Genomic DNA, 115,343 nt, shown 5'->3' on the forward strand with positions numbered 1-115,343 from the left:
TTGGGTTAAACCGTGAACTCAGTTCAGACTGGCAGGCAGTGATTCAGCAGATTAATAGACAAACAGGTTTAAAAATTGCGGTTGATATTCCAAGTGGTTTGCAGGCCAACACGGGACAAGCTTTACCTTGTGCAGTTGTCGCCGATTATACCTTTACGGCTCTGGGCTTAAAGGCGGGTTTATTTACTGGGCTGGGTAAAGCTTATGCAGGAGTCGTTGAGCTTATTTCGGTACTTCCCGTAGACAGTGCTTTAAAACCTTTAGCTTCACTTGCTCCACAGTATGTGCAGCTTGTACCACGTCAAGCCTTTGGACATAAAGGAAGTTATGGGCATGTACTGGTGATTGGGGGAGATGCGCAGATGGGTGGTGCGGTGATGTTAGCCGCTGAAGCTGCCTTTCACGCGGGTGCTGGCAAGGTGACGGTGGTGTGTGATGCAAAACACCATACTGCGATTTTATCCCGTGCACCCAATATTATGCTGCGCGATATTAACCAAATGTCGCTCCAAGAGCGTGAAGCGTTGGTGGCACATGTGGATGCAGTTAGTTTTGGTATGGGCTTGGGAAGAGACTCGTGGGCTCAGCAGCAGTTTGATGCATGGTTTCCACTCATTCAGACCAATGCTTTGCAGGTAGTATTAGATGCAGATGCTTTATGGTTCTTAGCCTCAAGACCTGTAAAACTCGGTGAGCAGGTCTACGCAACACCGCATCCTGGCGAGGCCGCAACTTTGCTCGGTATCAGTACCTCAGCGGTGGAGTCTGACCGCATTGCAGCTATTTATGCCTTACAAGAAAAATATGCAGGACAATGGGTGCTGAAAGGTTCGGGAAGCTTGATTTTAGATACGCAACTCTGGATTTGTACCGCAGGTAATCCAGGGATGGGGACAGGTGGAATGGGTGATGTATTGGCAGGCATGATTGCCAGTTTAAAAGCACAGTTGCAAGATGACATTGCGTTACATCAAATTGTGACTTTACATGCCCAAGCAGGTGACCTTTTGGCTCAGCAAGGTGAACGTGGTTTACAAGCGCAGCAAATGAGTCAGGCTATTTATACGGTCGTGAACCGAGAGCATACAGTATGAAAGTAGTAAAACTGACCATATCGGGAAAAGTTCAGGGTGTTGAGTATCGACGCTGGTTTGCACAATATGCTGTTGCTTTAGGTTTAAAGGGTTATGTACAGAATCTGGCTTCAGGTGCAGTTGAAGCGTTGCTTTTGGGGGAGGATGGTGTGGTTGCCGAACTGGTGAATCGCGCTAAAGTCGGGCCAACTCATGCGGTAGTCACGGATGTGTTCATTATAGAGCTTGCTTCAGAACAGCAAACATTTACAGATTTTCAAATACGTCGCGAATGACTAAGTATGCAAAAAATAAAAAAAAGGGCGTAAGTTAAACTTTCGCCCTTTTTTCTAAGATGTGAAATCTTAGTGGTGGTGACCACCAGTACCGTGCGCATGGCCGTGCTGTAATTCTTCTTCAGTTGCATCGCGGATTTCTACGATTTCAACTTCGAAAGTTAAGTCTTGACCAGCAAGTGGGAAGTTCGCATCAACAATTACGTTTTCGCCTTCAACTGCTTTTACAGTTACGATTTGAACGCCATCATCAGTTTGAGCTTGGAACTGCATACCCGCTTGGATGTTGTCTACGCCTTGGAACATTTGCGCTGGAACTTCTTGAACGAGTTCAGGGTTGTATTCGCCATAACCTTCAGCAGCAGGAACAGTAACAGTGAATTTTTCACCTACAGTTTTGCCTAGCAATGCATTTTCTAAACCTGGGATGATGTTACCTGCGCCGTGCAAATATGCAAGTGGTTCACCTTGTGATTGGTCTAGCGTTTCGCCTTCAGCGTTAGTCAATTTGTAGTTGAAAGAAACCACGTGATCATTTGCGATAGCAGTCATGTTTTTCGTCCATTCATTTAGAATTTAAGGGGTATATCATAAAGTGAAAAGCAGCTTTTGTAGACTAAATTTAGCAAAAAAACTGCATTTTCCACGTTCTTATGGCGTTTTTTTATTAGTGGGGACGCATTTTTAGATTTCAATGCAATTTTATTTTCGGACCGACTTTTTTATTCATCAGGTCTTTTGCGGTCATCAGCCCAGCTTGGGTATAGCCATGTAAGGTGGCCTGGTGGAGTCGATATAAAGAAACATACATGGTTTTTGCCAGCACGCCTTGCACATTGACTTGGCCCAGGAGTTCGCCCACAGCTTTATATTGACTGAGGGAAACCAAAGAGCCTTTGTCAGAAAATTTAAACATCGGCAAAGACTGACCACGAATGCGCGCTTTGAGCGCTCGAACCAAAAAGGCAGCTTGTTGGCTGGCCACTTGAGCGCGTGGGCCAAGGACTGGTTCATCGGCCGCAGGCTGGCAGTGGGCGCAATCACCAAAGGCAAAAATGTTGGGGTCGGAACGGGTTTGCAAAGTCGCATAGACTTTAAGACGTCCAATCGCATCTTTTTCAAAGCTTTCAAGCGCATTTAAAACGACAGGTGTTTTGATGCCTGCCGCCCAGACTTTTAGATCGGCATCGATTTGTGAGCCGTCAGCAAAATAGACATGGTCTTTATCTAACTTGGCAACACGGTGATGGGTGAGGACTTCAACGCCAAGTTTTTCCAATTGGGTATGTGTGTGATTTGCCATTTTGGTGGATAGGGCGGGAAGAATACGATCCGCTGCCTCAATCAAGGTCACTTTGACTTTATTTGGGTCAATTTTATTGAGACCGTATTTAAAAAAGGTACTTTTCGCATGGACCAATTCGGCAGCAAGCTCGACTCCTGTGGCACCTGCACCAATAATCGCAATATTGAGTGCGCGTGTTTCGGGACGGTTTTGTGCATCTAAATACAAATGTAGAAGGTCTTGCTGGAAAATTTCAGCTTGCTGGCGACTGTCGAGGAAATGGCAGTAATGTTTAGCGCCTTCGGTCGCAAAGTCGTTAGAGGTCGAACCGACTGCTAGGACTAAGGTATCGTAGTTGAGTTCAAACTGCGTGGTTTCCGTGCTTTGTTTGGCATATTGGCGTGCTTCAAGTTTTACTTGTTTATGTTCTTGATCTAAGCCGACAAAACGACCCAAAACAAACTCATAGTGATGTTTAGACGCATGTGCAAAATAGTTAATTTCTTCAACACCTGGGTTGAGTGTACCTGCCGCGATTTCGTGGAGTAAGGGTTTCCAGATGTGAGTGAGGTTTTGATCGATGAGGGTGATTTTAACCCACTTGGATTTTGCGAAGCTGTCACCGAGTTGCGTTGCTAACTCTAGACCACCAGCACCACCGCCAATAATAACAATATGGTGTGGCACTTGTTCTGTTTGTACAGCCATATGAAGCAACCTATTTATTATTAAAAAAAAGATGACATTGAATATGCCATCTTCTTGATTTATTGATAATTAGATTGTCTTACAAGTTACATAAAGTATAAAACTCGGGATACTGCTCGAACTTAACCGAGTGTATAGGTTTTTACTTTAGGTTCATCGCTTGATAAAAATGGAAACAAGCCTTTGAACCAAAACATTAGTCGCTGGAAAATATTGGCTTCTTCAATTTGTACATCTTCTTCAATGGTGAACGTTTGAATGAGCTGATTGTTTTGATAGACCTGCACTTTTGCTAATTGCATCACTTCAGCCAGCGGAGCGGTCAGCTTGTTTTGCAACACTTCAATATTGAAATGCGTTTTTGTGGACTCTAATGGATCAATGCGTTGTATAGTGCCATTGCCTGTATTGAGCATAATGCGTTGGTTGGTCTGGTCAAAGGCATGTAAGTCAATGGCATATGGTTGATCGTACAGTGATGTGGTCACAATTTTCGGTTGCTTACTTTCCACTTTGAACATTTTCAATGTCGATTTGACTACAGGCAGTTCTGCGATAATTTGCTTATCTTTCAGCGCAACTTCGTTACGAGTATAGGTATAAGACAAATTCATCAGGTTGTGTGCAACTTCAGCACGCTTAGCTGCACTTTCTGTACCCAAAACAATGACCACCAAGCGACGGTTTGGATTGTCTGGATTCATGGTCGGGCGGTTTGCTGTCAGTGCTAAGTTATATCCCGCTGCTTTGGTATAACCTGTTTTTAAGCCATCTACTGTCGGGTCTTGTTTTAACAGAATATTTGTTGCACGGTGAAAGCGTTGGTTATAGCTAAAACTTTGCTGTTTTGAATAGTGTAAATAGTCTGGTGTTTCATTCACCAAGGCTTGGCCTAATAGCGCTAAATCATGTGCAGTCGAATAGTGCTCTGGCATGGTGATACCCGCAGGGTTTTGGAAATGCGTTTCAGTCATTCCCAGTGCTTTGGCTTCTTGGTTCATTCGTGCAACAAAGTTTGGAATATCACCCGAGATGCGTTCCGCTAAAGTCACTGCTGCATCGTTGGCAGACATGACCACTAAACCCGCTAGAAGCTGATCCACAGAAATCTGTTCACCTTGTTTTAAGTACATTTGGGACTCATCCCACATCACAGTACTGACCACAGGTGTTGCGGTAAGAATTTCGCTCTTATTGAGCTTTCCTGCATTGATTTCTTTGAGTGCAATATAAGCCACCATCATTTTGGTGAGCGAAGCGGGTGCACGTTGAACATGACTATTATGCTCTGCAATGACTTGCCCCGATTGGCTGTCAAAAACTGTCCAAGCTTGAGCTTCAACTGTTTCAGGAACAATATTGAGCAATGCCGCTTGAGTGAAACTTGAACATAAGGCGAAGAGTGTAGCGATGAAGTAGATGACAGCTTTCAATGAAATTCCCTAACCAAGCCATTCCGTGACTTTTAAACCTAAAACAGCTGCAAATGCTATGCCTTTTTTTCCTCAATGACCAGTCAAAAATGCAGACAAATGTGACTGCGACGCAAAACTGGCGTAAATAATGCTAAGCTAAGTTATAACTCATTTCATTTTATTTTGTATCGCCCATTATGTTGCATTATCAGATCGAATTTGACGATTATCGTCAGCACCTTATACACGTGACTTTACGCTTTGTAGCAGACCCAACACAGGTACTTTCATTACCAACTTGGATTCCGGGTAGTTACCTCATTCGCGAGTTTTCAAAGCATATAGAGTCGGTTCGTGCTTATGATGAAGAAGGGCGTTTGTTAGAAATTCAAAAATTTGAAAAGAATAAATGGCGTCTTTTTAATACCGACCATGAACTGATTACGGTTGAGTATGATGTCTATGCCTATGATCTGTCGGTGCGCGGCGCGTATGTAGATCAAACCCGTTTATATGTAAATCCTGCATGTGCTTGCTTAGGTTTGGAGGGTCAAGAGGACAAAGCAGTTGAAGTTGAACTGTTCCTTCCTGATGAGCTAAAACACTTCCAATTGGCTACTGGTATGGCTTCAAAAAGCCTCGTTAAAGGTCGTTTTACCTTAAAAGCCAAAAACTATGCCGAGTTGATTGATGCACCATTTGAGTTGGCTGAACAGACTCGGTTTGGTTTTGAAGCCAATGGTATTCCGCACGAGTTTGTGGTGTCAGGTAAACATGCCATGAATGCTGCACGTATGCAGCAAGACATTGAAAAAATCTGTGCAACGGAAATCTCAATGTTTGGCTCAGCGCCATTTTCAAACTACACCTTTATGACGATGGCGACAGCAAATAGTTATGGTGGTTTGGAGCATCCAAATTCAACCAGCTTGATTAGCCCACGTGAAGACTTACCAAAAGCCAATGAGCCTGAAGAGCCGTCTGAAGACTATCAACGTTTCTTAGGTTTATGTAGCCATGAATACTTCCACTCATGGTTGGTCAAATTCATTCGTCCTGAAAATTTTGTTAATTATGATCTGAACAAAGAAGGCTATACCTCTTTGCTTTGGATTTTTGAAGGTTTCACGTCTTATTATGATGACCTGATTTTGCTACGTAGTGGTGTGATTTCCCAAGCCTCATATATCAAACTACTCAAAACGCAGATTGATCGTTATTTACAAAACCCGGGTCGTTTAGTTCAGTCGGTGTCTGAGTCTAGCTTCGATGCATGGGTGAAATTTTACCGTCAGGATGAAAACTCGAACAATGCAGGCACCAGCTATTACAACAAAGGTTGTTTGGTTGCACTATGCTTAGATTTAGGTTTGCGCTTACGTGGTTCAAGCCTAGACGCACTTATGCGTAAACTTTATGAGAACGCGCAAAAAGGCATACAAGTACATGAGCGTACGATTGTTGAGTTGTGTAATGAACTGACAGGTGACAACTGGATTGAGCAAATCAATCACTTAATTAACACCACAGATGAGTTGCCGCTGGATCAACTTTTCCCTGAGTTTGGTTTAAGTTATAGCCTGAAAAATGATAAGTCATTGCCGTTAGGTTTAAAGCTTGTAGATAAGCCAGAAGGTGTATTGGTGCAAAGCGCACGTCGTGATGGTGCTGCTGCTCAAGCTGGCCTTTCTGCCCATGATGTGATCATTGCGATTGATGGTCTCAAAGCAACGGTGAAACTGGTAGAAAAGTATGCCAAGCAAGAAGGTACGTATAACATTTTGGCATTCCGCCGTGATGAGTTGATGAGCTTTGACGTAAAAGCTGCTGGCTCAGAGCTGACTGAAGTTGAATTAAAAGTTGAAGACCAAGCGAAAGCAGAGAAGTGGTTCAAGGCTTAATCCCTAAGCCACTTTATTTGATTCTGTTGAGATAAAAACCGATGCCTAGACATCGGTTTTTTATGCGCTTATTTATGTGCATTAACTACCACGGTAAGTGGAATAGCCATATTGGCTAATTAACAGCGGGATATGGTAATGATCCAATGAGCCATCAATTACAAATACCACGGGCACTTCTGGAAAGAATGAGCGCTGATTTTTTTGGCGAAACCAATCACCCGTTTTAAAGGTAACTTTGTATACACCTTTTTGTAAGGCCGTATCTTTGGGATATAAATCATTGATTCGACCTTGGTCATCGGTCGTGCTTGAGCTGATTTCTGTCCATTTATCATTTTGTTGGGCTTCAAGTGTCACTTTGACATTGGCAGAAGGGAGACCATTTTCCAAATTCAGCACATGAACGCTCAATGGATTTTGAGCAAAACACCAAGAAGAAAAACCAAGTCCAATGAGCGGAAGCAGCATTTTTAGCATTGAATTGACCCTTACCGTTGCAGAAAAAAGATTCAGTTTAACCAACCCTATAAAAAACATAGGTTTAAAAATGTAAAAATAGAGGAGTAGGCGTAGAGGGTTTATGTATTAATATTTAAGCTTTGGCATGTTGGGTTGCTTTGCCTGTTTAAATTTAGCGCTGAGAAAAGTCATGCTTATGCATGTAGGGCTACAAGACTATAAAAAGTATTTGAAGACTGTATTATGTGAAAAGTATCAGGTGTTATGATCTAAATGAGGTGAACAACACATTTCGCTAAAAAATTTGTTTATTTGCTAAGCAAACGCTAAAGCCTTGTGGAAAGACGTGATTTTGAAAAACGAAGGCTGTAGTGGTATTTTCTGGCGAAATGTCGTTATCACTGGATATTACGTTGACTGTAAAGCCCTGAGGGACGATACTTTCAGGGTTTTATTCAAGCACATCGGTTCGCAGGGGTTGAGCCAGAAGCTCATCACCCTAAAAAACTCAATCTAACGCAAGGGGCTATATATGGCTGGTGGAAAGTCAACCATCATTTACACACTGACCGACGAGGCGCCATTGCTAGCGACTTATTCGCTACTGCCGATCATTGAGACCTTTACTAAACCTGCTGGTGTAGAGATCGTTAAAACTGATATCTCTGTTGCCGCACGTGTTCTCGCAGAATTCTCTGAATACCTAAAAGAAGAGCAAAAAGTCCCAGACAATCTTGCAGAACTAGGTCGTCTTACCCAAGATCCAGATACTAATATCATTAAACTCCCGAATATTAGTGCCTCTGTTGCTCAGTTAACAGCATGTATCAAAGAGCTTCAATCAAAAGGCTACGCGATTCCTGACTATCCTGAAAACCCGACCACTGAAGACGAAAAAGCGATTAAAGCACGCTATGGCAAATGTCTTGGTTCAGCTGTAAACCCTGTATTACGTGAAGGTAACTCTGACCGTCGTGCACCTGCTGCAGTGAAAAACTACGCGAAAAAACACCCGCACTCTATGGGTGAATGGAAGCAATGGTCACAAACTCACGTTTCACACATGAATGAAGGCGACTTCTACCATGGCGAAAAATCGATGACGCTTGACCGCGCACGTAACGTAAAAATGGAACTCATCACTCATTCTGGTGAAACCATTGTATTGAAAGAAAAAGTAGCGTTACTTGATGGCGAAATCATCGACTCTATGTTCATGAGCAAAAAAGCACTTTGCGACTTTTATGAAAAACAACTGGATGATTGTAAAGAAGCAGGCATTTTGTTCTCTTTACACGTAAAAGCAACCATGATGAAAGTTTCACACCCGATTGTATTCGGTCACTGTGTGAAAATTTACTATAAAGAAGCGTTTGAAAAACACGGTAAATTGTTTGAAGAACTTGGCATTAACGTCAACAACGGTATGGCGGGTCTTTATGAAAAGATCGAAACCTTACCAACTTCTTTACGTGAAGAAATCATCGAAGATTTACACGCATGCCAAGAACACCGCCCTGCACTTGCAATGGTGGATTCTGCAAAAGGCATCACCAACTTCCATTCTCCAAACGACGTAATTGTAGATGCTTCTATGCCTGCAATGATTCGTGGTGGCGGTAAAATGTGGGGTGCTGACGGCAAGCCTTATGACTGTAAAGCTGTAATGCCAGAGTCGACTTTCGCACGTATTTACCAAGAAATGATCAATTTCTGTAAATGGAATGGCAACTTCGACCCACGTACGATGGGTACTGTGCCAAACGTAGGTTTGATGGCGCAAAAAGCTGAAGAATACGGTTCACACGACAAGACTTTTGAAGTTCCTGCTGCGGGTGTTGCAAACATCACCGACATTGACACTGGTGAAGTGTTGATGACTCAAAACGTGGAAGAAGGCGATATCTGGCGTATGTGTCAGGTGAAAGACGCACCAATTCGCGACTGGGTTAAACTTGCAGTAACACGTGCACGTAACTCTGGCATGCCAGCGATCTTCTGGTTAGACCCGTACCGTCCACACGAAAACGAAGTGATCAAAAAAGTTCAAAAATACTTAAAAGATCACGACACGACTGGTTTAGACATTCAAATCATGTCTCAAGTGCGTGCGATGCGTTATACGCTTGAGCGTGTTGCGCGTGGTTTAGATACCATTTCTGTAACAGGTAACATCTTACGTGACTACCTCACTGACTTGTTCCCAATTATGGAACTTGGTACTTCCGCGAAAATGCTGTCTATCGTTCCGTTAATGGCGGGTGGCGGTATGTATGAAACTGGTGCGGGTGGTTCTGCGCCTAAACACGTACAACAACTTGTTGAAGAAAACCACTTACGTTGGGATTCTTTAGGTGAGTTCCTTGCACTTGCTGCTTCTTTAGAAGAAATGGGGATTAAAGAAGATAATACTCGTGCAAAATTACTTGCATCGACTCTTGATCAAGCGACCAGCAAATTATTGGATAATGACAAGTCTCCATCACGACGTACTGGTGAATTGGACAACCGTGGCAGCCACTTCTACTTGGCAAAATTCTGGGCAGAAGCACTTGCTGCACAAGATGAAGATACTGAGTTAAAAGCGAAGTTTGCCCCACTTGCACAAGCTTTAGCTGCAAACGAAGACAAAATTGTTGCTGAACTTACTGAAGTACAAGGTAAATCGGTTGATATCGGTGGTTACTACGCAGTAGATCAAGCTAAAGTGAATGCAGTAATGCGTCCAAGTGAGACTTTGAATGCTGCACTTGACGCGATCTAAGTCATAACTAAATCGGTAAATTTACCGATGAAGTGAAAAAGCCGATGCATATGCGTCGGCTTTTTTTCATAAATATATAATTAACCTGAGTTCGATATAAAAAAGAGTAGAAAAAAAGCCCTGAATTTATAACATATTGGTTCTCAATACAAAATGTTATAAAACAAGGCTTCTCGATGGATCATATTACCGAATTATTTTGTATTTTGGACGATTTCTGCAAAACATTTCTTTGTACACGACAAAAAAAGATAACTCATTGAAATAATGGCATAATACTTGTTTTCTGACGACGAATATGATGACACATTTCAATGAGTTACATCTCATCTTAAACAAATATCTAAAGTGGAACAAGTCACATGCAAAATGTTTTACACTGATTATGCTTGCATTAATTGTAAAACAGACATGTAATCTTTCTTCTGCATCTAAAGCCTTACCCATCAAGTGCTTACCACAATCATTTTATCGACGTATACAACGCTTCTTTGCAGATCAGTATTTCGATTATCGTCAAATTTCTCAGTTAATTTTCAATATATTTTCATTCGATAAAGTCCAATTAACTTTGGATAGAACTAATTGGAAATGGGGAAAACGAGATATCAATATCTTGATGTTAGCCATCGTCTATCGTGGAATAGCCATACCTATTGTTTGGACATTGCTCAATAAACGTGGAAATTCAGATACAAAAGAGCGTATTGCTTTGATTCAACGCTTTATCTCTATTTTTGGTAAAGACCGTATTGTGAATGTGTTCGCAGACAGAGAATTTATCGGTGAGAAATGGTTTACATGGTTAATTGAAAATGACATTAACTTTTGTATACGTGTTAAAAAAACTTTATTGTGACCAATCACTTAGCCAAGAATCATAAAATTAGTGATTTATTTCGTCATCTTCAAGTTGGTCAAACTGAATGTCGTAAACGACGTATTTGGGTTGGTCGAGTGAAACTGTATATTAGTGCGCTACGATTAGAAGATGGAGAACTTTTACTTGTTGTTTCTCCTATGTTTAATGCTTCTGCTATTCGTGATTATGCATTACGCTGGGAAATCGAAACGTTATTTAGTTGTCTCAAAGGACGTGGATTCAATCTTGAAAATACTCGTTTAACAGACCCTAGACGAGTCAAGAAATTGATAGCAGTGCTAGCTATCGGTTTCTGTTGGTGCTATTTAACAGGTGAATGGCAACATGATCGGAAAAAAGCGATAAAAATAAAGAAGCATGGACGACTTTCAGTAAGTTTATTTCGCTACGGTTTGGACTATGTTCAAATGGCTATTCTACGTTTGATTGGTTTTGGAAAAAAAGAAGAATTTAAGAAAGTGCTAGCAATTTTAAGAAAGAAAAAGCCTGATAGGACAAGGGTCCTATGAAATTTGTCGTGTACAGAGAAAACATTTAATGAATCTTTAGAAAAAGCTTTAATTTCTGATCAAAAATCCAAGCTGAAAAAGTCAGCCTTGAGCTTGTCTGAAGCAATGACCATTGTCATTTTATTTCATCAATCCGGTTTTAGATTCTTCAAATATTTTTATTGCCAAATGATCGTTCCATTCTGGAAATCTGCTTTTACTAAACTGCTTAGCTACAACCGATTTATTGAAATCATGCCCCGTTGTTTGCAAGCTCTGAGTAGTTTCTTCCACCAGGTGAAAGGAAAAGATACGGGAATCAGTATCATTGACTCCACTAAATTGGTAGTTTGCCATAATCTTCGGATTAAAAGGCATTGTGTATTTAAAGGCTTGGCCGGCCGTGGAAAAAGTAGTACGGGTTGGTTTTATGGTTTTAAATTACATAAGGACAGTTGGTTTATCAAAGATAAAGTTGTTTAGCGGCTTGTAAACCTGCGACTGAAAAGGTCATGAGATGTTTGACCAAAAGCGCAGGTTCAAGCTTGGAGACATTTTTAAGTGGGCTTGGCCCATTTGCATCTGCCAAAATCAGCATCATACAGGGCGCGACTGTGCTGAGTACACAAGGCAAAAGTGCAGGGTGATTTTCATCAATACCTGAAACTTGGCTAATAATTTTTTTGACCAAAAGAAACTTTCGCGCACCATCATTTTGCATAAACGTGTATAGGTGGTTGGTCGGTGAAAAAAGTTCACGAACAAACACCTTGCTATGCCAGACATCGGTTTCAACCAGCTTACCGATCAGGCTTTCAAAAAAAGCTTCCAGTTTTTCAGTAGGCGTTTTAGAGCTGTTAAGCAAGGTCAAGAGTTCTTGTTCATCAATATAATGTGTATGTGCTTCGGCAAGTACGGCACGATACAGACCATCACGACCATCGAAGTGATAGTTAATGGCAGCTAAATCGACTTCGGCCAGCTTGGCAATGGCTTTACTCGTGGTTTTTGCAAAACCATCCTGAGCAATTAGGCGGCCAGCAGCATCCAAAATTTTCGATTTGGTTAAATCACCATCGCTACGTCCAGCTCTAGACATTATTTACTCTGCATCAAAATTTAGACTTGAAGTATATCTTTCTTAACTGAATTGTTGTAGTTTAAATTAGATTTAAACTTGTATTAAAACTAAGCGAAGGTTTTGTGTGCATGAATAAAAGTAAGCTTATACTGCTGGTTGGGGTATTGTTCATTGCTGTAGTGGCTGCATTTTTGTGGTTCAGTCGAGACAAAGCCGATCCCGATCATCTGGTGCTATATGGCAATGTCGATATTCGACAAGTCTCACTAGCATTTGAAACGGCTGGACGTATTCAAAGCTTGGCTGTTCAAGAAGGCGATCGCGTTCAAAAAGGTCAGGTTCTTGCAGAACTGAATACCGACTCGCTGACTATACAAGCACAGCAAGCCCAAGCGCAGTTACAAGTTCAACAGCAAACCTTAAATGAACAAGCTGCGGGCAATCGACCTGAAGAGATTACCCAAGCGAAAGCGAAAGTACAGTCTGCCCAAGCCCAATTTGAAAATGCCGATAAACAATACCAACGTTTAAATGTCTTGAATCGGAGTACTGCGGGTCAAGCGGTGAGTAAGCAAGAGGTTGATGCTGCAAAAAGCAATATGAAAATGGCGGAAGCGGCCGTAGGTGAAACAAAAGCCAACCTAGAGCTACTTTTGAAAGGTGCACGCGCAGAAGATCGTGAAGCGGCTAAAGCACAATATGAATCGACCAAAGCCAATCTTGATTTGATTGATTATCAAATTACACAAAGTAAGCTGCTGGCACCTGTTAATGGCGTAATTCGTGCACGTTTACAAGAAGTTGGTGACATGACAACTTCAAACAAGTCCGTCTATACCATTGCCCTGATCCATCCTAAATGGGTGCGTGTTTATGCCAGTGAAATGGATCTTGGGCATATTAACATGGGCGCAGCAGCACAAGTCATTCGTGACTCACAACCGAATCAGCCCATCACAGGAAAAATAGGTTATATCTCATCTGTGGCGGAATTTACCCCGAAAACGGTACAGACCGAAGATATTCGCACGACTTTGGTGTATGAAGTCCGTATTTATGTCGATGACCCGAATGACCAACTAAAAATGGGACAGCCTGTGACAGTGAGCATAGCCAAATCATCGCGTCCAACTGCCAAGAATAATCCTTAAGGCATGGGAGTATGTCGATGTCAGTAGAGAGCATTGTGATTGCCACGGATTTAAACAAAACCTTTAAAGCAGAACAAAAAGATTTGGATGATGTGCAGGCTTTGCAAGGCATAAATATGCAGATCAAAACAGGAAAACTGACGGCTTTGGTCGGGCCTGATGGTGCTGGTAAAACCACATTTTTAAGATTGATCGCAGGTTTATATAAGCCAACCACTGGAAGCTTAAAAGTCTTAGGAATGGATGTCGCCAAAGATCCACAATCTGTGCAAGATCGTATCAGCTACATGCCGCAAAAGTTTGGTTTGTACGAAGACCTCAGTATTCAAGAAAATTTAGACTTGTATGCGGATTTGCATGGCGTGCCAATGGACGTTCGCAAGGAACGTTTTGCACGTTTGCTCAAGATTACCGACTTGGCGCGCTTTACTGAACGTCCCGCAGGAAAACTCTCTGGAGGCATGAAGCAGAAGTTAGGTTTGGCCTGCACTTTAGTCCGTTCACCTGAACTATTGCTGTTGGATGAACCAAGTGTCGGTGTCGATCCACTCTCACGCCGTGATTTGTGGATCATCATTGAACAGTTGGTGAGGGAGGAGAACTTAAGTGTCATCCTCAGTACTGCGTATATGGATGAAGCTGAACGCTGTCATCAGGTTTATGTCATGTTGGATGGGCAAGTCCTAAAGCAAGGTACACCCGATGAACTGACGGCTCAGGCACATGGACAAACATGGCAAGTAGAACCCAGTCCCGACATGAAGGCGCGGGTGTTACAAGCACATTTACTCGATAATCAACATTATATTGCCGATGCAGTTCCCAAAGGCAATGTAGTGCGTTTTATTACGCGAATTGAAAGCCCATCACTTCCAGCAGATCTCTTGCCCAAAGGCATTGTTGCAGAACCGAGAGCAGCAGAGCTAGAAGATGCATTTATGTTACTTTTACATGAGGCGAAGCATACTCAAAAAACGGTATTGGCACAGGAAAATTTAGCTTTAGACCCTTCAATAACTTTGATAGAAAACTCTGATTCACCACAAGTGAAAACAAAGCAGGATGTAAAACAACAGCTCGAGAAACCTGTGATTGTGGTGAAGGATTTGGTACGCACCTTTGGTGATTTTACCGCCGTGGCCAATACCTCGTTTGATGTATATCGAGGCGAAATTTTTGGTTTACTTGGCCCCAATGGTGCAGGTAAGACCACGACGTTTCGTATGCTCTGTGGCTTACTGCCCGCCAGCAGTGGTGTGTTGGAAGTGGCAGGCATGAATTTGCGTACAGCTCGTGCGCAGGCAAGGGCAAAAATTGGTTATGTATCGCAGAAGTTTGCCCTGTATGGCAATTTGAGCGTACTGGATAATTTAAAGTTTTTTGGTGGTGCTTATGGCTTATCGGGTAAACACTTAAAGCAGCAAATTGATAAAGCGTTGCTTCAGTTTGAACTTAAGCCACATGCTAAAAGCAGTGATCTGCCAAATGGTTTTAAACAGCGTTTGTCGATGGCAGCAGCACTGTTACATCAGCCTGAAATTGTATTTTTGGATGAACCAACCAGTGGTATTGATCCGTTAGCAAGGCGCTCTTTTTGGTACACCATTGGAGAGTTGGCGAACCAAGGCATGACCATTATTGTGACTACACACTTTATGGAAGAAGCTGAATACTGTGATCGGATTGCGATTCAAGATGCAGGGAAATTGTTGGCGATTGGTACACCTCAACAGATTCGTGGGATGGCACAGTTAGAGGATGTAAACGATATGAATAGTGCTTTTATTGCCATCGTTGAACAGTCCCGTGCAGACATGCAGGCTCACTGAGGAACGTCAAATGAATCATTTCTCAGCTTTCTGGACACGACTGTTTGCCTTAACACGTAAAGAATCCAAACAGCTGCTTCGTGATAAAAGTAGTATGGCGATTGGTTTCATTCTACCGATTATTTTAATTTTGTTGTTTGGTTATGGACTGTCTTTCGACTTAACCAACGGACGCGTTGGGGTGGTGGAGCAACAGCCCACGCCACAGAGTCAGCAACTGATCAGTGGGCTAAACGGCTCTAAATACATTACCGTCAAGCATTATACAAGCTTTAGCCAAGCTGAAGCCGCAATGGGCAATGCTGAAATTGATGCTATCGTTAATATACCCAGCAACTTTGCGGAGCAATATGCAAAGGGGACTGGTACTGTTCAAGTCATTACCAATGGCCGTGCCACCAGTATTGCTTCGGCTTTGCAGGGTTATATTACCAGTGCGCTTAATACCACCAGTTTGATACAAGCAGACCGAACAAATGCAGATTCAGTGGGTGGCATTATCACGGTTGAACAACGTATGTGGTTTAACGAGTCTGCAAATAGTACATGGTTTTTAGTACCGGGTTTAATTGTCCTAATTTTGACCTTGGTTGGCGCATTTTTAACTGGCTTGCTGATTGCACGTGAGCGCGAGCGTGGCACTTTAGAAGCATTATATGTTACGCCCGTACGTCCTCTAGAAATTGTACTTTCAAAACTGGCGCCCTATATCGTGATTGGGATGATCGATATTGTGATGTGCTTAGTTGCAGCACATGTTTTATTTGATGTACCCATCCGCGCATCGCTGTTCTCTGTTATGAGTGCCTCTTTTTTATATTTAATGGTGTCGTTACTGCTGGGTCTGATGATTTCAGGCCTATCAAAAAGTCAGTTTCAAGCCAGTCAGATGGCACTGCTTGCCAGCTTTATGCCCGCTTTGATGCTTTCAGGTTTTGTGTTTGATACACGAAACTTACCGCTAATTGTGCAAATTATTAGTAATGTCTTACCTGCAACGCACTATATGACTTTGATTAAAACTCTATTACTCGGTGGTGATGATTGGTCTTTGTGGCTCAAAGAGTGTGGCATTTTATTGATTTATATCGTGCTACTCACAGCAATGACCGCGCGTACACTGAAAAAGCGCTTGGGCTAACGAAAGGAAAAATGGTGTTATGGCAACGTTAATGCGCTGGTTTCGTTATCTTTGGGTGCTGATCCGAAAAGAGTTTTTAGCCATTTTGGTCGATCCTGCCAATCGAGTGACCTTAATCGCGCCTGTATTTATCCAAGCGGTCTTGTTTGGTTATGCCGCAAGTTATGATGTCAATCATGTTGATTATGCCGTGCTGGATCAAAGCCGAAGCCAAAGCTCACAACAAGTTTTAGCGCATTTAGATGGTTCAGGAATTTTTAAACGAACAGCAGATTTGCAAAATAATCAACAAATCCAACAGGTGATTAATGATCGAACAGCCTTGGCGGTCATCACCATTCCTGCTGATTTTGAGGATAAGCTAAATAATCAAGAGTCTTCGCCGATTCAAGTGATTCTAGATGGGAGAAACTCATCGACTGCAAGTATGGCGGGCTCCTACATCAGTAGTGTGGTGGGGCAGGTCAATCAAGAACGATTGGGAACTAGCTTAGCGATTACGGTACAAGCGCGAACATGGTATAACCCGAATGTCGAGTCGAGATGGGGCATCATGCCATCTCTGATTGCAACTTTAAGTATGATGCAGACACTGTTACTTTCGGCACTTTCAGTAGCACGCGAGCGTGAACAAGGGACTTTTGATCAGCTCTTAGTTACACCTTATACCCCGACGAAGATTATGATTGGGAAGGCCATTCCGCCGATTATTATTGGGGTTATTCAATCTTCCATTATTTTGGCGATTATTCTATTCTGGTTCCAGATCCCGATGAATGGCTCCTTGACCTTACTTTATTTTGGATTATTTGCCTTTAATATTGCTGTCGTGGGTGTGGGACTGTCGATTTCAGCGATTGCACTCAATATGCAACAAGCCATGCTGTATACTTTCTTTTTGATCATGCCTTTAACGCTTTTATCAGGTTTACTAACTCCTGTACAAAATATGCCTGAAGTGTTGAATTGGCTGACTTATGCCAACCCACTACGCTTCGGCATAGACTTGGTACAACGGGTGTATTTGGAAGGTGCGAGTTTTGCGCAAGTGAAATGGGACTTTGTACCGATGTTAATATTAGCCGTAATTACCTTGCCTTTGGCTGCGTGGTTATTTCGAAATCGTTTGTCATAATAGAGTGATATCTTGATGTATCGCTTATCGATACAGACTGTGATTCGGCATTTTACGTTAAATAATGCAGTCAATATCGGTTCATGATCAAAAAAAACGATTTTTGCATTGTATTTCTGGCTTAAGCTTTTTATTATTGCCCGCTTGTTTTCGCGATCAGATTGGAATGGAACCTTGAGTAATTTTCTAACCGAACACCTGATTCATCGAGATGAAGACTTTATGGTCATCCATAAGCCTGCAGGTATACTCACCGTTCCGGGGAAGACAGAAGACTTACAAGATTGTATGATCAATCGTTTAGTCAAACTAGAACCTAAAACACTACTGATCCACCGTCTCGATCGCGATACCTCGGGTATCTTGGTTTTTGGTCTCAGTCGTTGGGGACAAAAATCCATTTCTCGTCAGTTTCAAGAACGTCAAACCGATAAAACGTATCAAGCGATTGTGGCTGGTCATTTACATGGTCAGGGCACTGTCGATGTGCCTGTCATTTATGATCCGTCCCGTCCACCGTTACATATTGCAGAGCTCAGTCATAACAAGCCTGCTGTGACAGAGTGGAAAGCCATTGAACATTTTGAAATACAGGGTCAGCCCGTGACTCGTGTAGCACTCACCCCCATTACAGGGCGCTCGCATCAACTTCGTGTACATATGCAGTTTTTAGGTCATCCTATCGTGGGAGATACGCTTTATGCTGCGCCTGACCAGCAAGATTTGATGCCGCGTTTGTGTTTACACGCAGAGCGTTTGAGTTTTCATCATCCCCAAACCGATGAACGTATCGAATTTATTTGTCCAGTACCATTTTAAGTACGTGGAATCATCAAATTTGCTCACTTTTTTAGTGAGCTTTATGTCAAAATATATTGCTTAAAGGTGTATAATTTTGCTCAAATATTAAACAATGTTTGAGCATTAAATTTGCAGTCCTAACTTGTAGATAAAGGTGGAAAAATTGCAGCAGTTTGCTATTGGTCAACGTTGGTTATCAGATACTGAAACGGAACTAGGTCTAGGAGTTCTTATTGATGTAGATGAGCGATCTGTCAGCATCTTATTCCCTAAAAGTGATGAAACACGTGTATATGCACGGAATAATGCACCTTTATCACGTATCATTTTTAACGTGAACGATGAATTACAAGATCAAGAAGGCACCAAGTGGACGGTTGAATCACATGAAGACCGTCATGGTGTGGTGCGTTATAACGTTGTTCGTCGCTTAGAAGATGGCACGGAAGAACGTAAATCACTGAATGAGACTCGCATTGGCGCTCAAATTCAGCTGTCTAAACCGCTTGATCGCTTATTGGCAAGCCAAATTGACTATAAAGAATGGTACGACTTACGTATTGAAGCGATGCTGATGCAAGCCAATATGAAGTCGAGTCCACTGCGTGGTATGGTTGGTTCACGTGTCGGTCTGATTCCTCATCAGCTGTATATTGCACACGAAGTGGGTCAACGTTTTGCACCCCGTGTCCTTTTAGCTGATGAAGTCGGCTTAGGTAAAACCATTGAAGCTGGATTGATCATCCATCAACAGCTTAAAACGGGCCGTTCAGAACGCATCCTAATTTTGGTACCCGATTCACTGCAATATCAGTGGATGATTGAAATGCGTCGTCGTTTCAATTTGAACTTCTCATTATTTGATTTAACCCGTACGGCTTCAATCAAAGAACATGATCCTGAACTGAATCCATTCCTGACTGAACAATGCATTATTGCGTCAATCGATTTGATGATTGATCATGATGACTTGCGTGAACAAGCCCTAGAAGCTGGTTTCGATCTATTGGTGGTCGATGAAGCACATCACTTGATGTGGAATGAAGAAGACGGTGGCAATGACCGCTATGACTTGATCGAAGAGTTAGCAGAAAAAACTCCGGGTGTTTTACTGTTAACGGCAACTCCAGAACAGCTGGGTGTGGAAAGTCACTTTGCACGTTTACGTTTACTTGACCCACAGCGTTTTAGTTCGCTGGATCGTTTCTTGGATGAAGAAACCCAGTATCAACAAACTGCAAAAATTGCTGAAGTACTGATGGCAGATATGCCACTTGAAGAAGGGCATTTAGCTGCATTAGAAGGTTTGCTAGGACATCGTATTGAAGATGCACCCGAACAACGTTTCCGTGCCATTCATGAGCTTTTAGACCGTCATGGTACAGGGCGTATTTTGTTCCGTAACACCCGTGAAGCCATTCAAGGCTTCCCAGGTCGTGACTGTCAGCCTGCACCTTTGCCTGCACCAGAAAACTGGTCTAAAGACGGTAAATTGCGTGAACAAATGTGGCCAGAAGAAGCGCAGCTTGACGGTGCGTGGATGGAAGCTGACCCGCGTGTCATGTGGCTCATGGAAAAACTACGTACAGACTTAAAACACAAAAAAGTGTTGCTTATTGCACGTACTGGTCCCGTGGTTGAAGCACTTGAAAACGTACTCCGTTTACATGCGGGTATTCGTACTGCAATGTTCCATGAAGGCATGAGTTTACTTGAGCGTGACCAAGCGTCAGCTTACTTTGCTGAAGAATCTTATGGTGCACAAATTTTACTGTGCTCTGAAATTGGTTCTGAAGGTCGTAACTTCCAGTTTGCATCAGATCTGATTTTATTTGATTTGCCTGCAAACCCAGATGTACTTGAACAACGTATTGGCCGTTTAGACCGTATTGGTCAAGAAAATCGGATTCAAATTCATGTGCCGTATTTGATTGGTACAGCGCAAGAACGTATGTTCCGTTGGTATAACGAAGCATTAAATATTTTTAGTAATATCTCGCCAACTGCGCAAACTTTACAAGAAAACTTTATTGTTGAATTGAAAGATTGTTTACTGACAGATCAAGGTCAGCAGTTAGATGACTTACTCGAAGCAGTTAGCGTGCAACGCGAAGCCTTAGAAGCAGAGTTACAATCAGGTCGCGACCGTTTGCTTGAATACAACTCTTGTCGTCCAATTGTGGCGCAAGAAATTGTACAAGCGCTTGAGTCTTATGATGACAACACTACTTTGCCAATGTTTATGAAGCGCTTTATGGCGTCGACAAATATTGATTTTGACGAACAAAGCAACGGTACAGTCATCATTAAACCAACCGATCAAATGCAAGTTCAAGGTTTAACCTTGGATGAAGAAGGTATGACTGCGACCTTCTACCGCGATCAAGCTCAGATACGTGAAGATGCTCAGTATTTAACTCTTGAACATCCATTTACTGAAAGCGTAATGGAAATGATCAATACTCAAGGTTTTGGTAGTACCAACGTTGCAGTGTTGAAGTCAGCGGCTTTACCACAAGGTTCTGTGTTGTTAGAAGTGTGGTTTAAGGTCGATGTGGTTGCACCGAAAGCATTGAATTTGCCTTCAAGCTTACCGCAGCAGCTGGTTCGCGTTTTGTTGAGTGAAAAGGGTCAAGACCTGTCGCAGAAAATTGCACCTGAAATTTTAAAACCGTACTTGCATCATTTGGATGGTAATAGCTGTCGTCAAGTTGTGAAAGCACGCCGTGAAGTGATTGAACAGCGTTATGTACAAGCATTAGAGCTTGCACGTGCGGCTTTACCAAGCTTTGTGCAACAGGCGAAAGAAGTCTACGGTAGCAAGTGGCAGTACGAAATTGACCGCCTGTCTTATTTAAAGCAGTTCAACCCTAGTATTCGTGAAGATGAAATTTCGCGCCTACAAAAACTGCAAAAAGAAGGTCTTGGTTTGCTCGATGGCCTATCGGTCACACCAGAAGCAATTCAAGTGATGGTTGTGGTTAAACCATAATTCGAATCGCTGTATGAAAAGCACCTTTGGGTGCTTTTTTAATGGATCCTTAAAAAAGAGATGTCTAAGTTGTATTTGAAAAGTAATTCATTGAAATTTTAAGCGCTTGCTTATGCTAGAATTTTCGCCATTAAAACTCTAATGTATCGAACAATAAATTATGTCTAAAGCTCTAGTAACAATGGGTTCAAAAACAACACATGGTGGCATCGTCACTGAGTGTGAAAACAGTTTTGTGATCAATGGTATTGCTGTGCATTTAAATGGAATGAAGCACTTTTGTCCAAAGTGTCGAATGGTGGTTTCTGCGATTGCAGCAGATCAGAGTACAACGGTCTTGGGACGTGCTGTGGTGATTGCAGGAGACAAAACCAACTGTGGCGCTACTTTTTTAGGCAATCAGAACTTAACTGTTTCTGCAAAGTGATCTCAGATCTATCCCAGAATATTTTTATAAATTGGCCGAAGTGATCAAAGTTCATGACTTAGGATTCATCCTGCGCCATTTCGTTTAGATTGAAAAACGATTATGGTAAAGATGCTATAAAAATAGATTTGAATGACATGAGCAAACCAGCCTTACACTTTACCCATGCAAATGGCATTCCCTCGGGCAGCTATCAAAAATTTTTCCAATTTTTAAATCAAGATTTTGATGTCAAAGCAATTCCGATGATTGGTCTAGATCCGCACTATCCTGTGGAATATCGCTGGGAAGCGTTGGTCGATCAAGTTATTTCGGATATTGAACAGCAGTTTCCACGGCAACAAGTGATTGGTTTAGGGCATTCTTTTGGCTCTTTACTCACACTTATGGCGGCCTATAAAAAACCACAGTTGTTTTGGCAAGTGATTATCATGGACCCACCGTTTGTGATTGGTTCAAAAGCCTTTTTATTTGAAGCGTTACAAAAGCTGGGATCGAAGTCCATTGAAAAACTCACCCCAGCTGCGGTGACCGTCAAACGTCGTGATCATTGGGAAAGTATTGAGCAGGCCAGTCAGGCGCTCAGACCGAATCGTATTTTTAAAGACTTTGATGAACAGTGTTTTGCGGACTTTATAGCGTGTGGTTTAAAAAGTGATTCGACTCGAAATGGGGTGACGCTAACCATTCCCAAACATACTGAAGCAGAGATCTTCAGAACAGTGCCTGCATGGTGGTGGCGTACCCCACGCAAAGCACCTGCTATGCCGATTCATGTGTTGACTGCAAAAGATAGCCATTTCTATAAGCAAGGTTTACCCCAAGGGATGAAAAAAACCTATGCGATCGACTATAGTGTGCTTGAAGGTGGGCATATGTTTCCGCTAGAACAACCGAAACAGACCGCAGAATTTGTGCACCAGCTCATTAAAGAGCAACAGCGAAACAAATAAGAAGATATTTCAGCGAATCTGTTGGGTGTAATCACAGATTAGCGAATCATCGCTTCATCCAAATGACGTGAACCTTCCAAAATCATGCGAATCATGATCATGGTTTGTTCAGCCATTTTTTTACGCTCTACGCTTGGCATATCAATCACTTTGGCACCCATATTGAAAACCAATTGGGTGATTGCCATGGACACCAATTCAGGGTGGAAGAGTTTGCTATTATTTAAACGTTCTAAACGAATTAAATCATCTTTGAGTTCTTGCTGGAAATAATTCAACTGTCTTTCGACCGCATTTTTATAAGATGCCGAACCCGTATATGCTTCACGTAATAGCAGGCTTAAGTTGCCATCATCCGCATCGAGTTGTTCAATAAAAACTTCGACTGAGCTACGAATAATACTTTCTTGGCGAATGGCCTTAATCCGTGCTTCATGCAAAATTTGGCGTAGCACAACACCTGCACGTTCAATCAACTCGATAGCCAGTTCATCGGTATCTTTAAAATGACGATAAAAACTATTCGGCGCAATCCCTGCTTCACGTGCGACTTCGCGCAAACTGAGGGATGCAATACTTTTTTCAGGACCAATCAAATTTAAAGCAGCTTGAAACAGTTCATCTTTTGTAATCGTTGCTTTTCGACCAACACTACGTGCAAGCACTGGTGCATGTTTTTTTGAAGCTTCATGCTCTGTGTTGGTTGTATGGGTTTGAATGGTGGTCGGTGTCATATTTATCAAGCAATTAAATCAATCGGTTCATTATAGCCCCACTGGTCGGCATTGTGAAACGAAACGAAACAATCAGAGTATATATACAAATATATATACATGTGTATAATAATTCAAAATCTATGGCGTGGTCCTTTACTATGCAGATCCTTAAAAAAACTAAATCTCCTTTAACTGAGTATGCTGAGAGTGTTATAGACCGACACACAGCTAACTTTTGGCTTCAAAAAATCAACCCACTTTGGTCGATACACCAAGCTTTGGGTAAAGTGGTAAAAAAAGAGCAAGTTGCACACGATATGGTGAGTTTAAGGCTGCAAACCAATCGTCATTTTCAAATAGGGCAAGCGGGACAACACCATCCTGTATATGTCGTGGTTCAAGGCGTACGTTATGAACGTACCTATAGTTTGACCCAGATTGATGCGCAACATGTCTTACTGAATGTAAAAATGGTAGACCAAGGCAAGGCAAGTCATTGGCTATGTGAGCAGGCTCAAATCGGCGATGTTTTAGAATTCGGTCAGCCTTATGGCGATATGCAATTGACTGTAAATGATCAACAGTTAATTTTACTCGCTGCGGGCAGTGGTATTACCCCCATGCTGAGTTTACTGAAACGTTTAGAAAAGACCGCTAAGCTTAAAAAGCAGCCTGTACATTTGATGTATTGGGTGAAAAAGCATACTGATGCTGCGTTCAAAGCATATTTTGAACAACTGGCAGAACAATACTCAAACTTCACATTTAGCATGTTTTATACCCAAGAGTCAGATGAAGGTGAGCGTTTAAATCAAAACCATGTGTCTGGACTGGATCAGATTGAAAAGGCAACGGTATATGCATGCGGCCCTTCAGGGTTTGTGGCTACGGTTGAGCAGCTTTTCGTTCATGCTAACACCTTAAAAACTGAAGCGTTTAGCATGAGTCCATTTGCAAATGATGATGTTGGTTTTGTGAATATTACCTTAACAAAGTCGAAGAAAATTTTAAGCATTCCCAAAGGTCAATCCATTCTTGCAAGTTTGGAACAGCAAAATGTGAAGCCTCAACATGGCTGCCGTATGGGAATCTGTAATAAATGTGCCTGCAACAAAGTTGAAGGTTCGACCAAAAACTTGGTTAATGGTGCACAAAATTCTGAACCTGGTAATTTTCTAAAAATTTGTGTCAACACGGCACAAACCGATCTTATTGTCGATTTATAAGGGGAATAAATACAATGAATATTCCTGTTAAAGTTGAATATTTTAAAAACCCGAAGAATCGTGAATTAACGACATTCGAGTTAGATGAGCTTGCACGTGAGCTAGATGCCATCAAGCAAGAAGTACTGGATGATATTGGCGAGAAAGATGCGCAATATATTCGTCGTGTCTATGCAACGGTGCGTTATGCGTCTATCGCAGGTCGTGTATGTTTGTTTGCCGGTTGGTTCCCACCTGCATGGGTGTTGGGCACGGGCTTGCTGAGTTTTGCCAAGATTATGGAAAACATGGAATTAGGTCATAACGTGATGCACGGTCAATATGACTGGATGAATGACCCTAAGTTTAATGGGCAAAACTATGAGTGGGACATCGTAGGTACAGCAGATAACTGGCGTCAGACCCATAACTACAAGCATCATACCTATACCAATATTAAAGGGATGGATGATGACATTGGCTATGGTCTGCTTCGATTATTCCCTGAACAACGTTGGAAACCGGGCTTTTTATTACAACCGATTTATAGCATTCCATTTTGTTTGTTGTTCCAATGGGGCGTTGCGATCCAAAACTTGGAATTAGGCAAATATTTCAAGGGGCGTAAAAGCAAAGCGCAGACTTTAGCTGAATGGAAACCTATGCAGCGCAAAATTGGTAAACAATTGTTTAAAGATTATGTGTTTTTCCCACTTATTGCAGGACCTGCGGCATTGCCTGTGTTTACAGGGAATTTGGTTGCAAATGGTATCCGTAATATGTGGACATTTAGTGTGATTTTCTGTGGTCACTTCACCAAAGATGTCGAAGTTTTTCCGAAAAAAGTACTGGAAAATGAAAGCCGTGGTCACTGGTACATGCGCCAAATTCGTGGTTCGTCGAATTTAACTGGTTCAGAAGCATTCCATATTTTGACGGGGCACTTAAGTCATCAAATTGAGCATCACTTATACCCAGACGTACCCGCGCGTCGTTACCGTAAAATGGCGCCGAAAGTACAAGCGGTTTGTGAAAAGTATGGCATTAACTATAACAATGCCAGTTTAGTCAAACAGTATGGTAGCGTCATCAAACGTATTGTGAAATATGCGTTTCCCTTTAAAAAGTAAGTAAAAAAGCCACTTCATTTGAAGTGGCTTTTTTTGTTATTTACTAAATTGACGTAATGTCTTTACCAGATGATGATAATCACCTTGTTTGGCGATATTGAGCACATGTTCGATTTCGTGTTTTAACCATTTTTGTTTTGAAGCATTAAAAGCGAACTGCGCCAATAATACAAAGGGGCTTTCACCGAATTTGATCGAAAGACCTTTGACATACTTGGGTGGAGATAACGGTTCCATACTGATGCCTTTTTATAATTTAAGTGGAATGGTTCTCAAAATATTTTTATTAGGCAAAATTTATCATAAATATATTTTTTGGTAAATACAACATGCTGAATTTTAATAATAAATATTTTTAAAAATTTAATATGGCTAATTATTAATCCGTGCTTAATAATTAACTTATTTGGCGCTGATTTGATGTATTTGACAAGTCAGGAAGACTTAAATCTGTCCCTACCAAGTAGCTAAAATCAGCCAAAGACAACATTTGTTTATCTTCAATGCTATTTCCATAAGCATAAACGGCATGGTAATTATCTAGCTCATATTTTTCTTGGATACGTTGAGCTTTGTACTCACAGCTACAGTCCGCAGTCAGATAGCGCCCTGTATAGCGTTGCTGGTCTTGTTCAACTTGGGTACAGATCAGATCGATTGAGAGGATTTCACACACATATTTTAAATAGATATCAATTGAAGCAGAGACCAAAACTATATCATCGCCCAAACTTTGGTGTTGCTTTAGTTGGCTATAAAGTGCTGGGTTAAGTCCTTTGATTAAGAGTTCTGCATAGCGTTTTGCATAAGCGTCAATTTCGCTCACTTCAGCTTGCTTAAACATCGCATGGAAGAGTTTAGAGCGCATATGATGGGCAGGATAAAAACCTAAATAATAACTTTGAATATAAGGCAGAACTTTTAAGCCTTGCAGGGCAATATGCCGTTTTGAATGTACATAGAAGATGAACCCCGTAAAACTGTCTTTGTCATACAGGGTGCCATCAAAGTCAAATAAGGCTAGATTTTTATGCGCTTTGCACGTTGCATGCATGTTTGATAACGTCCATTGACACGAGTGGCAAACCAGTTGGTATTATAGTCACGGCTGAGCTTTGGACCAGAAATGACAACTTCTGGCATCATGGCATAGAAAGGTTCTTTTTTAGTGACTTCTTGATAAAGCTTAGCCACAGCGCGATAGGTTGCTGTATCTTCAAATTTCTTCTCTTTCTCTTTTTTCAGGTCAGAGCGAATTTGACGTGGAGTAACCAAAATATTGTGCTGAGCGAAAACACTGATGAGTTCACGTTCTGATTGACTTTTTGCAGATTTAGGTGAGCCATCTTTGCCATAAAGTAGCAGGTCGCCGTCTAAATCCAGTTCTGCTTCGGTTAAGTCATTCAACATACTTTGGAAAGCGGCATTTCGACTTGAGTACATACCCGAGTTATAGTCAGCAAAACGGTAAAGCGGTTTGTCATAGTCAGCAGGGTACATCATCAGTCGGTGGATGCCGTAGTACAGACCACCATATTGGCTATAAAGGTCGGTACGTAGGTCAGCCATGCTGCCACCTTCACGTTTATTTTCTTTGGCATAACCGATATGCACTTGCATTGAACCCAACGTGGTAATTGGGTTCATTTTTTCGCCTACGTCCTGACCGACAAGTTTGGCTGCACCTGTGAGTGCACTAACGTGATAGTGCTTTGACATATAGTCAAAAATTTCACGGTACAGTTCATCCAGTTCGCGTTCTGTTTTAACGCGGCGCATTTGGCTTAAATAGTTATCTTCAGGACTCGGTTGCTCTTTTAAAACTTGTTGGAAATAGCCCGCAATCGTGCCACCGATAGCATCGCCGAGCTTATCTTTAAATTTTTCATCTAAACGATCTTGGACTTCTTTAACCGCTTTTTCACCTAAACCGTAAACTTGTGGGTCTGCAACAAAGTTAGACTCTTGATCAACCACGGCAATGATCGAACACATATTCTCTTTATTTTGAGGAATACCAAACTGCTCTGAAATATCGTATATATCTTCAGCCCATGAACGGCGGTCATTTACGCGTCCGGGAATGATGCGTGCGATTTGTTCAGCATTGAGCTTAGGCTCATCATCTGTCCACCATGAACGATCACCGCAGGCGGTTAAGCCTATAGATATGGCCAAGACACTTAGTGTTTTTAAACCAGAAGAAAGAAACAGCTTTTTATTCATAAACAGAGAACACATGATAAAAGGTGAGCCGAAACAGCAGGTGCAGTATACTATGTCGGTCGAAAAAGTGATGAATTTATATGTATATTGGTCGGTATCAACTGTCAAATCATTTGATTGTTGTTCCGATGGCAGGTGGGTTGGGTTATTAAGAAGAATGAATATTATTCAGTCTGTTATCTGTTTTATTATGACGGATGGCGCAAAATTAGTGTAATAGATTGAGGAGAACTTAACTTATGATTCTTCCATTTTTTGAACTTCTTTTTTAAATAAATCAAATAAAAAATAGTCCAACAAATAGACTGTAATGAAATTCTAAAAACAAATTTAAATTAATATTTGAAAAATAAAGTAAAAGGGTTAAGATCTAAAATTAGATCAAAAAATATACTTGCAATAATAATGAGGGGAATATGGAAAATTTTATTAATAGACTAAGAAGCCATATTGAGCATGTGAAAAAAGTAGGGGGCCACTGTACTACAGAAGAAACAACTAAACAGGCTTTAATCCTTCCTTTATTAGATATTTTAGGTTTTAGCCCTTATGATCCGACCAAGGTACTTGCAGAATTTGCAGCTGATTTTCCAGGTGTAAAGTCTACAGAAAGAGTTGATTATGCTCTTTACTGTAATGGCAACCTGTAATGTTCATTGAAGCAAAACCTTATGTTGCTAATTTAACGAATCATGCTCCGCAGCTATCTAGATATTTTAATAGTAGTTTAGGGGTGACGATTGGCGCGATCACAAATGGTAAAGAATGGAGATTTTTTACTGATTTAATTAATCCAAATGTGATGGATGATAAGCCATTTTTAACAGTTGATTTTACGAAGAATAAAGCCGAGGATTTGACACAGCTAGCTGAGTTTAAACATGATAATTTTCATGGGCTTTGTTGCACAAAGATTTGAAATGCAAAGCGCCCCTAATTGAGCTAAATTTAAGGCGTAACTTGGGTAAGTGGTCGACCTAATTCCGTAAATCTGTTAAGGACTGCTACACGTGCATGGATTTCATTCACTTGGCTATCAAAACTCCTTGCACTGAGTTTATCTCCTAATAATTTGATGCAATGCATCTTAGTTTCAACCAAACTTCGCCGATGATAGCCTGACCATTTTTTCCATAGTGTCCTGCCTAAACGTTTAATTGTTCGAAGTAATTCATTTCGCTCTAGCGAGCTACTCTTTGTATCTTTCCATGGTTTCGCATTTTTTCTAGGTGGAATCACCGCATGCCCTTGCCGATCTGCAATGACCTGACGGCATTGCTTGGTGTCATAAGCTCCATCGGTATAAACAGAGTCAATCCGCTCATCTTGTGGAATCTGATTAAGTAAATCACCAAGCACCTGTGAATCACTGACATTATTGGTTGTAAGCTGAACTGCTCGTATTTGTAGGGTTTTAGCATCTATACCAATATGAAGTTTACGCCATTGGCGACGATATTCAGGTCCATGTTTCTTGCGTTTCCATTCGCCCTCACCTAGAAACTTCATGCCTGTAGAGTCCATGAGTAGATGCAGCCCATCGCTACTTTTTTGGTAGCTGATTACAATATCAATATGCTTTTGTCTTCTACAAAGCGTGGTGTAATCTGGAGCTATCCAATTTAATCCGCAAAGTTTAATCAGACTTTGCACAAAGCCAGTGACCATACGTAAAGACAGACGGAATAAGGATTTAATCATTAAGCAGCATTGGATGGCTGCGTCGGAGTAGGTTTGATTTCGCCCTTGTTTGCCTTTTGATGGCGCATACCATTGCGTAGCAGGATCAAACCAAATGGCAATATTTCCGCGACTCATGAGTGCTCGGTTATATGCGGGCCAATTGGTTGTGCGGTAGATTTTGTGTGTAGGCTTCTTCATTTGAAAATTATATCGCTGAAAAACCCTTTACAGATAGGTTTGTGCAACTAATGTGGTTCCGTTAATTAGACCACTCAATTCAGTTTTATAAGTGATAAATCCGCTCTAAATATTTAAATTATGCTGCCATTACTTTTAGTAAATGTTGATCATAAAATTCATCCGGTGTTGCCTTATTCAAACTTGAATGAGGACGTATCGTGTTATAAAAATCCAAATATTCAGCAATTGATTGTTTCGCTTGTTTAACCGTATCGTAAGCCTTCAAATAGACTTCCTCATGCTTCAAGCTGCGCCATAACCGCTCAATCATCACATTATCCATCCATCGTCCTTTCCCATCCATACTGATACGGATATTTCGCAATTTTAACTCATTCAAAAATGCCTCGCTTGTGAATTGACTGCCTTGGTCTGTATTAAATACCTCTGGACAACCATATTTCACAATTGCTTCTTGCAACGCATCTATGCAAAAGTCTGTTTCCATACTGATCGATACTCGATGAGCCAGTACTTTACGACTATGCCAATCTATAATTGCACACAGATAGACAAAGCCTTTAGCCATAGGAATGTACGTGATATCTGTACACCAGACTTGATTAGAGTGATCGATGACCATGTTTTTCAACAGATATGGGAAAATACGGTGTGCAAGATTAGGCTTACTGGTATTGGGTTTTGGATACAAAGCATGTATTCCCATCAAGCGCATTAAACGTCGGACTTTACGCCGACCTATTTGATGCCCTTGACGCTGTAGCATATCTCGTATCATTCGACTGCCCATAAATGGGTAGTCGAGATGAATTTCATCGATTAGACGCATCAAACTCAAATCAGTTGATGAAATCTCTTTGGGCTTGTAATACAACGTACTGCGATTGATTTGAATCAATTGCGATTGTTGTCGTACCGAAAGTTGATGGGTCTTATCGATCATTTTTTGCCGCTCAGCTGCCCTATTTTTCTGAGCGCACCTTCTAAAAAATCAATTTGCAATGCCTGATGTCCTATCTTGGCATGTAAAGCTTTGAGGTCAATCTCAGGTTCTTGTTGTGCTGTTGGTCGTGAAAAAATATTGATTGATTGCTCAAGCAGTTGATTTTTCCAATCGATGATTTGGTTTTGATGTAAATCGAATTGAGTAGAAAGTTCAGCGAGTGTGTGGTCGCCTTTAATTGCTGCGAGAGCAACTTTAACTTTAAACTCTGCTGAATGATTACGACGTTTTCTTCGTGTCATGGTTGACTCCAAAAACAAGCATTTCCCATGCTTATTGGGGAGTAGATTATCACTTATAGACGTGGTCTAAAATCCTAGAACCACATCACAACAAAGCCATTTTCATGTAGAAAAGCTACGCTTTTTTGCTGAAGAAAATCAATATATCCAGCAGTTTAAAACTGTAATAAAAAGAAGTATTAATGAAGTTGATATTGATTTTGTTCGCTATGTGGCTCAACAAGCAAGTATTCCTCGTCAATTAAATACTAAATTTTTAGAGTCAATTCAGCCTTTTGTAAAACAAGCTGTTGAGCAGTCAATTAGTGACACCGTTGTTAAAGGACTATCTTCTCCTACAATTATTACTGCCCAGCCAGTTGAACAAAAAGTAGAGGAGACTATTGAGATTGTGTCCGAAAGCTCAACGCTAGCTGACATTGTTAATTCTGAAAATGAAAGAATTGTGACTACTGTTGATGAACAGGAATTAAGTCGTATTGTGATAGAGCTCTTTCCTGAAGTTGAGTTGGTTGCTAAAGATACAGAAAGCTATTTTAGCGTGCTGTTTCAGAATAAAAATAATCGCTGGTTATTTAGATATGATGTAAATCGTAAGAGACCAACCATTCAGTTTGCAGTAGCAATTGATGACTATCGAAAAAAAGAGTTAGAGCGGGCAGAATTGGAAGTGCAAAATAACGGTCAAGTTTTTTTAGATAAACCTGAACACATATATAGAGCCGTAGGCATTTTAAAAGATTGCTTGGATTACTGTAGTAATGATGACAACTTTAAAAGAGCATCTAATTCCTAATAGAAAGCCACTTTATAAGTGGCTTTTTCATATTACAATAAAACTCCACACTTAAGATGTAGGATAGGCCTTACTTTGTCATTACAAGTCATCCTTAGCCAGAGGCTCGATAACAAGCCTCAAAAGCTTATCAAAGAGTAGGCTTTTTTATTTGTGCTATAGTTTAATTGTTACTTAGCAGGCAGAACAATATGAATATCTGTATTGGTGGTGACTTGGATGGTCAAGTAGTGATTTTAAATAAAATGCGATTTAATGCAAAAGAGATAGATCAAAATAAATCATCGAGCTATATCAAGCAAAAGTACGTTAAGGGCGATCAAGTCTTTAATTTTTGGCGACATGCAGAAATGAAAATATGGGATGTTACTCATCAAGTTGAGTTGATTTTAGGAAAGAAAAATTAGCTAGAAGCGGGTAAATAAGCTTTATTCGCTTTTAGTGAAGATTTTCTTATCAATATGGATGAAAAAGCATTTCATGTGGGGTTGGGTGGTAGCAATAAAATAATATGTTAAGGTCTATCTATTGCGCGCTAAAAAGCTTATAGTGATAGTGTATTAGAATTATTTATTTTATTGTATTTACTAAAGTTATTTCGCAATTGATTCAACTCTGCGGTTTATCCGATGTATATGATTTAAAAGATTAATTCTTATATTTTTCAAAATTTAAGAGAATATTTATGTCAAACATTACAACTGGTACCGTTAAGTGGTTTAATGAAACTAAAGGCTTTGGTTTTATTTCTAGCGATACTGGAGAAGACGTTTTTGCACACTTTAGCGAAATCCAATCAAACGGTTTCAAAGTGTTGAATGAAGGTCAACGTGTTCAGTTTACGATTGTAGCTGGCAAGAAAGGCCCTCAAGCAAGCTCTATCACAGTAATCTAAGAATATTGTGAATTAAAAAACCCGCTTCAGTTAGCGGGTTTTTTAATGGCAGCTTATTTACTATTCGGTTGTTAAGGCGTCGTACGCTCACTATCTTTAGGCGGTGAATGGCTTATTTAAAAAACATATGAACAAATATTAATTGATCTATAAGAAATCTTTTGAAGGACTTATTAAGAATAGTAGAAAAATCCCTAGATAAAGGGATTTCAATGCCAAGTAATCAATATGAGAATAGGAATGAGGTGAAATTGTGATATTTGCTATGACACCGTAAAAGACTCTAGGAACGAGTTTAGTGATGAAAGTGTAAAAGCTGACTCGGAAAAATGGAGTGATCTATGAGTATTGTTGAATTACATGAAGTGAAGCGCCACTTACACTATGCCGATGATAGCAATGATGTTTCATTAAAAAGCTTTATTGTTGCTGCTGACGCTATAATTAAAAATTATATTACAGATAATTTTGGATCGGAATATCCATCTGCCATTAAACAAGCTGCTTTATTATTAATCGAATACTGGGAACAGCACAGAAAAGATGGGGGAGAGGTATCTGTGAATGGTAACTACCTCCCAATACCCGTACTCTCTTTGCTTAATCTATATCGTAAGCCCACTGTTTGATAGGTGATGTAGATAATTGTATGTATCTTTAGGCATGGGATATTTGAAATCACTGCATTGTAATTGAGAATTATTTGCATTTATTGGGTTTGTGCGTTAGAATCAATTTCAAGAATAAAATAAAATTTGACAATGATGTTTCATTAACCCAGCTCTATAGAGAGGTGGTCCCACATGTTTGAACAACTAAAAGCTTATTTATAAGTGATACTCTGCTCTAGTTAAGCTACCTTATTTTGTTGTGGTAGCTGGTCATAGTAAAACTCATCTGGAGTCATTTTGTCCAGACTCGAATGAGGTCGTTTCAAATTATAAAATTCAAAATATGCGTTTAATTGCTTCTTCGCATCCAAAACATTGCTGTAGGCTTTGAGATACACCTCTTCATATTTAACGCTCCGCCATAATCGTTCAACCATCACATTATCAACCCATCGACCTTTACCATCCATACTGATTTGAATGCCATTTGATTTCAATACATCAATAAATGCATCACTGGTAAACTGACTGCCTTGGTCTGTATTAAATATTTCAGGTCGACCATATTTTTCAATAGCTTCATTTAATGTTTCTATGCAAAATGTAACCTCCATACTAATCGATACTCTATGCGCAAGTACCTTGCGGCTATGCCAATCAATCACAGCACATAAATAAACAAAGCCTTTTGCCATAGGGATATACGTTATATCCGTAGACCACACTTGATTACTGCGCTGAATAGCCAATCCTTTGAGCAGATATGGATATTTGCGGTGAGCTTGATTAGCCTGGCTTAAATTTGGTTTGCAATATAACGCATTAATGCCCATTTTCTTCATTAAAGTACGTGTATGACGTCGTCCTATATGATGTCCTTGACGATTCAACAAATCACGCATCATACGGCTACCTGCAAAAGGGTATTGCATATGTAACTCATCCATACACCGCATCAGCTTCAGATCTGATGTACTCACAGGTTTTGGGCGATAGTAATAACAACCACGGGAGACTTTCAGCAGCTGAGCTTGCTTAGATACTGAAATCTGAAGTGAGTCATCGATTAACTTTTGTGGTTGAAGCGGCCCAGTTTCTTCAACACACCTTCTAAAAAATCAATTTCTAATGCCTGCTCACCGATTTTTGCATGTAGTTTTTTTAGATCGATGGGTGGTTCTGTTGGAGCTTTTGATTGATCGAAAGCTTGCGAGGAAGCTGAAATCAGTTGATTTTTCCAGTCGATAATTTGGTTTTGATGAACATCAAATTCAGCACTCAATTCAGCAAGTGTTTTTTCTGCTTTAATCGCAGCAAGTGCTACCTTAGCTTTAAAATCATTTGAATGATTTCTTCTTGGTCTACGTGCCATAAAATACTCCATATATTACGCCAATCTCAACTTTAAATAAGCTTTTCAAATTGAATCGGCGAATAACCACATTTTTTATTCATAACGACGCAGACCGTATGTGACAAAATCTTTCTGATAAAACGATGCGATAAGTGCCATAAATCTCTTGCCCTTACTTTTTGAATATTAAAGCGATCAGTTAATTGACCAATGACCGTTTCAATTTTCCTTCGTGCTCTCATAAGCAACCTCATTGATTCTTGAGATCTAGAGTCCGGCATATTCTTTCTTAAAGGAGTTTGTAGATCAACATACTGAAATTTATAGTATTCTTTCAAGCTGGGTCTTAAGTAACCTTTATCTGCACCTAGTAACCCATGAATATTTTCTGTGATTTCTGGTGCAACATCACGCTCATCTACATTTGCTGGAGCGAAAGTATAGCCAGTAATCATACCCTCCAAATTAATTACAAGATGCCCTTTAAAACCATAGTATTTCTCTTGTTGTGCAGCACAATAACTAAAACCTGCATGTTCTTTGAAATTCTTGTGTCTTTTTGCTCGACTATAACGACAAACAGGTATAGGAAATCCATCAATAAAATGAATATGATCCTGACCATAATGTGCAGTTAATTGGGCTGTGATTTTTTGATGAACTTGCCATAAGTTTGCACAATGCTTACAAAAGTTAGGATATGAACCTAAATGAGGGAACCAACTTAAGTAATTGTTTTTAAAAAACATCCATATGCTTTTATCCGTATCCATTTTGAGACACTCACCAACAATTTGCATTGTGATAATTTCAATATCGGTTAAAGCAGGTGGAAAACCACGTTTTCTTAATGGTTCAGAGACTATAGTTGGGTAAATTTCCTCTATGATTAAATAGACAATGATGATAAATTCTTCAGTGGACATAACTGTAATTTTATTTTCATAGACGGATTTAAAATGAGGTTATGTCCTTTTTATTTCAATGACTTAAAAAGTTGAGATTGGCGTATATATTGATGTTTATAACATCATTTGGGGAGCAAAATATCACTTATAAGTGTTGTTCAAATTTCCTGATCCACCTCTGAGAATGAGGTTGTTTCATAAATTAAACATTGAAATCTTTAGATTTTGATAAGTTATATTTTTAAATCGTGCTAGGCAAAAATGATGAAAATATTTGCAATAGTAAGTTTAGTTTTAATGCTGGGATTAACGGCATGCCAAAAAAGAGATACAGATACGAAAGAGCAGGATAAAACTACAACGCCACATTCCATGGATAAAGATCAGTAAGAAAAAGCTCGCCAAATGGTGGGCTTTTTCAAGAGTTAAAATGGTATAGTAGCGCTGTCATTTAAGTACTTTTTTCTATGTCTGAAACCTATAAATACATTTACACCCAAATTAGTACATTTGGATCATTACCTACACATAAAGTTCTTATAAGTAGTGTGGGAAGGAAGACAAAATTAGTTTTCGCTGATAATACTTTTGTTTATAGTACCGTTTCTGATTGGGCTTTAAATCATTCGGGTCTTGATTCTAGGAAATCAATATGGTCTGAAGAGCCTAAGTCATTTTTAGACAGTGAAAAAACAAGATTAAGCGTCTATAGAGCCTCACATCCCGCTTTTATCACTGAAGCAAGCATTGGCTAAGCACTAGTATTTTGTATGCTGCTTATGTAATAACTGTTTATATTGCAAATAAAGTTTGCTTTGTGGGTGCTTAGGGCGTATAAAGCTAACTCGTTGATGCGGGATGGAGCAGTCTGGTAGCTCGTCGGGCTCATAACCCGAAGGTCGTTGGTTCAAATCCAGCTCCCGCTACCAACGAAAAAAGATTCAAAGTTTATAGCCTAGTCTTCACAGATTAGGCTTTTTTTATGGCTAGTTAATTTTATACATAGCTGTTTCTAAGAACGTAATTTTTATACAAGTCACTGTAATGGCGTGTAAGCTATGAAACTACAGTATTTATAGAAAACACTGGACTGTAAGTGAAGGGCTTTGTTGCATAAATATGTAAGCATCTGATTTAAATAAATTTAATTTTGGATCAAAAAATAATCAAAACTTTTAAAATCATATAGTTATGAAATCTTTGTGCAACAAAGCCTATTATTCATTATTGATCCTAAAAAAACTTTATTTAAAGGCTATTTTATTTATCCAGAATGAACCCATACTACACCTTATGCGAAACGTTTGAAATTTCATCTCTAGCCTCAATGTTTTGGTTCAAGCTATTCTAAGGCTCAGCACACGACTAGGTAGGGCTTTTTTAGATGCTACGACTTCTATTTTTAAGGACGATTCAATTCATTGCAGGGAACACTTAATATAATTAAAATTTATGACAGCTATAAATAACTTGAATATTTACTTTTTTCATGTATACTTGGCCTAACTAGAAAAAAGTAATGTTTAGTAAATCTTCTTTAAGTATCGCAGTTTTAGTCATAATCCTCCGTTGTTTCAGATCTTAAGCTCCACTTTTATTATTTTCAAAGTTACATCTAGTCATTTATTTTTGACTAAAATTATTAAAATTCAGCAGGATATATTATGTCTACTACAGTTACCGGTACAGTTAAATGGTTTAATGAAACTAAAGGCTTTGGTTTCATTCAACAAGAATCTGGTCCAGATGTTTTTGCTCACTTTCGCGAAATCGCTAGTTCAGGCTTCAAAACATTGCATGAAGGGCAACAAGTGTCATTCAGCATAGAGCAAGGTCAAAAAGGCCCAAATGCTGTAAATATTGTTGCTTTATAAGAAGCATTAAATATAAAAAAGCACTGAATAGTGCTTTTTTAATGACCAAAAATTATTAATTAAATATTTATTCCTTGTTGGAATATATGAAAAAAACTGGTGGAAATTGAAAAAACCTAATACCTTAATTGCTAAATCTTCAAATGGTACTGAAATTATAGTCTCGTTAATTCCTCTAAATAAAATGCAAAATACCCGTGATGGCTTGAAATCTATTGAAGTGGGTAAGCGTGTGCTGCTTCAGTCTGGAATCGAAGTAGACTTAAATTTAGATGGTAGAACATTCTATACCGCTTTAAATCAATTATTTAAATTTAACTATAAAGTTGCCTAACTAAATATTTGATTATATTGTTTTAAAATGAATTAATATTATAGGTATAGAAAAAATGTTAAAGAAAAACGTTACTGTCAAAGATCAATTCGGTACTGAATACTCTATTCAGGCAACTGTAGATAAAAACTCTTGCAGCACAATGTTGCATTCAAATTTAAGATATATCACCGTTGATGGCGAAGATATTCGTCCTGGTTTTGAAATGTTCTTCCAAAGTCTCAATAGCGATAAAATTTTCAAGCTGATCTGAACGTTATTAGTTTTAATTTGGTCGTGATGACTAATATTACATTATCTTAATCAACCCCAATCATTCCTCCTCAAATCTATTTAAATTATAGAGCAGTTATTTTAGATAATTTGAAGAGGGCTATGTATACAGAACACGTTTATTAATAAGTAGTTTAATGACATAGCTAAAATGTATTCTTAGCAAAAAATATTTTTTGAATGTCAAGAAAAATTCATTTTATTATATAAATATTCTTTGTACACGACAAAAAAAGATAACTCATTGAAATAATGGCATAATACTTGTTTTCTGAAGACGAATATGATGACACATTTCAATGAGTTATATCTCATCTTAAACAAATATCTAAAGTGGAACAAGTCACATGCAAAATGTTTTACACTGATTATGCTTGCATTAATTGTAAAACAGACATGTAATCTTTCTTCTGCATCTAAAGCCTTACCCATCAAGTGCTTACCACAATCATTTTATCGACGTATACAACGCTTCTTTGCAGGTCAGTATTTCGATTATCGTCAAATTTCTCAGTTAATTTTCAATATATTTTCATTTGATAAAGTCCAATTAACTTTGGATAGAACTAATTGGAAATGGGGAAAACGAGATATCAATATCTTGATGTTAGCCATCGTCTATCGTGGAATAGCGATACCTATTGTTTGGACATTGCTCAATAAACGTGGAAATTCAGATACAAAAGAGCGTATTGCTTTGATTCAACGCTTTATCTCCATTTTTGGTAAAGATCGTATTGTGAATGTGTTTGCAGACAGAGAATTTATCGGTGAGAAATGGTTTACATGGTTAATTGAAAATGACATTAACTTCTGTATACGTGTTAAAAAAACTTTATTGTGACCAATCACTTAGCCAAGAATCATAAAATTAGTGATTTATTTCGTCATCTTCAAGTTGGTCAAACTGAATGTCGTAAACGACGTATTTGGGTTGGTCGAGTGAAACTGTATATTAGTGCGCTACGATTAGAAGATGGAGAACTTTTACTTGTTGTTTCTCCTATGTTTAATGCTTCTGCTATTCGTGATTATGCATTACGCTGGGAAATCGAAACGTTATTTAGTTGTCTCAAAGGACGTGGATTCAATCTTGAAAATACTCGTTTAACAGACCCTAGACGAGTCAAGAAATTGATAGCAGTGCTAGCTATGGGTTTCTGTTGGTGCTATTTAACAGGTGAATGGCAACATGATCGGAAAAAAGCGATAAAAATAAAGAAGCATGGACGACTTTCAGTAAGTTTATTTCGCTACGGTTTGGACTATGTTCAAATGGCTATTCTACGTTTGATTGGTTTTGGAAAAAAAGAAGAATTTAAGAAAGTGCTAGCAATTTTAAGAAAGAAAAAGCCTGATAGGACAAGGGTCCTATGAAATTTGTCGTGTACAGAGATAAATATTATAGGTTTAATGATTGTTAGCTTGTCCCCGAGGAATTCTTAATCTCCAAATTTCTTCCAATAATTGGTTTCTCGAAGGAGCCTGTAAATTATTTTGTGTAAGTTCCATTTTTTATAAATGATCTTTTAATCGATCATCGAACTGAATCGTAAACCAATTCATTGCTAAACGCCAATTTTGAATTGGCATCGTCCATTTCTTCGCAGCATTTGATGTTGCTAAGTAAATGACCTTCTTTACTGAGTCATCAGATGAAAAGATTTTCCTCTTCTTCGTTGAATGGCGTATTACGCTATTCAACGACTCAATCGCATTTGTTGTATAAATTGCATGACGTATTTCGGCTGGATAGCTAAAGATCGTTCGGATATTTTCCCAATTGGCCCGCCAGGATTCTCCAATTTTGGGATACTGGTGATTCCATTGATCACAGAAGATGTCTAGGGACTTTAAAGCATTTTCCTCTGTACTTGCCTGATAAATCGCTTTCAGACCCGAGGTAACAGCCTTGTAGTCTTTCCAGCTTACAAATCTCAGGCTATTGCGTACAACATGCACGATACACAGTTGAATATCAGTATGAGGGTAAACGGAGGCTATCGCGTCAGGAAAGCCTTTTAATCCATCTACACAGGCAACAAGAATATCCTGTACTCCTCGATTGAGTCGCGGAAATATTGCCATTTGGTTTGATCCTGCTACGCAATGGTATGCGCCATCAAAAGGCAAACAAGGCCGAAATCAAACCTACTCCGACGCAGCCATCCAATGCTGCTTAATGATTAAATCCTTATTCCGTCTGTCTTTACGTATGGTCACTGGCTTTGTGCAAAGTCTGATTAAACTTTGCGGATTAAATTGGATAGCTCCAGATTACACCACGCTTTGTAGAAGACAAAAGCATATTGATATTGTAATCAGCTACCAAAAAAGTAGCGATGGGCTGCATCTACTCATGGACTCTACAGGCATGAAGTTTCTAGGTGAGGGCGAATGGAAATGCAAGAAACATGGACCTGAATATTAATGTGGTTCCGTTAATTAGACCACTCAATTCAGTTTTATAAGTGATAAATCCGCTCTAAATATTTAAATTATGCTGCCATTACTTTTAGTAAATGTTGATCATAAAATTCATCCGGTGTTGCCTTATTCAAACTTGAATGAGGACGTATCGTGTTATAAAAATCCAAATATTCAGCAATTGATTGTTTCGCTTGTTTAACCGTATCGTAAGCCTTCAAATAGACTTCCTCATGCTTCAAGCTGCGCCATAACCGCTCAATCATCACATTATCCATCCATCGTCCTTTCCCATCCATACTGATACGGATATTTCGCAATTTTAACTCATTCAAAAATGCCTCGCTTGTGAATTGACTGCCTTGGTCTGTATTAAATACCTCTGGACAACCATATTTCACAATTGCTTCTTGCAACGCATCTATGCAAAAGTCTGTTTCCATACTGATCGATACTCGATGAGCCAGTACTTTACGACTATGCCAATCTATAATTGCACACAGATAGACAAAGCCTTTAGCCATAGGAATGTACGTGATATCTGTACACCAGACTTGATTAGAGTGATCGATGACCATGTTTTTCAACAGATATGGGAAAATACGGTGTGCAAGATTAGGCTTACTGGTATTGGGTTTTGGATACAAAGCATGTATTCCCATCAAGCGCATTAAACGTCGGACTTTACGCCGACCTATTTGATGCCCTTGACGCTGTAGCATATCTCGTATCATTCGACTGCCCATAAATGGGTAGTCGAGATGAATTTCATCGATTAGACGCATCAAACTCAAATCAGTTGATGAAATCTCTTTGGGCTTGTAATACAACGTACTGCGATTGATTTGAATCAATTGCGATTGTTGTCGTACCGAAAGTTGATGGGTCTTATCGATCATTTTTTGCCGCTCAGCTGCCCTATTTTTCTGAGCGCACCTTCTAAAAAATCAATTTGCAATGCCTGATGTCCTATCTTGGCATGTAAAGCTTTGAGGTCAATCTCAGGTTCTTGTTGTGCTGTTGGTCGTGAAAAAATATTGATTGATTGCTCAAGCAGTTGATTTTTCCAATCGATGATTTGGTTTTGATGTAAATCGAATTGAGTAGAAAGTTCAGCGAGTGTGTGGTCGCCTTTAATTGCTGCGAGAGCAACTTTAACTTTAAACTCTGCTGAATGATTACGACGTTTTCTTCGTGTCATGGTTGACTCCAAAAACAAGCATTTCCCATGCTTATTGGGGAGTAGATTATCACTTATAGACGTGGTCTAAAATCCTAGAACCACATCACTTGGTGATTTACTTAATCAGATTCCACAAGATGAGCAGATTAACTGTGTTTATACCGATGGAGCTTATGACACCAAGCAATGCCGTCAGGTCATTGCAGATCGGCAAGCGCATGCGGTGATTCCACCTAGAAAAAATGCGAAACCATGGAAAGATACAAAGAGTAGCTCGCTAGAGCGAAATGAATTACTTAGAACAATTAAACGTTTAGGCAGGACACTATGGAAAAAATGGTCAGGCTATCATCGGCGAAGTTTGGTTGAAACGGCTTTGTTGCACAAAGATTTCATAACTATATGATTTTAAAAGTTTTGATTATTTTTTGATCCAAAATTAAATTTATTTAAATCAGATGCTTACATATTTATGCAACAAAGCCGTTTCAAGGTGCGCGTACTTATGGTTACCCTCAGACCCTTCGGGGTATTTAGCATCTCGAACCAACCATTGTGTATTGTGACGATCGTAATCAGCTAATCGCAAAGAACAAATTTCATCTTCCTGACGTCCTGAGTAGATTGCAAACCAAATGATCAGATGCATAGGTACAGATTTAGTTTATGCTTCCAGTTTTTGTAAAAATGCGTTGTTAATGCCTGAAGCTCTTCAAAGGTTGGTAATCGGTCACGAGTCTTAGACTTAGTGACGATTCTTGATTTTCGTAAACCTGTTAGCGCTTTGTCATATTCAACAACGACTTCTTCTAAAGGCTCACCCCAAACATGTTCAACATGGATCAACACTGCCTTAATATGGCCTAAATCTTTTAATGCTGTGGAAGGAGCAACCCCTTCAGTACCTTTTAAAGGATCACCTTTACGTCGAGTAATTGCAAAATCAGCAAAATCTTGGCGAGTTAATGAATAGATATTTTTCTCTGAAATCTCTAAACTAGCGATGTTATTTAGTGACCATGTTTTTGTTCGAGCAAAATTATCTGCCTCTTCAAGGTATCTCTTAATAAAGTCAGCCAAAGTTGCATGCTTTAACTTCTCTTGAGGATTGAGCATCTTTTTTGGATTCAGCTCTATTTCAGCTTCAGTACGTTTAATCCATTCGTCTGCTAATGATTTTTTGCTAAAAGTTTTTGAGACTTTATAAATAGGGTAGCTTTCTCGTTGCACACGTACTTGAGCACGATAACGTATAGTTCCATCTTTTATTGACGTTTAGTAACCGTACCCATGTGATTTGCACCATAACTTTTAAGCGGTGCAAATAGGAAGCTGCTAGAAGTCAATAAAAAGCGATTCAAAGAAGTTAAACGAGGTTAAAGAAATTGAGTCAAAACAATGTAATTAAAGAATTGTTTGATAAACCAATAGGTAAGAAACTTTGGGTCGCTCCGATGGCAGGCGTAACTGACCGTCCATTTAGGTCTCTGTGCAAATACTTTGGTGCAGGGCATGCTGTCAGTGAAATGATGACATCAGACCAAACGTTACGGATGAGTAAAAAAAGCTTATATCGTGCTAATTTTGATGGTGAATTGGCGCCTATTTCAGCACAAATTGCAGGATCAGATCCCAAAGAGTTAGCGGAAGCTGCACGATATCAGGTCTCAAATGGTGCTCAAATTGTGGACATTAATATGGGGTGTCCTGCCAAGAAAGTCTGTAATAAGCTGGCGGGTTCTGCACTTTTAAAAGATGAAGACTTGGTGGCTCGAATTTTGGATGAAGTTGTGGCTGCAGTTGATGTACCTGTCACACTTAAAACTCGTTTGGGTTTTTTGAATGGTCATGAAAATATCTTACGTGTAGCGAAACGTGCTGAAGAGGCGGGTATTGCCGCGTTGGCGTTGCATGGGCGCACCCGTGAAGACATGTATTTGAACACGGCTCGTTATGATTTAATTAAAGAGGCTAAACAGCTCATTCGTATACCAGTGGTTGCCAATGGGGATATTGATAGTCCAGAAAAAGCCAAATATGTACTCGATTATACTGGTGCAGATGCAATTATGATTGGTCGCGCTGCGCAAGGGCGTCCATGGATTTTTCGTGAAATCGCACATTATTTGGAGACAGGTGAACATTTGGCAGCACCAAGCATTCAAGAAGTAAAAGAAGTTCTACTTGGACATCTTGCTGAACTGTACACATTTTACGGGGAATACTCTGGCTGCCGAATTGCACGTAAACATATTGCTTGGTACACCAAAGGTTTACGTTCAAGTAATGAATTTCGCCAGAACATGTACAAAGTGGAAAGTACAACTGAACAATTTAAAGTGGTCGCTGACTACTTTGACCAATTACTCATACATGGTGAAACCATGAATGACGTACAGGTTGAACAGGTCAATTTGTTAGAAACCAAATAAACAAAGCTCCACGTATGGAGCTTTGAGTGAATAATGAGACTTAATAACGGCTTTGTTGCATAAATATGTAAGCATCTGATTTAAATAGATTTAATTTTGGATCAAAAAATAATCAAAACTTTTAAAATCATATAGTTATGAAATCTTTGTGCAACAAAGCCCTTAATAACTGACTTGTTGCATTTCAACCAACAATTGGTTAATTAAGTCAGGTGCTTCCATGGCACGAATTTGCGAAACATTCGTACCTGCCCAAAATGCACCAAAGCCTTGATCGCCTTGTTTACTTGCTGCGGCATGTAATTGTTTTCCAAGATCATAACAGTAGGGATATGCAGCAACAGCAGGGCGGTTCGGTAGATCAATCTGGGTATGCCAGTGACCCAGTAAGCCGCGAGCTGGGCGACCTGAAATACTGGCACTTATTTGTGTGATGTGCTCATGGAAAAGTGCATGACGGTAGGCATCATTGGCATTCGACGTTTTGCATTGTACGAAAGCTGTCCCCAACTGTACCGCACTCGCGCCGAGGCTTAACATCTGCTGAGCCTGTGTACCATTCATAATGCCACCCGCAGCAATAATCGGGCACCGACAGTGCTGCGTCAGTAATTGTACGAGGTCGACCGTACGTATTGCACTATCAAAATGTTCATTAAAAATCCCGCGGTGTCCACCTGCTTCTATGCCTTGAGCAATAATAAAATCAATTCCTGCTGCTTCAATGGCCCGTGCTTCCGCTAAGTTGGTTGCAGAAACCATGGTTAAAATGCCAGCGTCTTTTAGCGCCTGTATTTGGTGCGGATGGGGAATACCGAAGTGAAAACTGACGGCTTTAGGGCGAGTTTCAAGTACAACATTTAAAAAGTCATCATTGTCCAAAAAGCTAGGATAAATACAGTGCAGTTGCGTGGGGGGGGCTGCATCGTATTGTTCAAAATGAGGTCTTACAAAATCAATCCATGTTTGTGCGATAGCTGGATCAAGTTCGACACTTTGATGACAGAAAAAATTAACTTGAAAAGGTTGTTCGGTCAGTGCTTGGGTTTTTAAAATTTGGCTACGTGCGGTTTCTGCGGTGTTTGCACCTAATCCAAGTGAGCCTAGCCCGCCTTGATTTGAAACCTCCGCCGCAAGCTCTGGTGTGGAAACACCAGCCATCGGTGCAAGGAAGATAGGATGTTTAATTTCAAGGCGTTCTAATAATAAAGACATGTACTTGCTCCTTTTACATATAGACACTTTGCCCAAGCACTGCAAAATTGGCAAATAATATTCAGTATTTTCTCGAAAAATATCTAAAAGCAATCACGTTTATTTTTCGGTTTTTAGCGACAATCCATGTCGTTGGGTATGTGTATTGGTAATGCTTTTAGTCTGAAATTTTTTATACTTTTATTTTTAGATTTTACTGAGGACCGTCATGACCGATCGTATCCGTGAAAAGCTACAGATTTTAGCTGATGCAGCTAAATATGACGTGTCCTGTTCGTCCAGTGGTAGCAATCGTAAAAACAAAGGCAAAGGTTTGGGGAATACAGGAAACGGTATCTGTCATAGTTATACAGAAGATGGTCGCTGTGTTTCATTGCTTAAAATTCTATTTTCAAATGTCTGTATTTTTGATTGTTCGTACTGTGTTTCTAGACGCTCTAATGATGTCAAACGAGCCGCTTTTACTGTACAAGAAGTGGTGGATTTAACCATCAACTTTTACCGCCGAAATTATATTGAAGGTTTATTTCTCAGTTCAGGTATTTTTAAATCAGCTGATTTCACTATGGAGCGAATGCTACAAGTGGTGAAAAAGTTACGCCTTGAAGAGAACTTTAATGGTTATATTCACCTAAAAACGATACCTGGTGCCTCCCAAGAGATTATTTCCGAGGCGGGCTTATATGTAGACCGCATGAGTATTAACTTAACCTGAGTTCGATATAAAAAAAGAGTAGAAAAAAAGCCCTGTTTTTGTAACATATTGGTTCTCAAGACAAAATGTTATAAAACAAGGCTTCTCAATGGATCATATTACCGAATTATTTTGTATTTTGGATGATTTCTGCAAAAAATTTAATGAATCTTTAGAGAAAGCTTTAATTTCTAATCAAAAAACCAGGTTGAAAAAGTCAGCTTTAAGCTTGTCTGAAGCAATGACCATTGTCATTTTATTTCATCAATCCGGTTTTAGATTCTTCAAATATTTTTATTGCCAAATGATCGTTCCATTCTGGAAATCTGCTTTTCCTAAACTGCTTAGCTACAACCGATTTATTGAAATCATGCCCCGTTGTTTGCAAGCTCTGAGTAGTTTCTTCCATCAGGTGAAAGGAAAAGATACGGGAATCAGTATCATTGACTCCACTAAATTGGTAGTTTGCCATAATCTTCGGATTAAAAGGCATCGTGTATTTAAAGGCTTGGCCGGTCGTGGAAAAAGTAGTACGGGTTGGTTTTATGGTTTTAAATTACATCTCGTTATCAATAATTTAGGTGAAATTATTAATCTCAAGCTGACATCGGGAAATGTTCATGATGTTGCTATATTAGAATCTTTAACTCAAGAATTAAAAGGGATCCTACTCGGAGACAAAGGCTATTTGAGCAAAGCAAAAGCCGAAGCTTTAGCAGCAAGAGGACTGAAAATATTGACCCCATCACGTCGGAATATGAAAAATAAACCCATCCAAACTGAAGAAGAAAAACAATTACTTTGCAGAAGAGGATTGATCGAAACAGTGAATGATCAATTAAAAAATTTACATCAACTTGAACATTCACGTCATCGTTCGGTAAATAACTTCATGGTGAATATCATGGCTGCTGTAGTGGCTTATTGTTTGAACCCCAATAAGCCAACTTTCCAAAATATGCTAAAAGGTTAAGTGGATTTCATCGAACTCAGGTTAACTTAGAAATGCCGACAGAAGTTGGTTTAAAACAGTTTGCACCTGAAAAATCACATGCAGAAGTACAAAAGGACTTGGGCATTGTACGCGATCGCTTAATTCAGTTGATGGATGAGCGGCGTGTGATTCAACATGTGCCGAAGTTTGTACCCGCTGGACAAACCACTCAGATGGTGGTGGGCGCACATCAAGAAACAGACAAAGATATTATTTTAATGGCAGATCATCATTATAAAGTGTATCAGCTCAAACGGGTGTATTTTTCAGGCTATATCCCAATCAATGAACAGGAAAAAATGCTTCCTGTCGTGGGTTCTGCACCGCCATTATTAAGAGAAAATCGGCTGTATCAGTCGGATTGGCTTATGCGTTTCTATGGTTTTGATGCGCAGGAAATTGTGAATGATCAGCATCCGAATTTAGATTTGGACATCGACCCGAAGCTAAGTTGGGCACTACGTAACCCTGAGCATTTCCCTGTTGATATTCAACATGCAGACTATCGTATGATTTTACGTGTTCCGGGGATAGGGGTGCAATCGGCTAAAAAAATTGTGCAAGCTCGTCGTTTTGGGCAGATTCATATCGATCAACTAAAGCGTATGGGAATTGCTTACAATCGGGCACAGCATTTTATTCGCTGTGCAGATACGCCAAAGTTTAAAAAAGAACAACAAGCGAACCAGATTCGGCAGCACATTTTGCAATCGGGGCAATCCAAATATCAAAAACAGCTTTCGCCTCAACTAGGCTTTGGTTTTTAGTATGTCGACATATCACTTTGATCAAAGCATGACTGGACTACTGAGTTGTGTATATAGAAGCTTTCAGTTTAAAGATTTTGACGTCAAGCTTGCATCTAACAATTCACAAGCCAGCTTGTTTGATGAGTGTATTGAGGTTGCTTCAAATGACGAACACGCAGAGCGAGTTTGGCGGGGATTAAAACAAAAAATCACAGCTGAGAGTCTGCGATCTTTTTATTATTGCTTTCTGTCTGAGCAGGAACAGGCACATCAACATCTTTTTAATTTCTGTATCTATGTGTTTAAAAATACACATTCTGTAGATCGTAACTATGCGCATGCGGATATATTGGCTGTTTCGCAGTGGGCCAAGCAAGTGGGCAGAGAAAAGCACCGTATGGAAGCTTTTGTCCGCTTTAAAAAATGTCAGGATGGATTGTTTTTAAGTTTGGTACAGCCAGATTTTAATGTTTTACCGCTGATAGAACCACATTTTAGAAACCGATATCAAGATCAAAGATGGTTGATTTATGATGAAAGAAGAAATTTTGGAATTTATTATGATTTGACAGCTGTGCATCAGGTGAAGATGGATGTGGATCAAATTGATCATGCACACAAAGTCGGACACAGTCAGTCCTTTAGTGTTGAATTAGATGATGATGAGCTGCTGTATGACCAGTTATGGAAAGATTATTTTAAAAGTATCAACATCGAGGCAAGAGCAAATATCAAACTACATGTGCAATATGTTCCTAAACGCTACTGGCGTTATATGAATGAAAAAACAATCTAGCGAGATGTAAGTAAGGCGTTGACTCATCATTTTCTATGATGTTTTGGGCTGTTATGGGAAGGGGAATAGACGTTAAGCAATTCATGCTAATTAAAAAATAAGCTGTTGCACCTGTAGAATTGAACTTCAATCATCAGTAATAGTGCATCTGAGTAGTGGCTCAGAGAAAAATGTGCAAGCTTAAAGTTGATGGTAAATGATGCTGTAAATAGTAAAAAGCCCATTCAATCCATGGACTTTTTACATTTTAAATAGGTAGTCTGCTATCGCTTTTCGTGTTGTTGACGTTAAACATGCACATTAAATAGGGAGCCAATCCAACTGGCAAACAGCATCGCAAAAATTCCCCATAGTGTCACACGAAATGCACCTGTCCACATAGAAGTCCCAGAAAAGTAGCTCGATAAAGCCCCTAAACCGAATAACGATAGTACCCCTGTGAGTGCAACTGACTGAGTCAGATAACCTTGAGGGCTTAAGAGAATGGCCAGCATGGGAAACAGAGCACCTAGTGAAAAGGCTAGGGCAGAAGAACCCGCGGCTTCAAGCGGCTTGGCACTGGTATTTTCATGGATGCCTATTTCATCACGGGCATGTGCAGACAGTGCATCATGTGCGCTGAGTTGTACTGCGACTTCATGCGCTAGTGCGGGTTCTAGTCCACGTTGTATATAAATTTGAGTCAGTTCTTTAAGTTCTAAGTGCGGGTTTTTATCTAATTCTCTGGCTTCATGTTTTAAGTCGGCTTCTTCAATATCTGATTGAGACTTCACCGAAATATACTCACCCGCAGCCATAGAGCTTGCACCTGAAATGAGCCCTGCAATACACGTGATGAGTAAGGTATGGCTTGTTGCGCCACTGGCTGCCATCCCCATAATCAAACTGGTCACTGAAATGATGCCGTCATTGGCACCCAAAACCGCTGCACGTAGCCAACCAGTACGATGAATTAAATGAGGTTCAACATGGTGAGAATAGGACATGACGATAGATCATCCTCAAATTTTAAAATTATGATTTGTTTAATAATGCATGTTTCCTCTACTATAGCACAGCCCATAAAAAAGCCTCCGAGTGGGATAATGCTGATCAGTTAAGACAAAATAGCTGAAATGCGGTAAAAATGAGCGTATCCAGATACGCTCATTTTTTTATGACTTTTTCTCAGAATTTAAGTTCAGCATTTCAGCAGACAGCTCCTTCACTTTCTAATTTTAGCGAATTAATTGATTTAAACTGGATTGAAGACTGTTTAAAACGGACCGGGAAAGCATCGGTCAGAAAAAGAAAACTCCCCGCAGAGCATGCTGTATGGCTAGTTATTGGACTTGCATTGTTCCGCGACCAGCCCATCTGGTATGTTGTTCAGCAGCTGCAGCTGGTTTTTGGCACGGCTGAAAGCTGCGCCCCAAGCGCATCAGTGCAGGCCAGACAGCGCTTGGGTCTGGAGCCTTTAAATGTCCTGTTCAATACACTGAGTCAGACATGGTTTGAAGATTCTCAGCCGCAATATTCCGCCTTTCATGGCCTAAGCATCTGCGCTGTAGATGGAGCCGTCTGGTCCATGCCCCACACAGATGAGAACTTCAGGCACTTCGGTTCTTCCAAAGGCAAAACGATAGCAGCACCTTGGCCGCAAGCCAGAGCGGTTTGCCTGATCAACACCAATACTCATGAAGTGATTGATGCCGGGATTGGAAGTATGGATCAAGGCGAGCTGACTTTAGCGAAGAAATTGAAAGTGCCTGCAAATAGCCTGACTTTATTTGACCGGGCCTACTTCTCTGCTGATTTCTTATCAGGGTGGCAGTCTCGGGAAAACTGCCATTGGCTTATGCGGGCTAAAGACAATCTGCGCTATGAAATTATCAGGAAAAACTCAGCGCATGACTTTCAAATCAGAATGCCTGTTTCTCCAAGAGCGAAGAAACTGAATCCGGATTTAGGTGACTATTGGGAAGCCCGCCTGATTGAAACTGAACAGTCTGGAAGGGTTAGACGATACGTTACATCATTATTAGATTCAAAGGCTTATCCTCTGGAAGAGGTCAGTACGCTGTATGCTCAGCGCTGGGAAATCGAGATGTGCTACCGTGAAATCAAGAGCGACCTGCAAGATGGGATGCATTTAAGAAGCAAGCAGCCTGAATTGGTGTATCAGGAATTATGGGGTGTATTGATTGCTTATAATATTCTTAGAAGGCAAATGAAATTTATGGCTCAACGGGCGAAAGTCAGCCCTTTGCGTATCAGTTTCCATATTGCTTCAATCAGCATTATCAATATATTAAGGCATACTCCGCTGGAATCGGCAGGGAATTTGCCCAAGCATTTAGAGCGTTTGCTGGAACAGTCTAAAATGTTTGTTTTGCCTGAAAGAAGATCAAGGCAATGCCCTAGAGTCGTCAAAATAAAGCCTCAAAAGTACCCAAGAAAATGCCAGTCAATTTCTTAACTGACTGGCATTACTCCGAGTGGGAGGCTTTTTTAAGCTTAGAAATATTATTGTGCTTTTTCTTTCACATCAGCAGCGCCTTGTTCTACTGCACCAGCAACATGAGCTGTTGCTTCTTTAGAGGCATTTTTAACATCTTCAGCAGCAGCTTCAGTTTTCGCAGCAGCTTCGTCAGCGGCAGCACCAATTTTTGCAGCTGCTTCATCCGCTGCTTTTTGAGTGTCAGATACTGCTTCACTAGTCGCGCTATTAATATCATGACCTGCTTGTTCAGCAGCATTTTCAAGGTGTTCACCTGTCGTTGCACCTGTTTCAGGTGCTTTTTCTTTTGAACAACCCACTAAAGCAACAACAGCAGCAAGACCTAAGGCAATAAGTAATTTATTCATTTTCATATCCTTTTCGTTTTATACCTAAAAGTAGGGGTTGGGCAAAATATAATCTACTTTGAATGTAAAGCAGACTGCATTATTGTTAAAAAAATGTAATTTTTTATAAAAAACAGCGTGATAAAAAGGCTTATAAGCGGAGTTGCCTATAAGCCTTTAGCTGAGAATAGTCTGAGTGAATTACACACCAGAACGAATAATGTAATCAAAAGCAGACAGAGATGCTTTCGCGCCTTCACCTGTGGCAATGATGATTTGCTTGTATGGCACAGTCGTACAGTCACCTGCAGCAAATACACCTTTGACATTGGTTTCGTTGCGATCGTTAATCACAATCTCACCACGGTTTGAAAGCTCAACCGTTGTTTCTTTTAAGAAATCGGTGTTTGGTAATAAACCAATTTGCACAAAGATTCCTGCAAGCTCTACCGTATGTTCTACATCAGTTGCACGATCTTTATATTTCAATGCTGTCACTTGCTTACCATCACCCACAACTTCAGTCGAGAGTGCATTTAGGATCACTGTGGTATTAGGCAAGCTATGTAACTTGTCTTGCAACACTTGGTCAGCACGTAGTTTGGTATCAAACTCAACCAAAGTTACATGTTCAACAATCCCAGCAAGATCAATCGCTGCTTCGACACCTGAGTTCCCCCCGCCAATTACGGCTACACGTTTGCCTTTAAACAGTGGACCATCACAGTGTGGGCAGTAGGCAACACCGCGGGTACGGTATTCTGCTTCGCCTGGCACATTCATTTCTCTCCAACGTGCACCTGTTGAAAGAATCACAGTTTTAGATTCAAGCTTCGCACCATTTTCTAAAGTGACTTCAACCAAGCCATTCGCGGTCTCATCTGCACCTTTGATGTTAGAAACACGTTGTAAGTTCATGATGTCCACACCGTACTCACGCACATGTGCTTCCATTTCAGCAGCAAACTTCGGCCCTTGAGTCTTTTGAATCGAGGTATAGTTTTCAATGTCCATGGTATCCATGACTTGACCACCCATCCGTTCAGCCACGATCCCTGTTTTAATACCTTTACGTGCAGCATAAATGGCAGAGGTATTTCCCGCAGGACCACCACCAATCACTAAAACATCAAAAGCATCTTTGGCATTGAGTTTTTCAGCTTCTTTAGCTGCGGAATTGGTATCCAGTTTGGCAATAATTTCTTCCAAGGTCATACGGCCTTGACCGATATGGTTATTGTCTTGGAACACCATCGGTACAGCCATGATTTTGCGTTCTTCAACTTCATCTTGGAAGAATGCACCATCAATCATAGTTGCTGTCGTGCCTGGGTTGTAAATAGCAATCAGGTTCAACGCTTGCACCACGTCTGGACAGTTATGACAGCTTAAAGACACAAAGACGTCAAAGTCAGACTGGATGCCCAAAGCTTTGATTGAAGCTAAAACTTCATCCGATACTTTGGGTGCATAACCTGAGGTTTGTAACAATGCCAAAATCAAAGAGGTGAACTCATGTCCCATCGGTAAACCCGCAAAGAAGACACGAGGCTCTTCACCGGCTTTTGCCACACCAAAGCTAGGTGCACGTGAGTTTTGACCATCAAAACGTGCAGTCACCAGCGGAGACAGTGCTGCAACCTCTTCAACCAATTCTTTGATTTTGTCTGATTTCTCAGAACCGTTCAAAGTCGCAACCAATTCAATCGGAGCTTCAAGGCGTTCAAGAAGTGTTTTTAATTGAGCTGAAGTATTTTGATCTAACATTGTTAAGCTCTCCAAAGCAGTCTGTAAAATTATTTGATAAAAGAATCATAGAGTAAATCTAAAAATAGATAAAACAGTTTGTTTTTATTTTAGCAATCGGTTTTATAGATTTAAAGATATTTTCTTCAATCATTTCATAAAGCTATATGGGGGATTTAAATGATTTTTCAAGTGATTTGCAGTTTAAGCCGTATAAATTAGGTATGATCAAGACAATTAAAAAATAGGGAAGCAAGTGATGCAATTACAGCGCGGTATCTATCAACATTATAAAGGGCAACTGTATCAAGTTTTACATGTAGCGACGCATAGTGAAACCGAAGAAAAACTGGTGGTTTATCAGTGTTTATATGGTGATTACTCGATTTGGGTACGTCCACTTGCCATGTTTACTGAAACGGTAATGCTAGAAGATGACCGTGAAGTTGAGCGCTTTAAACTGATTCAAGAAGTATAAACAACGCTAGTAAAGTAGAGGGGATTTGATTATGCGTGCAGAATTTTTGAGTAAAGTATCGGCCTTATATCAACGCTTTCAAGAACATGACAGTACGCAAGCAGATCGAATTGCGCGCTTTCGCAATATTGAGCCTGAGTCTGCACAATTTTTGGCGCAACTGGTTCATATTCAGCAGCCTCAGCAGATATTAGAAATAGGAACATCAACAGGTTACTCAACCTTATGGTTGGCTTATGCAGTGCAACAAGTAAATGCTCGATTAACCACTTTGGAAATTGATGCTGACAGAAGTCAACAAGCCGCGAGTCATCTTGCAGATTTCAATTTATCCAATGGTGTTGAGTTTTGGGTGGGTGATGCAGCTGAATATTTGAAGCAGTCGCAAGCCATCTTTGATTTTATATTGCTAGATGCTGAACGTGATGCTTATGTCGACTATTGGCCAGATTTGAAACGACTAATGTGTGTTTCACGCGGAGTTTTGGTGGTTGATAATGTTTTATCTCATGCTGATCAAGTCACGGACTTCATCGCGCGTATTCAGCAGGATGAGCAGTTTAACCTGTCTACATTAGCGATTGGTGCGGGCTTGTTGGTGGTGACGTGCGATCATGAAAAACAATCAGGATAAATCCTGATTGTTTGAGATTCAAAAATTAATGAATACTTAAGCGCGTAAAGTGCAAATCATATTCTAAATATTTATGAACAAAGGCTGTTTTATTATTACATCGAACTAAGTTGTTATAAATAAATTCAGGCACAGGGTGGTACAGCTCGCCTGAACCATCGGCATAGAAAATTTTTAAATAGCGTGTGGAAGCATTGTATTTCCAAGATGTTACCGCAATTGTCCCCATAAGCGACTCCCCATCATTTACATGGAATCACAGCAATGTGGCTGCTTAATTTAAACTTATGCCAAACTTAAAAAGTCAAGTATTACAGTTTTGTAAATAAAAAAACCGTACATAAAGTACGGTTTTTTTAAGTGATCAATTAACGCATTTTTGCAAGGAAACGGCCTACTCGGGTAATGGCTTCACGTAGTTCATTTTCAGCAGGTAAGAACACTACGCGGAAATGATCTGGTGTTGGCCAGTTAAAGCCTGTGCCTTGAACCAGAAGTACTTTTTCCGCACGAAGTAGATCAAGCATCAGTTTTTCATCATCCTGAACTGGATAGATTTCTGGGTCCAATTTCGGGAAGCAATACATTGCGCCTTCAGGTTTAACACACGATACGCCTGGAATGTCATTCAACATTTGCCAAGCGATATTACGCTGTTCGTATAAACGACCACCTGGACGAATTAAATCATTGATTGACTGGTAGCCGCCTAAAGCAGTTTGAATGGCATACTGCGCTTGGTGGTTGGCACACAAACGCATAGAAGCGAGCATGTCTAAACCTTCAATATAGTCGACTGCACGAGACTTATCGCCTGTAATGGCCATCCAGCCTGAACGGTAACCCGCAATACGGTATGCTTTAGATAAACCATTGAAAGAGATACAGAGTTTGTCACCCGCTAATGCTGCTACAGAAACATGTTCAATACCGTCATAAACGATTTTGTCGTAAATTTCATCTGCAAACAAAATCAAATCATGCTTTTTAGCTAATGCAACGATTTGCTCAAGTACATGACGTGGATAAACTGCACCTGTTGGGTTGTTTGGATTAATAATCACGATACCACGGGTACGTGGTGTGATTTTACTCTCCATATCCGCAATATCGGGATACCAAAAGTTTTCTTCATCACATTTATAATGAATGGCTGTACCACCTGAAAGATTGACCGCAGCCGTCCAAAGGGGGTAGTCAGGCATAGGCACGAGCATCTCGTCACCATCATCTAGCAAGCCTTGCATGGCCATCACAATCAATTCAGAGACACCATTGCCGATATACACGTCATTGACATGCATATCTAAGATGCCTTTTTGCTGATAGTACTGACAGATGGCTTTACGCGCAGGGAAAATCCCTTTTGAGTCGGTATAACCCACTGCATTTGGCAGGTTTAAAGCTACATCATTAATAATTTCTTGAGGAGCTTCAAAACCGAACGGTGCAGGGTTACCAATGTTGAGTTTGATAATCTTATGGCCGGCTTCTTCCATTTCATTGGCCGCTCGTAACACTGGTCCACGGATGTCGTAGCATACATGCTCGAGCTTAGACGATTTTTTTATTTCGCGTGGGGTGTGGAGAGTGTTCGGCATTTTGATGTTCTCGGAAAGAGTGGAGGTCACTTTTGCATAACGGTATAAATAGCTTTTAAATGTTTCAGTTGTCACTAGATCGAGATCATGTTCATCTCTAAGTAAAGCAACAATTTTTTCATGCGTAAATCCCACCTGTTGATATTGTTTAATCACAGGCAGTAGATGTTTAAAAATAACGCTCTTTTTTTGCGACATTTTTTTAATCCTGAGCAAGAATGTCAATAAGACTAACATTAAATTTGCTCACAAAAAAGCATTAAAGAAAATAAATTGCTTACCTCTTTTATAAAATGCTTTCTTTTTGCTTTTATTGGAATTATAGGTCTTTTGTAAATTGTGAACTAAACACTAGAAATTTTAAGATGAATCACGTAAATATAGGATTATCCTATTTTAAATAGCAAGATAGAAAGGGACGTAATCATGGGAAAACTCAATAAAACAGACCGAGAATGGCAAAGAGAGTTATCACCTGACGAATTTCGCATTACGCGACAAAAGGGGACGGAGCCAGCTTTTACGGGGAAATATTGGAATACTAAACAAGCAGGGACTTATGTATGTCGCTGCTGTGGTACGCCATTATTTAATTCTGAAAATAAATATGACAGTGGTTGCGGCTGGCCAAGTTTTTATAAGCCACTCAATACGACTGTGATAGAAGAGCATCAAGATACAACACATGGCATGGTGCGTACCGAAATTGTATGTCATCACTGTGATGCTCATTTAGGCCATGTTTTTACAGATGGACCTGAGCCTACAGGTTTACGTTACTGTGTAAACTCGGCTTCATTAGAACTAGAAACACAAGAAAAAAGTGATGAGGATACTTATCCATGACCAACATTTATCAGTTTGAAGCGGAATTGTTAGATGGAAAAAATAAATCCTTTGCTGACTATGAGGGCGAAGTGCTGCTCATCGTCAATACGGCCAGTAAATGTGGTTTTACACCACAATTTGCTGGACTAGAAAAAATTTATGAGCAATATCATGCACAAGGGTTTGAGGTGTTAGGCTTCCCTTGTAATCAGTTTGGGGGGCAAGATCCGGGTAGCAATGAGCAAATAGGAACGTATTGTCAGAAAAACTATGGGGTGACTTTTCCCATGTTTTCCAAAGTTGATGTTAAAGGCCCTGAAGCCCACGCCATATTCCGGTATTTAACCAATAACAGCAAAGGGATTCTCGGCAGCGGCATTAAGTGGAATTTTACAAAATTCTTGATTGGTAAGGATGGCAAAGTAATTAATCGTTATGCGCCAACCACCAAGCCTGAAGCCATTCAGGCAGATATTGAAAAAGCATTACAACAATAATTGGTTGATGTGTCGTCAGTGATGAAAGAGCAAGGTACTTCAGTTGAATTTTGGAGTGACCCGCACATGCCTTATGTGGAAACACGTCGGGCATGTGCAAGTCGTGCTTGTTATAAAGCTCATAGTCATCCGACATTTTCAATTGGAGCAGTGGATCAAGGCAACAGTATTTTCACTAGCCACTTCGGTGGAACGCAACAAATAGACGCGGGTACCTTGGTATTGGTTCCTGCACATGTAGAACATGCGTGTAATCCTGTTCCAGACATGCTCATGATATCTGGATGATTAAAAATAAGGGACATATATTAGGCCTCTCATTTTTAGAGTTGATTAAAAGAAAACCTCCGTTATAGGAGGTTTTCTTTTTTAGATGAACTGATTTATAAAATCGCTTTTAAGCGTTTAATCACCTGTTCACACTGTGCAAGATCTGCAACTAGCGCAAGACGTACATGGTTTTCGCCTGGGTTACCTTGCTCAGTATCGCGTGACAAGTAACGTCCTGGAAGTACTTTGACATGTGCTTTTTCCATGAGCATTTTTGCAAAAGTTTCGTCATTATCTACTTTTACCCAGTAGTAAAAACCTGCATCTGGTTTTTGTAGGGGCAGTATATGGCCCAATTCCTTTTGAAATAAATCAAATTTTGCACGATATTGCACGCGGTTTTCTTCAACATGCGCTTCGTCATCCCATGCTGCAATCGAAGCCAATTGGTGCTGTACAGGCATCGCCGCACCATGATACGTACGGTATTGTAAATAAGGTTTGAGCAATGCTGCATCACCCGCGACAAAGCCAGAGCGCATACCCGGTAAGTTTGAGCGCTTAGACAGTGAGTGGAATACGACACAGTTTTTGTAGTCATCTCGGCCTATTTCAGCACAAACTTCGAGTAGGCCCACAGGTGCAGTATCAAACCAAAGCTCTGAATAGCATTCATCCGATGCAATCACAAAACCATATTGGTCTGACAGTGCGATTAATTTTTTGAATTGTTCTTTTGATAACACCGCACCAGTCGGGTTGCCCGGTGTACAGACAAATAACAGGGCTGTTTTTTCCCAGACTTCAGCAGGAACAGCATCAAAGTCACCGAGATAACCATTTTCTTCGGTGCAATTTACAAAATACGGTTTTGCCCCAGCAAGTAAGGCTGCACCTTCATAAATTTGGTAGAACGGGTTAGGCATAACCACATAAGGCGCATCTTCACGATTTACCAATGCCTGCACAAAAGAGAAAATTGCTTCACGTGTGCCCGAAACAGGCAATATATTGTTTTCTGCACTAATCTGATTGAGTTGAAAACGACGGGTCAGCCAATTTGCAATACTGGTGCGTAATTCGGGTATACCTTTACTGTTTGGATAGGTCGATAAATGCTGAAAATTATCGATAATGGCTTGTTTCACAAACTCGGGTGCAGGATGCTTAGGCTCACCAATCGAGAGTGGAATGAGGGGTAAGTCTGCGGGAGTAATATTCTGAAATAGTTTATTCAACTTTTCAAAAGGATAAGGATGTAAAAGGGATAAACTCGAGTTCATGAAACAAAATACCAGTGTGTATTGTTAATGTTGACCACAGACCTGACTAGAGGCTTCATCTAAGGCTGATTTTAGTTGTGCAGCAAAAGTTTCAGCTTCGGTTTCGGTCATGGGTTGACCATCTTTTTTGGTGACAAAGAAAATATCTTCGGCACGCTCACCTAGGGTGGCAATTTTAGCAGAGTGAATATCTAGACCTTGCATCATAAACAACCCGCCTACTTTGGCAAGTAAGCCGGGATGGTCAAGTGTTGCAATTTCGACCATGTTTTGTTGCAGTGCTTCATTCAGCGTAATATCAACGGTGTTTTCAATGTCGAAATGGCGTAGCTGACGTGGGATGCGACGTTGCATGAGCCCAGGGTATTTATCTGAATTGGCTAAGGCATCTTTTAACGCTGATAGCACTTTTGCTTCACGTTCAGGGTCGGTTAACAGCGTACCAAAACGGTCAAGCACGACATAAGTGTCTAAGCTAAATGCTTTGGTCGCGGTAATAATACGCGCATCTTGTACATCCAAGTTCATACGATCGAGAATAGCAACCGTTGTTGCAAACAGGTTGGGCTGATCTTGGGTATAAATAAAGATTTGTACTGCATCTTGAGCAAATTTACGCTGTGCACGCATCAAAACAAGTGGTTCAGGATTGTCACCGTGCTGTAAAATAGCACGTGTGTGCCAAGCAATTTCATCAGCAGATTCTTTGAGGAAATATTCATCCCCCAGTTCTTGCCAGACTTTTTCGACATCATCTAGTGCAAACTCTTCGACCAGTTGTTCGCTGGCAGAAAACTTGGTGTCCTCGATGAGCATTTGATAATCCACAGGACGGCCTAACCCTGAGCGAATCACGTCACGTGCATGCGTATAGAGCTGACGCATGAGAGAAGCGCGCCACGTATTCCAAAGTGAAGGATTGGTTGCATTGATATCTGAAACAGTCAACGTATATAGATAATCGAGATGTTCCATGTCGCCCATTTTCTCAGCAAAAGCTTTAACCACATCGGGGTCAGAAATGTCTTTCTTTTGAGAAGTGACAGACATGAGCAAATGGTTTTGGATGAGCCATGCGACAAGGTTGCATTCACGTTCGGTAAAACCATGACTACGACAGAATTCAATGGCATCGGTTGCACCTAGCTCACTGTGGTCACCACCACGGCCTTTGGCGATATCATGGAAAATAGCAGCCAAATAGACAATGTCCCGACGTGCTAGACGTTGGAACACCGAACTCACGACAGGGAAGTCCTTGGCAAACTCGGGTTCTTTGAAACGGTTTAAGTTCCGCAGTAACAATAAGGTGTGTGCATCGACCGTATAGATATGGAACAAGTCATATTGCATCAACCCCATAATCTGCCCAAATGCAGGAATATAGTTACCTAAAACGCCATAACGTTTCATTGCCACCATGGTTTCATATAAACGATGGGGTGAGCGAATGATGGCCATAAACAGGGCTTGATGCGCTGGATTATCTCTATATTTTTGGTCAATACGTTTAGCTGCCAAAATTAACAAACGTAGCGTACGCGCGCGAATGCCTGTAATTTCAGGTCGATTGGCCAATATATAGAAAATTTCTAAAATAGCACTTGGAATTTCAGAGAAAATTTTATGGTGTTGAACGGCTAGTTTGCCGTCGACCAGTTTAAAATTTTCATTGATTTCCTCAATGTTACGCTCATAGTTCGGTAGGCGTGGGGTAATCACAGATTCATTGAAATAAGCCAACAGCATTTCATTCAGCGTGGTGACTTGTTGAGCGCTTCGATAATAACGCTTCATGAATTGTTCAATTGGATAATTCGGTGATTTGCCTTCTTCACGCACATAGCCAAACTTTGCGGCAATGTCACGTTGATAGTCGAACAGTAAACGGTTTTCATCACGTTTAGTGAGGCGGTGTAGGTGATGACGAATTTCCCAGAGGAAGCTTTCGGCTTCTTCTAATACCCCTAACTCAAACTCTGAAATAAAGCCTAAGTGCACCAAGTCATAAATACGGTTGACGCGGAAATGCCGCTTAGCAATCCAACCAATTTGGTTAATGTCCCGAATGCCACCCGGCGCGTTTTTAATATCAGGCTCTAGATTACTTTCCGTAAAGTTATGCTGTGCATAGCGTTTGGCCTGTTCTTCCATTTTTGCATCATAGAAGGTCTTGTCTGTCCATGTTTGTGAAACAATGCGTCGTGGCCATTTGGCTAAGTGTTCATTGCCTGTAATTAAACGGGACTCAATGAGGGCAGTAGCAACAGTTAAGTCGGAGGTTGCTTGTTCAACACAGTTGGCAATGGTACGTACACTAATGCCGGGCTTGAAATTGCCGACATCCCAAAGTGAGGAAATAAAGACTGAAATGATTTTCTCTTGTTCTTCGCTAAACTCATCCTCAGACAAGATCATGATGTCTACATCAGAGTAAGGCAGCATCTCTCGGCGACCGTAACCACCTACAGCAAATAAACTTAAGTCTGTCTGATCGAGTTTTGCATATTTCCATAGGAAAATAAGTGCTTCATCGGTCATATTTGAACGCGTTAAAATGATATCGCGGATGGATTGGCCATGATCAAAACTTTCTTGTAATTGATTTTCGACATCACTACGCCATTGATTAATCGCTTTGATGTCGTGATTGCTGCTGACATAGTTAAGCAGTGGAGAAGTATTGATCATGAACCGTATCCGTATATTTTAACAACGCTTAATTTTGATGAACGCTCACTAGTCCAGCAGCTTCGGCCGCCAGTTCACGCGCTTGGTCGGTTGTTTCAGCACGTGCTGTCGCAACGCCCATACGGCGACGTGTAAAGCCTTCTGGTTTTCCAAAAATGCGTAAATCAGTATTTGGGTTTGCCAAAGCAAGATTTAAGCCAGAAAAAGATAAGTTATTATCATCTACGCCTGCATAGATGACGGCACTCGCAGCAACGCTATGACGTGCTGTATTGACAGGCAGACCCAAAATCGCACGTGCATGTAGTTCAAATTCACTTTGGAACTGAGAGGCAAGCGTCACAAGACCTGTGTCATGTGGGCGTGGTGATACTTCACTAAACCACACTTTATCGCCTTTGACAAAGAGTTCTACACCGAAAATACCACAGCCACCCAATGCGATGGTGACTTTATTGGCAATACGTTTTGCTTCGTCGAGGGCCACTGGTGACATAGCTTGAGGCTGCCAGCTTTCAACATAGTCGCCTGCGTCTTGGCGGTGACCAATTGGGTCGCAGTACGAAGTTTCAATTTCACCTGTTTCAGGGTTTTTTGAACGTACTGTTAATAGCGTAATTTCAAAATCAAAATCAATTTGTGATTCTACAATTACTGTTCCTTGATTTACACGACCACCTGTTTGTGCATATTCCCAAGCAGCATCTACTTCTGAAAATTCTTTTACGCGGGATTGGCCTTTACCAGAAGAGGACATGACAGGTTTAACAAAGTTTGGATAACCAATGTCATCACATGCAGCACGGAAAGATTCTAAAGTATCTGCAAAACGGTAAGCCGATGTCGGTAAGCCCAGTTCTTCGGCAGCTAAACGACGGATGCCTTCACGGTTCATGGTTAAATTGACCGCTTTTGCAGAGGGGATGACTGTGGCAATATTTTCTTGTTCGATTTCAACCAATACTTGTGTCGCAATGGCTTCAATTTCAGGGACAATTAAATTCGGCTTAACGTCCTGAATGAGTTGTTTAAGCGCTGTCGCATCTGCCATATTTAAGGTATAGGCATAGTGTGCCACTTGCATTGCAGGAGCATGATCGTAACGGTCAGCAGCATGAACTTCTACACCTAAACGTTGTAAAGAAATCACAACTTCTTTCCCAAGCTCTCCAGAACCCAATAGCAGAACTTTAAATGCTGAAGGCTGAAGTGGAGTACCAATAGTAACGCTCATGTAAATCATCCATGCTTGATTTTATGGGCTTTTAGCATAGCAGAACTCTTAAAAGTGTTCAGGGTTCATTCACATAAATTAATGATATTGTCCAACAATTTTTTTTATAAAGCGGTGTATTCCAAAGTCAAAATTTTCATGCAAAATGTTGCTAAATAAACTTTTCCAATCAAGCTGGAAATGACTTGCACAGCTGAGCGTTTCAAATAGCACTTCAAGTTCTGAAAGATGTCAGATATGGGTTAAAAAGGCATAGGAATATAGGTGTAGACCAAGCCGTAGCTAAGCGCTGCGATGAGTGTAGCGGGGACAATTTGCTTAAACTTGAAATAAAGTCCAGCTAATACGATGAAGCCGACCAACATGGCAAAACTTTTATTGGGTGTATCTAACAGTGGTGGCAAGGTGGCAACCACGAGCATCGAACTGATCGCCGCGATACCAATCGAACCCAATGCGATTTTTAACCATAAGGCACCGCGCTTTTGTGAACCTTGCTGGAACTTTTGAATGACGAAGAATGGGCCAAAGCGTGAAGCAAAATTTGCAATACCCACTACAATGCCGACCAAAATAATTTCGATATTCATGCTTGATCTCCCATATGTTCAGGGTCTGGTTTTTTCAGTACATAGTGCTTAAACAAACCAGCAAATATACCTGAACTGATACCAATAAAAATCGCAGCAGATAAGTCAATAAAATAGCAGGCAATGGCAGATACAAGAATGGTCACAGCCACCACAAAAGTGTGTTTCTTTTCAAAAGCTGCCAATAAGAAACTTAAGAACAGTGCAGGTAATAAAAAGTCTAGAGCGGCTTGTAAAAACTGGGGTAAATGACTGACTTGGTCTGCAAACATTCCCCCTAGAAAAGAACCTGTAGCCCATGCGAGCCAACTAAACAGACTTAAACCGAGCATCCAAGACTCAGACCACTCTTGACGACGTTGTGACAGTTTAATCATACCTGAGGCAAAGACTTCGTCGGTTAGCCCCCATGACCATATAGCAGTTTTCTTTAGGTTCAGTTTATCTTGAATTAAGTTTTGTAGCGCAGGGCCATAGAGTAAGTGACGAATATCTAGGGTAATCACAGTGAGGGCAGTCATCCAAATAGACGTGCCACTACCCAATAGTGCAACCACTAAAAACTGACTAGCTCCTGCATACATTGAGCAGGATAAAAATAAAGCCTCCCATGCACTAAAGCCAAACTGGGTTGCAGATACACCAAAGGCAAAAGAAACAGGCAGATAGGTAAAGATAATCGCTTGGCTATCCTTAGCCCCTTGCCAAAAGCCAGCAGCTTGTGCAGGAGTGGGATTAAGTTCGGACACAACACACCTTGAAGAAGACTTTATCAATAGGTCAAAATTGATTGTGTATTGTAACTGAATTCACTAGCATAGTGCCCAATTGTTTGTTGAGGCGTTTAACCATGTTGAAGCTCGAATTACGTACTTTAGGGCTGACTGCAATCATTGTAAGCAGTTTACTTTTGCAAGCTTGTGGGCAGTCAGAGCAAGCTCCTGAACAAAAAGTAGAAATTAAGGCTGCGCCAAAAATTACCAATGATGCGACGGAATATGCCCAGCGTGCTTGGGTGTTTATCAATGAAGTCGATGGCTTGGTCTATAACAAGCAACTGGATCAGATTGAAGCTAAAGTCCGTCATCCTGCACGTAAACTCAGTACGGACTGGCGTATTAATGTCAAAATGACAGACTCAGTGACTGAAGGGAAATACGCACTGTGTCGTAAGGCCTTGACCAGTTTAGAAGTGTGGGCACGTGAGACCTTAGACGGTTCTTCAACTGTTGCACAGAAACAGAGCGATTATGAACGTGATAAAGCACAATGTCGGGGCGCAATTGATAACCCAAGTTTAGGCAATACTGACCCTAAAAAAGTGGGTGTCTAAGACCTACATAGTGTGACCAAAAGCGAGTTTTAAAACTCGCTTTTTTATGGTTGTAGCTTTAATGAATAATATAGGGCTTTGTTGCACAAACGTATCTCTAAAGACTTATTCCACAATATAATTTTCAAATGAATAAGCTCACACCAAAAATCTATCGTACAACCAATTGGTCGACCTACAATAAAGCCTTGATCAATCGAGGAAATATATCAATTTGGTTTGATTCAGCGACCCAATGGTATGCTCCGTCCATCGGTAAAAAAGGGCGAAATCAAATCTATTCTGATGCAGCAATCCAATGCTGCTTAATGATTAAATCCTTATTTCGTCTGTCTTTACGCATGGTCACCGGCTTTGTTCAAAGCCTGATTAAACTATGTGGTCTAGATTGGACAGCACCAGATTACACCACACTTTGTAGAAGACAAAAGCATATTGATATTTTGATTAGCTATCAGAAAAGTAGTGATGGGCTACATCTATTAGTGGACTCTACTGGCTTGAAGTTTTTAGGCGAAGGTGAGTGGAAACGTAAGAAACATCAACCTGAATATCGTCGCCAATGGCGTAAACTACATATCGGCATAGATGCTAAAACTCTGCAAATACGGGCTGTTCAGCTCACAACAAATAATGTGAGTGACGCTCAGGTTCTTGGAAACTTGCTTGATCAGATCCCTAAAGATGAGCAGATTGACTTTGTTTATACGGATGGCGCTTATGACACCAAGCAATGCCGTCAGATCATTGCAGATCGGCAAGTGCATGCGGTGATTCCACCAAGAAAAAATGCAAAGCCTTGGAAAGGTAACAAAGTTCATTCGCGAGAGCGAAATGAATTACTTCGAACAGTTAAACGTTTCGGCAGGACATTATGGAAAAAATGGTCAGGCTATCATCGCCGAAGTTTGGTCGAAACTAAGATGCATTGCATCAAATTATTAGGCGATAAACTCAGCGCAAGGAGTTTTGATAGTCAGGTCAATGAAGTTCATGCACGTATAGCCGTGTTAAATAAATTTACAGAATTAGGCAGACCTCATACCCAAGTTGTCACTTAAATTTGAGCAACTTAGGAAAGCTCTATCTTTAAAATCTTTATGCAACAAAGCCATAATATAGTAAAAATAGTAAATTATCCCAATGCAGTAAAATATCGGAATTGAGTCGAATTTTGAGAGTTAATCTAAAAAATTTAGCTGTTGCAATGTTTGCATTAGCTGCCTGTCAAACACGGTGACAGCAGTTTCAAGTCGGGGAGATAAATAGCCAAGACGTTAGGCCGTGTAGCAATATTTTATATGGTTCATCACTGTGAGTTGGACTATTAAGGGGCACATTTGATTACTTATTCTGAGCTATGTGCAATTCTATGCAGCTTTGCAGGATCTAAAATCTTAATCTTTTTAAACGCAATTGCCAGTATTCCTTGTTTTTCTAAGTTTTGAAGTTCTTGGTTGATGGTTTGGCGTGAACACATCAGCATTTGAGCCAGTTGCTCCTGTGATAAATGAATTTCATCATTGGTAATCGATAGATGGTTGCCATAACCGCTTAAAATAAACAGTAAGCGTTGAGCCAGTCGTTGACTGATATTTTGACTTTGGATTGCGATTAGTTCTAAAAAGGCGAGACGTAACTTCTGCGAAGCAAGCTGTGCAATATGAAACCAAAATTCTGGGGTGGCTTGGATAAATTCCTCAACATCGCGTTTAGGTAGATGGAGCAGGGTGCTTTTTTGAATAGCAATCGCATCGTGCGAACGCGGTTGCTGATCTATTAATGAAATTTCTCCAAACCACATAATCGGTTCAGCAATTGCTGCAACTGCTTCTTTACCTTCAATGTCGACATGACCTAAGCGAATGGCACCATTCAAGACTGCATAGATGCCATCAAATAAATCCCCAGAGCGAAAAACAGCTTGGTCTTTTGCAACGTCAATATATTTGGCATGTTGCACAATATACTGTTGATAGGCTTGTGGTAGTTTGGCGAACCAATTGTTATTGAGTAACTGTTGTTGATGTTGAACTTCCAGCATTCCGCGTCCTTTCGTGATTGATCGAGCAACTTGTCAGGTCGACGACAACTTGATGGGCTGTTTTCCTTTAAAGTTATTCTATATCGTGATCAATATCATGCAATAAGGAAATACAGTATGAGTAAATTAGAAAAATTATTAAGTCAGTATGCAGCTTATCATCTTGATCATAAAAATATCGTGACCCACTTTGTTGGTATTCCGCTGATTGTGTTTTCAATTATGTGTTTAACCGCAAGAGCTGGCATGACTATTGGCAGTTTTGAAATTACCTTGGCGATGGTTTTGATATTAGCGAGTATTGTTTACTACTTAAGCTTAGATCGAATTTTTGGTGTGATCATGCTAGTGATCTATGCCATGGCTTATCCATTGGCGTATAAAATTGCACAGTTTGATTTGGGGCTTTGGTTAGGTCTCAGTATTGGTATTTTTGTCGTTGGCTGGGCGTTCCAGTTTGTCGGGCATTTCTATGAGAAGAAAAAACCGGCCTTTATGGATGATGTGATTGGCCTAGCCATCGGTCCATTATTTGTTTTGGCGGAAATGGTGTTTATGCTTGGTTTTAGAAAAGACATTGAACAACGCATGTTAGATGAAGCGCGTAAACAGCGTGCTGCAATGGATAACAAGCATGTATCTGTGGCATAACATTAACTGAATTATTTTATCGATAAAAAAGCCAGTGAATTTCACTGGCTTTTTTTTATGCTGTTTTAAGATGTCTTCGCGACTTTATGTATATCTGGTTGAGCTTTGGGTGTATTCGGGTTTGAAGCATGAGCATCTTTATGGGATTTATTGGTCACATCATTGGCTTTCATTGAATCATGTTTCACCATTTTATCCTGTTTCATGGCTTGATCGTGTTTGGCCGTTTTGGCTTGTTTCATTGCCTGATCATGTTTCGTCACGTTCATGGTTGCGACGCACTTACCACCTTTATGATTTGCACCTGTACCACCCGACAGTGTTGCTCCTTGTGGGCATGCAAATGCTGTAGCGCTAAGCGTTGTGAATAAACCTGCTGCAATAAATGTGCTGATCTTTTTCATTTTCGTTTGTTCAATGAAGGCATTAGTGCCTGTGATTAAATTAGCGATAATACGAAAGAATAGAAGTGATAATATTGTGTGAGATCCAAACGGATCAGGTGTTCATATGTTATTTAATGCTGTTTTTAAGCTTGGTTTAAGCTTATAAAAAAACCCGATGGGTATCGGGTTTTTTTATATTCGGAACGACTTATACGTTAAAGCGGAAGTGTAGAACATCACCGTCTTGAACGATGTACGTTTTACCTTCTAAACGCCATTTACCTGCTTCTTTCGCGCCTGCTTCACCGTTGTATTGAACGAAGTCGTTATAAGCAACACATTCAGCACGGATAAAGCCTTTTTCGAAGTCAGTGTGGATTACACCGGCTGCTTGTGGTGCAGTTGCACCCACTTTAACGGTCCAAGCACGAACTTCTTGTACACCCGCCGTGAAGTAAGTCTGTAAACCTAAAAGACCGTAACCTGCGCGAATTACCACGTTTAGACCTGGTTCTTCCATGCCTAAAGCTTCAAGGAACTCAGCACGGTCTTCATCTTCAAGCAGTGAAATTTCAGCTTCGATTTGGTTGCAAAGCGGAACCACGATTGCATTTTCTTCAGCTGCAAGTTTTTTCACAGCATCTAAATGCGGGTTGTTTTCAAAACCATCTTCAGCAACGTTCGCAATATACATGGTTGGTTTTAAAGTCATTAAACCAAAACCACGAACCAGTTTACGTTCGTCGTCGTCTAGGTCAGCTGCACGAGCAGGTTTGCCTTCATCAAGTAAAGGTAAAATTTTGTCTAAAACCGCTTTGGTTGCAAGCGCTTCTTTGTCACCACCTTTTGCAGATTTTGCTAAACGAGTCACTGTTTTTGTCACAGTTTCTAAGTCAGCAAGTGCAAGTTCCGTGTTGATGGTTGCGATGTCATCAAGCGGGTCAATTTTACCATTTACATGGATAACGTTTTCATCTTCAAAACAACGTACAACGTGAGCAATCGCATCCGTTTCACGGATGTTTGCAAGGAATTGGTTCCCCAAGCCTTCACCTTTAGATGCACCCGCAACTAAACCTGCGATGTCTACAAATTCCATCGTTGTTGGAATGACACGTTGAGGTTTTACAATCGCGGTAAGTTTGTCTAAACGTGGATCTGGCACAGGAACGATGCCTGTGTTTGGTTCAATGGTACAGAATGGGAAGTTTTCAGCAGCAATAGCAGCTTTAGTCAATGCATTGAAAAGTGTAGATTTACCAACGTTCGGCAAGCCGACAATACCGCAATTAAAACCCATGAAATAACTCACAACGTGTTATATAAAAATTGCCAGTGATTTTACATGAAAGCCATGACAAAGTCAGGTCTCAGGGACGAAGAATCAAAGTTGTAAATCATGTTGTGGGCAGAACTTCCTCATTTAAGCCCTATATACGAGCCTTTTCTTTTAATAAAGAAACCAGATTTAAGAGGTCAGTTGCATGTAGATTATTGTCTATGCAAGAACTAGAGTCTTTCAATTGAGCTGAACCATACTCAAAGGGGCGTTCAATATACGCCGTCAGAAGTCCACAGCTACGCGCTGCGGCAAGGTCATCTTGATGGGTGGCAACCATCATCACTTGACTCGGTACAACATTGAGTAAGTCTGCGACACCTAAATAGGTTTGGGGAGAAGGTTTGTAGGCTTTGAAATTTTCAGCAGAGAAAATAGTGTCCCAAGGCAATTTTGCGTACTTTGCGAGATCGATCAATAAGTGAATGTTGCCATTTGAAAGGGTGCAAATAATATAATCTTGTTTTAATTGATTGAGTGCTGCGACTGTATCTGGCCAAGGGTTGAGACGATGCCAAATAAAGTTTAAATCCATTTTTTGAGCTTCGGTCAGTGTGGAGATTTGATATTTCGCTAAAAGCTCATCCAAAATGAGACGGTGAATATCATCAATGGAGGTCCACGGCTGCTGACCTGACAAAACCTGATCCATTGCAGGTCGATAGCCTGCTCGCCAGTCTAATGCAAATTGGTTGGCATCGATGTTCAAGGCTAGATGTTCCACTTCTTGAACGATTGAATAATGCCAGTCCACGACAGTTCCAAAGATGTCGAAAGCGAGTACTTTAATTTTAGGAGGAATGATGCATATTGAGATGGTTATTCTTATTTAGGCTTGAGTATACGTTATAGCTTATTCATTTCTATCTGTATATTGAGAGCTATATTTTCTATGTGAATTTGAAAGAAAAACAATGTTGATTCAGTTGATTAGATTGCTGTCATAAAGCAAAGGTGATTATAACTGGGTAGTGAATTTCATACTGAAACACCCTCCTTAGAAAAAGGAGGGGCTAAAAAACTTAAGTGGACAGTATAGTGCTCTACTTTATGTGGAGATGGGATTAAACTTTCCTCTTATCGAGTTGAGTTGCCAGATTGTCTCCAATCGCTTGCACACACATCACCAAAATCACGAGCACGACAATCACGGCCAACATGATCTGCATATCAAAACGCTGATAACCATAACGATAGGCGATATCACCTAAACCTCCAGCACCAATTGCGCCTGCAATGGCAGAGGAGTTAATCATGGTCACAATGGTTACGGTAAAACCTGCGACAATTCCAGGAAGAGCTTCAGGTAACAATACATGCCAAATGATTTGAGTACGGTTACAGCCTATGGCTTGTGCAGCCTCAATCAACCCTTGATCCACTTCGCGTAAACTGACTTCTGCAATTCGTGCAAAAAAAGGTGTTGCAGCCAAGGTTAAAGGGACAACTGCTGCCCAAACACCATAACTGGTGCCTACAATCCAACGTGTGAGTGGAATCAGGGCCACCATCAAAATCAGGAAGGGAACGGAACGAGTGATATTCACTAACCAGCCTAAGCTATGGTTAATACTTTTAGAGGGATAAATGCCATGCTCAGAGGTGCTGACTAGAACCACTGCCATTGGAAGACCAATGAGCAAGGCAAAAAATGCGGATGCGCCGACCATGATTAAGGTATCGATGGTGCCTGTCAGTAATAAATCAATGAGTTGGTCGTGCATAGCCAAGTACCTCTACATGTGTCACATGCGCTTTTAGTTTTTGTAGTAGCGATTGAATTTCTAAGCCTAGTGTGGGGACAGCAATAACCAATGTTCCAATTAAATGGTTTTGGATGGTGTCGACCTGACTTTGATACAAATGCACAGTTTGTGGAAAGTGCTCCAAAATCTGTTTTAAGTCAGGAGGATGATGCGCATCTGACGTCGAGCGAATTTTGAAAATGGCATGTGTATCGAGCTGCGTAGGTTCAGCATTTAAACGAAAAGGCAAATCGAGTTGTTCTAGATTTAGTAGTTCTTGCGTAATGCCTTGTTGGGGGTGAGAGAACACCGACCAAACTTCGCCTGATTCCACAATTTCACCACCATCAATGACCACGACCTGATCGCAGATTTCCCGAATCACTTGCATTTCATGGGTAATCAATACAATGGTGATACCCAGCTTTTGATTAATCTCTTTGAGTAGGGACAACACTACAGAGGTGCTTTCTGGATCGAGCGCAGATGTCGCTTCATCACAGAGTAAAATTTCAGGATGGTGAACCAATGCACGGGCAATGCCCACGCGTTGCTTTTGACCACCAGACAGTTGTGATGAGTAATGCTGTGACTTATCGCTTAGCCCAACCAACTGTAAAACTTCATTGACACGTTGTTCGATGTTTTGTTTAGGATAATTGGCCGCTTTGAGGGGCAGTGCAACATATTCATAGACTGTTTTGGCAGACATTAAATTGAAATGCTGGAAAATCATACCAATGCGTTGGCGGAGCTGAATCAGCTCAGCGTGGTTCAATGCTGCCAAGTCTTGCTGATGAATATGGATATGACCTTCACTGATACTTTCTAAACCATTTAAGGTGCGGAGCAGGGAAGATTTACCTGCACCACTTTTGCCAATAATGCCAAACACTTTCCCTGTCGGGATGTCTAGGTCAATATTTTTGAGTGCATGTACAGTTTGACCTTGTACTGCATAATGTTTGTTTAAGTTACGAATTTTGATATGTGGAATTGAAAAATCCACATGAGAACCAAAGCTGACCATTCTTTTTCTCCTTATTTCCAGCCTTCAAACCACAGACCTTGGCCAAAATCACGGTCTAAAATTTCTTGAACGTGTTTTGAGTTTTGGAATGCTTGCACAAAGGTCGCAAGTTTCTGGTTTTGATCTGGATAGTCTTCACGTGTCACAAATAAAATGGCGTATTTCTTGTCTATAGGATCAAGAAAAAGGGCATGATGCGGATCTGTGACTTTGGCCATTTTTAAATAATGCGGGAAGCCAAAAATTAAATCGGCATCATTAAACGCATGAGCAGTTTGTGGGCCTTCTACTTCAATAAACTGAAGCTGTTTAGGATTGCTCACAATATCTTGTACAGTAGATAGTTCATTGTTGAGGTCTTTGAGCTGAATCAAACCTGCACGATGCAGTAAAATTAGAGCACGTGCCGAGTTTACAGGGTCATTGGGGATGACCACACGTGCTTGAGTTGGTAGTGAATCTAAGGACTTATATTTTTTTGAATACAGTCCGACATGACTTCCTGTTCCTGTGGCGAATGCATGCAGATCATAATTTGTTTCGCGAATCGCATTGCGTAGAAAGACACTTTGTTGAAAAAAATTGGCATCAATGTCACCATTTTGCACAGCAACATTTGGCGCATGCCAGTCAGAGAATTCAACCAGTTTGACTTGAATGCCTTGCTTTTTTACATCATCTGCCACGCTTTGCAGCAGTTCGGCATAAGGTGGGCTAATACCAATCGTTAAGACATCATCTTGCGCATGGCTTTTGCTATAGCGGTAACCCGCTAGAGAAAAAAATGCCACGATGATGCTTAAGCCAATCAGCCATTTTTTTCGATTTTGAATGAAAGATTGCGTCATTGCTTATACTCACTTCCAACCAGGGAACCAAAGTTTTTCACCAATTTCACTATTCAAAGTCTGTTTAACTTTGTCAGATGTTTGATAAATCTTGATGAACTTTTCAAGTTGTGCCGCTTTCTCTGGATGTTGCTGTTGGTAGTCGTCACGCACCACAAATAAAATCGAATACAGGGTATTGGTGTTGTCATCTAAGATCAGTGCATCATTTGGGTCGATGGTTTTTGCAAGACGTAAATAATGTGGATAGCTAAAGACCAAGTCAGCATCATCAACGGCACGCGCAGTTTGTGGACCTTCAACTTCAATAAACTGGAGCTTTTTAGGATTGCTGACAATATCTTGCAGGTTGGATAGGTGATTGTTTGGATCTTTTAAGCTAATCAATTTAGCCTGTTGTAACAGTAAAAGCGCACGACCTTGATTTACTGGATCATTTGGAATAACTGTACGTGCATTTTCAGGAATCGCAGCAATCGAGTCATATTTTTTTGAATATAAACCGACGTGTGTGGTGACGCCTTTATCCAGTGCTTTGAGTTTAAATTGGGTTTCTTTGATGGCGTTATCTAAGAAGGGCTGATGCTGAAAATAGTTGGCATCAATATCACCATGGTTGAGCGTGATATTGGGGGTATTCCAATCCGAAAACTCGACCAGTTTGACGTTGATGCCTTGCTGTTTTGCTTCTTCCACAGCCACCTTTAACGGATTGGCAAAGGGTGGGCTGATCCCAATCACCAGTTCAGTGTTGCTCGATTTTTTATGATAAGACCACGCCACCAGTGCAATGACGATGGCGGCGACAATTACCCCAATAACGGTAAATTTTGTTTTTGCAGTTTGAGCCATGATATTTCTCGTATTTTAAAATTTATGCGGTTTGTTTTTGCTGTGTTTTAGGATGAGAGCTCGAGCTTTGACATCGATACTGCTGTACTGGGTGGTCTGCGGCCAGTCGGTCACCTTGAGCGAATAATTTGTGGCGTAAACTACCTGTTTCATAGGCGGTTTTATAACGTCCACGCTCTTGTAATTCTGGGATGACCCAACGAATAAAGTCTTGATGTGACTCTGGGGCAACGGTTCGTGTGAGATTAAAGCCGTCTACGCCAGTTTCATCTAAGAGCTGAATGAGTTTCTCTGCTACAGTTTTTCCACTCCCGACGATCAGTGGATAGCGTCCACCGAGTACATGCTGGGCTTTCAAATCAGCTCGCGTAACTTTTTGCTCTTTAAATTTGTGATTGACCGAGGCAATGCTATTGGTTTGTTTGTAAGGAATCGCTTCATCATCTGTGAACTGTGCCAAGTCAATTCCGACTGAACTTGAAAAATGCGCCAAACCAGCTTCTGGACTGGCATAGCGAATATATTCGGCGAGTTTTTCTTGTGCGAGTTCATCCGTTTCTGCAGTCACTACACTAATGCCGACAAAGAGTTTAATGGCTTGCTCATCACGACCATGGCTTAATGCAAGCGCACGAATCTTATCGACTTGCTGTTTCAGTTTTTCAGGCGTGTCAGCACCAATAAACATGGCTTCAGCATGCTGAGTTGCGAAAGCTAAGCCTTTACTTGAAGCGCCCGCTTGATAAAGTATAGGCGTCCGCTGAATAGATGGAGAAACTTGAAAAACGCCCTGGCTTTGGAAAAATTTGCCTTGATGCTGTATGGCGTGAACTTTTGAAGGGTCGGTAAAGACACGGTTTAACTTATCTTTTTGGACGGCATCGTCTTCCCAAGAACCTTCCCAAAATTTATAGCAAAGTTCGAGAAACTCTTCAGCTTGCTCATAACGTAAGTCGTGATCTTTTAAACCTTTTTGACCAATTAATCGTTCTGCGCTGTCTAAGTAGCCCGTGACAATGTTCCAACCAATACGACCGTGGGTTAAATGGTCAAGGCTTGCAAAGCGCCGTGCAAACTGATAAGGCGACTCATAGCTCAAGTTCACAGTGACGCCAAACCCTAAGTGCTGTGTAACGGCAGCCATTGCAGAAACGAGTGTACTTGGGTCATGGCTTGGAAGTTGAATTGACTCTTTTAGGGTTAAATCCAGACCATTTTGATAAACATCGTAGACACCCGTAATGTCGGCGATAAACAAACCATCAAATAAACCTTGCTCTAAAGTTTGCGCCAAATCGGTCCAATAGCTGAGCTCATTAAAACGATGCGACTCATCGCGTGGGTGTGTCCACAAACCATGATTGATATGACCTACGCTATTCATATCAAAGGCATTCAGGATGATTTGTTTCGTGTTTTTATTTTGAGATGATAGTGTCATTACAATGTCCCTCTGCGTGGCGGAAGTACACCGTTAAGAAGATAATTGGCAATGAAGTAATATTTCCAACGTGACGCATCATGTAGCGTGTGAACACGGGCATTACGCCAAAAACGGTCTAGGCCATCTTCACGCTGACTACCACGACTGCCTGCCAGTTCAATCAATTTCGAAGCGGTTTTTAATGCGGTTTCTGTGCTATGTGCACGAACTTTCGCTACATCGAGAGAAGCTTTTGCAATGTTCTCTATGGTTGGTTGGGGACGTGCTGCATCGATTGAACGAGCCGCTTGTTTGAGTAGGACTTCACTGGCACGCACATCGGCAACCACGCGTCCTAGTTCAAACTGTGTTAAAGGGTCATCAGTTGCCTGTTCAACAGCAGAGTCAATCCATGGCCGAGCCTGACGCACACGAACCAGTGTTTCCTCAAAAGCAGCACGCGCGATACCCGTTTCAATTGCAGCATGCATAATTTGCGCAAAAGGCCCAACCAGAGTCGGTCTAGAAAAAGCGGTATCGAAAAGAACAATATCTTCTGCATCTACAGCAACATGATTGAATTTGACTGTACCGCTGCCTGTGGTGCGTTGACCAAAACCAGACCAATCATCTATCAGTTCGAGTCCTTGGCTACTCCGTGGGATAAAGACAAGAAACTCTTTGTCATCGGCATCTTTGACTAAAGTGGGGATGCGGTCTGCAAACAGACTGCCTGTGCAATAAAACTTTTCACCATTGACCACATAGCCTTGTTCAGTTTGGCTGAGTGCAGTTTGTTTTTGTGTTGCGTTTTTAGTTTTAAACTCTGCCAAGGCATTACCAAAACGTGCACCTTTTAGCACTTCTGCATAGAGTTTACGCTTTTGTTGTTCAGTGCCGTTGTTACGTAAAACCTCTAAGGCATAGAAATGGTTCTGGGGAATTTGTCCAATCGAACCATCTACGCCACTCATTAGTGCGATAATTTGCGCGACCGTATAGCTTGAAACATCTGCACCTCCGAATTCCTTCGGTACAGTAATCGCCCAGAGCCCAGATTGGCTATAGGCTTCAATTTCCTCAAAAGGCAAAATTCGTTCAGCATCGCGTTGGATAGCCTGCTGTTTAAACTCCTCAGCCAAATTTTTGGCAATTTCTAAGGCTTCAGCATCACTTTGAATAATATGTGCATACGCCGTGTCTTGGGATTGAAGAGGAAGAATGGGTTGAAATGAAGTCATGATGCTCTCCTTAAATCCAAGCGTGGCGGGCAGGGAAAGTATTATTTAAATAGTAGTTACCCAGTGCATGCAGCTTCCAGCGGATCGGGTCGTGTAAGGTATGTACGCGTGCATTGCGCCAATGTTGATCTAAGTTATGTTGGCTTAGGCTCGAACGACTCCCACCAAGCTCTAGGAGTTTTTCAGAAATTTGTAGTGCAGCATCATTGGCATAGACCTTGGCTTCGGCGACTAAAATGGAGGCTTGAGCTGCTTGTTCCGCACTGACAACGCTCAGTTGGTCAAGTTCATCTAAATATTCGGCTGCTTCGTCGAGCAGTAGGATAGCGGCATCCAGCAGCACTGCAGATTTGCCGACTTCTTGTAAGGTGTAATGTTCAAAACTGGCTTTCTCAACCTGCGCATCGACAATCGGTCGGGCTTTTTTAACCGCTGACAATGTGTCTTCAAACGCAGCTTCTGCAATACCCACATCAATCGCGACTTGCATTAGCTGAGAGAAGGCACCGCGATAAGTAACGTCCTCAGCTAGTTTCCGCTCATCAAAGATAAGGAGTGGATCGACTTCAACCCGTTGTAATTTTACTGTGCCACTTGAGGTTGTACGCTGACCAAAACCGTTCCAGTTATCAATGACTTCGACACCTTGTGCTGTGACATCAATAAGCGTCAGTACCACATAACCTTCAGGGTGAATGGCTTTAATGGCTAACCAATGGGCAAAGCTACTGCCTGTAGAATAGAACTTTTCACCATCGACATAGTAACGACCATTTTCAATGCTTAATGTCGTATTTAATGTTTTAGTGTCTTTGGTATTTCGTTCGGGGCCACCATTGGCAAGGCGTTTGCCGTTTAATATTTCATTAAAAATAAACTGTTTTTGTTGTTCGCTACCTAAAATATCAATCATGTTGAGTAGCGCAATTTGGTTTTGTGGAATTTGACCGACACTTGAGTCGGCTTTATTAATAATGCGAAAAACCTGAGCTAAAGTTTTATTGGAAACAAATGCGCCTCCAAAAGCTTGAGGAATACGAATACCGCCTAAGCCTTTTTTGCTGAATAATTCGATTTCAGCAAATGGAAGCTGACGGTTCTGATCACGTTGATCTCGACCTTCTAAGGCAAAGTCAGCGACATGATAGGCTGCATTAATCGCATCCTGATCATTTTGTATCACGTGAATATTTTTAGAGAGAGTATGAGACATAAAAGCACCTTTACTTAATCTCTATACGCTACTTGGGATTGTTTGAATGATTAAATGAAGGATTTTGAATTGCTTAGCAGCTAAAAAGTTAAAAATAAAATGTGCTAAGTTTAATCATTTGATGAATATTCTAAATATTTGAAAAATATAAAATATGTATTTTAGTTACAGTCTAAGCAAGGTCGTTAAATTTTTACTTATTCAGATTTGAGATATTGTAGAGAAAAATACGTATAAATTTGATAAAGGCTGTTGAACATTTTCTGGGCAGTTTTGGGTAAAAAGTACATTGTAAATCTTAAATACAGTGACTAAAGTATCCAACTGAAATAGATGGCTTTGCTAAAAAGCCAAAATAGAAAAATAAGTGTGGAGCATTTATGAGAACTTTATACCAGTTTCCTTTATCTCATTTTTGTGAGAAAGCTCGCTGGTTGCTCGATCATAAAGAGCTAGATTTTGTCGCGCAAAATGTAGTGCCTGGGGTTCATCGGGCGTTTGCGCAGTTAAAGACAGGGCAGAATAAATTGCCTATTTTACGTGATCAAGACAAATGGGTCGCAGATACCACCGAGATTGCGTTATATCTGGATGAGCGTTATCCAGAACATCGACTGTTACGTAATGAAGCACAGCTTCGTAAAGAGGCTTTAGATGTTAATGCTCTAGCCAATGATTTAGGGCTACACGTTCGCCGTTGGGGGTTGGCACATGCTTTATCCGATAATGACCAATCGCTACAAATTATGTTGGGTGAAAAGGGCTATTTACGTAAATTTGAAAAATACACCAAACCGTTAATGAAAACTTTGATGTCAAAAGGTTATGAGTTGAATGCAGAGAAAATAGAGCATTCCAAAGCCGAAATGCAGCGTTTAATTGAAGTATTGAATGAGAAGTTAATTGCTAATCATGGACGTTACTTTGTCGGGGATCGTTTAGGTTTGGCGGATATTGCTGTGTGTTCGATGTTAGCACCTGTGCTGGAGATTAAAGGGACACCTTGGGAAAAAGACCATGAGGAAAGTCTATCTGAAGAATTTAGTGCTTATAAAACCTATTTAACCAATTTACCCTTGGGGCAGTATGTTTTAAGAGTCTATCAAACCGAGCGCAATGCTCGAGTCGACTGGCGCGGCGTTTAAAATAAGCTCAAGCCAAACTAGGCAAAGGTGTGATACAGACAGCCTTTGCCTTTCTTGTATTTTCAATATAATAGGACTTACGCACTATTACTTATAGATTCTCTGTGGTAGCAGATGATTTTTATCGAGAATAAAGTCATCAATGAAGTTTTTGATAATTGGTCTAAATAATTTCTTCTGCCAACGATATATATTTTCAAAGATCCGCTCAAACTGGTTCTTTTGTATCTCAACGTAGGCCATCAAGGCTGAAAAAATATGATTCAAAATCAGTTTAGATCGTCTTACTTGAAACTTTTCAATATGACAAACCTGTTTAATCACCCGGTGATATTGCTCTATTTTCCAATGACTTGAATGTAATTCATGAAAACCCTCAAAGGACAATAAATCATCTTCATCTTGATGCACAATATAAAACCTCTGCTGTTCTTTTAACTGAGTCTTAAATAATTGTACAAAGCCAAAATCTTTGAGCCAGACCACTTGACCCTGATGGAAATTCGGCAATAAACGCAGTTGAAACCATTGTCCTTTTTCTGGGGAAACCTTACGGTTACAGTCGATACCAAACATAAATCGAATACCATATTTTCTTATGGTTTTTAGATTTCCAGTCGATGAATACCAACTATCACCTGTAATAAATTGAATCTTTGCACCCCAACTGAGTACTTCACTTAACATATCCATAAAGTAATCATTCTTGGTTTTACTTTCAGATTTGTCATAAATTCGGAAATTAATTGGAATATTTTGACCATTTTGATCTGTCGCATACAAGGTAATGAGATTAATACCCTTGACGGATCGGTGGTGTTTGCCTGACCAAAAATAGCTAACCAAGTCCATATGCTGACTATACGGTTTATCTAAAACAGTATCATCAATACTGACTATAAGTTTATTATTATCAATATGTTGAATTGCTTCTTGATATAGGTCGTGAGGTGTGTAGTCTTCACGCTCTAGAAAGCGATTTACACTATCATGCGAGATGTTATAAGTCTCGGCAAGTTGTGTGCAGCTAATAGAGTTCGGTTCTGTCATGAGAAAGCCCATATAAATGGGTAGAGTACAAGTTGCTGTAGAAGCATGTTTAATTCGTCTGATCACAGATACTTTATAAAGTATTTTAATACTTTTTTGAATCCGTCAATGCGTAAGTCCTATATAATTATTTTGAGAAACTGAATAGAAATTTTCTCAGTCTATTTATAACTTTGTAAAAGATCATGGCACTCTTGGTCTGAAAAAGCTGATATCTTTTTATTAATCTGAAAATATATGAAAAAAATGCAAATAAGCTTTATCTTTCATTTGAAATGCTTAATATGAAATAAACACCTATAAACATAAGTTGTCATGAGAGTTAAATAATGGAATTAGATCGTTTTGATAAGCAAATTTTAGAAATTTTAAGTAATGAAGATATCAATCTAAACGAATTATCAGAGCGTATTAATTTATCGGTCAGTTCGGTGCATCGTCGTATTAAGCATCTGATTGATAATGCGATTATGACTAAAGTTAAGCGAGATATTAACTATCAAAAACTCGGGTTTAGTCTACATGTTTTACTCCAAGTATCTTTGAGTAAACATGATACCGACACTTTTTCCAAGTTTTTAGAAGAGCTAGAAAATATTCCTGAAGTGACCAATGCCTTTTTAGTGACAGGGCAGTCAGCAGATTTTATTGTTGAAGTTGTGGCAAGAGATATGGAAAACTATAGTGATATTTTACTCAAACGCATTGGTAAAATCGAACATGTAGTGGCACTCCACTCAAGCTTTGTGATTAAAGAATATAACGTTTTTAACTGTAGTGGTTTGTTGAGCAAAGTCTAAGTCACGCTGAACTTGTATGAGTCTAATGAGTAGTAGGTTTCCTACTTTCAAAAGTTTGCATATTATCAGCCATAATTTTAGCCCTAGTACCTGAAGAACACATGAGCTGTGTATGTTAGAGGTGCTACAGCAGGATGATGTTACTATTCAATTGGTCGTGAAAAACGCTCGGTGGTAAAGTTTTCTGATAGTTCGTGATTGTTTGTTGGAAAATCAAAAATTAGTGACGGCGTGTAACTAATTAAAGCAAGACAGCCAATATTTAATGATAGATGAATATCGATTTAAAAAAGCAAAATTTATTGAAAAGGTATTCAATCAGTCATAAAAAATGCGCTCTCAAAGTTATGTTTGAGCGCGCATTTAGATCAAGCAAAGATTAGGCGTCTAATTCTGCCAACACCGCATCAGAGAACTCAACGTTGGTATAAACGTTTTGTACATCATCTAAATCTTCCAGCATATCAATCATTTTCATAATTTTTTTGGCTTGATCGATATCGGTGATTTCGGCTTTAGTTGAAGGGCTCATGACCACTTCAGCATTGTCCGATTTTAAACCTGCAGCAGTTAAAGCATCTTGTACGTCACCAAAAGATTCAGGTGTAGTAATGACTAAGATTTCATTTTCATCCACTTCGATATCTTCAGCACCTGCTTCAAGGGCTACGTCCATGATTTGATCTTCTAAAGACACATCTTCAAAAGTGATCTCACCACGTTTTGTGAATAAGAAAGCAACTGAACCATTTGTGCCTAAGTTACCATCTGTTTTTGAGAAACAGTGACGGACATCTGGTACAGTACGGTTTAAGTTGTCAGTCATGGTTTCCACAATAACTGCAACACCACCAACACCATAACCTTCGTAAGTAATTTCTTTTAAATCATCGTTATCTTCGCCACCAGCACCACGTTGGATTGCACGGTTGATGACGTCACGTGTCATATTTACAGAAAGCGCTTTTTCTACAACTGCACGAAGACGTGGGTTGCTTGCAGCATCACCACCGCCAAGCTTTGCAGCAGTTGTTAATTCACGAATAAATTTGGTAAAAAGTTTACCACGGCTAGCATCTTGTTTTGCTTTACGATGCTTAATATTGGCCCACTTGGAATGACCCGCCATGCGAAATATGCTCCTTGTAGATTGGCTTTGTGCCTATCAAATTGTGCAAATTCTACCATAAGCACTTTTTTATGCGAAAGTAGGTGTTTTTCTGAAAATCGCCTGAACAAACAAAAAAAGAATTAAAATTGTTTGAAATAAATACAGTTATTTCAAATTTACCTTATAAAGAAAGTTCACTTTAAAAATTAACTGTTGGGAAATACCCACAGAGACCTAAAAGAATAACGTCTTCAGATTCTTTTAGGTTAATTAAACGATCTTATTGTGCAGCAGTTTTAGGTTCTGGAATAGAGGTGGTCCCACATGTTTGAACAACTAAAAGCTTATTTATAAGTGATACTCTGCTCTAGTTAAGCTACCTTATTTTGTTGTGGTAGCTGGTCATAGTAAAACTCATCTGGAGTCATTTTGTCCAGACTCGAATGAGGTCGTTTCAAATTATAAAATTCAAAATATGCGTTTAATTGCTTCTTCGCATCCAAAACATTGCTGTAGGCTTTGAGATACACCTCTTCATATTTAACGCTCCGCCATAATCGTTCAACCATCACATTATCAACCCATCGACCTTTACCATCCATACTGATTTGAATGCCATTTGATTTCAATACATCAATAAATGCATCACTGGTAAACTGACTGCCTTGGTCTGTATTAAATATTTCAGGTCGACCATATTTTTCAATAGCTTCATTTAATGTTTCTATGCAAAATGTAACCTCCATACTAATCGATACTCTATGCGCAAGTACCTTGCGGCTATGCCAATCAATCACAGCACATAAATAAACAAAGCCTTTTGCCATAGGGATATACGTTATATCCGTAGACCACACTTGATTACTGCGCTGAATAGCCAATCCTTTGAGCAGATATGGATATTTGCGGTGAGCTTGATTAGCCTGGCTTAAATTTGGTTTGCAATATAACGCATTAATGCCCATTTTCTTCATTAAAGTACGTGTATGACGTCGTCCTATATGATGTCCTTGACGATTCAACAAATCACGCATCATACGGCTACCTGCAAAAGGGTATTGCATATGTAACTCATCCATACAGCGCATCAGCTTCAGATCTGATGCACTCACAGGTTTTGGGCGATAGTAATAACAACCACGGGAGACTTTCAGCAGCTGAGCTTGCTTAGATACTGAAATCTGAAGTGAGTCATCGATTAACTTTTGTGGTTGAAGCGGCCCAGTTTCTTCAACACACCTTCTAAAAAATCAATTTCTAATGCCTGCTCACCGATTTTTGCATGTAGTTTTTTTAGATCGATGGGTGGTTCTGTTGGAGCTTTTGATTGATCGAAAGCTTGCGAGGAAGCTGAAATCAGTTGATTTTTCCAGTCGATAATTTGGTTTTGATGAACATCAAATTCAGCACTCAATTCAGCAAGTGTTTTTTCTGCTTTAATCGCAGCAAGTGCTACCTTAGCTTTAAAATCATTTGAATGATTTCTTCTTGGTCTACGTGCCATAAAATACTCCATATATTGATGTTTATAACATCATTTGGGGAGCAAAATATCACTTATAAGTGTTGTTCAAATTTCCTGATCCACCTCTAATCTCAATATCTAAACCAACATGCTCTTTATAAAGTGCTTTAATAAGCGCTAAGTCATGATCTAGATCTGTTGGGTAGATTTTTCCAAAAATACCGCCTTGCTTAGTTTTTGAATTCGCGTACATCAGTACAATAGGCACATTTGCTGCTTTAGCAATATGCCAAAACCCAGTACGAATAGGTTTGCGTACTTCACCTGTTTTGGCACGTGTTGCTTCTGGTGCAATCACTAAATTGAATTTTTTATTTTGGGTAAAGTGCTCAACCATTTGAGACACAATGTCTTTATTTGACTTGCGATCGACCGCGATGCCACCAATGGCTTCGAGTATGGGCTTCATTGGCCCTTTAAATAATTCTTTTTTAATCAGAGTATGGATTTTCATATCGTAGATTTGAAAAATCGCCAGTGACAAGACAGCATCCAACATAGAAGTATGTTCAAAACCAATAATGACTTGCTTATCTTCCAAAACGTTTGGTTGTACATGATATTTCCAGCCTGCGAGTTTAAACACAGACTCACCAATGAATTTTTTTAACATGAGCATAAAAATACAAGTGTTTTTTAAAGAGGGTAATGTCTGCTTGTTTACGCTTTGAGTCAAGTCCTACTTGATTGCACTTGCTACTTTTATGAATCGTTTTGAATCCTCATCAGTTGAACAAGGAGAGGGCAAGAATTGAATACTAAGATGTTTTAAATCTAATCAAATAGAAAATAAATATGCTGAAAATGAAAATACCACTATTCATAATCTAAATGACAGATTAGACTTTGGTCTAAGATTAAAGTGTGCATTTTCACACTTTAACTTTGGTTTAACAAAGCTCAGGATTGTTAAAATGGCTTATCTTTCGACTTTTTTATGGGCATTTGTCCTTTTCGGTTTGGTTGTTCTGTGGTCGGTTGTTGAATTTTTCATTGAGTTTCGTAAGAAAAAGGAAATCAGTATTTAGTGGTAATAATGGGCTTTGTTGCACAAAGATTTCATAACTATATGATTTTAAAAGTTTTGATTATTTTTTGATCCAAAATTAAATTTATTTAAATCAGATGCTTACATATTTATGCAACAAAGCCGTAATAATGTATAAATGCACTGATTTTTGATGCTAGCTATAAATAGCTTGATTGACTTAAAAATTTAATTTTCAATCATCTATAATCGTTAATAGCTCTTATTCTAAATGAGATACTTTGTTAGAGCATCATGTTTGGATGCTTAAAATTTATACTTACTAGTCATATATAGCGTGTTGGATGTTATGTTCACAGTTATTCAATGCTTAACTTAGCCATATTTTTGTGAGTAGTGAGGCTAAGTGATTACAGTATAGGTTTCTGTAGGAGGGTATAGAAACAATGGGGCACGATCAGTCATGATGGCTTGACTCATATCATTTGAATCTATAGCTGCAAGTTTAGGCAAAGAATTTGTTACAGTTATCATAGAAAATGCCTGAAAATAAGATTTGACAGGAAAATCTAAAGCAAAGATAAATTAGGTCGTGATTCTGAGAATGATGAAGATTAGAAAGGATTGCTTAAATGAAAATTTCGAATCTTTTTTTAAATAAGCAGAAACGACTAATACTTGAATTCAAAATGTTTATATAAAAATAGCCAATAAAAAACCACCTAGGATTAATGCACCTAAGTGGTTGTTTTATATGGTGGGCCCACACGTTACCATACTTCCATGTATAAGACTGAAATATAAATGATTTATTTTTAGAAGAATAAAGTGATACAAAGTCGGATACATAGAAAATTATATGTAATTTTTTGTAATATCTTGCCTTCAAAACCATGAATATCTTGAATAAGTTTTATAACTATCTGATATTTAAATATTTTAACTTAATCACACACAACACATGAATAAGTTAAAACCTTTTAAAATCAATAGTTTAATTAAATAAATTCAACTTATTCAGCAACTAACTTCCAAAACCATTCCTTTTTTTTGATAGATTCAATCTTACTTTCACCTTTTAAAAGTTTGATTGCTCTACGATATGTACTTTGACTTATATTGTTTGTATCAATAATAAATTTCTCAAGTTTTTTAGACTCTATTACTTCTTCTTGGCTCAAATAATCTAATATTAAAATTTGAGTACGAGAAATAGTAGAATCTTGCTCTATTACATTTCCTTTTGATTCATATTTTAGAAGTTCATCATAATCATTATCAAGATATTCATTCCATTTCGCACGAGTTGTATTAATATTTTCGTCAACTATAGCGTCTTCAATTTCATAGACAAATGCACCTTTTAATTTTGTAAGATTACTTTTTGCTCTCACTAAAATCTTTTTTCCATTAATTACCAAAATGACCCATACCATTCTTGCAAATGCAGTAAATGCTTGAGAACCAATAATCTTATCAACGGGAGAAATATTAGGTAAATTACTTTTAGAAAAATGTGTTATACCGACAATTGCACAATTATATTTTTTAGCAATTTCAATAAATATAGCTAAAGACTTCCGAACTTCATTTGATTTATGCATATCACCTGATATAACAGAAACTATTGGATCAATTATAATTAATTTAATATTTGAATCTTCAATTAAACACTCTTCTATTAATTTAAAATCTTGAGTAGGATCAAAATAATCTATTTTATCATCCTTTTTTTGAGTTCCGGTAATATAGTATATATTAGACGTATTCGCATCACATGCAGCTAATCTCGGATTCAGGGTTGTTTCAATATCATCTTCTGTTGAATAAATAATAACACTACACATCTGAGAATACATAGATTCAAAAGGTAGCACTTCACCATTAGAAACTTTCGCTGCAATATCCATCAATAAGGTTGTTTTACCAACACCAGCTGGCCCCGCAAGTAAAGTTAATTTACCTAATGGTAACCAATCTTTCCACAACCATTGTGTATTCTCATTTTTTACAGATTTCATTTGTAAAAGCTTAATCTTTTTACTTGCAGTCATTACTTTCCTCCAGCTGAGAATTCAAACTCAACACCCAATTTTTTATTTCATTTTCACGATAAAAAATGCGAGCTTGTTTTTTCTCTCCAAATTTTATTGGCTTTGGAAATGAAGAATCTTTTTGTTGCAAGTTATATAGCGTATTTCTACTAATTTTTAGAATACGGCAAACATCTTTAATTTTAATCAACATTTTATCATCTCACATTGTTAAGAGAACATTGTGAGAGATGCTGAAGGTGATGAACTTCATACATATGCATAACTCAATTCTGTTCTGAAATTGATATGCACATAATTGAACAAAGCTGGACATTCAGCACTGATACTAATGGGACTAAAAATTCAGGGCTAGACACCCTTGACAAAAATAAATAGATATTATAAGCACTTATTAGTCTTTATATATCCTATTTCTAGTTCATTATTTTGTCGTGTTATAAATTGCACTGTATAACCAGTATTTGATGGATGTGTATTAGCACATTTTATTATATTTCTTAGATTTCTATCATCAATTTGCAATTCAAATATGACATACACTAATTCTATTATTATTTTATTTGGAATTCTTTTTGAGTTTAAATTATTAAATATATTTATTAATTCTCTAACAAAATAATTCATATTTTTATTTTTTTCTTTTAAGTTAATACTTCTCTTATTTTCATAAATATTACAAATATCTTTGTAGTAATTTTCAAAGACCAATGATAAATTAACAAGTGATTTTATTTTTTCATCTAACACTGTATTCAATAAATCCTCCTCTTTTATTTCTAATTCATCAAGAGGAAACTCCTTAAAAATACAACCTAATGCATCAATTGATTTTTCATTAAACCACTGTTCAAAGTTAAAAATTTTTTTTGAGTTATTCAGAAAAACATTATAACTATCTTGAATTTTACTTAAATTTTCATTCATTAATTTTTCTTCTTTCGTCAAATTATCAATGAAATATTTTGAAGAATTGTTGTAAATAGTTAAGATTTTCACTAAATCAAATGTATTTAAATTGCTTTCTTTAAAATATGTAAAAAATATTGAATTACTAAGAATACGATGTACAAAGTCTAGATTGTTATCAATATTTATTAATTTTTTTACGTACATTTCATCAAAGTAGATTGACAAAATCTCAGGATAATCTTTGTAGTTTTTAATAAAATATTCTTTAATTTTATTACTATACTCAATATTTTTTTTATTATCTTGACTTGCATTTAACTTAGCCTCAGAAAACAATTCTTTAATTTTATTGTTTTTCATAATTATTCCAATTTTAAAAAGTCAAGATTAAGAAAAGTAAAAAATATTTTATATACAGAAGTAACACGCTAAATTAAATATACGTGTTACTGATATTAATTGTATTAGCTTTTTTAAAAAGCTGACCTCTGTTGCTGAGATTTTTGTTGAAATTGGCGCTTTTTTTCAACTTCAATTTCATTATTCATTTTTGAGTAGTTTGTTTTATCTTTGAACTGTAAAAAAGTTGTAGTATCAGGCCAGCCACGGTATGCCGTTATGCTCATTCCATTTTTGAAATTCCACGTATAACTTGCATCCCCAAGATTTGGGTTGCCTGACCGTTGACTTGGTTGTCCATACTTTGATGAAACTAAATTTGCAACTTCAAGAATTTTTCCTGAGTCCATAAATACTGGAAACTTGTATTCTGCAAATGCAAATTTTCCATTGGATGTATATCCAAAATTTAATTCTGTAGCACCTTGTAATACACCATTAGAATTGTATTTATCTATCCAATAGTTGTTATCTTCACGAATCACTTTAACATTGGTATTTTGCAATGCTGAGCGAATTTGATCTCGTGTTGCACCTTTTAGCTCTACATTGAATAATTGTGGTGCGGCCATTACTGACATTGAAGTCACTATAGAACCAACAATAAGACTATTACCCCATAATTGACGCATTAATTATTTCCTATTTTTAAAATGATTGATTGCAGTAATGCTATTGAGCACTAGTACTCTCAGGTTGGCTGTCATGGTCGGATAGCCCAGATTCAGTCATTTGAACATCATCAAGCGCATCTTTATGAACTGTATTTAGATTTTTTGATTTTGCAGAAGGTTGAGTCGATTCATCCCAATTCTTATCAAATTCTGCACGTTTTCGATTAAATTCAGCATCAAAATCAGCTCTTTTTTGTTCAAACTCAGCCTTAAAATCTGCACGTTCTTTTTCGAATTGAGCCTGTCTAACTTGCTGCTCTTCTAAAAATTGTAGAAATTTTTTATATATTGGAGTCGACTGTAATATTTCGGGATGTAAATCTATAATTTCTCGGGTTTGATCATAATGCTGTTTAGTCTGGGCATATTCTTCCTTAGGAATTTCAACCCATGACTCTGCTAATATATTCCTTTGGTTTGTTACATCATTACTCACAAACTCTTGAATAGATTTATAAAAATATTCTTCCCCATCACCACTTCGACTTTCATAACGGTATGCAAAACCATAATTATTATAAGTATTGCTGCTTTCAAATGAATTTACACTGGTTTGTTGTGCTGTAAATTTAGCGTTCGGATCATTATTCACGCTAGTTCTACTATGAGATGATGAGCTATCTCCCTCAACATTCGTCTGGTCATTTTTACTGCAACCACTTCCCAGTAAAAGAGTCAAAAAAACAATATGTAAAAAATTAGATTTAATCATGCTAGATTTTCCTTTTATTATTTTTTATTCATATTGGTCGAAACTGGGTAGGTTTTAACGCCAAGTTTTTTACGGTTTTCATTAAGGCCATTAATGTGTGATTGACTAATACCATTCAATGCTTCATTCACTGCCAACATTAATAGTTCTTCTTCTTTGTTGGTTGTTCGTTCTGGACTAGACCACATAGAAGAACTATATGTATTAGAAAGAACTGGCAAGTTTATATCTTCTACCGAAGCCATTACCACAGCAGTCGTTTGTCGTTCATTAATAGCTGAATAATGTCTTAAGTTAACGCTGGCATTGGCATTTTTTAAGCGTTGGCAAACAGCATCGTAATTATCAAACTCAAATTTAGTTCCCTGAATAATTGCGGTTAATTGAGCAGCACTAGTATATGTAATAGAACATTTCGATGCCGCAAAAGCACTCGTTCCAACAGCACTTAATAAACTAAGTAATAGTAATTTTTTCATCAGAATTTCCACTTATATTTTTAAAATTAACAAATAGTACGAATTAAAGAATCTTCTAAGTAGCGGTTTGAGAAATTATTTTCAAACCAACGCAATGCATCTTGAGCAAAATAAATATTAGTGTAAATACGACTATCGACGCCAATCGCTGAAATTGTTTGCCATGAGCGAGTCATCATCGCTACAGGACTCCCATCCTTATCAAACTCTACAAATGCAGGATCAACATCATAACGATTCGCAGCACCATTAAACTCTGTAATGGATTGAACTAATCCACGATTTAGATCACTATTAATGTTGTTTTTATACATGCGAACCTGATGGCCTTTAGCGAGAGCTTGTTTAATAAACATTTTTGAAGCTAAATCTTTTTCTGAAATATAAATACCATTGTTAATTTTTCGATTCGCTTCATTGAAATTTGCTGCGTGATTGATATATTTTTCTAAATAAATTGAACCCATTGTCCGCTTTTCTAATTTGAATTTATCATTTATCAGTGATTGATTTAAGATAATGACATGATTATCTGAATGACTTGAAAGAACTAAAAACTTATTTCGTATGTCTTTATTTAACATTTCATCCCATACGCGTTGGGTTCCTGTGCTCACCCATCCATCGTAAGCAGTTATGCCTTTCGATATTGTACTTGCCGTACTATCTGCAACAGTTTGGATATGTTGACAACCGACTAAATTCATTGCAAGAAAACTACCCACTAAAAATAAAAAATGCTTATTCATTTTACCCTCTGATTTTTAGTGAAAATTCACTACTAAATAGTTAAGTGGTGAAAATACTAAGGAATCCTTAGTAATTAATCAATAAAAAACTAAGAAAATCTTAGTTTTGAATTGATCATTAAATATATGGAACGCAAAAAATCAAATGTATTTTCAATGCGTCTAAAAACTGCTCGTAAGGCGAAGAAGCTTTCTCAGGAACGTTTAGGAATACTTGCGGGTATTGATGAAGCTTCGGCTAGTGCTCGAATGAATCAATATGAAACAGGAAAGTATGCGCCTGATCTTCTGATGGCTACAAAAATAGCTGAAGTTTTAGAAGTTCCCGTAGCTTACTTCTACACAGAAGATAATTTAATGGCAGAACTTATCACAAAACTCCAATTTTTGACTGAAGTGCAACAGAAAGAAGTATTAGATTTTATTAATCAAATAACCTTTGATATCAAAAAAACAAATACATGATATTCTAAATATAAGCATATTTGATATTATTTCATAAATTCTGCGCTTCAATGTATTCACTGATCACCTGCCAATTTTCCGTTGTTGAAATCTCTCGTGGAAGTTCGACTTCAAAGGATTCATAAAAATATCTACGCATACAATATTCAGTATAAGAATTTGCATAGGTTTCATACCGTGCGATGATTGTTAAATCCATCATCGGCATTTGTGCCTGATCCCATCGTTGTCTTTTCCGACTGAAAAAAAATAGTTTCCCGAAGGTATATAAACGTCCAGCCTGTTGTCGATTGCCTCTGAATACAGCATAAACTTTGAAATAATGCTGCCATGCAAGAAGATCATTAACCGCCTTGGTCTGATCTTTCTGTGAAATAATTCGATTGAGAATTTGGGTTAATTCTCTTTTTTGTTTTTCTATTTCAGTTTTCTTAAATCGCCACGTCCATGAGAAATTCTTATTACTTTTACGGTAAAACTTAGTTTGATGTTCGGCATACTTTTTATGGCTTAACCGTACTAATTCAGCCTCATATTTTCCAAAATCTAAGCATAGATAAGGTTTATTCAATATGAAATTAAATTGTTCATTGTCTTTATAGTAACTACGGATAAAAGTTAATTCATGCCCAACTGTGATTTTGTCCCAGATGACAGGTTCAAGTTCAGCAATTTTATCTTTTGATGTATATGCTGAACTGGGTGTTGAAGTCACTTTCCCTATGGTTTCTTTGCTGTGGCGATTGCTATTAGGTGTTTTAATCAACAAGATAAATAACCACGCATCTTTATAAAGAATGTCTTGAACAATGAGATCAGCAACAGGTAGCCCTTGTTTTAATCGATATGTTCTTTGCCGACTGGTTAAATTTAATGCGTATCGTTCGGTTAATTTATGAATAATCTTTTCAATCTCAATTTTACCCAACTCAGTTTGCACTATAAATTTGCAATAAAAATATGATCCTCTTGTGACTTTATCTTGAATCTTTTGTGCGGTGTATTTTGTGTGGGGGCTGTAATCAATCATTCTATGTCATCCAACTATGCACTTTTAATGTCAATCAACAATCCACTTAAATCCAAATTTATTCATTCATTTTTGAATTGTTCATCAACAATAATTTTCTCTACATTTCCTATTTTGCTGAGCGCGTCAGCAATCAGCATTGATCAAATTGCGCTAGCACTGTCACCTCACGTTGTAAGGTGACAATAAAGTAGTTCCTAGTGCGTATTACGAAACTTAATCAGTAAATCTTATACTTGTTTAAATATTATATCAATAATATTGATATAATAAATTCATTCTGATAATATGGCTGCATATCAATCGAATTGTGGATTGACCATCCATTCCAACTTTCTTTTTTAAAGTGGTTTGAATGGCTGACCACCATTCAAAAACTTTGATACATATTGCCCTGAGTATAGGACTAACCATCTCCATACTGCCGATGTAGCGGACTGCTGGGGAAACCTCGCTCGGTACGTTGCAACGGGGGCTAGAGGATTGCAATATCCTCTTTCTATCCGTTCATTCACTTTTTAAGAGTTCCAAGCAAATAAAAAGTGGTTGGGCGACAAGGAAACGGGAGCCTATAAGCGATTTATCGTGAAATGGCCATTTGGTTAGTAATAGCCAGATTAGGTGTGAAATTATGAAAATAATGGATCATTGAAACCCTTTTCAAAGTGATACAGTCAGGAGCAGCATAGGATGTGCGATAGTCTCCGTTAATAGCTGAATGTGTATGCTTGATCGAACAAGTTTTTTTACTTGGAAAAGTATGCTCATTTCCAATCACGATGGCTGCTGAGAGTGCCGTAAGGTACTAGGGCTTTGAGGCTAACGCTGGAAAAGCTGGCACCATTTTGCGCAAGCTGAATGGGTCGCTGGATAGCTTAAACGTGTAACGGCATTAATCGATAGATGCTGATTGGAGTGTAAGAGTTTTGCCCTTTATAAAGTTATGTATACATCATATCCCGATATTTTTTAAGGAACTACGGTCGGGGGAAACAGGAAGCATGTATACAGGCGAGAGGATAAACGGTCTGCACATTAGACACTTTGAAATAACTTGGGAAGCACTGAATAAAAAGGCTTAAATTGGTTAAAAGTCTGCTGTATTTTTTCAGTGTGGGAGCGATGGTGAGTAGCGCATATAAAACAATTAAACTTGAGATACTTTAGTTCAAGATGAATTGTGGAAATTGTAATTCCCGACCTAAATAATATTTAATTATTAGCGATGTTTTAAACATTAGTAATTTTTAAAAACACTCTATTTTTTAAGTCGGTTGGATAAAATGAGATAGCTAGCTTAAAGCGAATCCTAAAACATTTCGATTTTTTTCAGTCGGGATGCTCATTGCGAAAACTTGAGTCGGCACATGTGTGAGCATGTTGGACAATATGTAGAAAAGAAAGGTTAATGGAACACTGGTCGTGTTCCTCAGTCGGAGATTGGTCTCTCTGACTAGGCCAAGATTGATACAGTTTAAGTATTCTGAAGTTTGGTCACTGATGAAAATATACTTATACGTGTTTACCTGAGACTTAAATCAGGGTAATGCTACACCAGCATGAAAAAATCGTGGTTTGTCCTTCCAGATTAGACAAGCATAAAACTATTGCCTAGCAATAGAAATATGAAATGGAATATGGCCTAAGTCGGCATGAAAAAATTGAACCGCTAGTACAGGCGTAATCATCTGCTCAACAAAGAGCATTAACAAATGAAATTAGGCTCGATCCCTTAGGGACGAGCCTTGTCTTATTATATTAAGACGCCAATCTCAACTTTGAATAAGGCTTTCCAGTTGTAAAGGTGGATTTCCTAATCGTGTATTTAAAATTACTGCAATGGTATGTGAAAGAATCTTACGCGTAATTCTATGCGTTAAATGCCATAAATCTTTAGCTCTTACTTTTTGAATGTGAAATCGTTCAGTTAATTGACCTATAACAGTCTCAATTTTTCTACGAGCATTCATGAGCCTCGCCATAGCTTCCTTAGACCTGCTATCAGTCATGTTCTTTCTATAAGGTGTTTGTAAATCAATATCTTGGTACTTAAAATAGTGTTTTAATTCAGGTCTTAAGTATCCTTTATCACCACCAAGTAATCCCTGAATATCTTGAGTAATTTCTGGTGCAACATCACGTTCATCACAATGAGCTGGAGCAAAAGTATAGCCTGTAATCATTCCTGAAAAGTTAATAACGATATGTCCTTTGAAACCATAATATTTTTCTTGTTTAGCCGCACAATAACTAAAACCTGCAGATTCTTTGAAGTTTTTATGTTTTTTTGCTCTAGCATAACGACAAACAGGTATAGGAAAGCCATCGATAAAATGAATATTATCTAAACCGAAAACAGATTTTAGTTGTGACATAATCTGTTGATTTACATGCCATAATTTTGCACAATGTTTGCAAAAATTAGGATAGGAACCTAATTTTGGAAACCTGAACCGTACCGGGTTTGTCGGAGACCAACTTTCTTGAGAGAATGTCCCAATGACAAAACCAAAATATACCCCCGAAATTAGAGAAAGAGCGGTTCAATTATTGATTGAATCTGAAAAAGATTATCCTTCTACTTGGGCTGCAATCACAGCAATTGCACCTAAGATTGGCTGTACTCCTGAAACACTTCGTGCCTGGCATCAAAAGCATTTAGATCAGCAAAATCCTATTAAAGTACAACAGATATCTGATCAAGAAAAAATGAAGCAAATGGAACGTGAAATTAAAGAATTAAAGCGTGCCAATGAAATTCTACGTAAAGCAGCCGCTTTTTTCGCCCAGGCGGAGCTCGACCGCCCACACAAATAATGGTGGATTTCATCCATAACAATAAAGATCGATATGGTGTTGATGCGATTTGTAGGATTTTACCGATCGCAGCTTCAACCTATTACCGAACTTTAGATCTCGCTGACAATCCAGAACATCGAGCGAAACGAGATCTACATGATGAGCATCATGCTGAACAAATTAAACGAATTTGGAAAGAAAGTTCAGGTCGATATGGTGTGCGTAAGGTCTGGCAACAATTGAAACGTGAAGGTTATGTTATCGCACGTTGTACAGTTGCTCGATTGATGCAGAAGCTAGGTATACAAGGGGTTTGGCGTGGTAAGAATAAACAAACCACCCGTAGCCGAGATGATCAAAAACGAGCAGATGACTTGGTGAAACGCAATTTTAGTGCTGATCAGCCTGACCAGCTGTGGGTCAGTGACTTTACGTATATTCAAACAAATTCAGGCTGGGTCTATACCGCCTTTATTATTGATGTGTTCTCACGAGCCATTGTTGGATGGAAAGTATCTACACGAATGAATACAGATATGGTGCTCGATGCATTAGAGCAAGCATTGCATGATCGAGGCATGCCAAAGAACGTGATTCATCATAGTGACAGAGGCGTGCAATATCTTTCCATTCGTTATACCAATCGTTTAGAAGCAGCAAATTTACGAGCATCAGTCGGTACGACCGGTGATTCATACGATAATGCTTTGGCTGAAACGGTGAATGGCTTATACAAAACAGAGGTGATTGAATATCTAAAAGCAGATTGGCAAGGTTTAGCAGATGTACAACTTGCGACACTAAACTGGGTAGATTGGTTCAATAAAAAGCGTGTACACAGTGCACTGGGTTATGTATCGCCTTTTGAGTTTGAAGCAATGTACTATGATAAGATTAACCCGTTAGGTCAGGTGGCCTAACTTAAATAAAAAAGTCTCCGACAAACCCGGTACGGTTCAACCATTCAAACCAATTGTGTTTAAAGTAGAACCAGATATTTTTATCAGAATCTAAGCCAAGAAACTCTCCCACAATTTGTATAGTAAGAATTTCAATATCACTTAAAGCGGGTGGAAATCCTCTACTTCTTAAAGGTTGAATGACAATCGCTGAGTAAAATTGCTCTATGATTAAAAATACAGAAATGATAAATTCGTAAATGGACATAACTTGCTTTGCTTTTCTTAGTCGAAAATTAAATTGGGTTATGTCCTTTTTATTTCAAAGACTTAAAAAGTTGAGATTCGCGTATTAAGACTATTTCGATTAAATTCTTTTATCTAACATCAACAACATAGAATTATTATGTAAATCTTCTAAGTCCTGATCCCACATCCCAGTTGTCTGAAGTTGGTTTTTAATCATCAAGTAATCTCTATTTGCATGTAAAGTAGATGTTAAAAAAGCTGAGTATGCTTTATCGGCCTGACAAGACTGTAATAGGGTTGATATTGAATCTCTTGTATCATCAATATCTGCTAGGTTAGCTACTATTTTAGATAATTGTCGATTAACTTCATTACACGCTAAAAATCTTGGCAATACCAAACGATCATCATCATTTAAAAAAAGCTTTTTGACGGTAGTATTTCCCTTTTCATCTTTACCATAAAGCCTGAAAGCCTCCTGAGAGAGATGATCTTTTGGCACGTCTACGTACGGATTTACAATTGGTTCAGCAATTACATCCAGAGTCCATTTTTTTCGATTACAACGTCCGCAAGATGGCAATAAATTATCCCAATTAATAACATCATCAGGATAAGTATCCTTATCTTTAAAATGCTCCACCTGCATATATGAATCTTCAATTTGTAGTTCACATTCACAATATGCACATTTATTAGCACTACTTCTTAAAAGTGTTTTTCCAATTTCTTCATGTTTCCAAACAGTTAGTTTAGGGTTCGCTTTAAAATTTGCAGTCAGGTCAGTAACTTTTTCTTCAGTTAGAAATGCTGGTTTAGGTTCACGTTGGAGTTTAATCATGGATTAATCTCCAAGACTATCTAACTGTATTTTAAAAACTGGTTTTAATGGATAGTTAGGATGAAGCATTCTCTCCAGCTCATTAAATGCAAGCTGAGCTTCTTGTTTGTTTCTCGATTCCAATGCTTCATCAAATCGCTTTTTTACTTCATTGTATTTCTGGGTCCGTAGATCAGTCATCCCCATTACATCTTCAAGAATTTCTTCAATCGTCCATCCTTGATAACCATATTCCGAGGTTGGTAATTCTCGTCTTACTACTTCGTTATTTCTTCTCTCAAGTGCAATAACTTCATCCTTAAGCGCAGTTTGTACCACATGAGGACTATGAGTAGAGATAAAGAACTGAGCTTTAGGAAACACTTCTTTAAGAACCGAGCAAATACGACCTTGCCATTCTGGATGAAGATGAAGTTCAATTTCATCAATTAATATTATTCCATCGAAATCTTGTGCAATCATGTAAGGTGCTTTGAAGCGCATTTCTATTTCTTTAATAATTCCGAATACAATAGATATTGTTGACTTAAATCCAGAAGATAAATACTCATAATAAATTTCTCCGCTTGGAGTCTTTATCATGATTTCATTCTCATTGGGATCAACCCTACTAAATGTAAAATTATTATTTAAAATAGAAAAACAACTTTTTGCAAATTCAAAATTTTCTAATTGTTCTTTTTCTAGTGCTTGTGGATGAACTGAATATAAATGTCGGTGAATAAACCACGTTTTTATATCATGATAATTGATTCCCGTGATCGACTGCTGACTTGTATGATGTTCATTCTTATCTTCATCTTTTCTTATCGCATCAATTCTTTGATATGTAAAAGTACGATCAACTTTAAAAGAGAGTAATTTCTTTGAATATGCACCTAGCCCAGGTATATGAAAAGTTTTTTGAGGCTCATGTTCATAAAGCGTGATTTGGGGATTTTGCATATTATTATGATCATCTAAAACAAAAGCTACAATCAAAGCATTTTCAGAATTTATTTTCTTTTTTAGAGTTGGAGTATGTTGATTTGTAAAAATATGTCCTATGGTTTCAAGAACCGTTGTTTTCCCAACCCCATTTTCTCCACAAATAATATTCATTCGTGGATTAATTTCCTCTAATTTTAGGTATGGGATTCCCCCAACATCCTTTAATTCTAAAGATGTGACTTTCATTGTATCTAGACCATTGTTATTTAATGCATTAATCATACATCCAATAGAGATTTAAGCAATGCTTGTCTTAATCGCTATTAAAAACATAACTGTTCTAAATAATCAGCCCACCATTGCATAATTTCAATACGTTCCCCTAAATGCGTTGATTTATCATATACAGCCTTTACACCACGTTTTTTATGTGCCAAACAAGCTTCAACCACCTGTTCTTTATCACTAAATTGATTATTTAATGCTGTACTTGCCACATGTCTAAAACCATGTGGACTTTGTTTGCCACGATACCCTAAATTTTTTAGGGCATTATTTAACGTTGCCTCACTCATTGGTTGAATCAGACTATCTCGACTAGAAAACAAAAAATCTGATACAGTTCTAATTTCTTTTAACTTTAATCTCTGTACACGACAAATTTCATAGGACCCTTGTCCTATCAGGCTTTTTCTTTCTTAAAATTGCTAGCACTTTCTTAAATTCTTCTTTTTTTCCAAAACCAATCAAACGTAGAATAGCCATTTGAACATAGTCCAAACCGTAGCGAAATAAACTTACTGAAAGTCGTCCATGCTTCTTTATTTTTATCGCTTTTTTCCGATCATGTTGCCATTCACCTGTTAAATAGCACCAACAGAAACCCATAGCTAGCACTGCTATCAATTTCTTGACTCGTCTAGGGTCTGTTAAACGAGTATTTTCAAGATTGAATCCACGTCCTTTGAGACAACTAAATAACGTTTCGATTTCCCAGCGTAATGCATAATCACGAATAGCAGAAGCATTAAACATAGGAGAAACAACAAGTAAAAGTTCTCCATCTTCTAATCGTAGCGCACTAATATACAGTTTCACTCGACCAACCCAAATACGTCGTTTACGACATTCAGTTTGACCAACTTGAAGATGACGAAATAAATCACTAATTTTATGATTCTTGGCTAAGTGATTGGTCACAATAAAGTTTTTTTAACACGTATACAGAAGTTAATGTCATTTTCAATTAACCATGTAAACCATTTCTCACCGATAAATTCTCTGTCTGCAAACACATTCACAATACGATCTTTACCAAAAATGGAGATAAAGCGTTGAATCAAAGCAATACGCTCTTTTGTATCTGAATTTCCACGTTTATTGAGCAATGTCCAAACAATAGGTATCGCTATTCCACGATAGACGATGGCTAACATCAAGATATTGATATCTCGTTTTCCCCATTTCCAATTAGTTCTATCCAAAGTTAATTGGACTTTATCAAATGAAAATATATTGAAAATTAACTGAGAAATTTGACGATAATCGAAATACTGACCTGCAAAGAAGCGTTGTATACGTCGATAAAATGATTGTGGTAAGCACTTGATGGGTAAGGCTTTAGATGCAGAAGAAAGATTACATGTCTGTTTTACAATTAATGCAAGCATAATCAGTGTAAAACATTTTGCATGTGACTTGTTCCACTTTAGATATTTGTTTAAGATGAGATATAACTCATTGAAATGTGTCATCATATTCGTCTTCAGAAAACAAGTATTATGCCATTATTTCAATGAGTTATCTTTTTTTGTCGTGTACAAAGAACTTTAATAATAGATCAATAGCTTGTTGTGGTAATGGCACAACATGCGAAATACCACACTTCATTGTTTCGGCAGGTTTTATCCAAATTCTTTTCTCAAAGTCAAAATCTTGCCATTTCGCATAACGCAATTCTTGTGGTCTAGGGAAAAGAATAACAAGTAACTCCAAAGCAATTGCTGTATGTGGATTTCTATAGCTTCGAATAGATTGAATTAAATCGGGTAATTCTTGAAGACTGACATGCTTCATATTCCCCTTACTACCTTTATCAAGATACTTCAAAATTCCGTCTAAAGGGTTTGAGTCTATTTGCCCATGGAACTTTGCAAGATCATAAGCATTTCGACAATGTGAGACTAGTTTCTTTACCCGATTGTAAATACTTTCATTTCTTAGCATATCCTGAAAAAAAGATAACCATTGTTGTGACAATATTTTGGTGAAATCCAAATCACCAAAAACAGATAAAATTCGTTTTTCAATAGATTGGGTTTCTTTCTTTATCGTTATTTCAGCCCAAGTCGTTTTCTTTGTATCAAGCCAGTCATACATCAAACTTTTTAAATTAAGTTGTTGCTCCACAACTCTTTGTAGCTGAATTTCCTTTTTTGTTAAAACTTTTTCTTTTTGCTGTAACTTGAGAAAAATTGTTGAAGCTTCAAGTCTAGCTTGTACAAGCGATAACTGAGGATAAGCCCCAATACTATGCCATTTCCATTTCCCTGTCTCATCCTTAAAGCGTACTTGCCAAGACTTTTTTCCTTTTGGTGATACACGAAAATAAAGCCCAGCATCACATGAAATACGATACTCCTTATCCTCAGATTCAAGATTGTATAAATGCGTGTCTTTGATCTGTTTGATACCATTTAGGGAAGTTCTTTTCATAGCTAAAAAACCTTGTATCCGAGTAATACAGAAAGAGTATCGGATACAAGATTGGATACACAAGAGTGCCAAATAAAGCTGTGCATAGCCAAACATAGTTGTGCAAAAAGGATAAATAAAAAACCCATGAATCTTTATAATTCATGGGTTTATATATCAAATCATTGCAAAGTTGTGCATATGATTACAAAAAACTGGTGGGCCCACACAGACTTGAACTGTGGACCAACGGATTATGAGTCCGCTGCTCTAACCAACTGAGCTATAGGCCCTAATATCTTGAATTTGTTATATATCAACAAGTTCAAGCGAAATGAATACTAGCGAAGATTTTTTAAAAAAACAAGCTTTTTCATACTTGGTTGTACAGTATCCCAACAATTAGAAGATTTGAATATTAATACGTAAGTAATTTAGAAAATGATGAGTTTTCAATGTTGTTGAATTAATTTATGCATCTAGCAAGTGGTGCTACTAAATTGTTTCGGTCAATACATCAAGTGGAACTAAGTATAGACATTCCTAATTCTGTGCAAATGCAGATTATATAGGCTCTGACCCGCAATAACTAGCAATAGAAAGGATATAGGGGGCTTTGGCCAAAATCTAATGCCCTCAGACAAAAGGCTCTACTTTCATAATTTTAGACCTTATTTTTTATCGGGTGAGAAGTACAGGGTCTTCAATGTTATAACCTGTTTCAAAAGGAATCCCGAGATATTGAACTGTCACCAGTGCTTTTTGTTGATGAGGAACTTTATAAGTTTGTGAAATGCGCAGCCCATTTTTATAGTCCACTGCCTTGTGTACGGGACTTTTCAAATTGCTGTATTTCACTTGATATTGATAGCTAAATTTCAGGATGGAGAGTTTAGGATCATACCAAGAAGGTTCTTTTGAAGCCTTTTTACTGATGACTTGAATTTTAACCTGCTTTGGCGGAATCGGCGTTAAAGCTTTGAGTCGTTTTTTTATTTTTGCAATGTCACGGTCAAACTTCTGACTGTCTTGATCATAGTCAATTTTTTGAGTTTTTGGATTGATATATAAAGATTTCACTTCAATCAGTTTGGAGGGGGTTTTGCTGTTGAGTTGATAATAATACAATTGTGGCAAACGACCCCGACCATCTAAGTAATGTCGCATCACATATATTTTTTGATCAGCTTGGTCGAGTCCTAAAACTTCAATATTTTGTGGTTCCCCTACAGTTGCAAAACTGTGGCTTGAAAAAAGTAAGGTGCTGAAAAGTAAAGGAGGGATTATTTTCATCATCATGAGGCGCTTCACATTTTTATTGATTATGGTTCAGTTTAAAGGCTCTAAATGTAGAAAAATCAAATTTAGTGTAAAGATTTAAGTATTTTGAACACGTTGAATGACCATTTGAGCTACGTTTTTCGTAAGTTGATCAAGTCGCTCGAGCGCACTGCCCAGTAGTAAATAATGGTAAGTGCTTAAAGTGTTTTGATAATGAATGGCAATGTAAAAGGTGCCTTCAGGTTTCTCAGGCGTCGCACTTCCACCAGGTTTGAGTAGCCCCGTACACGAGACAATAATATCGGCATGACGAAATAGTCGATGACCCTGAAGCGCCATAGCCTCAGTGACTTCACTCGACTCCGCTGTAAATTGTTGAATAAGTGCAGGATCAATCTTTAAAATTTCATATTTGATACTGGGGTCATAACTGACCAGTCCACCGAGTAAAATGTCTGCTCCGCTATGTTTATAAATCGAAAACTGACTGGATAGATAACCTGAACTGGCACTTTCGATAAAGGCAATGGTCAATTTTTTCTGTTCTAGGAGGTTGCAGCATTGCTTGAGTACTTGCACGGCTTTCAACCTCCCGATGTTCATTATTTTGATTTGATTGGTAGATTAGTCATAAACACGGTACACACCGACAAAACGATTACATGCTTTACTTTCACTTTTTACAGAAAGAATGGCTTTTTGAAAGTTGAACTGGTAGTGGCAGTTGTTTTCATTATCGGTAATGTTTTGCTTTTGATCGGGTGTAGTGTAGGCCAAAAATGAAATGGTCTGGGTTTCTATGCGGTTATTGGGGCTACGATATGCAATACCTTCGATCTTAATTTTATCTTTGGATAGCTGATGAACTTGTAGGTGCACAGGTTGCTTGGCAATGACCCCATGTTCAAATTTTAAATAGTGTTGCGTCAAACTTTGATTTAACGATGTATAGAAGTTGAGATCATCAATTCTAAAATCCATCTGCTGCTGATAGCAAGCTAAGGATTTACATTGCTGTAGGCGGTTTAACCATAGCTGATGGGTATCGACCAATAAACGCTGCGGCGCATCACTGATTAAAAAAGCAGTCATGGATTGCGTGTCTAATTTTTGTCGAATATCTTTGAATTGATCGCTACAGATCTTTTTAAGGCTAGATGAAGTCGGATCATCACAGTCAATGACTTGAGCATAACTAAAGCTGGTACAAAGACAACTTAGACACACTAAAATACTAAATTTTTTCATAAGTTTTATGTCGGTTTTCAACAGCATGATCGCTTATACTTTCACTATGTTGCGCTGCTTGTAACTATAGCGAAAGAGAAAGCGTGAATACAAGATTTCAATCATTTATTTCTTAAAGGAAACTGAGCATGGTTGCACATATTCGAATTGGACAGGGACTTGATGTACATGCTTTTGAAGAGGGTGAATTTGTCACACTGGCAGGTATTCAAATTCCACATACACACGGCTTAAAAGCACATTCAGATGGTGATGTGGTTTTGCATGCTTTAACAGATGCATTATTGGGTGCGTTGGCTTTAGGGGATATTGGTCAGCATTTTCCTGATACCGATCCTCGCTTTAAAGGAGCAGACAGTCGAGTATTACTCAAACATGTCTATCAGCTCATTCTAGATCGTGGTTATCAGTTAAATAATGCAGACATTACTGTGGCATGCGAACGACCGAAGTTGGCACCGTATAATTTAGCGATGCGCCAAAGCATTGCAGACGTTCTTGATGTTGAAATCACGCAGATTAGCATCAAAGCAACGACCACGGAAAAACTGGGCTTTACGGGTCGTCAGGAAGGTATTTTATCTACAGCTACAGTGCTGATTTCTCACGCAAAATGATCAGGATTGATCATAGCTAGCTTTAATTCTTGTGTTGCTTTACGACCTTGAAGTTGTAAGGCAACAGCATGCGCCAAACCTGTCCATGTGTCATTCGGTTCCCAAATTTGATGCATGGCTTCATGTGAGGTTGGCATATCGATATTCATATAATATTGACGATATAAATACATCAAACTACTGACTCGATAATTTTCTGAACAATGGACCCAAATGGTTTGTTCTTGCACCAAATGATCAATCATATCTAAGACCAATAAACATTGATCATCAGACGGTGTATCCCATGAAATAGGAACATGTATATAGTTCAAACCGAGCTCTAAACAGATTTGATCTTCATTGGCTAAATAGTTATTGCTATTACTGAGCGCAAGATTGATGACCGTGTTTACGCCATACTCTTTAATTTGCTGTAATTGCTCAGCAGTCGGTTGTCCAGAAGTAAACAAATGCTCGTGGATAAATTGAAAGTTAAGTGTTTGGCTTAAGTGTGTTTCAATAGCGTTCATAATTATTTCTTAATCTTAGAATGAAAAACGCCATCCGAAGATGGCGTTTTAAAAACTTAACGGTTCGGTAAAACGTCTTTGAGTGCTTCGTGCATCTCTAGTAATACCTTTTCTGTGGTATCCCAGTCAATACAACCATCGGTTACTGACTTGCCGTATTCAAGATCGCATAGGTTTTCAGGAATTTCCTGACGACCACCTTTAAGGTGACTTTCAACCATAATGCCGATAATAGATTTATTTCCATCAATAATTTGTTCGGTAATATTTTTCAGAACAAGCGGTTGAAGGAACGGGTCTTTGTTCGAGTTTGCATGACTAGTGTCAATCATGATTTTGGTGCTGACTTTCGCTTTAGCCAATGCTGCTTCTGCTTCTGCTACAGAACCAGCATCGTAGTTTGGCTTGCCATTACCACCACGAAGTACCACGTGTGCATACGGGTTACCTGAAGTACGAATCACAGAGACTTGACCTTGGTTGTTTAGACCTAAGAAGTGGTGACCATGTTTAACCGACTGCATTGCATTGGTTGCAACAGTTAAACCACCGTCTGTGCCATTTTTGAAACCTACAGGTGAAGAAAGACCAGAAGACATTTCACGGTGCGTTTGGCTTTCAGTGGTACGTGCACCAATTGCTGACCATGAGATTAAGTCTTGGTAGTACTGTGGTGAGTTTGGATCGAGTGCTTCAGTCGCACATGGCAAGCCTTTCTCATTTAACTCAACCAAAAGCTTACGACCAATGCGTAAACCTTTTTCAATGTTGAATGAGTCATTCATGTCTGGGTCATTGATCAGACCTTTCCAACCCACTGTGGTACGTGGTTTTTCGAAATAAACACGCATTACGACATAGATTGAGTCTTTAATTTTATCGCTTAAAACTTTTAAACGGTCTGCGTATTCGTGAGCAGCGACAGGATCATGAATTGAACATGGGCCAATCACCACAAAAATGCGTTTGTCTTTACCATCTAAAATATTGCGAATTGTTTCACGACCGTGAAGTACAGTTTGATATGCAGACTCAGTGAGAGGCAATTCAGTTTTTAATTCCGCTGGGGTAACTAGCGGATGAATGCTTTGTAAATTCACGTCATCGATGTCGTTTTGGGTAATAGAGTTTGACTGTAGAGTATTCATTGCCGTCACTGGTTCGATCGTATTAAGTTGCTTTATAAGCTGAATATAACACGGTTTAGCTGATAAAAGGTTATAAAAAAGTCGAATGAATCTTTGAAAAAAAAGTGATGAATCTTAGGTTTATTTTAAATCAGAATGCCTACACTGAGGCATTCTTAACTGTTGAAATTTGAATGACTTGAGCGGTTTCAGCTGGCTTCACTGGTTTGACTTTGATCGGATTCAACATGAAGTTGACACCCAGCGCAAACAGAGTAATACCCAACACTTTACGGATGATTTTTTCAGGAAGGCGTGAACTAATCAGTGTTCCAATAATAATTGCTGGAATTGAACCGACCAATAACCACATAAGGAGGTGGAAGTCCACGTTGCCTGAAGTCATGTGACCCATACCTGCAACGAAAGTAAGTAGTACCGCATGCACAACGTCAGAACCAATAATACGAATCATTGGTAGGTTGGGGAACATAATGACCAAAGCCATGATTCCAAAAGCACCAGCACCGACTGATGATAGTGTCACGAAGACCCCAAGAATTACACCCATCATCACAATGTACTTACGTTTATTGCTGGTTTGAAGTTGAACTTTTTCTAAGTCTTCGGTCATGTCTGGGAGTTCATCTTTACGTAATTTGTTGAAAAATTTTTCAATTTGATTACGGAAGACAATTGATAAACCTGTAATGGTCAACATGAAGCCTAAAACTATGGTGAGCACGGCTTTGTAGTGGGTAGACTGGCTCAAATAGTTGTCGAGTACCCAGTGCGTTGCAAAGGAAGCAGGAATACTACCAATTGCAAGCCAAAGCACAATCGGCCACACAATATTTAGTTTTTTGGCATGTACAAATGAACCACAAAATTTTGAAATTGCGGCATAGAGCAAGTCTGTACCAATGGCAATGTGAGGTTCAATTCTGAAAAGGCTGATGAGGATCGGCGTCATTAATGAACCACCACCTACACCAGTAATTCCCACACAAAAACCGACTAAAACACCTGCGAGAATAAATTCGAGTGGACCAAACATTGTTATATGCCAAAATATCAAAAAACGTGCATATCTTATGACGTTTTTATATAAGTCGTTGTCTTGATTGTTGATTTACTTATTCTAAAAAGAGATATAGGAGTTATTGTTTGAGCTGTATACGTGCTTTTATTTTTAAGCCTACAATTGTCAGCAACCACCATAGATTGAGACTTATGAGTGTTCGTAGAACATAAAGAGGGGCTAGCTGATGCTTTTTCCATTGCTCAAAATTCGCTGCGGTCGAGCCATAGGTCATATCTAATTGCTGCTGAGGTGGATCAACTAATGTGATCTGTTGAATAAACACCTCCTTTTTGGTGTTTTTTAGATTCCAAAAAATACGCTCTAAATAGTAAACCTCGACCTGCTTTGCCGTAAATTGGTGACGATGTGATGACTGGTCACATAGTGTTTGAACAGGTTCTCCCATCAATGTGCAGTTTGCGATCCATAAATGATGCTGTTGTTTAAATTTCAACGCGCTGATTCGTCCTTTACCGACTTCAACGGTGAATTCATCAAAGGTTTTACTCTGAATCTGAGTGCGGATCCAGCTGTTCGGGAAACAAATAAATACAAGCAAATTGAAAATGAGGGAAATAAAAAGTGTCCAGCCAAAATGATGCTTCGACCAACTGCAGAGCTGTTGAAAGGGGGTGATGATTTCTTGTTGTAACCAATCTAAAGCTGAACGTAATGTTTGTCCCGTGAAAAGAGGTTTAAAAGTGTTTATTATTGAGCGTGTTATAACTAAAAAATCACGATGCTTCAACTTAAATGATTTTGATTAGGCTCTAAAATTCTGTTGCAATGGCTCTGGTTCATATATTTACATACACCTTTATATTTGGCTCATGAACCAAATATAAAGGCATGTGAGTTGAAGTGTAAGTGATTATTTAGATTTAGTTTTTTTTGGTTTTAAGTCATTGATGCTTAAAATCAGTATAAAAAGTATCGGGGTTGCAAATACAAATAAACTGACACTACCCACACCGCGGCCTGTGAATTGAGTCAATAAAATTAATGTCGCGGTCAGTACACCAAAAGCCAGATATCGGCAGATTTGATAATGTTCTGCACACTTGGCCCAACGTGACTTTTGAGTTTTTGGACGCTGCTTATCGCTCACTAGAAATAACACATAGCACGCGAAACTGATGAGAAGTCCTGCAATCAGGTAGATCATGAATTGGGCTCCTGAACTGTAGGGTTGGCATATTTTTTCTGAATTTTTTGTACTGCTTTTTGTTGAATGGGCTGGATTTTTTGATGTAAGAAAAAAGCCAATATCGCAAGGATGATGATCATAAGATCAACTCGCAAAAATAACCAATATTCATGTAAGTCATGTACATATTGGTGGCTGATTAAATAATAAAGGTTGAAAATAGGCAAAGATACAGCCAGTAAAATGAAGGCCTTCAGTTGAGTTTTCCAAAGGTGTTGCTGTGGAGTGAGCAATCCAATGGCTAAACTGAGTAACCAAGTGCCGAAAAATACGTAAATTTCGTAGTTGCGTTGACCAGCTTCTAACTGAAGTAAACGGTTTGCACAAAGATAACTGAGCATAGCAATCGGTAAGCCAATGATGGCAGCCGTATTTAGGCGGTTAACTACATAATGTCCAAAGTGCAAACTTTGTTTCTTATTTTGTAGCTGACGTTTTAAGCTCCAGAGTAAAAGCCCAGACGCAATCATGGCACAGCCTAAAAGCCCTGAGAAAAATAACGTAAAGCGTAATAGAGGCTGCGCAAAGTGTGCCATATGTAAACCATAGACTCCATTATTGAGCGTGGCGATTGCACTATTATTTCGAGTGTCTCCGAGCAGGGCACCAGATTCGCCGTTAAAGCTGAGTTGGGCTTGGTTTCGCGTGATGCTTCGGTCAGTTGACTCAACCAAGTTCACTTGAGCGATATTGGTATTGGGGTGTTTGACCGTAATATTGCCAATTTCTGTTTTACCCCAACGCTGCTCAGATTGTTGTATGAAGTATTCAATTGGTCGCATCGTAGCAGGTGTCGGTTTAGCCTCAGAGCTGATGCTAATATTTCTAATTTCATCAAAATATTGGAACGGTTGCTCTGGGTAAAGTTTCTTCATGCCATTGGGAAGAATGAGATAAAAGAAAATGGCTAAACCAGTGAATGTAATGGTCAGAAAAAAGGGTAAAGCAATGACAGAGGTAACATTGTGAAAGTCTAGATACGAGCGTTGACCCTTGAAGGCTCTAAGGATAAAGAATTCGGTGAATATCTTTTTGTGTGTGATGACGCCTGAAATGAGGATGATCAACATTAAGAAGGCCGCAATAGTGACTAAAAGCCTACCGATAAAATAGGGCACACCATACAGCTGATAGTGAAAGCCATAGAAAAACTCACCGCCTTGAGTTGCAGATAAGGTGACTTCTTTACCTGTGTTCGCATCCAAAGTCTTATTTTCGTAGCCACCATCGGCCTTTTGCCAGTAGATTTTATTAACAGGTGAACTCGGACTAGCTACGCCGATATACCAACTTTGCGCATCTGTGGCATTTTTTTGTAAATATTGATATGCCGAGTTCATCGCAGTGTCTTGTTTGACCTGCATGGTGGCAAATTGAGGTTGCATCCACAAATTTATTTCATGACGGTAATAGGTCGCAGCACCTGTTAAAAAAATGGCAAATAATAACCATCCCAGTGTTAGTCCAAGCCAAGAGTGTAGCCATGCCATTGATTGGCGAACAGATTTTTGCATGGTTTAACCTACGAACTTCAGCAATAGAAAAAAGCAAAGGGAAAGCGAAATGGTTGAAGCGCTTAACTTTTTCAGGGATTGAACACAAAAGCTCAAAATGACAAAAATGATAAAGAAAATAAGAGATAGAAAAGCCGCCAAATAAATGGATTCTGCTTTAGCTAATTGAGGGTAAAAACTGAGTGTAAGCAGTTCTGATAACATGAATGTACATATATAGCCTAAGCCAAATGCGATCAAAAACCGGAACATAACGGTTATAGGGTATTTAAGCTGACTTAGGGGCATAAAGATCACATGAATGAAGTCATAAAGGGAGGCTTAACGTTACGTTGTACTCACTAAGCATTGAACCTAAATTTAATATTTAAGCAAAACATAATCATCTCTATTGTGCGTATAAGCAATCGACGTAGCCAAAATACTGGTATTAGGCAGCGTAAGTTGAGCAACAGAGTATATATGAACTAACGATAATGATTCTCAATAATTTTATGTTCTAATAGGCATCTTATGCAATATTTAAATGATCGAAAATTGAAATTAACCCGACTTTTTTCGTGTTCTTTAGATGTATCAAATAAGTCATTCATTTTTTATCTGCAGCATAAATAGAAAGAGCCGATCAATACCCATCCCAAAAGACGCTATGTTATGATGCATGGGTTGAAAAATAAGGAATAATGCTTTGCAAAATCGGAAACTTAAAATTGGAATCGTAGTGGGTGAAGTATCGGGTGATACTTTAGGTGCTAAACTTATTCGTAGTTTTCGTGAGCAAGGAATTGATGCAGAATTTGAGGGTATTGGTGGCCCGCAAATGATTGCAGAGGGTTTCAAGAGCTTTTATCCGATGGATATTTTGTCTGTTATGGGGTTGGTTGAGGTTCTTAAAGACATTAAAAAGCTTTTTGCTGTACGTGATGGACTGGTAGAGAAGTGGACAGCCCATCCTGTCGATGTGTTTATTGGGATTGATGCACCAGACTTTAATCTGCGTCTTTCAAAAAGTTTAAAACAAAAACAACTGCCAATAAAAACCGTGCAGTATGTTAGTCCTTCCGTTTGGGCATGGCGTCAGGGACGGGTTCATGGCATCAAAGCTTCTATTGATTTGGTACTGTGTTTATTTCCGTTTGAAAAAGCATTTTATAAAAAATGGAATGTTCCTGCTGCGTTTGTAGGACACCCCTTGGCCAGCCAATTGCCTTTGGAAAACCCAATTTTACAAGCCAAAGAAGAACTGGGTTTAGATCTGACCCAAAAGCATATTGCCTTATTGCCGGGAAGCCGACGTGGTGAAATTGAAAAGCTCGGTCCACTGGTTTTAGATGCTGCAAAATTGCTCTACGCCAAATATCCAAACTATCGCTTTGTGATACCTGCGATCAACGATGCACGTAAGCAGCAAATCGAAGTTTTGCTTGCCCAGTATCCAAAAGCACTGGTCCATCAAATAGACTTGCTTGAAAACTCAAGTACCGAGTCAAAGATCGGGCGCCAAGTGATGAACGCCGCTAATATTGTAGCTTTGGCTTCAGGTACAGCAACTTTAGAAGCTATGCTGTTACACCGACCAATGGTGACCTTCTATAAGTTGAACTGGCTCACCTATCATGTGGTGAAATTCTTAATCAAGATTCAATATTATTCATTGCCGAATATTATTGCGGGCAAGAAAGTGATACAAGAATTAATTCAAAAAGATGCAACAGCTGAGAAATTGGCGGCTGAAATTGAAAAATTAATGAATATTGAAACCGCACAGATTCAGGCTATGCAGCACATTACCATGCATAAACAGTTACTTGCAGGTAATAGTGAAAACCCTGTTGAGGCGATTTTAAATATTTTAGATTAATTCTCTTTAAGACATCGTGATAGTGCAGTGAGAAACAACCCAAACGTATTTGGGTTGTTTCTTTTTATTTTAAGGTTTTAGTCCAACAGCCTTGGCACGTGCAGCGTGTAACTTTTTATAACTGTCGATTAAACGTAAGTGACGGTCTAAACCTTCAAGCTTCATACTGGTTTCTGTTAAACCATAGAAACGAATACGACCTTCAACTGTGCCTATTACCGCATCCATACGTTCATCACCGAACATACGGCGGAAGTTGGCTTCATATTCTTCCAGTTCCATGTCGTCATCCAGCATTACTTCGAGCACGACATTCATACACTGGTAGAACAGACCACGTTCAACGGTGTTGGTGTTGTATTGTAAGAATGCTTCAACCAAGTCTTTAGCTTCCTCAAACTGCTCTAATGCAAGATAGATGAGTAGTTTAAGTTCAAGCAGAGTCAATTGACCCCATTCGGTATTGTCATCAAACTCAATCCCGATCAAAGTCTTGATTTCAGTATAGTCGTCTAGCTCACATTCTTCTAAACGTTCAACCAGTACTTCGAGCTGATCGTCGTCTAAACGGTGTAAGTTGAGGATATCTTCACGATAAAGCAGTGCTTTGTTGGTGTTGTCCCAAACCAAGTCTTCAACCAAGTAAATTTCTGAGTAACCCGGTACCAAGATACGGCACGCCGTTGCACCTAAATGTTGGTAAATGGCCATATAGACTTCTTTGCCCATATTTTCCAAAATACCGAACAGTGCATCAGCTTCATCAGCATTTGAGTTTTGGCCTTGATTGGTAAAGTCCCACTCGACAAAGTCATAGTCCGATTTGGCACTAAAGAAACGCCATGACACCACACCACTTGAGTCAATGAAGTGCTCAACAAAGTTATTGGGTTCAGTGACCGCATTTGAGCTAAATGTTGGGCGAGGTAAGTCGTTCAGACCTTCAAAGCTACGGCCTTGAAGTAGCTCAGTTAAGCTGCGCTCAAGCGCAACTTCAAAGCTTGGGTGTGCGCCGAAAGAGGCGAATACACCACCTGTACGCGGGTTCATTAACGTCACACACATTAAAGGGTATTGACCGCCTAGAGAAGCATCCTTCACCAGTACAGGGAAACCTTGCTCTTCTAAACCTTGGATGCCCGCTAAAATGCTAGGATATTTCGCTAAAACCTCTTGAGGTACATCTGGCAGGGTCAGTTCACCTTCCAAAATTTCACGTTTTACCGCACGCTCAAAAATTTCAGATAAGCACTGTACTTGTGCCTCAGCTAAGGTGTTTCCTGCACTCATGCCGTTACTAAGGTACAAGTTTTCAATCAAGTTTGATGGGAAGTAAACCACCTCAGCATCAGACTGGCGAACAAAAGGTAAAGCGCAAATACCGCGCTCAGTTTTCCCTGAGTTGGTGTCGTATAAATGCGTACCTAGCAGTTCTTCTTCAGGGTCATAAATTTCAAGGGTGTACTCATCCAGTACACCTTCAGGCATTTCACCATTTGGACCTGGCATGAACCATTTTTCATCTGGATAATGCACAAACTCGGCATTGGCAATGTCTTCACCCCAGAACTGGTCGTTATAGAAGAAGTTACAGTTCAGACGTTCAATGAACTCACCCAGCGCAGAAGCTAAAGCACTTTCTTTGCTTGACCCTTTACCGTTGGTAAAACACATGGGCGACTGAGCATCACGAATATGTAAAGACCACACATTTGGTACAATGTTACGCCAAGAGGCAATCTCAATTTTCATGCCTAGACCAGCCAAAATACCTGACATATTGGCAATGGTTTCTTCTAAAGGTAGGTCTTTACCTGCAATGATGGTGCTGGTTTCAGAAGCAAGACTTGGAATAAGCAAGGCTTGAGCATCAGCATCAATGCTTTCCACTTCTTCTATAATAAAATCAGGACCTGTTTGAATCACTTTCTTAACAGTACAACGGTCGATAGAGCGCAAAATACCTTGGCGATCTTTTTCTGAAATGTCCGCTGGGAGCTCAACTTGAATTTTGAAAATTTGTTTATAGCGGTTTTCAGGGTCAACAATGTTGTTTTGAGACAAACGAATGTTGTCGGTTGGGATGTCACGTGCTAAACAATATACTTTGACAAAGTAAGCTGCACAAAGCGCAGAAGATGCTAAAAAGTAGTCAAATGGACCGGGTGCAGAGCCATCACCTTTGTAGCGAATCGGTTGATCGGCAATGACTGTAAAATCATCGAACTTCGCTTCTTGGCGAAGATTATCGAGATAATTAACCTTGATTTCCATGCTGGCACCTAAATTTTCTTATATGTCAGCATGGACATACAAGAGATAAAATATTGAAAAATAAGCCGAATCACGGATGGAAATTGGACTTAAAAAAGTGTGGCTAGAGCGAAAAAGAACAAACAAGCAGTGGTTTGAAGCCATCTCTAGCAAGGATGCGGGATATTATAGTGTGATTTTCACAAGATGCTAATCTTTGTCTGCAAGTTCAGGGTATTTATCTTGATGGACAAAGACATAAGCTTAGAGAAGATTGCTATTAAACCATTAAGGACGGGCACTTTAAGTTGGGTTTGGATTATTTCTATATTGGCTTGGGCTCATTTGATACTGTCGTTTAAAGCTTTGGCTAAAAGCCGTTTCTGAGTTGTATCCGACCCGATGTGCAATTTGCTGAATGGTTCCTTGTCCATTACGCAGGTATTGGGCGGCTAAACGCAGACGGTGTTGTTGCAAATAAGCCAAAGGGCTAGTGCCTAAAATTTGGCTAAACAATGTGGCAAATTTAGACCGTGACATACAACACTGTTCTGCAAGGGACTCAACTGTCCAAGGCTGTGCAGGTTCCGCATGAATTTTTGCAAGAGCATTGGATAATTCAGGATGAGATAAAGCACTCAGCCAATTGTTCGAGTCTTGCAGCGCGTCAATATAATCACGTACACATTCAATTAATAAAATACTCACCAAATGATCCAAAATTTTGTCGCGACCTGGGCGTATACGTTGGACTTCTAGAGCGAGAAACTGCAGCCCAATTTGTAACCATTCAGGTACAGTGCTGAGATCTTGGTGTTGAAGGTGAATAAACGCGGGTAAGGCTTGTACCAGCGGACGCGCCATAATGGGGTCCATATGTGCATGTAAGGCCAAGATCACGGTTTTTTGTTGTGTCGCATCACTCCCAAAAGTGACTTCTTTGTGTTGATTTTGAGCAAATAAGTCAGAAATATCGAATACTTCTAACAGTTGGTCGGTAGTTGAGGAGCGACACTCATGGCTTGGCCCTGAAGGCAGTAAGATCAAGTCTCCGACTTCAGCAAGAATAATTTGTTTAGCATCTAAACAAATGGTGAATTGTCCTTGAAGTACCGCATAGGCCATCATGGTGGATTGTTCGGTATAGCGAAAAGCCCACTCACCATACGGTTTAAGGTAGAGGTATTCAGATTGGTTGAGGTGTATATCTTCAAAAATTTTACTTAAAGCATCCATACTTTACGGTTTCTAGTCTTTATTTCTTGGGCTTAATATTTGATTTAGGGTCAATTTAAGTCATTTCAGGCCAAGGACGATTACGCTGTTTTCTTGGACGTTAGCAACTGTTCTTTATGACCCATTTCTAGAAATATAAAGGCATAACAAGAAAATTGGAAGAATGGTAATGAATGCATCAGTGAAAATGACGAATGCTAGCGTGGTCGTCAAAAATGCAGCAGGGATCGATAAAAAGCGTTTTGGCTGGTTATTGAGTCCTGGACTTCCTGTGATTGGCATGGGCATTTTAGCGGGCTATCATTTTGGTCCGAAACCCACTAAGAAAATCTTCGCTTTGGGTGGGCCGCTGTTACTGCATGTCATTATTCCTGCGGTAGATGGTCTGGTCGGTGCAGATGAAAATAATCCTTCGGATGATGAAATTAAGGTCTTGGTAAATGACCCGTACTATGACCGTATTGTGAAATTGTTCATTCCGCTACAAATGGCAGCCAATTTGTTTGCAGGTTATGTGGTGACTCGCCAAAATGTATCGATGCTCGACCAAATATTATTGGGTGTTTCCATGGGGGCAATTAATGGAGTAGCAGTGAATACAGCACATGAGCTGTGTCACCGTCCTAAAAAATCAGATCATTATTGGTCACACATGACTTTAGCGCCGTTGGTCTACAACCATTTCCGCATTGAGCACCCTTATGGGCATCATAAACGTGCTGCAACGCCAGAAGATCCTGCTTCATCGAAAATGGGGGAGACTTTTTATGAGTTTTGGCCACGCACCGTTTTCGGTGGGCTGAAGTCGGCTGTTGAAATTGAACATAAGCGCCTAAAACGAAAAGGACTGTCTTTCTTCTCCAAAGAAAATGAACTATTTCATGGATGGGCGATGAGTGCTGGTTTTCATGCAAGCATGTTGAAGTTGTTTGGTAAAAAAGTGACGCCATATCTAGTGACACAAGCATTTTATGGCGTGAGTCTGTTTGAAATTATTAATTATATCGAACACTATGGTTTAAAGCGTAGCCAAAAAGAAGATGGCAGCTATGCGCGAACCATGCCAGAACACAGCTGGAATAATAACAACATTGTGACTAACTTATTCTTATACCAGTTACAACGCCATTCAGATCATCATGCCTATCCAACCCGCCCATTTCAGGCCTTAAGACATTTTGATGAAGCCCCTGAGCTACCGAGTGGTTATGCCACGATGTTAATTCCAGCGTTAATTCCAAAGCTGTGGTTTAAAATGATGGATCAACGAGTGTTCGATCACTACGAAGGTAATTTGACCAAAGCCAATATCTTGCCAAAGCGCCGTGCTCAAATCTTTAAGAAATTTGGATTAAGTGCTGACTAAACTGCGATATTTCAGCGCTAGCA

At 39.2% G+C, this 115,343-nt stretch carries 104 protein-coding genes, 2 tRNA genes, 13 pseudogenes and 1 other annotated feature (1 of these 120 cut by a window edge); of the genes and pseudogenes, 50 read left to right on the forward strand and 69 right to left on the reverse strand.

Annotated elements, in window-relative coordinates:
- Positions 1-1,094 carry the 3' portion of a bifunctional ADP-dependent NAD(P)H-hydrate dehydratase/NAD(P)H-hydrate epimerase gene (locus AC4CU3_RS16220; RefSeq protein WP_058869774.1) on the forward strand. It extends 376 nt beyond the left edge of the window, so the window shows 1,094 of its 1,470 coding nt (coding positions 377-1,470); its start codon lies beyond the left edge, outside the window; the stop codon is at positions 1,092-1,094.
- The gene (locus AC4CU3_RS16225) at positions 1,091-1,369 is read left to right on the forward strand and encodes an acylphosphatase (RefSeq protein ID WP_044120947.1); all 279 of its coding nucleotides are present in this window, start codon (positions 1,091-1,093) and stop codon (positions 1,367-1,369) included. The genes AC4CU3_RS16220 and AC4CU3_RS16225 overlap by 4 nt, the downstream gene beginning before the upstream one ends.
- Positions 1,370-1,438: 69 nt before the next feature.
- Here the strand turns inward: AC4CU3_RS16225 and AC4CU3_RS16230 are convergent, their stop codons facing one another.
- The 3 genes from AC4CU3_RS16230 to AC4CU3_RS16240 form a co-directional block, all read right to left on the reverse strand.
- Entirely contained in the window at positions 1,439-1,921 is a 483-nt protein-coding gene (locus AC4CU3_RS16230) for an FKBP-type peptidyl-prolyl cis-trans isomerase (protein WP_058869772.1), read from the reverse strand.
- A 139-nt stretch (positions 1,922-2,060) separates the two neighbouring features.
- A complete protein-coding gene (locus AC4CU3_RS16235) occupies positions 2,061-3,362 on the reverse strand; it encodes an NAD(P)/FAD-dependent oxidoreductase (RefSeq protein WP_114392876.1) in 1,302 nt (433 codons plus the stop codon).
- A gap of 122 nt (positions 3,363-3,484) precedes the next feature.
- Complete coding sequence (locus AC4CU3_RS16240; RefSeq protein WP_078424945.1) at positions 3,485-4,795, reverse strand: D-alanyl-D-alanine carboxypeptidase PBP6B; 1,311 nt, start codon at positions 4,793-4,795, stop codon at positions 3,485-3,487.
- Positions 4,796-4,974: 179 nt separating this feature from the next.
- On the opposite strand from AC4CU3_RS16240, the gene AC4CU3_RS16245 reads away from it, so the two are divergent.
- Entirely contained in the window at positions 4,975-6,678 is a 1,704-nt protein-coding gene (locus AC4CU3_RS16245; RefSeq protein WP_058869769.1) for a M61 family metallopeptidase, read from the forward strand.
- An 81-nt stretch (positions 6,679-6,759) separates the two neighbouring features.
- Here AC4CU3_RS16245 and uraH read toward each other — a convergent pair whose 3' ends face one another.
- On the reverse strand, positions 6,760-7,158 hold the full coding sequence (uraH, locus tag AC4CU3_RS16250) for a hydroxyisourate hydrolase (protein WP_148825897.1): 399 nt from the start codon (positions 7,156-7,158) through the stop codon (positions 6,760-6,762).
- 514 nt (positions 7,159-7,672) lie between these two features.
- Between uraH and AC4CU3_RS16255 the strand changes: the two genes are divergently transcribed.
- From AC4CU3_RS16255 to AC4CU3_RS16265, 3 genes and pseudogenes are all read left to right on the forward strand, one after another.
- Positions 7,673-9,904 carry an NADP-dependent isocitrate dehydrogenase gene (locus AC4CU3_RS16255; protein WP_125273353.1) on the forward strand — a complete coding sequence of 744 codons (2,232 nt, stop codon included), beginning with the start codon at positions 7,673-7,675 and terminating at the stop codon, positions 9,902-9,904.
- 301 nt (positions 9,905-10,205) lie between these two features.
- A protein-coding gene (locus AC4CU3_RS16260; protein WP_125625403.1) for an IS4-like element ISAba33 family transposase occupies positions 10,206-11,296 on the forward strand; the annotation gives its coding sequence in 2 pieces (ribosomal slippage) (positions 10,206-10,746 and positions 10,746-11,296; 1,092 coding nt in all).
- A gap of 3 nt (positions 11,297-11,299) precedes the next feature.
- Positions 11,300-11,722, forward strand: a pseudogene (locus AC4CU3_RS16265) (transposase); the annotation flags it as partial.
- Positions 11,723-11,738: 16 nt separating this feature from the next.
- Here AC4CU3_RS16265 and AC4CU3_RS16270 read toward each other — a convergent pair.
- Positions 11,739-12,374 (reverse strand): TetR/AcrR family transcriptional regulator, encoded by a 636-nt coding sequence (locus AC4CU3_RS16270; protein ID WP_178928755.1) that lies wholly within the window; start codon positions 12,372-12,374, stop codon positions 11,739-11,741.
- Between the two features lie 110 nt (positions 12,375-12,484).
- On the opposite strand from AC4CU3_RS16270, the gene AC4CU3_RS16275 reads away from it, so the two are divergent.
- The 8 genes from AC4CU3_RS16275 to AC4CU3_RS16310 all read left to right on the forward strand — a co-directional run bounded on the left by AC4CU3_RS16275 (position 12,485) and on the right by AC4CU3_RS16310 (position 22,785).
- Entirely contained in the window at positions 12,485-13,507 is a 1,023-nt protein-coding gene (locus AC4CU3_RS16275; protein WP_178928756.1) for an HlyD family efflux transporter periplasmic adaptor subunit, read from the forward strand.
- 17 nt (positions 13,508-13,524) lie between these two features.
- Positions 13,525-15,336 (forward strand): ATP-binding cassette domain-containing protein, encoded by a 1,812-nt coding sequence (locus tag AC4CU3_RS16280; protein ID WP_178928764.1) that lies wholly within the window; start codon positions 13,525-13,527, stop codon positions 15,334-15,336.
- Between the two features lie 10 nt (positions 15,337-15,346).
- On the forward strand, positions 15,347-16,477 hold the full coding sequence (locus AC4CU3_RS16285; protein WP_279043878.1) for an ABC transporter permease: 1,131 nt from the start codon (positions 15,347-15,349) through the stop codon (positions 16,475-16,477).
- Positions 16,478-16,496: 19 nt separating this feature from the next.
- Positions 16,497-17,612, forward strand: a complete 1,116-nt coding sequence (locus AC4CU3_RS16290; protein WP_178928758.1) for an ABC transporter permease — start codon at positions 16,497-16,499, stop codon at positions 17,610-17,612.
- 174 nt (positions 17,613-17,786) lie between these two features.
- Positions 17,787-18,431 carry an RluA family pseudouridine synthase gene (locus tag AC4CU3_RS16295; RefSeq protein ID WP_178928759.1) on the forward strand — a complete coding sequence of 215 codons (645 nt, stop codon included), beginning with the start codon at positions 17,787-17,789 and terminating at the stop codon, positions 18,429-18,431.
- A gap of 136 nt (positions 18,432-18,567) precedes the next feature.
- On the forward strand, positions 18,568-21,405 hold the full coding sequence (rapA, locus tag AC4CU3_RS16300; protein WP_178928760.1) for an RNA polymerase-associated protein RapA: 2,838 nt from the start codon (positions 18,568-18,570) through the stop codon (positions 21,403-21,405).
- A gap of 160 nt (positions 21,406-21,565) precedes the next feature.
- Positions 21,566-21,832 (forward strand): PAAR domain-containing protein, encoded by a 267-nt coding sequence (locus AC4CU3_RS16305; RefSeq protein ID WP_005399638.1) that lies wholly within the window; start codon positions 21,566-21,568, stop codon positions 21,830-21,832.
- Positions 21,833-21,969: 137 nt separating this feature from the next.
- Positions 21,970-22,785 carry an alpha/beta fold hydrolase gene (locus tag AC4CU3_RS16310; protein ID WP_178928761.1) on the forward strand — a complete coding sequence of 272 codons (816 nt, stop codon included), beginning with the start codon at positions 21,970-21,972 and terminating at the stop codon, positions 22,783-22,785.
- A gap of 38 nt (positions 22,786-22,823) precedes the next feature.
- On the opposite strand, the gene fabR is transcribed toward AC4CU3_RS16310, so the two are convergent.
- Positions 22,824-23,519: an HTH-type transcriptional repressor FabR gene (gene fabR / locus AC4CU3_RS16315; protein WP_004693528.1), complete on the reverse strand. Its 696-nt coding sequence runs from the start codon at positions 23,517-23,519 to the stop codon at positions 22,824-22,826.
- Positions 23,520-23,659: 140 nt separating this feature from the next.
- Here fabR and AC4CU3_RS16320 point away from each other — a divergent pair, with 140 nt between their 5' ends.
- Both AC4CU3_RS16320 and AC4CU3_RS16325 read left to right on the forward strand, forming a co-directional pair.
- The gene (locus AC4CU3_RS16320) at positions 23,660-24,727 is read left to right on the forward strand and encodes a ferredoxin reductase (RefSeq protein ID WP_490738404.1); all 1,068 of its coding nucleotides are present in this window, start codon (positions 23,660-23,662) and stop codon (positions 24,725-24,727) included.
- A gap of 14 nt (positions 24,728-24,741) precedes the next feature.
- Positions 24,742-25,836, forward strand: a complete 1,095-nt coding sequence (locus tag AC4CU3_RS16325) for an acyl-CoA desaturase (RefSeq protein ID WP_178928763.1) — start codon at positions 24,742-24,744, stop codon at positions 25,834-25,836.
- Positions 25,837-25,872: 36 nt separating this feature from the next.
- On the opposite strand, the gene AC4CU3_RS16330 is transcribed toward AC4CU3_RS16325, so the two are convergent.
- The 3 genes from AC4CU3_RS16330 to AC4CU3_RS16340 all read right to left on the reverse strand — a co-directional run bounded on the left by AC4CU3_RS16330 (position 25,873) and on the right by AC4CU3_RS16340 (position 28,062).
- On the reverse strand, positions 25,873-26,073 hold the full coding sequence (locus tag AC4CU3_RS16330; RefSeq protein WP_058869474.1) for a hypothetical protein: 201 nt from the start codon (positions 26,071-26,073) through the stop codon (positions 25,873-25,875).
- A gap of 160 nt (positions 26,074-26,233) precedes the next feature.
- Positions 26,234-26,890 (reverse strand): HAD-IB family hydrolase, encoded by a 657-nt coding sequence (locus AC4CU3_RS16335; RefSeq protein ID WP_178929026.1) that lies wholly within the window; start codon positions 26,888-26,890, stop codon positions 26,234-26,236.
- Positions 26,857-28,062 (reverse strand): DUF1615 family protein, encoded by a 1,206-nt coding sequence (locus tag AC4CU3_RS16340; RefSeq protein ID WP_087014302.1) that lies wholly within the window; start codon positions 28,060-28,062, stop codon positions 26,857-26,859. The genes AC4CU3_RS16335 and AC4CU3_RS16340 overlap by 34 nt, the downstream gene beginning before the upstream one ends.
- 416 nt (positions 28,063-28,478) lie before the next feature.
- On the opposite strand from AC4CU3_RS16340, the pseudogene AC4CU3_RS16345 reads away from it, so the two are divergent.
- Positions 28,479-28,957: pseudogene (locus AC4CU3_RS16345) on the forward strand (type I restriction endonuclease); the annotation flags it as partial.
- 53 nt (positions 28,958-29,010) lie between these two features.
- Here the strand turns inward: AC4CU3_RS16345 and AC4CU3_RS16350 are convergent.
- Together AC4CU3_RS16350 and AC4CU3_RS16355 are read right to left on the reverse strand one after the other, a co-directional pair.
- A complete protein-coding gene (locus AC4CU3_RS16350) occupies positions 29,011-29,943 on the reverse strand; it encodes an IS5 family transposase (protein WP_081405714.1) in 933 nt (310 codons plus the stop codon).
- A 118-nt stretch (positions 29,944-30,061) separates the two neighbouring features.
- Positions 30,062-31,191, reverse strand: a protein-coding gene (locus AC4CU3_RS16355; RefSeq protein WP_100228722.1) for an IS3-like element ISAcsp5 family transposase whose coding sequence is annotated in 2 segments (ribosomal slippage) — positions 30,062-30,939 and positions 30,939-31,191 — 1,131 coding nt in all. Because the reading frame shifts where the segments join, the coding sequence is not laid out codon by codon here.
- Between the two features lie 88 nt (positions 31,192-31,279).
- Here AC4CU3_RS16355 and AC4CU3_RS16360 point away from each other — a divergent pair.
- The 4 genes and pseudogenes from AC4CU3_RS16360 to AC4CU3_RS16375 all read left to right on the forward strand — a co-directional run.
- A pseudogene (locus tag AC4CU3_RS16360) lies at positions 31,280-31,987 on the forward strand (type I restriction endonuclease); the annotation flags it as partial.
- A 191-nt stretch (positions 31,988-32,178) separates the two neighbouring features.
- Positions 32,179-32,394 (forward strand): hypothetical protein, encoded by a 216-nt coding sequence (locus AC4CU3_RS16365; protein WP_004693517.1) that lies wholly within the window; start codon positions 32,179-32,181, stop codon positions 32,392-32,394.
- Positions 32,395-32,672: 278 nt separating this feature from the next.
- Positions 32,673-32,882: a cold-shock protein gene (locus AC4CU3_RS16370; protein ID WP_004693516.1), complete on the forward strand. Its 210-nt coding sequence runs from the start codon at positions 32,673-32,675 to the stop codon at positions 32,880-32,882.
- Positions 32,883-33,223: 341 nt separating this feature from the next.
- The gene (locus AC4CU3_RS16375; protein ID WP_004980169.1) at positions 33,224-33,511 is read left to right on the forward strand and encodes a head-tail connector protein; all 288 of its coding nucleotides are present in this window, start codon (positions 33,224-33,226) and stop codon (positions 33,509-33,511) included.
- 221 nt (positions 33,512-33,732) lie between these two features.
- Here the strand turns inward: AC4CU3_RS16375 and AC4CU3_RS16380 are convergent.
- Both AC4CU3_RS16380 and AC4CU3_RS16385 read right to left on the reverse strand, forming a co-directional pair.
- Positions 33,733-34,877 (reverse strand): IS3 family transposase gene (locus AC4CU3_RS16380; protein WP_126624276.1). Its coding sequence is split into 2 segments (ribosomal slippage): positions 33,733-34,613 and positions 34,613-34,877, totalling 1,146 coding nucleotides; the frame shifts between segments, so codons are not numbered across the junction.
- 20 nt (positions 34,878-34,897) lie between these two features.
- A complete protein-coding gene (locus AC4CU3_RS16385) occupies positions 34,898-35,773 on the reverse strand; it encodes an IS982-like element ISAba825 family transposase (protein WP_000102417.1) in 876 nt (291 codons plus the stop codon).
- 246 nt (positions 35,774-36,019) lie between these two features.
- Between AC4CU3_RS16385 and AC4CU3_RS16390 the strand changes: the two genes are divergently transcribed.
- The 6 genes from AC4CU3_RS16390 to AC4CU3_RS16415 all read left to right on the forward strand — a co-directional run bounded on the left by AC4CU3_RS16390 (position 36,020) and on the right by AC4CU3_RS16415 (position 39,613).
- On the forward strand, positions 36,020-36,145 hold the full coding sequence (locus AC4CU3_RS16390) for a hypothetical protein (RefSeq protein ID WP_017397253.1): 126 nt from the start codon (positions 36,020-36,022) through the stop codon (positions 36,143-36,145).
- Positions 36,146-36,607: 462 nt separating this feature from the next.
- A tRNA-Met gene (locus AC4CU3_RS16395) sits at positions 36,608-36,684 on the forward strand.
- A 735-nt stretch (positions 36,685-37,419) separates the two neighbouring features.
- Positions 37,420-37,629: a cold-shock protein gene (locus AC4CU3_RS16400; protein WP_004693506.1), complete on the forward strand. Its 210-nt coding sequence runs from the start codon at positions 37,420-37,422 to the stop codon at positions 37,627-37,629.
- A 106-nt stretch (positions 37,630-37,735) separates the two neighbouring features.
- The gene (locus tag AC4CU3_RS16405; RefSeq protein ID WP_178929030.1) at positions 37,736-37,963 is read left to right on the forward strand and encodes a hypothetical protein; all 228 of its coding nucleotides are present in this window, start codon (positions 37,736-37,738) and stop codon (positions 37,961-37,963) included.
- A gap of 55 nt (positions 37,964-38,018) precedes the next feature.
- Complete coding sequence (locus tag AC4CU3_RS16410) at positions 38,019-38,216, forward strand: hypothetical protein (RefSeq protein WP_005399626.1); 198 nt, start codon at positions 38,019-38,021, stop codon at positions 38,214-38,216.
- A 306-nt stretch (positions 38,217-38,522) separates the two neighbouring features.
- Positions 38,523-39,613 (forward strand): IS4-like element ISAba33 family transposase gene (locus AC4CU3_RS16415; protein WP_155115347.1). Its coding sequence is split into 2 segments (ribosomal slippage): positions 38,523-39,063 and positions 39,063-39,613, totalling 1,092 coding nucleotides; the frame shifts between segments, so codons are not numbered across the junction.
- A 138-nt stretch (positions 39,614-39,751) separates the two neighbouring features.
- Here the strand turns inward: AC4CU3_RS16415 and AC4CU3_RS16420 are convergent.
- A pseudogene (locus AC4CU3_RS16420) lies at positions 39,752-40,303 on the reverse strand (IS256-like element ISAba26 family transposase); the annotation flags it as partial.
- On the opposite strand from AC4CU3_RS16420, the pseudogene AC4CU3_RS16425 reads away from it, so the two are divergent.
- Positions 40,302-40,664, forward strand: a pseudogene (locus AC4CU3_RS16425) (IS5 family transposase); the annotation flags it as partial. The pseudogenes AC4CU3_RS16420 and AC4CU3_RS16425 sit on opposite strands and share 2 nt — an antisense overlap.
- 70 nt (positions 40,665-40,734) lie before the next feature.
- Here the strand turns inward: AC4CU3_RS16425 and AC4CU3_RS16430 are convergent.
- A protein-coding gene (locus tag AC4CU3_RS16430; RefSeq protein ID WP_100228722.1) for an IS3-like element ISAcsp5 family transposase occupies positions 40,735-41,864 on the reverse strand; the annotation gives its coding sequence in 2 pieces (ribosomal slippage) (positions 40,735-41,612 and positions 41,612-41,864; 1,131 coding nt in all).
- Between the two features lie 88 nt (positions 41,865-41,952).
- Here AC4CU3_RS16430 and AC4CU3_RS16435 point away from each other — a divergent pair.
- A pseudogene (locus AC4CU3_RS16435) lies at positions 41,953-42,252 on the forward strand (transposase); the annotation flags it as partial.
- An 81-nt stretch (positions 42,253-42,333) separates the two neighbouring features.
- On the opposite strand, the pseudogene AC4CU3_RS16440 reads toward AC4CU3_RS16435, so the two are convergent.
- Positions 42,334-43,138, reverse strand: a pseudogene (locus tag AC4CU3_RS16440) (tyrosine-type recombinase/integrase); the annotation flags it as partial.
- A 120-nt stretch (positions 43,139-43,258) separates the two neighbouring features.
- Between AC4CU3_RS16440 and dusB the strand changes: the two are divergent.
- Positions 43,259-44,278 carry a tRNA dihydrouridine synthase DusB gene (gene dusB / locus AC4CU3_RS16445; protein WP_262470896.1) on the forward strand — a complete coding sequence of 340 codons (1,020 nt, stop codon included), beginning with the start codon at positions 43,259-43,261 and terminating at the stop codon, positions 44,276-44,278.
- Between the two features lie 162 nt (positions 44,279-44,440).
- Here the strand turns inward: dusB and AC4CU3_RS16450 are convergent, their stop codons facing one another.
- Positions 44,441-45,493, reverse strand: a complete 1,053-nt coding sequence (locus AC4CU3_RS16450) for an NAD(P)H-dependent flavin oxidoreductase (RefSeq protein WP_058869485.1) — start codon at positions 45,491-45,493, stop codon at positions 44,441-44,443.
- Between the two features lie 208 nt (positions 45,494-45,701).
- Here AC4CU3_RS16450 and AC4CU3_RS16455 point away from each other — a divergent pair.
- The 4 genes and pseudogenes from AC4CU3_RS16455 to AC4CU3_RS16470 all read left to right on the forward strand — a co-directional run.
- A pseudogene (locus AC4CU3_RS16455) lies at positions 45,702-46,202 on the forward strand (4Fe-4S cluster-binding domain-containing protein); the annotation flags it as partial.
- Positions 46,203-46,296: 94 nt separating this feature from the next.
- Positions 46,297-47,160 (forward strand): IS982 family transposase, encoded by an 864-nt coding sequence (locus AC4CU3_RS16460; RefSeq protein ID WP_004679438.1) that lies wholly within the window; start codon positions 46,297-46,299, stop codon positions 47,158-47,160.
- A gap of 11 nt (positions 47,161-47,171) precedes the next feature.
- Positions 47,172-47,948, forward strand: a pseudogene (locus AC4CU3_RS16465) (radical SAM protein); the annotation flags it as partial.
- A gap of 1 nt (position 47,949) precedes the next feature.
- Positions 47,950-48,726, forward strand: a complete 777-nt coding sequence (locus tag AC4CU3_RS16470; protein WP_178928621.1) for a TIGR03915 family putative DNA repair protein — start codon at positions 47,950-47,952, stop codon at positions 48,724-48,726.
- 287 nt (positions 48,727-49,013) lie between these two features.
- Here AC4CU3_RS16470 and AC4CU3_RS16475 read toward each other — a convergent pair whose 3' ends face one another.
- Positions 49,014-49,712: a VIT1/CCC1 transporter family protein gene (locus tag AC4CU3_RS16475; protein ID WP_125273371.1), complete on the reverse strand. Its 699-nt coding sequence runs from the start codon at positions 49,710-49,712 to the stop codon at positions 49,014-49,016.
- 170 nt (positions 49,713-49,882) lie between these two features.
- Between AC4CU3_RS16475 and AC4CU3_RS16480 the strand changes: the two genes are divergently transcribed.
- On the forward strand, positions 49,883-51,184 hold the full coding sequence (locus tag AC4CU3_RS16480; RefSeq protein WP_039891156.1) for an IS4 family transposase: 1,302 nt from the start codon (positions 49,883-49,885) through the stop codon (positions 51,182-51,184).
- A gap of 47 nt (positions 51,185-51,231) precedes the next feature.
- On the opposite strand, the gene AC4CU3_RS16485 is transcribed toward AC4CU3_RS16480, so the two are convergent.
- The gene (locus AC4CU3_RS16485; RefSeq protein ID WP_004980136.1) at positions 51,232-51,573 is read right to left on the reverse strand and encodes a hypothetical protein; all 342 of its coding nucleotides are present in this window, start codon (positions 51,571-51,573) and stop codon (positions 51,232-51,234) included.
- 180 nt (positions 51,574-51,753) lie between these two features.
- Positions 51,754-53,319 (reverse strand): alkyl hydroperoxide reductase subunit F, encoded by a 1,566-nt coding sequence (gene ahpF / locus AC4CU3_RS16490; RefSeq protein ID WP_178928622.1) that lies wholly within the window; start codon positions 53,317-53,319, stop codon positions 51,754-51,756.
- Between the two features lie 238 nt (positions 53,320-53,557).
- On the opposite strand from ahpF, the gene AC4CU3_RS16495 reads away from it, so the two are divergent.
- Positions 53,558-53,776: a DUF1653 domain-containing protein gene (locus AC4CU3_RS16495; RefSeq protein ID WP_004693482.1), complete on the forward strand. Its 219-nt coding sequence runs from the start codon at positions 53,558-53,560 to the stop codon at positions 53,774-53,776.
- A 31-nt stretch (positions 53,777-53,807) separates the two neighbouring features.
- A complete protein-coding gene (locus AC4CU3_RS16500; protein ID WP_373430693.1) occupies positions 53,808-54,410 on the forward strand; it encodes an O-methyltransferase in 603 nt (200 codons plus the stop codon).
- A 25-nt stretch (positions 54,411-54,435) separates the two neighbouring features.
- Here the strand turns inward: AC4CU3_RS16500 and AC4CU3_RS16505 are convergent, their stop codons facing one another.
- On the reverse strand, positions 54,436-54,639 hold the full coding sequence (locus AC4CU3_RS16505) for a KTSC domain-containing protein (RefSeq protein ID WP_004980128.1): 204 nt from the start codon (positions 54,637-54,639) through the stop codon (positions 54,436-54,438).
- Between the two features lie 139 nt (positions 54,640-54,778).
- Entirely contained in the window at positions 54,779-56,209 is a 1,431-nt protein-coding gene (locus AC4CU3_RS16510; RefSeq protein ID WP_279044158.1) for a pyridoxal phosphate-dependent aminotransferase, read from the reverse strand.
- A 228-nt stretch (positions 56,210-56,437) separates the two neighbouring features.
- Here AC4CU3_RS16510 and msrB point away from each other — a divergent pair, with 228 nt between their 5' ends.
- The 3 genes and pseudogenes from msrB to AC4CU3_RS16525 all read left to right on the forward strand — a co-directional run.
- Positions 56,438-56,857 (forward strand): peptide-methionine (R)-S-oxide reductase MsrB, encoded by a 420-nt coding sequence (msrB, locus tag AC4CU3_RS16515; RefSeq protein WP_005399615.1) that lies wholly within the window; start codon positions 56,438-56,440, stop codon positions 56,855-56,857.
- Positions 56,854-57,336 (forward strand): glutathione peroxidase, encoded by a 483-nt coding sequence (locus AC4CU3_RS16520; protein ID WP_004980122.1) that lies wholly within the window; start codon positions 56,854-56,856, stop codon positions 57,334-57,336. Before msrB ends, AC4CU3_RS16520 begins: the two co-directional genes overlap by 4 nt.
- 21 nt (positions 57,337-57,357) lie before the next feature.
- Positions 57,358-57,603 (forward strand): annotated as a pseudogene (locus AC4CU3_RS16525) (AraC family ligand binding domain-containing protein); the annotation flags it as partial.
- A gap of 116 nt (positions 57,604-57,719) precedes the next feature.
- Here AC4CU3_RS16525 and dapC read toward each other — a convergent pair.
- From dapC to AC4CU3_RS16550, 5 genes are all read right to left on the reverse strand, one after another.
- Positions 57,720-58,889, reverse strand: a complete 1,170-nt coding sequence (gene dapC, locus AC4CU3_RS16530; RefSeq protein WP_490738409.1) for a succinyldiaminopimelate transaminase — start codon at positions 58,887-58,889, stop codon at positions 57,720-57,722.
- A gap of 24 nt (positions 58,890-58,913) precedes the next feature.
- On the reverse strand, positions 58,914-61,580 hold the full coding sequence (gene glnD / locus AC4CU3_RS16535; RefSeq protein ID WP_279044159.1) for a [protein-PII] uridylyltransferase: 2,667 nt from the start codon (positions 61,578-61,580) through the stop codon (positions 58,914-58,916).
- Positions 61,581-61,608: 28 nt separating this feature from the next.
- Complete coding sequence (purT, locus tag AC4CU3_RS16540) at positions 61,609-62,823, reverse strand: formate-dependent phosphoribosylglycinamide formyltransferase (protein WP_178928625.1); 1,215 nt, start codon at positions 62,821-62,823, stop codon at positions 61,609-61,611.
- A 233-nt stretch (positions 62,824-63,056) separates the two neighbouring features.
- Positions 63,057-63,404 carry an L-valine transporter subunit YgaH gene (gene ygaH / locus AC4CU3_RS16545; RefSeq protein ID WP_058869497.1) on the reverse strand — a complete coding sequence of 116 codons (348 nt, stop codon included), beginning with the start codon at positions 63,402-63,404 and terminating at the stop codon, positions 63,057-63,059.
- Positions 63,401-64,153, reverse strand: coding sequence for an AzlC family ABC transporter permease (locus AC4CU3_RS16550; protein ID WP_058869498.1), 753 nt, complete (start codon positions 64,151-64,153; stop codon positions 63,401-63,403). Before AC4CU3_RS16550 ends, ygaH begins: the two co-directional genes overlap by 4 nt.
- A gap of 101 nt (positions 64,154-64,254) precedes the next feature.
- On the opposite strand from AC4CU3_RS16550, the gene AC4CU3_RS16555 reads away from it, so the two are divergent.
- Both AC4CU3_RS16555 and AC4CU3_RS16560 read left to right on the forward strand, forming a co-directional pair.
- Entirely contained in the window at positions 64,255-64,737 is a 483-nt protein-coding gene (locus tag AC4CU3_RS16555; RefSeq protein ID WP_178928627.1) for a hypothetical protein, read from the forward strand.
- A gap of 128 nt (positions 64,738-64,865) precedes the next feature.
- The gene (locus AC4CU3_RS16560; protein WP_058870086.1) at positions 64,866-65,798 is read left to right on the forward strand and encodes an IS5 family transposase; all 933 of its coding nucleotides are present in this window, start codon (positions 64,866-64,868) and stop codon (positions 65,796-65,798) included.
- Positions 65,799-66,085: 287 nt separating this feature from the next.
- Here the strand turns inward: AC4CU3_RS16560 and AC4CU3_RS16565 are convergent, their stop codons facing one another.
- Positions 66,086-66,781, reverse strand: a complete 696-nt coding sequence (locus tag AC4CU3_RS16565; protein WP_178928939.1) for a Crp/Fnr family transcriptional regulator — start codon at positions 66,779-66,781, stop codon at positions 66,086-66,088.
- A gap of 117 nt (positions 66,782-66,898) precedes the next feature.
- On the opposite strand from AC4CU3_RS16565, the gene AC4CU3_RS16570 reads away from it, so the two are divergent.
- Complete coding sequence (locus AC4CU3_RS16570; RefSeq protein ID WP_178928938.1) at positions 66,899-67,432, forward strand: Mpo1 family 2-hydroxy fatty acid dioxygenase; 534 nt, start codon at positions 66,899-66,901, stop codon at positions 67,430-67,432.
- A gap of 65 nt (positions 67,433-67,497) precedes the next feature.
- On the opposite strand, the gene AC4CU3_RS16575 is transcribed toward AC4CU3_RS16570, so the two are convergent.
- From AC4CU3_RS16575 to AC4CU3_RS16620, 10 genes are all read right to left on the reverse strand, one after another.
- The gene (locus AC4CU3_RS16575; RefSeq protein WP_078426512.1) at positions 67,498-67,836 is read right to left on the reverse strand and encodes a hypothetical protein; all 339 of its coding nucleotides are present in this window, start codon (positions 67,834-67,836) and stop codon (positions 67,498-67,500) included.
- Between the two features lie 190 nt (positions 67,837-68,026).
- Positions 68,027-69,118, reverse strand: coding sequence for a redox-regulated ATPase YchF (ychF, locus tag AC4CU3_RS16580; protein WP_178928937.1), 1,092 nt, complete (start codon positions 69,116-69,118; stop codon positions 68,027-68,029).
- 130 nt (positions 69,119-69,248) lie between these two features.
- Positions 69,249-69,911, reverse strand: coding sequence for a haloacid dehalogenase type II (locus AC4CU3_RS16585; RefSeq protein WP_490738414.1), 663 nt, complete (start codon positions 69,909-69,911; stop codon positions 69,249-69,251).
- Positions 69,912-70,221: 310 nt separating this feature from the next.
- The gene (locus AC4CU3_RS16590; RefSeq protein WP_058869503.1) at positions 70,222-70,881 is read right to left on the reverse strand and encodes a methionine ABC transporter permease; all 660 of its coding nucleotides are present in this window, start codon (positions 70,879-70,881) and stop codon (positions 70,222-70,224) included.
- Complete coding sequence (locus AC4CU3_RS16595) at positions 70,862-71,932, reverse strand: ATP-binding cassette domain-containing protein (protein ID WP_279044164.1); 1,071 nt, start codon at positions 71,930-71,932, stop codon at positions 70,862-70,864. Before AC4CU3_RS16595 ends, AC4CU3_RS16590 begins: the two co-directional genes overlap by 20 nt.
- Positions 71,933-71,943: 11 nt before the next feature.
- On the reverse strand, positions 71,944-72,780 hold the full coding sequence (locus tag AC4CU3_RS16600) for a MetQ/NlpA family ABC transporter substrate-binding protein (RefSeq protein WP_058869505.1): 837 nt from the start codon (positions 72,778-72,780) through the stop codon (positions 71,944-71,946).
- 9 nt (positions 72,781-72,789) lie between these two features.
- Positions 72,790-73,632, reverse strand: coding sequence for a MetQ/NlpA family ABC transporter substrate-binding protein (locus tag AC4CU3_RS16605; RefSeq protein WP_058869506.1), 843 nt, complete (start codon positions 73,630-73,632; stop codon positions 72,790-72,792).
- A 22-nt stretch (positions 73,633-73,654) separates the two neighbouring features.
- Entirely contained in the window at positions 73,655-75,073 is a 1,419-nt protein-coding gene (locus AC4CU3_RS16610) for an LLM class flavin-dependent oxidoreductase (RefSeq protein ID WP_490738415.1), read from the reverse strand.
- Positions 75,073-76,296, reverse strand: a complete 1,224-nt coding sequence (locus AC4CU3_RS16615) for an SfnB family sulfur acquisition oxidoreductase (protein ID WP_279044169.1) — start codon at positions 76,294-76,296, stop codon at positions 75,073-75,075. Before AC4CU3_RS16615 ends, AC4CU3_RS16610 begins: the two co-directional genes overlap by 1 nt.
- A gap of 10 nt (positions 76,297-76,306) precedes the next feature.
- The gene (locus AC4CU3_RS16620) at positions 76,307-77,509 is read right to left on the reverse strand and encodes an SfnB family sulfur acquisition oxidoreductase (protein WP_058869509.1); all 1,203 of its coding nucleotides are present in this window, start codon (positions 77,507-77,509) and stop codon (positions 76,307-76,309) included.
- Positions 77,510-77,889: 380 nt separating this feature from the next.
- Here AC4CU3_RS16620 and AC4CU3_RS16625 point away from each other — a divergent pair, with 380 nt between their 5' ends.
- On the forward strand, positions 77,890-78,654 hold the full coding sequence (locus AC4CU3_RS16625; RefSeq protein ID WP_078426520.1) for a glutathione S-transferase family protein: 765 nt from the start codon (positions 77,890-77,892) through the stop codon (positions 78,652-78,654).
- 87 nt (positions 78,655-78,741) lie between these two features.
- Here AC4CU3_RS16625 and AC4CU3_RS16630 read toward each other — a convergent pair whose 3' ends face one another.
- Positions 78,742-79,770 carry an IS701 family transposase gene (locus AC4CU3_RS16630; RefSeq protein ID WP_490737974.1) on the reverse strand — a complete coding sequence of 343 codons (1,029 nt, stop codon included), beginning with the start codon at positions 79,768-79,770 and terminating at the stop codon, positions 78,742-78,744.
- A gap of 263 nt (positions 79,771-80,033) precedes the next feature.
- Between AC4CU3_RS16630 and AC4CU3_RS16635 the strand changes: the two genes are divergently transcribed.
- The gene (locus AC4CU3_RS16635) at positions 80,034-80,504 is read left to right on the forward strand and encodes an Lrp/AsnC family transcriptional regulator (protein ID WP_178927989.1); all 471 of its coding nucleotides are present in this window, start codon (positions 80,034-80,036) and stop codon (positions 80,502-80,504) included.
- Positions 80,505-80,883: 379 nt separating this feature from the next.
- On the opposite strand, the gene AC4CU3_RS16640 is transcribed toward AC4CU3_RS16635, so the two are convergent.
- The 10 genes from AC4CU3_RS16640 to AC4CU3_RS16685 all read right to left on the reverse strand — a co-directional run bounded on the left by AC4CU3_RS16640 (position 80,884) and on the right by AC4CU3_RS16685 (position 90,107).
- On the reverse strand, positions 80,884-81,633 hold the full coding sequence (locus tag AC4CU3_RS16640; RefSeq protein WP_178927990.1) for a YebC/PmpR family DNA-binding transcriptional regulator: 750 nt from the start codon (positions 81,631-81,633) through the stop codon (positions 80,884-80,886).
- Positions 81,634-81,986: 353 nt separating this feature from the next.
- Positions 81,987-83,119 (reverse strand): IS3 family transposase gene (locus AC4CU3_RS16645; protein WP_223235881.1). Its coding sequence is split into 2 segments (ribosomal slippage): positions 81,987-82,867 and positions 82,867-83,119, totalling 1,134 coding nucleotides; the frame shifts between segments, so codons are not numbered across the junction.
- 49 nt (positions 83,120-83,168) lie between these two features.
- A complete protein-coding gene (locus AC4CU3_RS16650; protein ID WP_490738416.1) occupies positions 83,169-83,753 on the reverse strand; it encodes a 1-acyl-sn-glycerol-3-phosphate acyltransferase in 585 nt (194 codons plus the stop codon).
- Positions 83,754-85,141: 1,388 nt separating this feature from the next.
- Entirely contained in the window at positions 85,142-86,182 is a 1,041-nt protein-coding gene (locus AC4CU3_RS16655; protein WP_279043747.1) for an AAA family ATPase, read from the reverse strand.
- On the reverse strand, positions 86,169-86,375 hold the full coding sequence (locus tag AC4CU3_RS16660) for an AlpA family phage regulatory protein (RefSeq protein ID WP_279043746.1): 207 nt from the start codon (positions 86,373-86,375) through the stop codon (positions 86,169-86,171). The genes AC4CU3_RS16655 and AC4CU3_RS16660 overlap by 14 nt, the downstream gene beginning before the upstream one ends.
- Before the next feature lie 188 nt (positions 86,376-86,563).
- On the reverse strand, positions 86,564-87,454 hold the full coding sequence (locus AC4CU3_RS16665) for a hypothetical protein (protein ID WP_279043745.1): 891 nt from the start codon (positions 87,452-87,454) through the stop codon (positions 86,564-86,566).
- 113 nt (positions 87,455-87,567) lie between these two features.
- Entirely contained in the window at positions 87,568-88,125 is a 558-nt protein-coding gene (locus tag AC4CU3_RS16670; protein WP_279043744.1) for a hypothetical protein, read from the reverse strand.
- A 40-nt stretch (positions 88,126-88,165) separates the two neighbouring features.
- On the reverse strand, positions 88,166-88,879 hold the full coding sequence (locus AC4CU3_RS16675) for a hypothetical protein (RefSeq protein ID WP_279043743.1): 714 nt from the start codon (positions 88,877-88,879) through the stop codon (positions 88,166-88,168).
- Between the two features lie 17 nt (positions 88,880-88,896).
- Entirely contained in the window at positions 88,897-89,358 is a 462-nt protein-coding gene (locus tag AC4CU3_RS16680; protein ID WP_279043742.1) for a hypothetical protein, read from the reverse strand.
- A gap of 26 nt (positions 89,359-89,384) precedes the next feature.
- A complete protein-coding gene (locus AC4CU3_RS16685) occupies positions 89,385-90,107 on the reverse strand; it encodes a hypothetical protein (RefSeq protein ID WP_279043741.1) in 723 nt (240 codons plus the stop codon).
- A gap of 126 nt (positions 90,108-90,233) precedes the next feature.
- Here AC4CU3_RS16685 and AC4CU3_RS16690 point away from each other — a divergent pair, with 126 nt between their 5' ends.
- Positions 90,234-90,572 (forward strand): helix-turn-helix domain-containing protein, encoded by a 339-nt coding sequence (locus tag AC4CU3_RS16690; RefSeq protein WP_279043740.1) that lies wholly within the window; start codon positions 90,234-90,236, stop codon positions 90,570-90,572.
- 31 nt (positions 90,573-90,603) lie between these two features.
- Here AC4CU3_RS16690 and AC4CU3_RS16695 read toward each other — a convergent pair whose 3' ends face one another.
- On the reverse strand, positions 90,604-91,602 hold the full coding sequence (locus AC4CU3_RS16695; protein WP_279043739.1) for a hypothetical protein: 999 nt from the start codon (positions 91,600-91,602) through the stop codon (positions 90,604-90,606).
- A gap of 1,772 nt (positions 91,603-93,374) precedes the next feature.
- Positions 93,375-94,049, reverse strand: a pseudogene (locus AC4CU3_RS16700) (IS982 family transposase); the annotation flags it as partial.
- 52 nt (positions 94,050-94,101) lie between these two features.
- Between AC4CU3_RS16700 and AC4CU3_RS16705 the strand changes: the two are divergent.
- Positions 94,102-95,321 (forward strand): IS3 family transposase gene (locus tag AC4CU3_RS16705; RefSeq protein ID WP_490738417.1). Its coding sequence is split into 2 segments (ribosomal slippage): positions 94,102-94,378 and positions 94,378-95,321, totalling 1,221 coding nucleotides; the frame shifts between segments, so codons are not numbered across the junction.
- Positions 94,377-94,493 (forward strand) — a sequence feature (AL1L pseudoknot). It overlaps the preceding gene by 117 nt.
- A gap of 10 nt (positions 95,322-95,331) precedes the next feature.
- On the opposite strand, the pseudogene AC4CU3_RS16710 reads toward AC4CU3_RS16705, so the two are convergent.
- From AC4CU3_RS16710 to AC4CU3_RS16755, 10 genes and pseudogenes are all read right to left on the reverse strand, one after another.
- Positions 95,332-95,568, reverse strand: a pseudogene (locus AC4CU3_RS16710) (IS982 family transposase); the annotation flags it as partial.
- 99 nt (positions 95,569-95,667) lie between these two features.
- On the reverse strand, positions 95,668-96,390 hold the full coding sequence (locus AC4CU3_RS16715; protein ID WP_279043738.1) for an HNH endonuclease family protein: 723 nt from the start codon (positions 96,388-96,390) through the stop codon (positions 95,668-95,670).
- A gap of 3 nt (positions 96,391-96,393) precedes the next feature.
- The gene (locus tag AC4CU3_RS16720) at positions 96,394-97,602 is read right to left on the reverse strand and encodes an AAA family ATPase (RefSeq protein WP_279043737.1); all 1,209 of its coding nucleotides are present in this window, start codon (positions 97,600-97,602) and stop codon (positions 96,394-96,396) included.
- A 41-nt stretch (positions 97,603-97,643) separates the two neighbouring features.
- Positions 97,644-97,961, reverse strand: a pseudogene (locus AC4CU3_RS16725) (tyrosine-type recombinase/integrase); the annotation flags it as partial.
- Positions 97,962-97,983: 22 nt separating this feature from the next.
- A protein-coding gene (locus AC4CU3_RS16730) for an IS4-like element ISAba33 family transposase (RefSeq protein ID WP_155115347.1) occupies positions 97,984-99,074 on the reverse strand; the annotation gives its coding sequence in 2 pieces (ribosomal slippage) (positions 97,984-98,534 and positions 98,534-99,074; 1,092 coding nt in all).
- A gap of 46 nt (positions 99,075-99,120) precedes the next feature.
- A complete protein-coding gene (locus AC4CU3_RS16735; RefSeq protein ID WP_490738418.1) occupies positions 99,121-100,035 on the reverse strand; it encodes a tyrosine-type recombinase/integrase in 915 nt (304 codons plus the stop codon).
- A 195-nt stretch (positions 100,036-100,230) separates the two neighbouring features.
- A tRNA-Ile gene (locus AC4CU3_RS16740) sits at positions 100,231-100,307 on the reverse strand.
- Between the two features lie 385 nt (positions 100,308-100,692).
- Complete coding sequence (locus AC4CU3_RS16745; protein WP_279043735.1) at positions 100,693-101,313, reverse strand: aminotransferase; 621 nt, start codon at positions 101,311-101,313, stop codon at positions 100,693-100,695.
- 78 nt (positions 101,314-101,391) lie between these two features.
- Positions 101,392-101,874 (reverse strand): CinA family protein, encoded by a 483-nt coding sequence (locus tag AC4CU3_RS16750; RefSeq protein WP_058869549.1) that lies wholly within the window; start codon positions 101,872-101,874, stop codon positions 101,392-101,394.
- A 45-nt stretch (positions 101,875-101,919) separates the two neighbouring features.
- On the reverse strand, positions 101,920-102,570 hold the full coding sequence (locus AC4CU3_RS16755) for an A1S_1983 family putative colistin resistance protein (RefSeq protein WP_058869513.1): 651 nt from the start codon (positions 102,568-102,570) through the stop codon (positions 101,920-101,922).
- Positions 102,571-102,671: 101 nt separating this feature from the next.
- Here AC4CU3_RS16755 and ispF point away from each other — a divergent pair, with 101 nt between their 5' ends.
- Positions 102,672-103,160, forward strand: coding sequence for a 2-C-methyl-D-erythritol 2,4-cyclodiphosphate synthase (gene ispF / locus AC4CU3_RS16760; protein WP_279043734.1), 489 nt, complete (start codon positions 102,672-102,674; stop codon positions 103,158-103,160).
- Here the strand turns inward: ispF and AC4CU3_RS16765 are convergent.
- From AC4CU3_RS16765 to AC4CU3_RS16790, 6 genes are all read right to left on the reverse strand, one after another.
- On the reverse strand, positions 103,148-103,672 hold the full coding sequence (locus AC4CU3_RS16765) for a protein tyrosine phosphatase family protein (protein ID WP_058869514.1): 525 nt from the start codon (positions 103,670-103,672) through the stop codon (positions 103,148-103,150). The genes ispF and AC4CU3_RS16765 overlap by 13 nt on opposite strands.
- A gap of 56 nt (positions 103,673-103,728) precedes the next feature.
- Positions 103,729-104,820: a 3-deoxy-7-phosphoheptulonate synthase gene (locus AC4CU3_RS16770; protein ID WP_004693350.1), complete on the reverse strand. Its 1,092-nt coding sequence runs from the start codon at positions 104,818-104,820 to the stop codon at positions 103,729-103,731.
- Between the two features lie 139 nt (positions 104,821-104,959).
- Complete coding sequence (locus AC4CU3_RS16775; protein ID WP_058869515.1) at positions 104,960-105,856, reverse strand: sulfite exporter TauE/SafE family protein; 897 nt, start codon at positions 105,854-105,856, stop codon at positions 104,960-104,962.
- A gap of 103 nt (positions 105,857-105,959) precedes the next feature.
- Positions 105,960-106,442 (reverse strand): hypothetical protein, encoded by a 483-nt coding sequence (locus tag AC4CU3_RS16780; protein ID WP_227509207.1) that lies wholly within the window; start codon positions 106,440-106,442, stop codon positions 105,960-105,962.
- Between the two features lie 312 nt (positions 106,443-106,754).
- Positions 106,755-107,048, reverse strand: coding sequence for a hypothetical protein (locus AC4CU3_RS16785; protein WP_178927991.1), 294 nt, complete (start codon positions 107,046-107,048; stop codon positions 106,755-106,757).
- Positions 107,045-108,604, reverse strand: coding sequence for a PepSY-associated TM helix domain-containing protein (locus tag AC4CU3_RS16790; RefSeq protein ID WP_058869517.1), 1,560 nt, complete (start codon positions 108,602-108,604; stop codon positions 107,045-107,047). Before AC4CU3_RS16790 ends, AC4CU3_RS16785 begins: the two co-directional genes overlap by 4 nt.
- A 688-nt stretch (positions 108,605-109,292) precedes the next feature.
- On the opposite strand from AC4CU3_RS16790, the gene lpxB reads away from it, so the two are divergent.
- Complete coding sequence (lpxB, locus tag AC4CU3_RS16795; protein ID WP_279043733.1) at positions 109,293-110,465, forward strand: lipid-A-disaccharide synthase; 1,173 nt, start codon at positions 109,293-109,295, stop codon at positions 110,463-110,465.
- A gap of 69 nt (positions 110,466-110,534) precedes the next feature.
- Here lpxB and AC4CU3_RS16800 read toward each other — a convergent pair whose 3' ends face one another.
- Both AC4CU3_RS16800 and AC4CU3_RS16805 read right to left on the reverse strand, forming a co-directional pair.
- Positions 110,535-112,739 carry an OsmC domain/YcaO domain-containing protein gene (locus AC4CU3_RS16800; protein WP_279043732.1) on the reverse strand — a complete coding sequence of 735 codons (2,205 nt, stop codon included), beginning with the start codon at positions 112,737-112,739 and terminating at the stop codon, positions 110,535-110,537.
- 282 nt (positions 112,740-113,021) lie between these two features.
- Positions 113,022-113,954, reverse strand: a complete 933-nt coding sequence (locus AC4CU3_RS16805; protein ID WP_279043731.1) for a helix-turn-helix transcriptional regulator — start codon at positions 113,952-113,954, stop codon at positions 113,022-113,024.
- Positions 113,955-114,123: 169 nt separating this feature from the next.
- On the opposite strand from AC4CU3_RS16805, the gene AC4CU3_RS16810 reads away from it, so the two are divergent.
- On the forward strand, positions 114,124-115,320 hold the full coding sequence (locus AC4CU3_RS16810) for an alkane 1-monooxygenase (RefSeq protein WP_279043730.1): 1,197 nt from the start codon (positions 114,124-114,126) through the stop codon (positions 115,318-115,320).
- Positions 115,321-115,343 lie beyond the last annotated feature (23 nt).

Source organism: Acinetobacter sp. 802_lipA, from assembly GCF_058242885.1.

Coding starts and splice junctions, on each gene's coding strand:
- AC4CU3_RS16225 (WP_044120947.1), top strand. CDS start 1,091: ATGAAAGTAGTAAAACTGACCATATCGGGAAAAGTTCAGGGTGTTGAG.
- AC4CU3_RS16230 (WP_058869772.1), bottom strand. CDS start 1,921: ATGACTGCTATCGCAAATGATCACGTGGTTTCTTTCAACTACAAATTG.
- AC4CU3_RS16235 (WP_114392876.1), bottom strand. CDS start 3,362: ATGGCTGTACAAACAGAACAAGTGCCACACCATATTGTTATTATTGGC.
- AC4CU3_RS16245 (WP_058869769.1), top strand. CDS start 4,975: ATGTTGCATTATCAGATCGAATTTGACGATTATCGTCAGCACCTTATA.
- uraH (WP_148825897.1), bottom strand. CDS start 7,158: ATGCTAAAAATGCTGCTTCCGCTCATTGGACTTGGTTTTTCTTCTTGG.
- AC4CU3_RS16255 (WP_125273353.1), top strand. CDS start 7,673: ATGGCTGGTGGAAAGTCAACCATCATTTACACACTGACCGACGAGGCG.
- AC4CU3_RS16270 (WP_178928755.1), bottom strand. CDS start 12,374: ATGTCTAGAGCTGGACGTAGCGATGGTGATTTAACCAAATCGAAAATT.
- AC4CU3_RS16275 (WP_178928756.1), top strand. CDS start 12,485: ATGAATAAAAGTAAGCTTATACTGCTGGTTGGGGTATTGTTCATTGCT.
- AC4CU3_RS16280 (WP_178928764.1), top strand. CDS start 13,525: ATGTCAGTAGAGAGCATTGTGATTGCCACGGATTTAAACAAAACCTTT.
- AC4CU3_RS16285 (WP_279043878.1), top strand. CDS start 15,347: ATGAATCATTTCTCAGCTTTCTGGACACGACTGTTTGCCTTAACACGT.
- AC4CU3_RS16290 (WP_178928758.1), top strand. CDS start 16,497: ATGGCAACGTTAATGCGCTGGTTTCGTTATCTTTGGGTGCTGATCCGA.
- AC4CU3_RS16305 (WP_005399638.1), top strand. CDS start 21,566: ATGTCTAAAGCTCTAGTAACAATGGGTTCAAAAACAACACATGGTGGC.
- AC4CU3_RS16310 (WP_178928761.1), top strand. CDS start 21,970: ATGAGCAAACCAGCCTTACACTTTACCCATGCAAATGGCATTCCCTCG.
- fabR (WP_004693528.1), bottom strand. CDS start 23,519: ATGACACCGACCACCATTCAAACCCATACAACCAACACAGAGCATGAA.
- AC4CU3_RS16320 (WP_490738404.1), top strand. CDS start 23,660: ATGCAGATCCTTAAAAAAACTAAATCTCCTTTAACTGAGTATGCTGAG.
- AC4CU3_RS16325 (WP_178928763.1), top strand. CDS start 24,742: ATGAATATTCCTGTTAAAGTTGAATATTTTAAAAACCCGAAGAATCGT.
- AC4CU3_RS16330 (WP_058869474.1), bottom strand. CDS start 26,073: ATGGAACCGTTATCTCCACCCAAGTATGTCAAAGGTCTTTCGATCAAA.
- AC4CU3_RS16335 (WP_178929026.1), bottom strand. CDS start 26,890: ATGCATGCAACGTGCAAAGCGCATAAAAATCTAGCCTTATTTGACTTT.
- AC4CU3_RS16340 (WP_087014302.1), bottom strand. CDS start 28,062: ATGAATAAAAAGCTGTTTCTTTCTTCTGGTTTAAAAACACTAAGTGTC.
- AC4CU3_RS16350 (WP_081405714.1), bottom strand. CDS start 29,943: ATGAAGAAGCCTACACACAAAATCTACCGCACAACCAATTGGCCCGCA.
- AC4CU3_RS16365 (WP_004693517.1), top strand. CDS start 32,179: ATGAATATCTGTATTGGTGGTGACTTGGATGGTCAAGTAGTGATTTTA.
- AC4CU3_RS16370 (WP_004693516.1), top strand. CDS start 32,673: ATGTCAAACATTACAACTGGTACCGTTAAGTGGTTTAATGAAACTAAA.
- AC4CU3_RS16375 (WP_004980169.1), top strand. CDS start 33,224: ATGAGTATTGTTGAATTACATGAAGTGAAGCGCCACTTACACTATGCC.
- AC4CU3_RS16385 (WP_000102417.1), bottom strand. CDS start 35,773: ATGTCCACTGAAGAATTTATCATCATTGTCTATTTAATCATAGAGGAA.
- AC4CU3_RS16390 (WP_017397253.1), top strand. CDS start 36,020: ATGAAAATATTTGCAATAGTAAGTTTAGTTTTAATGCTGGGATTAACG.
- AC4CU3_RS16400 (WP_004693506.1), top strand. CDS start 37,420: ATGTCTACTACAGTTACCGGTACAGTTAAATGGTTTAATGAAACTAAA.
- AC4CU3_RS16410 (WP_005399626.1), top strand. CDS start 38,019: ATGTTAAAGAAAAACGTTACTGTCAAAGATCAATTCGGTACTGAATAC.
- AC4CU3_RS16450 (WP_058869485.1), bottom strand. CDS start 45,493: ATGTCTTTATTATTAGAACGCCTTGAAATTAAACATCCTATCTTCCTT.
- AC4CU3_RS16460 (WP_004679438.1), top strand. CDS start 46,297: ATGGATCATATTACCGAATTATTTTGTATTTTGGATGATTTCTGCAAA.
- AC4CU3_RS16470 (WP_178928621.1), top strand. CDS start 47,950: ATGTCGACATATCACTTTGATCAAAGCATGACTGGACTACTGAGTTGT.
- AC4CU3_RS16475 (WP_125273371.1), bottom strand. CDS start 49,712: ATGTCCTATTCTCACCATGTTGAACCTCATTTAATTCATCGTACTGGT.
- AC4CU3_RS16480 (WP_039891156.1), top strand. CDS start 49,883: ATGACTTTTTCTCAGAATTTAAGTTCAGCATTTCAGCAGACAGCTCCT.
- AC4CU3_RS16485 (WP_004980136.1), bottom strand. CDS start 51,573: ATGAATAAATTACTTATTGCCTTAGGTCTTGCTGCTGTTGTTGCTTTA.
- ahpF (WP_178928622.1), bottom strand. CDS start 53,319: ATGTTAGATCAAAATACTTCAGCTCAATTAAAAACACTTCTTGAACGC.
- AC4CU3_RS16495 (WP_004693482.1), top strand. CDS start 53,558: ATGCAATTACAGCGCGGTATCTATCAACATTATAAAGGGCAACTGTAT.
- AC4CU3_RS16500 (WP_373430693.1), top strand. CDS start 53,808: ATGCGTGCAGAATTTTTGAGTAAAGTATCGGCCTTATATCAACGCTTT.
- AC4CU3_RS16505 (WP_004980128.1), bottom strand. CDS start 54,639: ATGGGGACAATTGCGGTAACATCTTGGAAATACAATGCTTCCACACGC.
- AC4CU3_RS16510 (WP_279044158.1), bottom strand. CDS start 56,209: ATGTCGCAAAAAAAGAGCGTTATTTTTAAACATCTACTGCCTGTGATT.
- msrB (WP_005399615.1), top strand. CDS start 56,438: ATGGGAAAACTCAATAAAACAGACCGAGAATGGCAAAGAGAGTTATCA.
- AC4CU3_RS16520 (WP_004980122.1), top strand. CDS start 56,854: ATGACCAACATTTATCAGTTTGAAGCGGAATTGTTAGATGGAAAAAAT.
- dapC (WP_490738409.1), bottom strand. CDS start 58,889: ATGAACTCGAGTTTATCCCTTTTACATCCTTATCCTTTTGAAAAGTTG.
- glnD (WP_279044159.1), bottom strand. CDS start 61,580: ATGATCAATACTTCTCCACTGCTTAACTATGTCAGCAGCAATCACGAC.
- purT (WP_178928625.1), bottom strand. CDS start 62,823: ATGATTTACATGAGCGTTACTATTGGTACTCCACTTCAGCCTTCAGCA.
- ygaH (WP_058869497.1), bottom strand. CDS start 63,404: ATGAATATCGAAATTATTTTGGTCGGCATTGTAGTGGGTATTGCAAAT.
- AC4CU3_RS16555 (WP_178928627.1), top strand. CDS start 64,255: ATGTTGAAGCTCGAATTACGTACTTTAGGGCTGACTGCAATCATTGTA.
- AC4CU3_RS16560 (WP_058870086.1), top strand. CDS start 64,866: ATGAATAAGCTCACACCAAAAATCTATCGTACAACCAATTGGTCGACC.
- AC4CU3_RS16565 (WP_178928939.1), bottom strand. CDS start 66,781: ATGCTGGAAGTTCAACATCAACAACAGTTACTCAATAACAATTGGTTC.
- AC4CU3_RS16570 (WP_178928938.1), top strand. CDS start 66,899: ATGAGTAAATTAGAAAAATTATTAAGTCAGTATGCAGCTTATCATCTT.
- AC4CU3_RS16575 (WP_078426512.1), bottom strand. CDS start 67,836: ATGAAAAAGATCAGCACATTTATTGCAGCAGGTTTATTCACAACGCTT.
- ychF (WP_178928937.1), bottom strand. CDS start 69,118: ATGGGTTTTAATTGCGGTATTGTCGGCTTGCCGAACGTTGGTAAATCT.
- AC4CU3_RS16590 (WP_058869503.1), bottom strand. CDS start 70,881: ATGCACGACCAACTCATTGATTTATTACTGACAGGCACCATCGATACC.
- AC4CU3_RS16595 (WP_279044164.1), bottom strand. CDS start 71,932: ATGGTCAGCTTTGGTTCTCATGTGGATTTTTCAATTCCACATATCAAA.
- AC4CU3_RS16600 (WP_058869505.1), bottom strand. CDS start 72,780: ATGACGCAATCTTTCATTCAAAATCGAAAAAAATGGCTGATTGGCTTA.
- AC4CU3_RS16605 (WP_058869506.1), bottom strand. CDS start 73,632: ATGGCTCAAACTGCAAAAACAAAATTTACCGTTATTGGGGTAATTGTC.
- AC4CU3_RS16610 (WP_490738415.1), bottom strand. CDS start 75,073: ATGACACTATCATCTCAAAATAAAAACACGAAACAAATCATCCTGAAT.
- AC4CU3_RS16615 (WP_279044169.1), bottom strand. CDS start 76,296: ATGACTTCATTTCAACCCATTCTTCCTCTTCAATCCCAAGACACGGCG.
- AC4CU3_RS16620 (WP_058869509.1), bottom strand. CDS start 77,509: ATGTCTCATACTCTCTCTAAAAATATTCACGTGATACAAAATGATCAG.
- AC4CU3_RS16625 (WP_078426520.1), top strand. CDS start 77,890: ATGAGAACTTTATACCAGTTTCCTTTATCTCATTTTTGTGAGAAAGCT.
- AC4CU3_RS16635 (WP_178927989.1), top strand. CDS start 80,034: ATGGAATTAGATCGTTTTGATAAGCAAATTTTAGAAATTTTAAGTAAT.
- AC4CU3_RS16640 (WP_178927990.1), bottom strand. CDS start 81,633: ATGGCGGGTCATTCCAAGTGGGCCAATATTAAGCATCGTAAAGCAAAA.
- AC4CU3_RS16650 (WP_490738416.1), bottom strand. CDS start 83,753: ATGTTAAAAAAATTCATTGGTGAGTCTGTGTTTAAACTCGCAGGCTGG.
- AC4CU3_RS16655 (WP_279043747.1), bottom strand. CDS start 86,182: ATGACTGCAAGTAAAAAGATTAAGCTTTTACAAATGAAATCTGTAAAA.
- AC4CU3_RS16660 (WP_279043746.1), bottom strand. CDS start 86,375: ATGTTGATTAAAATTAAAGATGTTTGCCGTATTCTAAAAATTAGTAGA.
- AC4CU3_RS16665 (WP_279043745.1), bottom strand. CDS start 87,454: ATGAAAAACAATAAAATTAAAGAATTGTTTTCTGAGGCTAAGTTAAAT.
- AC4CU3_RS16670 (WP_279043744.1), bottom strand. CDS start 88,125: ATGCGTCAATTATGGGGTAATAGTCTTATTGTTGGTTCTATAGTGACT.
- AC4CU3_RS16675 (WP_279043743.1), bottom strand. CDS start 88,879: ATGATTAAATCTAATTTTTTACATATTGTTTTTTTGACTCTTTTACTG.
- AC4CU3_RS16680 (WP_279043742.1), bottom strand. CDS start 89,358: ATGAAAAAATTACTATTACTTAGTTTATTAAGTGCTGTTGGAACGAGT.
- AC4CU3_RS16685 (WP_279043741.1), bottom strand. CDS start 90,107: ATGAATAAGCATTTTTTATTTTTAGTGGGTAGTTTTCTTGCAATGAAT.
- AC4CU3_RS16690 (WP_279043740.1), top strand. CDS start 90,234: ATGGAACGCAAAAAATCAAATGTATTTTCAATGCGTCTAAAAACTGCT.
- AC4CU3_RS16695 (WP_279043739.1), bottom strand. CDS start 91,602: ATGATTGATTACAGCCCCCACACAAAATACACCGCACAAAAGATTCAA.
- AC4CU3_RS16715 (WP_279043738.1), bottom strand. CDS start 96,390: ATGATTAAACTCCAACGTGAACCTAAACCAGCATTTCTAACTGAAGAA.
- AC4CU3_RS16720 (WP_279043737.1), bottom strand. CDS start 97,602: ATGATTAATGCATTAAATAACAATGGTCTAGATACAATGAAAGTCACA.
- AC4CU3_RS16735 (WP_490738418.1), bottom strand. CDS start 100,035: ATGAAAAGAACTTCCCTAAATGGTATCAAACAGATCAAAGACACGCAT.
- AC4CU3_RS16745 (WP_279043735.1), bottom strand. CDS start 101,313: ATGATGATGAAAATAATCCCTCCTTTACTTTTCAGCACCTTACTTTTT.
- AC4CU3_RS16755 (WP_058869513.1), bottom strand. CDS start 102,570: ATGCTGTTGAAAACCGACATAAAACTTATGAAAAAATTTAGTATTTTA.
- ispF (WP_279043734.1), top strand. CDS start 102,672: ATGGTTGCACATATTCGAATTGGACAGGGACTTGATGTACATGCTTTT.
- AC4CU3_RS16765 (WP_058869514.1), bottom strand. CDS start 103,672: ATGAACGCTATTGAAACACACTTAAGCCAAACACTTAACTTTCAATTT.
- AC4CU3_RS16770 (WP_004693350.1), bottom strand. CDS start 104,820: ATGAATACTCTACAGTCAAACTCTATTACCCAAAACGACATCGATGAC.
- AC4CU3_RS16775 (WP_058869515.1), bottom strand. CDS start 105,856: ATGTTTGGTCCACTCGAATTTATTCTCGCAGGTGTTTTAGTCGGTTTT.
- AC4CU3_RS16785 (WP_178927991.1), bottom strand. CDS start 107,048: ATGATCTACCTGATTGCAGGACTTCTCATCAGTTTCGCGTGCTATGTG.
- AC4CU3_RS16790 (WP_058869517.1), bottom strand. CDS start 108,604: ATGCAAAAATCTGTTCGCCAATCAATGGCATGGCTACACTCTTGGCTT.
- AC4CU3_RS16800 (WP_279043732.1), bottom strand. CDS start 112,739: ATGGAAATCAAGGTTAATTATCTCGATAATCTTCGCCAAGAAGCGAAG.
- AC4CU3_RS16805 (WP_279043731.1), bottom strand. CDS start 113,954: ATGGATGCTTTAAGTAAAATTTTTGAAGATATACACCTCAACCAATCT.
- AC4CU3_RS16810 (WP_279043730.1), top strand. CDS start 114,124: ATGAATGCATCAGTGAAAATGACGAATGCTAGCGTGGTCGTCAAAAAT.